This is a genomic window from Sphingomonas sp. Ag1 (assembly GCF_000980895.1).
GTDB classification, from domain to species: domain Bacteria; phylum Pseudomonadota; class Alphaproteobacteria; order Sphingomonadales; family Sphingomonadaceae; genus Sphingomonas; species Sphingomonas panaciterrae.
In genome coordinates this window covers 56,807-169,533 of the sequence record NZ_LAZX01000090.1, presented here as the reverse complement: position 1 = coordinate 169,533, position 112,727 = coordinate 56,807, and the positions used below count along the sequence as shown (strand labels likewise).

The following is a 112,727-nucleotide window of genomic DNA, read 5'->3' as shown; positions in this document are numbered from 1 at the left end:
GCCGCCGCCGAAGCCGCCGCCGCCGAAGCCGCCACCGCCGCCACGGAAGCCACCGCCGCCGCCACCAAAGCCGCCGCGATCACCACCGAAACCACCACGGTCGCCGCCGAAACCGCCGCCGCCAAAACCACCGCCACCGAAGTCGCCGCCGAAATCGCCGCCGCCGAAGTCATCGCGCTTGTCGCGCCCGCGTCCGCCACGATTGCCGCGGCCACCTTTGTCGTAACCCATAAACCCTGTTCGTCTTCCCGCTCCGCCCGCAAAATCGTTCAAGATCCGCGCGATGGACGGCCGGCGCGGAGCTCCGTGACGCGAAAGCTGATGCGCCACGAGACTCGTCATAGCGCATCCGCGCACCTACCGCGAATAGAATCGTCACCAAAAACAAGTATTACGCTGCGATCATTGCGCAACTGTCGCGTTGAAGGCACAGCCCGTCGCTGGATTTTCTGCAGAATGTGAGCGCTACGGTGTGTTGTTGAGCCTTTTGGCGCGCCGCGCTAGGGCATCACGATGGCCGTATATTTCCATGAAGAAGACCTGCCGGGCGATGTGTTCGTTCCGGGTGCCCCGCTTGCCGTCGACACCGAAACCATGGGGCTCATCACGCCGCGTGACCGGTTGTGCCTGGTGCAGATTTCCGACGGCACCGGCGATGAGCATCTGGTGCGGTTCAACCCCGGGTCCGATTATGCCGCCCCCCATCTGCGGGCGGCGCTGGCCGATCCGACGCGGCTCAAGCTCTACCATTTCGGCCGTTTCGATATCGCGGCGATCCGCCACTACATGGGGATTGTCGCGGCCCCGGTCTATTGCACCAAGATCGCCTCGCGCCTGGTGCGCACCTACACCGACCGGCATGGCCTGAAGGAGCTGGTTCGCGAATTGCTGGGGCAGGACATCTCCAAGCAGCAGCAATCGTCCGACTGGGGCGGTCCCGACCTGAACGACGCGCAGCGTGAATATGCCGCGTCGGACGTGCGCTACCTCCATCGCCTGCGCGAGGAACTGGATCGGCGACTCGCCCGCGAGGGTCGCACGGCGCTGGCGCAGGCTTGCTTCGACTTCCTGCCGCACCGTGCCGAGCTTGATCTCGCCGGCTGGCCGGAAACCGACATCTTCGCCCATGCGTGAGCCACACCCCGCTTGTGATGGCGGCGCGGCGCCTGAGCGCGCCGTGTTGGCACGAAGCAAGGCGGGGCTGCGGCTTTTTTGGCGCTCGTCGCGTTTGATGCCCGCCGGGCGACCGGCGACGGGCAAGGGGAATGGCGTCACGCATGTCTGAAATAGCCATCCGGGAACGCTCCAGGCGGCAGCGCTGGGCGGCACCGGGCAGCCGGCACGATCGGTTGATCTCGGTGATGTACTGGCTGCTGCCCGTACTGATCGGCGTTCTGGCGGCCTTTCTGGTGATGGCCCCGCTGACGCGCGCTGGGGACGTGTCGTTCGTTCTGGACAAGAACAAGGTGGAGGTCGCCAAGGAGCGGCTGAAGATCCAGAAGGCGCAATATCGCGGCTCCGACGCCAAGGGCCAGCCCTTCACGCTCGACGCCGGCTCGGCGGTGCAGCGCAGCTCGGCCGAACCGGTGGTACAGCTCAACGAACTGATCGCGCGCATCCGGCTGGAGGATGGCCCGGCGTCGCTGACCGCCCCCAGCGGCCGCTACGACATGGAAAGCGAGCGGGTGAATGTGGACGGGCCGATCGCCTTTCGCGGGCCCAACAACTACACACTCGACACTCAGGATGCCGAGGTTGACCTGAAAACCCGCAAGCTGCGCTCGCGCGACGCGGTGACGGGCACGGTATCGCAGGGAACGTTCAGCGCGGACCGGCTCGATGCCGATCTGGAGGCGCGAACCGTCACGTTGCGCGGCAATGCCCGCTTGCGCGTGAACCCGCGAGGGGCGAGATAGCGCGCATGACACGTCCGGTCCTTCTCGCCCTTTGCCTGGCAACCGCTCCGCTGGCGACCACGGCCGGTGCTCAGACGCGGCACAATACCAATGCGCCGATCGACTTCGCGGCGGACACGATCGAGCTTCAGGATCGCGCCAACCGCGCGGTACTGCTGGGCAATGTGTCGGTTCGCCAGGCCGAAATGTCGCTGAGCGCGGCGCGAATGACGGTGAACTACACCGGCCAGATCGTGGACGGGAACCCGCAGGTATCGCGGCTGGACGCATCGGGCGGGGTCGTCGTGCGTCGCCCTGATCAGACGGCGCGCAGCCAGTTCGCCGTGTATGACCTGAACCGTCGCGTCATCACCATGATCGGCGGCGTCTCGCTGACGCAGGGCGCCAATACCGTGAACGGCGGCCGCCTGACGATCAACCTCGACACCGGCCGCGCGGTGATGGACGGATCGTCGGTGCGCGGTGGCGGCAGCGGCTCGGGCAATGTCACGACGGCGCCGTCGGGCCGCGTCACCGGCACCTTCTCCGTTCCGAAGCGAAACTGACCGGGAGCAACCCGCCGCGATCGGGGGTTTCCCTCTGCGCGTGCATTATGCATCATCACTGATGAATGTTTCTGATGCATGATTCCTGCCAGTTGCCATTCGACTGACGAGGCACTGGAACGATTGGCGAGGCAAGAACAGGCGATGGACGAGGTCACGACACTCGAAGAGGTGGAAGCAGTCCACGAGGCGCCGATTTCCGACGGCCTGCAGGTCGTCTCGATCGCGAAGTCCTATGACAAGCGGACGGTGCTGCGCGACGTCTCGGTGTCGGTCGGGCGCGGCGAAGTGGTCGGCCTGCTCGGCCCCAATGGCGCGGGCAAGACGACGTGCTTCTATTCGGTGATGGGGCTGGTGAAGCCGGATGCGGGCCGCATCATGCTGGATGGTGAGGATATCACCGGTCTGCCGATGTACCGGCGGGCGATCCTGGGCCTCGGTTACCTGCCGCAGGAAACGTCGATCTTTCGCGGCCTGACGATCGAGAAGAACATCCTGACCGTGCTCGAACTGAACGAGCCGGATGCCACCGCGCGCCAGCAGAAGCTCGACCGGCTGCTCGACGAATTCGGCCTCACCCGGCTGCGTGACGCGCCCGCCATGGCGCTGTCCGGCGGTGAGCGGCGCCGGGCGGAAATCGCCCGGGCACTGGCCGCCGATCCCTCGATCATCCTGCTCGATGAACCCTTCGCCGGCATCGACCCGCTGTCGATCGCCGACATCCGCGCGCTGGTGAAACAGCTCAAGAGCCGCGGGATCGGGGTGCTCATCACCGATCACAATGTGCGTGAGACGCTCGAAATCGTCGACCGCGGCTACATCATCTACGATGGCCGGGTGCTGTTCTCTGGCGCCCCTGCGGATCTGGTCGCCGATCCCAATGTTCGCCGCCTCTATCTGGGCGAAGAATTCTCGCTCTGAGCCGATGCTGACCGTCCCTCTCCTCGCAGTCCCGGGTTCTGCCCGGACCGCGCATGGCCAGGGTAGCGTCAGGCGTGCCTGCGGTGGCGCCGCCACGAGATGAGCCTCGCGCCGCGCCTCGACCTGCGTCAGTCGCAATCGCTGGTGATGACGCCGCAGTTGCAGCAGGCAATCAAGCTGCTGACGCTGTCGAACCTCGAGATCGAAGGCGTCATCGCCGAGGAGCTGGAGAAGAACCCGCTGCTGGAGGCACTGCCCGCGGCGGACGATGCGCCGGTGCCGGAGCGTGAGCCCGAAGCGCCCCGCGACGAGCCGGCCCCGGCTGACGAACTCGTCCTCTCCGGCGAAGCGGCTGGCGAGGCACTCGACGTCGACATCGTGGCAGAGCGATTCGACGACAGCCCGCTCGATAGCATGACCGGCGATCGCGCGGCGGGGGACGGCCTCGGCCTCACCGGCGCGACGGGCGGCAGCCTGGAGGACGGGCCCGACCTCGATGCCCTTGCCGCCGGGGATCGATCGCTGGCCGAACACCTGCTGTATCAGGCAGGCGAGGTGCTTGGCGGGGGCGACCTGTTCGTGGCCCAGCATCTGATCGACCTGATCGACGAGGCGGGTTACCTGACGACCGAACTCGCCGACGTGGCCAGCCGCCTGGGCGTGCCGCTGGAGGCTGTTGAGCGCCTGTTGGGGGTCATCCACACCTTCGACCCCACGGGCGTCGGCGCCCGAAACCTCGCCGAATGCATCGCGCTGCAGGCGCGCGAGGCCGACCGCTACGATCCCGCGATGGCGCGCCTGATCGACAACCTCGATCTCGTCGCGCGCGGCGATCTCGCCCGGCTGAAGCGGATCTGCGAGGTCGATGACGAGGACATGGCCGACATGATCCGCGAGCTGCGCGGCTATGATCCGAAGCCCGGGCTCCGCTTCGGCGGGGAGCCGATGCAGGCGGTGACGCCCGACCTCCACGTGCGCCGCACACGGGGCGGCTGGATCGTGGAGCTCGACAGCGCCACCCTGCCGCGCGTGCTGGTCAACCGGCGATACCATGCAGAGCTGTCGTCGGGTCCGCAGGACAAGGCCTCCAAGGCGTGGCTCGGCGACATGCTGGCCAGCGCCAACTGGCTGGTGAAGGCGCTGGACCAGCGGCAGAAGACGATCATCCGCGTCGCGACCGAGATCGTGCGCCAGCAGGAGGCGTTCTTCCTGAAAGGCGTCGCGCATCTTCGCCCGCTGACGCTGCGGCAGGTCGCCGACGCGATCGAGATGCACGAATCGACCGTCAGCCGCGTGACCTCGAACAAATATCTCAGCTGCGCGCGCGGGCTGTTCGAGCTCAAATACTTCTTCACCTCGGCGATCCAGTCCGCCGACGGCGGCGATGCCGTGTCCGCCGAAGCGGTGAAAAGCGCGATCCGCGGCCTCGTCGCCAATGAAGGTGCCAAGATCCTCAGCGACGACACGATCGTCGAGCTGCTCAACGCCAAGGGCTTCGACATCGCCCGCCGCACCGTCGCCAAATATCGCGAGGCGATGGGGATCGGCAGTTCGGTGCAGCGGCGGCGCCAGCGGGCGCTCAGCGGCGGCTGAGCACCCTGGGGCCGCCGCCGCTCGCTCAGCCGACCAGTCGCCGCGGCACCTTCACCTTCATGTCCAGCAATTGCTGCGCCTTGCCCTTGGCCAGCGCATCGAGCCGCAGGCTGGCGAACTGCCCCCCGCCCAGCGACTGGATGCAATGCAGGTTGATCGCATTCATCCCCGGCAGCTCGTACCGGCGAACCTCGGGATGGCTCGCCCCTTCGAACTCATGTGCGAAGAACGCCTGCACCGCGTCCTCGGTCAGCCCGGCGCGGATCCACGGCAGATATTCCGGCCGCCGCGCGATCACGCCGACGTTGAACGCATTGCCCTTGTCGCCCGAGCGGGCCCAGGCAAGGTCGATCAGCTGAACCTCGACCATCTCCTCGTCAGCGCCAATCGCCGGCGCCTCATCATCCACCTCCGGCCGCGCGATCATCGCCGGATCGAACGGCGTCGCCGGCGCCGGGTTGGCAACGGTGATCGTCTCCCCGCCCAGCGACACGCTGCCGTTCACCGATGCCCCATCGACCAGGAACGAAAACACCTGCGCCACCGGCGAGATCGTCGGCCGCGCACCGAACCACCCGGTCGAACCCACGCTCATCGAGGTGGTGGGCGAATCGAACTCGCGCATCATGATGCCCAGCGCCTCGGCATCCTCATGCTCCGCCCCGATCCGCGCGATCACCTCGCGCGTTGCGGACAACGCCGGATTGGCCTGCGCGCCGTAGCTTGCCTCGGTCCCCAGCAATTCGACGCGCGTATCGCGCAGCGGCGGCAGGTTGCGCCCGCGCAGCATCTCGCCAACGCGGGTCAGCACCGCTTGTGCCTGCGCCTGCGCCTTCTTCGCCGCGTCGCGCCCGACCACCGGCATGATGCCGATAAAGCGATGACCGTTCTCAAATGTGACGCAGGTCTTCAGCTTGCCGGTCGGCGGATAACCCCTGGCATTGGACACGCGCACCCGGCCCTCGCCCTCTTCGGTGACGCTCAGCTGCGAGAAATCGCACACCACGTCGGGCAGCGCATAGGCCTGCGGATCGCCCACTTCGTACAGGATCTGCTCCGCCACCGCCGCTGCCGAGACGAGGCCGCCCGTCCCCTCCGGCTTGGTGACGATGAAATCGCCATTCTCATGGCACTCGATCACCGGATAGCCGATGTGCGCCCAGTCGGGCACTTTCTCCCAATCGGTGAACAGTCCGCCGGTCGCCTGCGCGCCGCATTCGATCACATGCCCCGCCAGCGATCCCGCCGACAGCCGATCGTGATCGTCCGGCCCCCAGCCGAATTCATGCATCAGCGGGCCCAGCGTCAGCGCGCTGTCGACCACGCGCCCGGTGATGACCACCTCCGCCCCAGCCGCCAGCGCCGCCGCGATCGGCCCGCCGCCAAGATAGGCGTTGGCGGTCCATACCTTCTTGGGATCAGGGAATGGCGCGTCGTTGAACATCTCGACCACGCCCTGGGCGGCAAAGTCGGGCACGCGCGCGATCAGGTCATCGCCGGTGACGATTGCGATCCGGAAGGAAAGCCCGGCATCCGCGGCAAGCTCCTCCATCCGCGCGCGGCACGCCTGCGGGTTCACGCCACCCGCATTCGTCACGATGCGGACGCCCTGTGCCTTGAACTCGCGCAGATTGTCCTTCCACACCCATTCGGTGAAATCGCGCGCATAGCCCTGGTCCGGGCGCACCTGCTTCAACTGGCCCAGCGGCGCCATCGTGGCTTCCGCCAGATAGTCGAGGATCATGTAATCGAGCTTGCCGCCTGCCAGCAATTGCGGCGCCGCGACCGAACTGTCCCCGAGGAATCCGCCCGCACCGCCGATCCTGACCACCTTGGCCATCTCACTCTCCCGCTTGTTTTGCGGAGAGCCGTAACGGAAAGCGGCACGCAGGCAAACCGCCCCTCCCCGCATTGCGCAGGGAGGGTGGTGTCACTCAGTCCGCGAAGGGATCGCGAACCAGGATCGTGTCCTCGCGCTCCGGGCTGGTCGACACCAATGTTACCGGGCAGTTGATCAGTTCCTCGATGCGGCGGATGTACTTGATCGCCTGCGCCGGCAGGTCGGCCCAGCTGCGCGCGCCGGCGGTCGACTGCGACCAGCCTTCCATCGTCTCGTAGATCGGCTCGACCGCGGCCTGATCGGCCGCGTGCGACGGGAAATAATCCAGCGTCTCGCCGCGCAAGCGATAGCCGGTGCAGATCGAGATCGTCTCGAACCCGTCGAGCACGTCCAGCTTGGTCAGCGCGATGCCGGTGATGCCGCTGACCGCTGCGGACTGGCGCACCAGCACCGCGTCGAACCAGCCGCAACGGCGCTTGCGTCCGGTGACGGTGCCGAACTCATGCCCGCGCGTTCCCAGCCGCTCGCCTGTCTCATTGTCGAGCTCGGTCGGGAACGGGCCGGAGCCGACACGCGTGGTGTACGCCTTGGCGATACCCAGCACGAAGCCGACCGCACCCGGCCCGAGGCCGGAGCCGCCCGCCGCGGTGCCCGCGATCGTGTTGGACGAGGTGACGAACGGATAGGTGCCGTGATCGATGTCGAGCAGCACGCCCTGCGCGCCTTCGAACAGGATGCGCCGGCCGGCGGCGCGTGCCTCGTTCAGGTCACGCCACACCGGCTTGGCGAAGGACAGGACGAAGTCCGCAATCTCGCGCAGGTCGGTCAGCAACCGCTCGCGATCGATCGGCGGCTCGCCGAATCCGGCGCGCAGCGCGTCGTGATGCGCCGTCAGGCGGTCGAGTTGCGGATCGAGATCGTCGAGATGCGCGAGGTCACACACGCGCAGCGCGCGGCGGCCGACCTTGTCCTCATACGCGGGGCCAATGCCGCGGCGGGTGGTACCGATCTTGCCGGCGCCGCTCGCATCCTCGCGCAGCCCGTCGAGATCGCGGTGGAACGGCAGGATCAACGCGCAGGTATCGGCAATGCGCAGCGTGTCGGGCGACACCATCACGCCCTGCCCCGACAGTTTCTCGACCTCGGCCTTCAGCGCCCAGGGATCGAGCACCACGCCATTGCCGATCACCGATGGCGTGCCACGCACGATACCCGACGGCAGCAGTGACAGCTTGTAGACGTTTTCGCCCACGACCAATGTGTGGCCGGCATTGTGGCCGCCCTGGAAGCGGACGACCATGTCGGCACGCTCGGCCAGCCAATCGACGATCTTGCCCTTGCCCTCGTCACCCCATTGGGCGCCGATCACCGCAACATTCGCCATGGATACAATACTCCCCCTGCCGGGATGATCCTGGCCGCCCTTCGACAGGACTCGGCGACCAGAAGGGTCCATAAATGCGCCGCGCCGGTAGCCGTGGCGCGACGCCGCTGTCAACCAGCCAACGGCCGGGCCTCACCATCAACGAACAGGTGGGTGCACAGTTGCGCTTCGGGCGTGTCACCGGCGGCAAGCGCGGCAACCGTCGCCCAGCCGGCAGAACGCATCGCGGCGCCATCCGCTTCCGACGTGCCGAGCGGCAGGAACAATCGCCGGCGCTTGCCCGCGCTATCGCCAGCGATCGATGCGGCGAACAGCGAGAAGCCGGTCGCCGCCTCCTCCGCGCCATCCTCATGCATCAGCGTATAGGTGCCGCCGCGCCCGACCTCGCGCGTCGCCCCTTGCGCGAACAGCGAGAAACCAAGCCAGGTCTGATATTCGAAGCCATGCCGCTCGGTCGGATCCAGCGTCAGCGTGGCGCGGCCGCCAAGCGCCCTCGAAATCGCCTCCAGCCCGTCGAGTCGTGATGACAGGACGCCGGCGCTGTCGAACGCCCGCAACCGCGCAATCGCCGCATCGAACGGCCCCGCCGCCTCGATCAGCGGCAGATATTCCGGCGCCAGCGCCGCGACGGCGCCCGCATCCTTGGCATCCAGCCGGTCGCGCAACTGCTCGACATCGCTGACCGGCAGCGGACCGGACGACAGCGTCTCGACCAGGTCGGGCAAGGTGAAGTCGACCGACACGCCGGTCGCGCCCGCCGCCGCCAGTGCCTCGACTGCCACCGTCACGACCTCGCGCGCGGCGGCGACCGAATCGAGGCCGATCAGCTCGCACCCGATCTGCCGCGCCTCGCGATCGGGCTGCAATGCCCCGCCGCGCAGCTTCAGCACCGACCCGGCATAGCTCAGCCGCACCGGGCGCGGGTGGTGCGCCATGCGCGTCGCCGCGATCCGCGCGACCTGCGCCGTGATGTCGGGGCGGATCGCCATCGTGCGCTGGCTGACCGGATCGACGAAGCGAACCGCATCGGCGAGGCCGCCGTCCTTCAGGCGCGAGGCGAGGCTATCGGCAAATTCCGCCAGCGGCGGGTCGACCCGCTCATAGCCATAGGAATGGGCGACCGCGAGCACTCGCGATTCGACCGCCGCCGACGCATCGGCATGCGGCGGCAGGCGATCGCGAAACCCCTCGGGGAGCAGCGTCGTCATCTTACGCGCTCGCCCCGATCAGATCGGCGCACGGGAAAGGAGCAGTCGACAGCACCACGGCGATCATCTGAAAGGCACCTCGTTCAAATTCATCATCCTGCGCAGCGTACCGCCGCGCGATGACGCGAAAGCATGGCCGCCCGACCAAAGCGATCGGGCGACGTCGCGCGCCTCGTTGCCCGCACGGGTGCCGCCGTCAACCTCGATGATGCGCGCGCCTGTATTGGGCGCCCGCGGGGGGCCGAAAAACCGATCCGGCCGCGACACCAGGTGCCGCGGCCGGATCATCGCCGAAATGATGCCAGGCGCGGCCATTCTTCTCCGGAAGAAGGCCGCGCTGGCTCCGGGCAAAAGGGCTTAGAAGCGAAGCCCCATCGCGGTCTTCACCCCCGGCAGCGCCTTCACGGTCGCCAGCAGTTCCGCCGTCACCGGCTGGTCCACCGACAACAGCAGCACCGCCTCGCCACCCGCCTGACGGCGGCCGAGATGGAAGGTGCCGATGTTCACCCCGGCCTCGCCCAGCGTGGTGCCCAGACGGCCGATGAATCCCGGTGCGTCCTCGTTCACGACGTACAGCATCGCGCCGGTCAGATCGGCCTCGACCTTGATGCCGAACAGCTCGACGAGGCGCGCGGCCTGATCGCCGAACAAAGTGCCCGCGACCGAACGCTCGCCATCCGCGGTGCGGACCGAGACGCGAAGCAGCGTGTGGTAATCGCCCTCACGCTCGGTGCGGATCTCGCGCACTTCCATGCCGCGCTCGCGCGCGAGCAGCGGCGCGTTGACCATGTTCACCGTATCGGTCTGCGTGCCGAGGAAGCCCTTCAGCACCGCACTGGTCAGCGGCTTGGGGTTCAGCTCCGCCGCGGCGCCTTCCATGTGGATCGAGATGCGATCGATCGCGCCATGAGCCAGCTGCCCGACGAGGCTGCCGAGCTTTTCGGCAAGGCTCATGTACGGCTTCAGCTTGGGCGCTTCCTCAGCCGTGAGGCTGGGCATGTTGAGCGCGTTGGTGACGCCGCCCGACACGAGATAGTCCGCCATCTGCTCGGCCACCTGAATGGCGACGTTCACCTGCGCTTCGGTGGTCGACGCGCCGAGGTGCGGCGTGGAGATGAAGTTCGGCGTGCCGAACAGCGGGCTTTCCTTCGCCGGCTCAGTGACAAACACGTCGAGCGCCGCGCCGCCGATATGGCCGCTGTCGAGGCCCTGCTTCAGCGCCGCCTCGTCGATCAGGCCACCGCGCGCGCAGTTGATGATCCGCACGCCCTTCTTGGTCTTGGCGAGATTCTCGGCCGACAGGATGTTGCGGGTCTGCTCGGTCAGCGGCGTGTGCAGCGTGATGAAGTCCGCACGGGCCAGCAGCTCGTCCAGCGTGACCTTCTGCACGCCAAGCTCGATCGCGCGTTCCTCGGTGAGGAACGGATCGTAGGCGACAACCTTCATCTTCAGGCCCAGCGCGCGATCGGCGACGATCGAGCCGATGTTGCCCGCGCCGATCAGGCCCAGCGTCTTGCCGGTGACCTCGACGCCCATGAAGCGGTTCTTTTCCCACTTGCCCGCCTGGGTCGACTTGTCGGCCTCCGGCAGGTCGCGGGCGAGCGCGAACATGAGTGCGATGGCGTGTTCGGCGGTGGTGATCGAGTTGCCGAAGGGGGTGTTCATCACGACCACGCCCTTCGCGCTAGCCGCCGGGATGTCGACATTGTCGACGCCGATGCCGGCACGGCCGACGACCTTGAGGTTGGTCGCCGCCTCGAGGATCTCCTTGGTGACCTTCGTCGAGCTGCGGATCGCCAGGCCATCATATTGGCCGATGATCGCCTTCAGCTCTTCCGGCGTCTTGCCAGTGATTTCGTCCACTTCCACGCCGCGCTCGCGAAAGATCTGCGCGGCCTTGGGATCCATTTTGTCGCTGATGAGAACCTTGGGCATGGGATAGTCCTTTGCCTGCACCGTCGCCCCGGAACTGATCCGGGCCCGCCATCTGCGGCGCAACGGTGAGAAGAAGCGTGACCCCGGATCAAGCCCGGGGTAACGCAAGGGAGTGGGTGGTCTTCAGGCCGCCTTGGCGGTCGCGTAGGCCCAGTCGAGCCACGGGCCCAGCGCGACGATATCCGCGGTGTCGACCGTAGCACCGCACCAGATGCGCAGGCCCGGAGGGGCATCGCGATAGCCGCCGATGTCATAGGCGGCGCCCTCTGCCTCGAGCAGCGAGACCATCTTCTTGATCACCGCTTCGTCGGCATCGACCGTCAGGCAGACGCTGGTGGTCGAGCGCGAGGCGGGATCCGTCGCGAGATGCCCGAGCCAATCGCGGGCGGCGACGATCTCGTCGAGCGCCTTGGCGTTCGCATCAGAGCGCGCGATGAGGCCGTTCTCGCCCAGCGACTTAGCCCATTCGAGGCTGAAGATCGCGTCTTCGACGGCCAGCATCGACGGGGTGTTGATCGTCTCGCCCTTGAACACGCCCTCGGCGAGCTTGCCCTTGGAGACGAGGCGGAACACCTTCGGCAGCGGCCAGGCGGGCGTGTAGGTCTCAAGCCGCTCGACCGCGCGGGGGCCGAGGATCAGCACGCCATGCGCGCCTTCGCCGCCCAGCACCTTCTGCCAGGAGAAGGTGGCGACATCGATCTTGTCCCACGGCAGATCATACGCGAACACGCCGCTGGTCGCGTCAGCGAAGCTCAGCCCCTCGCGATCGTCAGCGATCCAGTCACCGTTCGGCACGCGAACGCCGCTGGTGGTGCCGTTCCAGGTGAACAGCACGTCGTTCGACCAATCGACCTGGCCCAGATCGGGCAGCTGGCCGTAATCGGCGCGGATCACGGTGGGCTCGATCTTCAGCTGCTTGACGGCGTCCGTCACCCAGCCTTCGCCGAAGCTTTCCCAGGCAAGCGCGGTGACCGGGCGGGCGCCCAGCATCGTCCACATCGCCATTTCGAAGGCACCGGTGTCGGAGCCCGGAACGATGCCGATGCGGTGCGTGTCAGGCAGCTTCAGCAGCTCGCGCATCAGATCGATGCAATATTGAAGGCGCTGCTTGCCGATCTTGGAGCGGTGCGAACGACCGAGCGTGGCATCGGCCAGCTTGGCGGCATCCCAGCCCGGCGGCTTTGCGCAGGGGCCCGAGGAAAAATAGGGTCGCGCCGGTTTCGTGGCGGGTTTCGCAGGCGCAATGGTGGCGTCGGCGAGCGTCGTATCAGTCATGTCTGACTCTCCTTACAGAGAGCACGCGCGGCGTTGGGACCGCGTGGCCCGCCGACGGCTCTAGTGAACCGGGGACAACGTGGCAACCGCGATAAAGTGCGATCGACTCGCTTCGTCCTCTGCTACCCACCATTCAACCTGCGCGCCCCAACCACCGCTTTTCCTGAGCGACAAAACCGGCAAGAAAAGAGCGGCGCGTCAAACAGTTCATCGCGATCGGGGGAAGTGTTGCGTACCTTCATCATGCTCGCGCTGGCGGCGAGCCTCGCCGCGTGCGGCCGCTCGGAGCCGCCGGCGCGGTCCGATCGGCGCACCCCCGCGCCGCGAATCGAGGGGCCATCGTCACGCGAAACCGCGCAATGCCACCGCGACCTGCGCGAGATCGGCGTTGCTTATGAACCGCTGCCCGATCGCCAGTTCGGGCCCGGCTGCGGCGTAATCGGCACAGTGAAGCTGCTCGACATCGGCGTGCCGACAACAAACCTTGGCGCCGTGCGATGCGGCGCGGCGCGCACCTATGCGCGGTGGGCGCGCAATGCCGTTGCGCCCGCGGCTTACCAGATACTGGGCAGCGAACTGGCAAAGATCGAAAGCATGGGCACATACAATTGCCGCAACGTTGCCGGCACCGGTCGCCGCTCCGGCCATTCGGTCGCCAATGCGATCGACATCGGCGGTTTCGTTCTGAAGGACGGGCGGCGGATTACCGTGCTCAACGACTGGAACTCGCCCGATCCTGCCATCCGCCAGTTCATGCGCACGATCACTGCGTCCGCCTGCCGCCGGTTCGGCACGGTGCTTGGCCCAAACTATAACAGCGCCCATCGCAACCACTTCCATCTGGAGGACGACAAGGCCAATTTCTGTCGTTAAAGGCCGACGAAATGACAGAAACCCGCGTACCGAGCCGCACCTTTCCCCGTGCGCGCCAGGATGCCGAGTCGGCCAAGACCGGCATCTCCACCCCCCAGACCGAAAACCCGGCTTACCGCCTCGCCTTCCAGGACATGGACTTCCTGCTGCGCGAGGATCTGCGGCCGGTGCGTTTTCAGCTGGAGCTTTTGAAACCCGAACTGCTGCTGGAAGAGGCCCATATCGGGTCCACGTTCGTGGTGTACGGCTCCGCACGCATCCCCGAGCCGGAAAAGGCGCAGGCGATGCTGGAGATGGCCGATCCCGAGCATCGCCACATCGCCGAGCGACTAGTCGCCAAGTCCAAATATTACGACATGGCGCGCGAGCTCGCCCGACTCGCCAGCAACTTCCCGCGCGACGAACAGGGCAAGCGGCACTTCGTCGTGTGCTCGGGCGGCGGTCCGTCGATCATGGAAGCCGCGAACCGCGGCGCGGCGGACGTTCACGCCGAATCAATCGGCCTGAACATCGTCCTGCCGCACGAACAGGCGCCCAATCCGTATGTGACGCCGTCACTGTCGATGCAGTTCCACTATTTCGCGCTGCGCAAGATGCACTTCCTGCTGCGCGCGCGTGCCTTGGCCGCCTTCCCGGGGGGCTTTGGCACCTTCGACGAACTGTTCGAGCTGCTGACCCTGATCCAGACCGGAAAGGTCGCGCCCATCCCCGTGCTGCTGTTCGGCCGCGAATTCTGGGAGCGCGTGGTGAACTTCGACGCACTGGTAGAGGAAGGCGTGATCTCCGAACGTGATCTCGGCATCTTCACCTATGTCGAAAGCGCGGCCGAGGGCTGGGCGGTCGTCCAGCGCTTCTACCAGGAGCGGGCGGACAAGGAAGCAACCGCCGCCTGACAGCGCGGGCTGATCGATCAGCCCGCGCGCTGCAACAACAGGTCGCGCGCGGCATTCAGCGCGCGCGCCTGTTCGGGCGAGCCACCGCGATCGGGATGCGCCTCCGCCATCAGGCGGCGATGCGCCGCGCGGATCGTTGCCTCATCCGCCTGTCGGTCCACCCCCAGCAAGCGTCGCGCCGCCGCCGCATCGCCCGGCTCAGCCATCACCACCCGGCGCTTGACCGACTTCCCGCCCCAACCATTCTTCCACAATCGCCAACCGGCATAAGCGACCAGCAGCGCCAAGATGAGCTTCAGCATCACGCGACGAGCGGCGTGGCGGGTTCAGGCAGCGACAATCCCGACATCATCTCGCGCAACTCCTGCCGCGCCGCGACATGGCCCAGCCCCATTCCGCCAAAATCCTTGGTATCCAGCATCGTCAGCCCCGACGGGAACAGCTCGCGATAGATCACACGCTCGCCAAGGCCAGGGATGATGCGAAAGCCGACCCGCTTCGCCAACTGGTCGAGCGCTTCGGACACGCGCCGCATGTTGCGTGCCTCAATATGCTGCAGGCGGTTGCGCAGCACGACCCAGTCGATCGTTGACCCGTCGGCCTTCGCACGCGCCTTGCGCGCATCCCAGATCAGTTCGGAGTAGAAGCTCGGCCGCGTGACCTTGAACGTCTCGGGATGGACCTGCCCGATCAGATCGAAATCGACGAAGCTGTCGTTCATCGGCGTCACCAGCGTGTCGGCCCGCGTCGCGGCGGCACGTGCATATGGATCGTCACGTCCCGGTGTATCGATCACCAGGAAGTCGCTGTCGCGCAGCATGTCCTGATACGCTTCCTCGAAATCCTCGTGCGCCGTCCGATAGCGCGGGATCATCAGCGCCGATCCGGTGCGACGAACCGTCTCGGCCCGGTTGTCGAGATAGCGTCCCATGGTGCGCTGGCGATGATCGAGATCAAGGCAGGTGACGCGCGCGCCCCGCACGGACAACGCAATTGCTACGTGAACGGCGGTGGTCGACTTGCCCGTCCCGCCCTTCTCGTTGGCGAACACGATCACGTGAGTATTGTCGGAACCGGTCGGCAAATTGTCGCATCCTTTGTTGATCGCGTCCACCGATCCCCATAGATGCCCGCCCGTTCCGTTTCGAGTGGAGTTTCATCGGCGTGCAGACTGTCCGTGACCTGAACGAGCTGCGCGCCGCGATCGCTGCCTTCCGTGCAGAGGGTGCGCGCATCGCGCTTGTGCCTACCATGGGGGCGCTTCACGCCGGGCATATCGCATTGATTGACGCGGCAAAGCGGGCCGGGACTAAGGTTGTTGCCTCGATCTTCGTCAACCCGACGCAATTTGGCCCGAACGAGGATCTGGCGCGCTATCCGCGCCGCGAGGCCGCCGATTCGCGGATGCTGGCGGAGGCGGGCTGCGACCTGCTGTGGCTGCCGACCGTCGAAACCATGTACCCCGACGGCTTCGCCTCGACCGTCAGCGTCGCAGGCGTGAGCGAGACGCTGGACGGCGCGGCACGTCCCGGACATTTCGACGGCGTCGCGACGGTGGTGACGAAGCTGTTCAACCAGGTTTCGCCGGACGCCGCCTTCTTCGGCGAAAAGGACTACCAACAATTGCAGGTGATCCGCCGGATGGTGAACGATCTCGATTTCGCGATCGACATCGTGGGCGTGCCAACGCAGCGCGATGATGACGGCCTGGCCCTCTCGTCGCGCAACATCTACCTCGACGAGGAAGAACGCGCCAAGGCGGTGGCTCTGCCACGTGCGCTTGGCGTCGCCGCCCGCGCGATCGCCCGCGGCATCCCCCCGGAGGAAGCAGCAGCAGAAGCGCAGACGAGCCTCGTCGCAGCCGGGTTCACCGTCGATTATGTCACTTTGGTCGACTCCGAGACGCTGGCCGCCAACCCAGGCGCTGATCGCCCCCGCCGCCTGCTCGCCGCCGCCCGGATGGGGCAGACCAGGCTGATCGACAACATTGCTGTCACGCTCGACTGAGCGCGTTAACCATTTTGATACACGAATCGCGCCAATGTCGCCGCATGGGGACATGAACATGGGGCGAGGGAAATGGGTAACAGTCTCGACAGTGCGCGTTTTCTGATCAACAGCCGGCTCAGCGATGCGCTGCGCGGCGATGATGATGCCTGCTACGATCTTGGCGTTGCCTATTCCACCGGCACCAACGGCGCGGAATACGACCTGATCGAAGCCCACAAATGGTTCAATCTGGCCGCCGTCGCCGGACATGTCGCGGCCCAGGCAGCCCGCGCGGAAATCGCCGATGACATGCCGGCCCGCGACATAGCGGTGGCTCAGCGCGCCGCCCGTGCGATCATCGCCCAGGCGCAGCGCCGCGCCGCCTAGCGCCGCCGCTTCAGGCGCACGCGCAGCACCTGCGGACCTGCCGCTCGCTCAGCGATCGCGGCCGGCGACGAAGCCGTCATAGGGACCGCACGTTTCGGGATTCTTGCGGCAGCGCTTCTGCCATTCGCGCCGCTCCTTGCCTTCGCGCGCCTCGGCCTTGCGCATCTTGCGGCCGTAGTTGCGGTCGGCCTCCTCCTGACTCGTGGTGGACCAGTCGACCACCTTCCCGGCGGCCTTGAACGGCGCCGTCACGACGCTCGCGGCTGTGCGAACGCAGCCGCCAGTGGCGAGCGGGATGATCGCGGCCACCGCGATCAGAACTGTTTTACGCATCACTTCACTCCCCGCACCTGATCGCGCACCTTTACGCCTGTTGCAGGAAAGTCGGTGAAGAATCCGTCGATACCAAGGCGAAGCGCTGCCGAAATCTCGGCGGCCAAGTCACCGTGGCCGCGCGGGTTGATCCCTTGTCGATAGGGGGCGGGAAGGAAGTAATTCTCCGCGCGGTACGTCCAGGGATGGACGCGCAGGCCGGCTGCATGGGCGTCGCTGACCAGCGTGGTCGGCGCTGAGCCATCCCAAAGCATCGCCTTGTTAGGCCCAATGCCCCACGCGTAGCCCGCCACCGCATTCAACCCGGCCGGCGTCATCATCGCGGCATAGCTTGGCGCGGCGCCATCCGCCGGCCCGCCCTTCCCATCGACCAGCTGGATCAGCCGCACACTCGTCATGCCCTTCAGCCGCTTGAGGTTCGCGACCTCGAACGACTGGATGAACACTGGCGCATCGGCGCTGTCCCATCCGGCACGGCGCAGCGCCTCGACCAGCGGCGCATCCGTTCCCATGCCGATCGACGCGAAATAGGTCGGGTGCTTCGTCTCGGGGTAGATCCCCACGCCGTGCTTCTTGGCCAGCACGATCACCTCGTCGAAGGTCGGGATCGTTTCCCTGCCGTCATAGTCCCGGTTGCCCGGGCGCATCAGGGGCAGCCGCTCCTTGGCGCGCAATGTCTTCAGCTCCGCGACCGTGAAGTCCTCGGTGAACCAGCCGGTCAGTTCCTTGCCGTCGATCGTCTTGGTCGTGCGGCGATCGGCGAATTCCGGGTGTTCCACGACGTCGGTCGTCTCGCTGATCTCATTCTCGTGCCGCGCCACCAGCACGCCGTCGCTGGTCGGCACCAGATCGGGCTCGATCACATCCGCACCTTGCGCGACCGCGAGTTGATAGGCGGCAATCGTGTGCTCCGGGCGCTCTCCGGAAGCACCGCGATGAGCAATCACAATCGGTGACGACAAGGAAGGAACGATAGTCATTGGCTCCATTTGCGACGTGGATCCACAAGCTGCCAGCGCCATAACAAGAATTATCGGGATATACTTGGATCGTCTCGGCGAGTGGCGCATAGTATCGCCATGCGCTTCACCATCAACGGCAGCAAGCGCGAGGCCGATCCCGACATCCGCGCCTCGCTCCTCGACGTCCTCCGCGAGGAGTTTGCCCTGACGGGCACCAAGAAGGGCTGCGATCATGGCCAGTGCGGTGCCTGCACAGTGCTGGTCAACGGGCGGCGGATCAATGCGTGTCTCACGTTGGCCGTGATGCACCAGGATGATGACATCCTGACGATCGAGGGGCTCGGCAGCGCCGATGCACTTCATCCGATGCAGGCGGCGTTCGTCCGCCATGACGGCTATCAATGCGGCTATTGCACGCCGGGGCAGATCTGCTCGGCGGTCGGCATGCTGGATGAAGTGGCCAGAGGCTGGCCCAGCCATGTCACCGACGATCTTTCCGCCCCGGCGCTGGATGATGCGGAGATCAGCGAGCGGATGAGCGGCAACATCTGCCGCTGCTCGGCTTACCCCAACATTGTCGATGCAATCCGCGACGTACATGCGCAGGAGCAGGAGGCGTGAAGACCTTCGACTACACCCGCGCCGACACCCCGAAGGGGGCCGTACGCGCCGGCGGCCGCTTCATCGCTGGCGGCACCAATCTGCTCGACCTGATGAAGCTGCAGGTGGAAACGCCGGAAAGGCTGGTCGACATCAGCCGGCTCGATCTGAATACCATCGAGGAACAGGACGGCGGCCTGCTGATCGGCGCATTGGTGCCGAACAGCGATCTTGCCGCCGACCCGCGCGTCATCGCCCTGTATCCGGCGCTCAGCCGCGCGCTGCTTGCCGGCGCCTCGGGCCAGCTCCGCAACAAGGCGACCACTGGCGGCAACCTCCTCCAGCGCACCCGCTGCTATTTCTTCTACGACGCCCACGCCGCGTGCAACAAACGCGACCCCGGCAGCGGCTGCGATGCGATCGACGGGTTCAACCGAATCCACGCGATCCTCGGCACCAGCGACCAGTGTATCGCTACCCACCCTGGCGACATGCCCGTCGCGATGCGGGCGCTCGACGCGACCGTCGTCACGCTGAAGCCCGACGGCGATCGCCGCCGCATCCCGCTCGGCGATTTCTACTGCCTGCCCCGCGACACGCCGCATATCGAGACGGTGCTGGAACCGGGCGAACTCATCACCCACATCGCTCTTCCCGCCCCGCCCCCCGGCGCGCGGCAGCTTTACCGCAAGGTACGTGACCGCGCCTCCTATGCTTTCGCGCTGGTCTCGGTCGCCGGGGTCGTCGCGGTGGAGAACGGCACGATTACCCATGCGGCGCTCGCCTTCGGTGGCCTTGCACACCAGCCATGGCGCGATCCCGCGGTGGAGGCTGCGCTGATGGGAAAGCCGGCCGAACAAGCCACCTTCGATGCCGCCGCCGACGCGCTGCTCACCGGCGCCCGCGGCTTCGGCCACAATGATTTCAAGATCCCGCTCACCCGGCGCGTGCTCGTCACCGCGCTGCGTGACCTTACCGGGGAGCCGGCATGAACGATCTCGCGATGGACGCGCCCTATCGTCCCGCCGCCCTCGACCGCGCGCAGCAGGGCCTGCTCGGCAAGCCGATCGACCGCTACGAAGCACGCGAAAAGGTCAGCGGCGCGGCGCCCTATGCCTTCGAGCAGGCACCGGAAAACACCGCCTACCTCGCCGTCGTGCAGTCCAGCATCGGCCGCGGCCGGGTGACCGGCGTGGATGCGACCGAGGCAGAGGCTGCGCCCGGCGTGATCGCGGTCATCCATGGCGATCCGCGCATGCCGACCGGTGAGGGCAACTCGCGCGCCATGTCCGCGATCGGCAAGGACGAGGTGTTCCACTACGGCCAGGGCGTCGCCATCGTCGTTGCAGAGACGCAGGAGGCGGCCCGCGCCGCCGCCCGCCTCGTGGCCGTCAGCTACGAGGAATCGCCCGGCCGCTTCGACGCCGCCGACGTGGAGGTCCAGCAGGATCACAAGCTCGGCTTCCTTCCGCCGGTGAACCGCGGCGATCTCGACGCGGCGCTCGCCGCTGCCGAGGTGGTGATCGACCGCACCTATACGACCCCGATCCACTTCCCCGCCGCGCTCGAGCCGCATGCTACCACCGCCTGGTGGGAGGGCGACAAACTCATCGTCCGCTCCAGCAATCAGGTGATCGGCGCGGCCAAGTCCACGATCGCCACCGCGCTTGGCATCGACGCTGATCGCGTCCGCGTCGTCGCACCCTATGTCGGTGGCGGGTTCGGCGGGAAGACCGGCGTCGGCCCGGAGGTGATGTTCGCCGCCATCGCCGCGGAGAAAATCGGCCGCCCCGTGAAGGTCGCGCTCAGCCGTCGACAGACCGCCTATATGGTCCATCATCGCTCACCGACGACGCAGCGGCTGCGCATCGGCGCTGATCATGAGGGACGGATCAGCGCGATCGGCCATGAAAGCGTCGCCTATCAGAATGACGACAGCGCCTTTCTGGAGCCGGTGCCGTTCGGCACGTTGCCGCTCTACGCCGGCGAGGCACGCCGTTTCCGCACCGATCTTGCCCGGATCGACTTGCCCGCAACGGGCGCGGTGCGCGCGCCGGGCGAGGCGATCGGCACCTTCGCGGTCGAATGCGCGATGGACGAACTGGCCGAGGCGCTTGGCCTGGACCCGATCGAGCTGCGCCGTCGCAACGAGCCGCCCCGCGATCCCACCACCGGCAAGCGCTTCTCCACCCGCCGCCTGCTCGATTGCTACGAGGAGGGCGCGCGCCGTTTCGGCTGGGATCGGCGCGAGGCGACGCCCGGGAGCCGGCGCGAGGGCGAATGGCTCATCGGCATGGGCATGGCCGCGGCACTGCGCGGCAATTTCACCGTCAATGCCGAGGCCGAGGTGATCCTTGGCGATGACGGCCGGGCCACCGTGCGTACCGACATGACCGATATCGGCACCGGCACCTACACGGTCCTTGCGCAGACGGTCGGCGACATGCTCGGCCTGCCGATCGAGGCGATCGACGTCGTGATCGGCGACAGCGATCTGCCGCCAAGCGCCGGCTCCGGCGGCTCGTTTGGCGCGGGCAGCGCCTGCGCCGCCGCCGCGCTCGCCTGCGAGGACATTCTCGCCGAGCTTGGCCGCCGCATGAATGCCGCCCCGGAGGACATGCGCCTCAAGGACGGCGTCGTCACCGCCGGCACCCGGACCAGTCCGCTTGCCGATCTCGTCCGCGGCTCGCCGATCGCCGCCAAGGGCAAGACCTCGCCCGGCAAGGAATCGCAGGCGACCAGCCAGGCAAGCCACGGCGCGCAATTCGCGGAAGTCGCGGTGAACGCCGTCACCGGCGAGGTGCGCGTGCGCCGCATGCTCGGCGTGTTCGATATCGGCCGCGTACTCAACGAGAAGACCGCGAAGAACCAGATCGTCGGCGGCATGGTCTGGGGCCTTGCCTATGCGCTCAGCGAAGATGGCGTGGTCGACACTCGCAACGGTCGCTTCGTGAATCCCGATTTCGGCGAATATCACGTCGCTGTGAATGCCGACGTGCCGCAGATCGAGGCGTATTTCATCGAGGAGATCGACGATTCCGCCAACCCGGTCGGCGCGAAGGGCGTCGGCGAGCTCGGCATCGCCGGCTCGGGCGCCGCGATCGTCAACGCGATCCACAATGCCACCGGCGTGCGCATCTACGACATGCCCGTGACGCTCGACAAACTTCTCCCTCATCTCCCACCGGTGTGATCCATGGCCGATAACGACAGCGTCCTCTCCGCGGCTCAATCGTGGAAGGGCGCCCGCATGGCGCTCGCCACGGTCGTCTCCACCTGGGGTTCAGCCCCCCGCCCCCGCGGCAGCCACATGCTGGTGCATGAGGACGGCCGCTTCGAAGGTTCAGTCTCCGGCGGCTGCGTCGAAGGCGACATCCTCGACACCGCAGCGCAGGTGATTGCCGGCGCGCCGTTTGCGGTGAAGAAATACGGCGTCGCCGATGCCAGCGCCTGGGAAGTCGGCCTGCCATGCGGCGGCGAGATCAGCGTGATGGTGCAACCGGTCTCGGCAGAGGGGTTCGACCCCGAACTGTTCGACCGCATCATCGAGGCCCGCGCGGACGGGCAGTCGCTCACCGTCACCACCGACCTTTCGACGGGCCACAGCGACCTGCGCCCTGTCGAAACGGGCGAGATCTTCGCCAACCGCTACGATCCGCCCCGCCGGCTGATCGTTGTGGGCGCGGTGCAGATCGCCCAGTCGCTCGTCGGCCTCGCTCGTACGCTCGGGATCGAGACGGTGGTGGTCGACCCGCGCGGCCGCTTCCTCACCGAGGAGCGCTTCCCTGAGACAACGCTCGACGATCGCTGGCCCGACGAGGCGGTCGAGGCATACAAGCCCGGGCCCTCGACAGCAGTGGTAACGCTCAGCCACGATACCAAGATCGACGATCCCGCGCTCGTCGCCGCGCTCGCCGCCAATACCGGCTATGTCGGCGCGCTCGGCAGCCGCAAGAGCCACGCCGCGCGGCTTCAGCGGCTGGCGGAGGCCGGCGTCTCGGCCGATGATCTGGCGCGAATCGACGGTCCCGTCGGGCTCGATATCGGCGCGATCGGGCCGGCCGAAATCGCCCTCTCCATCGCCGGCGCGATGGTGAAGGCCTTCCATGATCGCGGCTGAGGACACCGCGCTCCTCCTGCTCGCAGCGGGCCAGTCGCGGCGCTTCGGTGCTGGTCCGAGCAAGCTAGACGCCGTGCTGGAGGGGCGACCGCTGGGTATCCATGTCGTGGAGACGCTAGCGGCTCTTCCCTTTCACGCCCGGCTCGCCGTCGTCAGGCGGAGCCTCATCGATTATGCCAGCCACGGCTATGCCACGATCGTGAATGACGATCCGGTGGGTGACATGGCGTCATCGCTGCGATTGGGCGTGCGGCGTGCCGCCGAAGTGAAGCCGCAGGCGCTGCTCGTCGTGCTGTCCGATATGCCCCGCGTCACCGCCGGTCACATCCAGCGACTGCTGGCGGCGGCGGATGGACCCTCGGCTATCGTCGCCTCCACGGATGGCGACGCTCCACGCCCACCGGCCGTGTTCGGTTGCGCCCTTCTCCCACTGTTGGAACGCCTCTCCGGCGATAGTGGCGCCCGCGACATCATTCGCCGCGGGAAGCACGTTCATGCACCCGCGGGCGAGCTGGTGGACATCGATACGCTGGAACAATTGCGCTCACTGGCCTGATCGCCGGAGCAGCGCTGGGGCAGGAACGGCCAGCCAGGCGCGCGCCAGGATCGAGCCAGTCGCACGTTCCAGCCGGAAGGGCGCACATTAGTACCGCGCACCCTTCCGGTGGATAATCAATCAGGCAGCCTTGGGCCCGTCCTTGATCAGCTCGGCCAGCTCACCGCTCTCGTACATTTCCATCATGATGTCCGATCCACCGACGAACTCGCCGTTGACGTACAGCTGCGGGATCGTGGGCCAGTCCGAATAGGCCTTGATGCCCTGGCGGATCGCCTGATCCTGCAACACGTCGACGCTCTCGAAATCGGCGTTCAGATGCTGGAGGATAGCCACCGCCCGGCTGGAAAAGCCGCACTGCGGGAACAGCGGCGTGCCCTTCATGAACAGCACCACGGGGTTGTTCTTCACCACCGCGTCGATGCGGGCGTTGGTATCGTCAGTCATTCTTTGTCCTTCGCGTGAAGCGGCTGGCCGTTATTTCGGCACGCCCGTCGTCAACTGCAAGGCGTGTAGTACCCCGCCCATGCGACCACCCAGCGCGGCATAGACCGCCTGGTGCTGCTTCACCCGCGACATGCCGGCGAAGGACGCCGCGGTCACCCGCGCGGCATAATGATCGCCGTCGCCGGCCAGATCGGTGATCTCGACCTCGGCATCGGGGATCCCCTCGCGGATCAACGCCGCAATTTCGTCCGCCGCCATGGGCACGTTATTGTGCTTCCATCAGCTGGCGGCGCGCCTCGACGGTCTGCTTGTCGAGCGCCTCACGCACCTCGGCTTCGCCGATGTCGACGCCAGCCGCGGTCAGGTCACCGACCAGCTTGCGGATCACGTCACCATCGCCCGCTTCCTCCAGATCGGCGTGCACCACCGTCTTGGCATAAGCGTCCGCCTCCTCGGGCGTCAGCTTCATCAGCCCGGCCGCCCACTGGCCAAGCAGGCGGTTGCGCCGGGCGATGATGCGGAAGGCAAGGTCCTCGTCGCGCGCGAACTTGGTCTCGAAGGCGCGCTCGCGATCGTCGAATGTGGTCATGGCTGCTGCGTTGCTCCTATTTCAACCCGGGATAGGCAGCGCAGCGGCCCGACGCAATATTGCTGCTGCCTCAGCCTCAGCCTCAGCCGCCGCCGGCCAGCGCCGCCAGCAACAGCAATGCCACGATGTTGGTGATCTTGATCATCGGATTGACCGCCGGACCGGCGGTATCCTTGTACGGGTCACCCACGGTGTCGCCAGTCACGGCCGCCTTGTGCGCCTCCGATCCCTTGCCGCCGTAATTGCCGTCCTCGATATATTTCTTGGCATTGTCCCACGCGCCGCCGCCGCTGGTCATCGACAGCGCGACGAACAGACCGGAGACGATCACGCCCAGCAGCATCGCGCCAAGCGCGGCGAATCCCGACGCCTGGCCATCCACCGCGGTCACCACGAAATACAGCACGATCGGCGACAATACCGGCAGCAGCGACGGTATGATCATCTCGCGGATCGCCGCGCGGGTGACCAGATCGACGGTGCGGCCGTAATTGGGCCGGCTCGTCCCCTCCATGATCCCGGGATTGTTGCGGAACTGGTCGCGCACTTCCTCGACCACCGCGCCTGCCGCCCGGCCGACCGCGGTCATGCCGAACGCCCCGAACAGATACGGCAGCAGCGCGCCGAGCAACAGTCCGACGATGACGTAGGGGTTGGACAGGCTGAAATCGACCGCGATGTCAGGAAAATAGGTCTGCAGGTCAGTGGTATAGGCACCGAACAGAACCAGCGCTGCCAGGCCGGCGGACCCGATGGCATAACCCTTGGTCACCGCCTTGGTCGTGTTGCCTACCGCATCCAGCGCGTCCGTCTTGTAACGGACCTGGTCCTCCAGGCCGGCCATCTCCGCAATGCCGCCGGCATTGTCCGTCACCGGGCCATAAGCATCCAGCGCGACGACCATTCCGGCCAGCGCCAGCATCGACGTGGCGGCAAAGGCGATGCCGATCACGCCTGCGAGCTTGTACGTCGCGACCACCGCGATCACGATCACCAGCGTAGGTAGCGCGGTCGCCTCCAGGCTGATCGCCAGCCCCTGAATGACGTTGGTGCCATGGCCGGTCTCGCTCGCCTTGGCGATCGACTTGACGGGGCGGTAGTTGGTGCCGGTGTAATATTCCGTGATCCACACGATCAGGCCCGTCACCGCCAGGCCGATCAACATGCACCAGAACAGGTCCATGCCGGTGAAGGCGTCCGCCGCCGGCGCGCCAGTGACCTCTGTCACGGTAAGATCGCCCGCCCCGCTGACGATCGTGTCGCTGGTCGCCTCAAGGAAACCAGCGGCGCCAATCGGCACGTTCAGGTCGCCGAGCGTCATCTGCGTCGCGACATAGATCGCCGGGATGGCAAGCAGCGCGGAGGTCCAGAACCCCTTGTACAGCGCGCCCATGATCGACCCCTTCGATCCCAGCCGCACCATGTAGGTGCCGATGATTGAGGTGATGATGCACACGCCGCCGACGATCAGCGGCAGGCTCATCAGGTTCATCAGCTCGGCAGGCGATGCCTGGATTAGCAGCGCGATCGAAATCATCGTCACGCCCAGCGTCACGACATAGGTTTCGAACAGGTCCGCGGCCATGCCCGCGCAATCGCCGACATTGTCGCCCACATTGTCGGCGATCACCGCCGGGTTGCGGGGGTCGTCCTCGGGGATGCCCGCCTCGACCTTGCCGACCAGATCGGCGCCGACGTCAGCGGCCTTGGTGAAGATGCCGCCGCCGAGCCGCGCAAAGATGGAGATGAGCGATGCGCCGAACGCCAGTGCGGTCAGCGCCTCGATGATCACGCGCGCGTTGGGCGCGTAGCCGCCCGGCCCGGTCAGATACCAGAAGAATCCCGCAATCGCGAGCAATCCCAGCCCCGCCACCAGCATCCCGGTGACCGCGCCGGAGCGGAACGCCATCGTCAATCCGCCCTGCAGCGTGCCCCGCGCAGCCTCTGCCGTACGAACGTTGGCGCGCACCGAGATATTCATGCCGACATAGCCGGCAACGCCCGACAGCACTGCGCCGATCAGGAACCCGACCGTCGAGAGGACGCCCAGGGTCGCAAAGATGATGACGGCGACGACCACGCCGACGATGGCAATCGTGGTATATTGGCGGCCAAGATAGGCCTTCGCCCCTTCCTGAATGGCGGCGGCGATGTCCTGCATCCGTTCATTGCCCGGAGAGGCTCGTAGGACTTGCTGGCTGGTGACGATGCCATAGACCACGGCCAGCAGGCCGCAGAGGATGGCGATATAGACCGTGGTCATCGCGTTCCTTCCCCTAACGTGGCCGATCGGCCCCGCCCCCGGGCGGTAACCGCCGGCCTCCTATGCTTATCGTTCTTGTATGACGGAGCGTAACCGTGCGGCAGGAAAGTGCAAGGCACCAATAATGGTCGGTTTTCGGGCAATCAGAGCGGCGTCCTGGCCGCAATGATGACTGATGATTTCCCGTCTTGACTGACGCTGGACTTTGATCGGTCAGGCGCGATGCTCGAAGCCGAGCCGCGGCGGCAGGGCAACAACCTCTCCGTTCTGGGTCAGGACCAGTCCCTTGCCCGCAGCAAAGCTGCCGATGCACGTCGCGATGCTGGTCGGCGCAACTTCCGGCGGCAGCGCGCACAAAAGCTGATAGTCATCCCCCGCCGTCGCCGCCGCCAGCACATCGTCACCGGCATAGCTGCGATAGGCGGTGGACAGCGGAACGCGATCGAGCGCGATGGTCAGGGCCAGCCCGCTCGCCGCCGCCATGCGCCAGCCGTCGATCAACAGCCCGTCGGACACGTCCATCATCGCATGCGCCAGCGGGGCGAGCGTTCGCCCTTCCGCAAGCCGCGGGCGCGGCCGGCGATAGGCGGCAATCAGCGCATCCGGGCCATCCCCCCGCTGGGCCGCCTTCAACCCCGCGCCCGCATCGCCGATCGTGCCGGTCACCCACAAACGGTCACCCGCCTTTGCGCCCGATCGCGCCGGCACCGCATCGGTCCGACCAAAAGCCGTCACCGTCAGCACGCGCGCCGCACCTTCGGGCAGCCCAACCGTGTCGCCGCCCAGCAACGGGCAACCCAGCGCGGACAGGCAGGCGTTCAGTCCCGCAAGGAACGCCCGGTCCCAGCCGGTATCCGACAGCGGGTAATTCAACAGGATGCCGACCGGCTCCGCCCCCTTCGCGGCCAGGTCCGACAAATTCACCGCCACCAGCTTCCACGCCACATCGCCAGGCGGATCGTCGGGCAGGAAGTGGACCCCCGCGATCATCGTGTCGGTGGTGATAACGAGGTCGCCCAGCCGTGCCACGTCGTCGCTCAGCCCCTGCGCCCCCTCATGCAGTGGCAGGCGGCGCAACGCGGCGATGAATTCGGCTTCCATCATGCCCTGATCTCCAGCGCCAACGGGCGGCCCAGCCGGGTCACGCCTCAAGCGCGCTGTCGCTCACGAACATGTTCCACTGCCGCTCATGCGCGAAGGTGGAAGGCTTGCCATGCCCGGGAATGAACGCCGTCTCGCTGCCGAGCGGCCACAGCTTGGTCACGATCGAGTTGATCAGCGTCTTGTGATTGCCCTGCGGCAGATCGGTACGGCCGACCGAGCCCTGGAACAGCACGTCGCCAACCTGCGCGAACTTGGACGGCGCGTGGTGGAAGATGACGTGCCCCGCAGTGTGCCCCGGCGTGTGATAGACGTCGAGCGTCAGTTCGCCCACCGTCACCGTGTCGCCATCCTCCAGCCAGCGATCGGGCTCGAACGGGACGCCGCGGATGCCCCAGTTGCGGCCATCGTCACCCAGCCGCGCCAGCCAGAAGCGGTCCTCCTCCTGCGGCCCCTCGATCGGCACGCCAAGCTCCTCGGCCAGCGGCTTCGCCTCGCCGGCATGGTCGATGTGGCCATGGGTCAGCAGGATCTTCTCCGCCGTCACGCCAGCCTGCGCCAGCGCTGCCTTGATCTTGGGCAGGTCGCCGCCCGGATCGATCACCGCCGCCTTCTTCGTCTTGGTGCACCAGATGATCGTGCAATTCTGCTCGATTGGCGTCACCGGGACGATCATCGCGCGCAGCGCTGGTTCGGTGGTCGCATCGGTCACGGGCATTTCCTCGAAAACTTGCGCTGGATGAGCGGCGCACATTGCTAGCCCGCAGATCGCCCTCACGGCAAGGCAGCAGCGTTGGCGCGGCGCACCAAGCGGGGTTGCCGCCATGGGCGGGGACGGGCATGGCGCCTTGTATGTCCCTCGCCGCACCCTTCGTGCTGCTCGACGATGCCCGGCCCGGTGGCGCGCCCGCACGCCTGTATCGCGATCCGGTGGCGATCATCGAAGCACATTCGGTGGATCAACTGGCGCCCGCGCTGACCAGCGTTCGCGAAGGCATCGCGGCGGGCCATCACGCGGCGGGCTTCATTGCCTATGAGGGCGGCGCCGCGCTGGAGCCGCATGTCGGGACGCTTCCCGCACCGGCCACCCCGCTCCTGTGGTTCGGCCTGTTCGCGGCGGTGGAGGAGCTATGCGCCCCCCACACGATCCTGCCCGCCCCGGACGGCGCATGGATCGGCGCGCTGGAACCCGCCATCTCGCGCGACGAATATGATGCGGCGCTGCGACAGGTGCTGGACCTGATCACCGCCGGCGACATCTATCAGGCGAACCTCACGTTCCGGGCGCGGGTGCCCTTTGCGGGCGATCCACTGGCGCTCTACGCCGCGGTGCGCACCCGCGCTGCTGCCGGATGGGGCGCGATCGTCGCCACCGGCGATCATCTGCTGCTCTCCTTCTCCCCGGAATTGTTCTTCCGCCTTGAAGGAGACACGCTCACCTGCCGGCCGATGAAGGGCACCGCGCGCCGCGATCCTGACCCTTCCCGCGACGACGACATCGCCGATGCGCTGGCCAGCGACGAGAAGCAGCGCGCGGAAAACCTGATGATCGTCGATCTGATGCGCAACGACCTGTCGCGGGTCGCCGCCGCCGGCAGCGTTAAGGTACCTGCGCTCTTTGCGGTGGAGCGATATCCGACGGTTCATCAGATGACCTCCACCGTCACCGCACGGCTCGCCCCCGGGCGCGACGCGATCGACGTGCTGTCGGCCCTTTTCCCCTGCGGTTCGATCACCGGCGCCCCGAAGGTTCGGGCCATGCAGGTGCTTCGCGAGATCGAACATGCGCCGCGCGGCATCTATACCGGCTCGATCGGGGCGATCGATTCCGGCGGCGACGCGCAGTTCAATGTCGCCATCCGCACGCTGGAGATCGCCGCGGGTGCGGATCACGCGACGCTTGGCCTTGGCGGCGGGATCGTCGCTGACAGCCGCGCTGACAGCGAGTGGGACGAGGCACTGGCCAAGGGCGCGTTCCTGACGCACGGCCAGCGAACCCCCGACCTGATCGAGACGATGCGCTTCGATCCCGATGCGGGCATCCTGCTCGTCGAGCGGCATCTGGCGCGTATGAAGGCCAGCGCCGCCCGCCTCGGCTTCGTCTTCGACCGGCATGACGCCCGCAATGAACTGCAGGCGGCGACCTTCCGGTTGCGGGCACCTGCTCGCATCCGGCTGTTGCTGAGCCACAGCGGCCGGATCACGATCGAGGTCGCGCCTGCTCCGCCCCCGATCCCCCGAACATTGCGCGTGGCGCTGGCACCCTTGCCGGTCGTCCCATCCGACTATCGGCTCCGCCACAAGACCAGCAGTAGACGCTTCTATGACGAGGCACGCCGCCGCGCCGGCGCTGACGAGGTGGTGTTCGTCGATCCGGACGGGTTCCTGACGGAAGGCAGCTTCACCAGCGTCTTCGTGGAACGTGATGGGCTGCTGCTCACGCCGCCGCTGGCGCGTGGCCTTCTTCCCGGGGTGCTGCGCGCCGAGCTGATCGACATCGGCCGCGCGGTCGAACACGAACTGACCGCTGATGATCTCGCGGCCGGCTTTCATGTCGGAAATGCGCTGCGCGGCCTCATGTCCGCGTTCGTGACAGTTGCGGAGCCGGGAGACGCCTCGCTATAGGCCGCGGCGCTTAAAGGAGCCGCCCCTATGAAGACGTCCGCCGCGCTCGATCGCATCAGCCCATCGCCCACGCTGGCGATCACCACCAAGGTGCAGGAGCTGAAGCGTGCCGGTATCGACGTCATCGGTCTGGGTGCCGGCGAGCCGGATTTCGACACGCCCGATTTCGTCAAGGAAGCGGCGATCGAGGCAATCCGCCGTGGCCAGACGAAATACACCAATGTCGATGGCACGCCTGAGCTGAAGGATGCGATCGTCGCCAAGTTCAAGCGCGACAACGGGCTCGACTACACCCCCGCGCAGATCAGCGTGAACGTCGGCGGCAAGCACACCTTGTTCAACGCCATGGTCGCGACCGTCGGCGAGGGCGACGAGGTGATCGTGCCGGCGCCCTATTGGGTCAGCTATCCCGATGTCGTTCAGTTCGCCGGCGGCACGCCGATCGTCGTCGCAGCGGGCCCGGAACATGGCTACAAGCTGACGCCGGCGATGCTGGAGGCCGCGATCACGCCGCGTACCAAGTGGCTGATCCTCAATTCGCCGTCCAACCCGACCGGCGCCGCCTATACCGCCGCCGAGCTGAAGGCGCTGGGCGAGGTGCTGGAACGCCACCCCCACGTCTGGATCTTCGCCGACGATATGTACGAGCATATCGTTTACGACGATTTCCAGTTCGCCACGATCGCTCAGGTCTGCCCGTCGCTCTACGATCGCACGCTGACGGTGAACGGCTGCTCCAAGGCCTATGCCATGACCGGCTGGCGCATCGGCTTCGCTGGCGGCGCGCAATGGCTGATCAAGGCGATGGCGAAGCTCCAGTCGCAGTCGACCAGCAACCCCTGCTCGATTGCCCAGGCCGCAGCCGCCGCGGCGCTGAATGGCGACCAATCCTTCCTTGCGGAGCGCAATGCCGCCTTCAAGGCGCGCCGCGATCTCGTCGTCGGCATGCTGAACGACACGCCGGGCATCACCTGCCCGACGCCCGAAGGCGCCTTCTACGTCTATCCCGAGGTCTCCGGCCTCATCGGCAAGACGACGCCCAAGGGGCAGAAGATCGAAACCGACAGCGATTTCGTCGGCTATCTTCTGGAGGAAGCTCGGGTCGCCGCCGTGCAGGGCGTGGCGTTCGGCCTCTCCCCGGCGATGCGCATCAGCTACGCGACCAGCGAGGAGATCCTTCGCGAGGCGTGCACCCGGATCCAGCAGGCGTGCGCCGCGCTGCGCTAGCAGCAATCTCGCGTCGACCAGCTTCAACAATCCGGCTTGGTCGACGCACGAACGGACGTAAAAAAGGTTCCCGTACGGAAACAGTTCCTTTCCTTGTTGACCATACAAGGGCAAGGGCCGCGTCCCTACATGCAAAACACGTGATGAACGGGGGCACCAGCCCCGGTTCAGGCGGTCGTGGCTACCACTGCGATGAACAGAAACGAGATACAGAGTACGCTTATGACCCGCCTCCTCAAGTCCAGCTTCCTGTGGCAGTTCGCCGGCGGGTTCCTGCTCGGTGCGGTCGGCCTGTTCACGCTCACGCCGACGACCGATCCGGTGACGGGCGCGCCGGTGGTCGAACAGGTTCGCTGATACGCTGACGACGGCCGTTACCCGGCCGTCACACGCCTGATACGAAGCTGCTATCAAAGCGTCATCGATCGGTGATCTGCCCGTAACCTGCCGCGGTTAGAGCTGCATGGCAGGGAGGGCCCGCCATGCCGACGACCGTCACGCTCGCCGACGTCACCGACCTTGCGGATTTCGCCAATTCGCGCCCCCATCTTCCCGAACGCGCCGTCGAACGGACGCGCTATCGCACCATCTGGATCAGCGATGTCCATCTCGGCACCCGCGGGTGCAATGCCGGGATGCTCATCGACTTCCTCGACCATGTCGACAGCGACACCATGTATCTGGTGGGCGATATCGTCGATGGCTGGCGGCTGCGGCGGAAATTCTACTGGCCGGCAGCGCACAGCGATGTCGTATGGCGACTGCTGAAACGCGCTGGGCGGGGGACGCGGATGATCTTCATCCCCGGCAATCATGATGAGGCGTTTCGCCAGTTTTGCGGCCTCGACTTCGGCGGCATCGCGATCCGCCGCAACGCTATTCACGTCACCGCGGACGGCCGTCGCCTGCTGGTGCTCCATGGCGACGAATTCGACGCGATCACTCTTGCGCATCGCTGGCTCGCCCATGTCGGCGACACTGCCTACAGCCTGCTGATGCTGGCCAGTCGCGCGGTGAACGCTTTCCGCCGTCGCTTCGGGCTTCCTTATTGGTCGCTCAGCAAACATGCCAAGGCGCGCGTCAAGAACGCGGTCGCCTTCATTTCCCGCTTCGAGGAGATTGTCGCCGAGGCCGCCGGCGCGCGCGGGGTCGACGGCGTGGTCTGCGGCCATATCCACACCGCCGAGATGCGCACGATCGGCGACATCGCCTATTTCAACGATGGCGACTGGGTGGAAAGCGCCACGGCGCTGGTCGAGCATGTCGACGGGCGGATGGAGATCGTCCACTGGGCCGAGGTAATGGCCCGGCGCGAGGCGGCGGCCGTCCTCGCCATCGCAGCCTGAGCGCGCATCATGAAGATCGCGATCGTCACCGATGCCTGGGCGCCGCAGGTAAATGGCGTTGTGCGCACCCTCCAATCGCTGGTCGGCGAGCTGACCACGATGGGCCACCATCCTTTGGTCATCGCGCCCGATGGCTTTCGCTCATTCCCCTGCCCCACCTATCCGGAGATCCGGCTGGCGGTGGCCAGCTCTCGCGCAGTGGGCCGCCGCATCGCCGCCTTCGGAGCGGAGGCGATCCATATCGCGACCGAAGGGCCACTCGGCTTCGCCGCACGCCGCTGGTGCCTCGACCGCGGCGTTCCGTTCACCACCGCCTATCACACGCAATTTCCGGATTATGTCGCCGCGCGCACCGGGTTGAGCCCGGCATGGGTCTGGCACCTGGTCCGCCGCTTCCACCAGCGCGCCGACGCAGTCCTCGTCTCGACGCCCACCATCCAGCACATGCTGGCCTCACACGGCATCTCGCACACGCTGCCCTGGGGCCGCGGCGTCGCGCGCGAGTTCACGCCGGACGGCGCTACGGACCGACACCTCGCCGCCCTGCCCCGCCCGGTCCTGCTGTACGTCGGCCGTGTCGCGATCGAAAAGAATGTCGCCGCCTTCCTCGCCGCCCCGCATCCGGGCAGCAAGGTGGTGGTCGGCGACGGCCCGGCCCTTCCCGACCTTCGCCACCGTTTCCCCAACGCACATTTCCTCGGGCCCCGATTCGGCGAAGCGCTCGCCGCCTGCTACCGCACCGCCGACGTTCTGGTGTTCCCCAGCCGGACTGACACCTTCGGGTTGGTGATGATCGAGGCGCTGGCATGCGGGACGCCGGTGGCCGCTTATCCGGTGCCCGGCCCGATCGACGTCCTCTGCTCCGCCAGCGGCGTGATGGACGATGACCTCACCCGCGCGATCGCCGGCGCGCTGACGCTCGACCGGGCGCGATGCGCGGCCGAAGGCAGACGCCACAGCTGGCGCGCGAGCGCCGAGCAATTCCTGGCGGCACTCGTCCCGATCGCACTTCCGCGCGCCGCATAATGCGACGGCGCTTGCCCTGACGGCACGGGCACATTAAGTCACCACAGGTTAGGCGGCCGCTCCGGTAAGGGGCGGCCCTATTTGTTTATACCGAAAGGCTTTCCCGCATGGCCCAGCCGCTCATGCCCCACGCGACCGCTTCATGGCTCGTCGACAACACGTCGCTGACGTTCGAGCAGATCGCGGAATTCTGCGGTTTGCACGTGCTCGAAGTGCAGGCGATCGCTGACGATACCGCGGCGACCAAGCTGACCGGGCGCGATCCGGTGCGCGCACACGAACTGACCCAGGACGAGATCGAGAAGGGCCAGGCCAATCCCGACTATCGCCTGAAGATGACCAAGGGGCCGGAGCAGGTCCGCCGGACCAAGGGGCCGCGCTACACCCCTGTGTCGAAGCGTCAGGACAAGCCGGACGGTATCGCCTGGATCATCCGCAACCATCCGGAGATCACCGACGGGGCGATCTCCAACCTGATCGGCACCACGCGCACCACGATTGCCGCGATCCGCGACCGGACACACTGGAACATTGGCAACATCACGCCGAAGGACCCGGTGACGCTCGGCCTGACCACGCAGCGTGAGCTGGACGCCGCCGTGGCCAAGGCCGCCAAGACCGCCGGCGTCGAGGCGCAGCCGACCGACACCCGCCTCGACGGCGACCGTGAGGCGCTGATCGAACAGTTGCGCGCCGAACGCGAGCAGGCATCGCGCGGTGCCGAAATGGCCGGCGACGAGGATGGCGTGTCGAAGTCGTTCTTCGAGGATCCGTTCCGCCGCTGATCCGCCGCCGTCACGGGCGGATGGCTGGTCCGCCACCGGCTGGCATGAACATTACAAGGGGCGCGGTTCCGGATGCCGGGATCGCGCCCTTTGCGCATCCAGGCGCAAATTCTCTCGACGTAACGAATGTTATGCTGATAGCGTCATCGCCATGGCGACGGCAATTCAACGCACGCTGATCGGGGATGAGGGGCTGACGCCCACCAGCTGGGCCGGTCTTACCTTTCCCTTCGGTGATCGTGGGCCGCAGCCCGGCGAACTGCTCACCCTGATGGACGGTATCCGCTGGTGGCGCGTGCCGATGTCGGGGCCGCTGAAACATGTGAACGGCCTGATCCTTGATGACGGCCCCGAACTGCTCGCGATCGACACCGGAACCGCCAGCCCCCGCTCAACCGAGGCATGGCGCACCATCCTGGAGGGGCCGCTCGCGGGCCAGCGAATCGGCAAGATCATGTGCACGCACATGCACCCCGATCACGTTGGCCTCGCCGGCTGGCTGTCGCGCCGGTTCGATGATGCCGACATCGTGATGACCCGCACCGAATGGCTGATGGTGCGTATGCTGGCGGGGGATTCGCGTCCCGAGGTACCCGAGGAGCAGCTCGCCTTCTGGCGCGGCGCTGGCTGGAACGAGGAACAGGTCGCGCATGGCGCCGGCCGTGGCTGGTCCAATTTCGGCAAGGCGATCGCGCGCATGCCGCTCACCTATACCCGCATCCAGGACGGCGAGGTGCTGCAGATCGGTGGCAGCGACTGGCATGTCATCACCGGCAACGGCCACAGCCCCGAACATGCCTGCCTGGTCGATTACGACCGCCGCGTCCTCGTCGCTGGCGATCAGGTGCTGCCGAAGATCAGCTCCAACATCTCGGTCCATGTCAGCCAGAGCAACGACGACCCGCTCGGCGACTGGCTGCGTTCGATCGAGAAGTTCCGGTCATTGCCGGAGGATCTGCTGGTCCTCCCCGGCCATGGCGATCCCTTCTACGGCCTCCACACCCGGCTGGACGCGCTGCGTGACGAACACATCGACCGGCTCGACGCGATCATCGACCTGATGGGCAACGGCCCGGTGCGCGCGGTCGATTGCTTCAAGGTGCTGTTCCGCCGCCCGATCGGCCTCGATGTGATCGGCATGGCGACGGGCGAGTCGCTCGCCCATCTGCACCGTCTCGAAATCGAAGGAAGGGCGGTGCGCGAGGAACGCGGCGGCACCTGGTGGTTCGCCCGCACCTGATTGCCGCGGCTGTTCAGCGTCCCCGCGCGCGCAGCAGCTTGCCCAGCGCCTGATCCAACGCCGACAGGAAGCGTGATCGATCTTCCTTGCCGAACGGTGGCGGGCCGCCGACCCGATCGCCGCCCGCCCGCAGATCGGCCATGATCGCACGCACCGCCACGGCATTGCCGATCGAGCTGCTTGTGAAGGGCTTGCCCGAAGGCGAGATCACCGTCGCGCCCAGTTTCAGACATCGATCGGCCAGCAGGATATCGCCAGTGACCACTATTGTCGCGGCGCCGGCATGTTCGACAATCCAGTCATCGGCCGCATCGAACCCGTCATCGACGACGACCCGGCTGATCAGCGGATGCTGCGGCACGCGCAGATGCGCGTTGCTGACGATCGTCACCGGGACGTTCAGCCGATAGGCGACGCGGTAGATCTCATCCTTCACCGGGCAGGCATCCGCATCGACCAGGATCATGACAGGCGCGGCCATCAGGCGCGCCTGCTCCGGGGTGCCGCCGGGGTCGCGCCGGTCATCAATGGCGGAAATGACGCATGCCGGTGAAGATCATCGCCAGTCCGGCCTCGTCCGCAGCGGCGATCACTTCGGCATCGCGGATCGACCCGCCCGGCTGGATCACTGCGGTCGCACCGGCTTCCACTGCCGCGAGCAGGCCGTCAGCAAAGGGGAAGAATGCATCGGAGGCTACGGCCGAGCCAATCGTCCGCGGCGCTGCCCAGCCGGCCTTGTCGGCGGCGTCCTTTGCCTTCCAGGCGGCGATCCGCGCCGACTCCAGTCGGTTCATTTGCCCCGCGCCGACACCCGCGGTGCTGCCGTCCTTGGCATAAACGATCGCGTTGGACTTCACATGCTTGGCGACCGTCCAGGCAAACCGGCAGTCGGCAAGCTCCTGCGCGGTGGGCTGGCGCTTGGTCACCACCTTCAGCATGTCGTCCGCCAACACGCCATTGTCGCGCGACTGCACCAGCCACCCGCCAGCGATCGTCTTTGCGGTCAGCCCGCCACGCGCCGGATCGGGCAGCGTCCCCGTCAGCAGCAGGCGCAGGTTCTTCTTCGCCGCGAACAGCGCAATCGCTTCCTCGTCGGCGTCGGGCGCCACCACCACTTCGGTGAAGATGCCGGTGATCGCCTTCGCCGTCGCCGCGTCCAGCGTGCGGTTCAGCGCGATGATCCCGCCAAATGCCGACACCGTGTCGCAGGCAAATGCCGCTTCATAGGCATCTGCCAACGTCGTCCCCGTCGCCACGCCGCACGGATTGGCGTGCTTCACGATCACGCAGGTCGGATCGGCGTCGCGGAACTCGCTGACCAGTTCCAGCGCCGCATCGGCATCGTTGAGGTTGTTGTAGCTCAGCTCCTTGCCCTGCACCTGCCGCGCCTGGCCGATGCCCGGCGTGCTCGGGCCGGCGGGACGATAGAAGGCCGCCTGCTGGTGCGGGTTCTCGCCATAGCGAAGCACGGTGGGCGCCTCGAGCGTGAAGGGCAGGGTCGCGGGAAACTGCTCCTTCTGGTCCTCCAGCCCGAACCAGCGGGCGATCATCGAATCATAGGTCGCCGTCGCGGCGAACGCCTTGGCGGCCAGCCGCCTGCGCTCCTCCAGCGTCGTCTCGCCGCGCGCGACGATGGCATAGTCCGCCGGATCGGTCACGATCGCGACATAGGCATGGTTCTTGGCTGCCGAACGCACCATGCTGGGGCCGCCGATGTCGATATTCTCGATCACCTCGGGCCGGTCCGCACCCTTCGCCACCGTCTGCGCGAACGGATACAGGTTCACCACGACCAGATCGATCGCGCCGATCCCATGCTCCTCCATCGCGTCGGCATGTGCGGCATCATCGCGCACCGCCAGCAACCCGCCATGAACCATCGGGTGAAGCGTCTTCACGCGCCCGTCCATCATTTCCGGGAAGCCGGTCAGGTCGGACACGTCGCGCACCGTCAGTCCGGCATCGCGAAGCGCCTTTGCCGTGCCGCCGGTGGACACCAGTTCCACGCCCTTTTCGGCGAGCGTTCGGGCGAGATCGACGATCCCCGTCTTGTCGGACACGGACAGAAGGGCGCGGCGGATGGGGATGGCGGTCATGACACTCTTTCCGCTCCTCCCCGATCGGGAGGAGCAAGGGGTGGGTGGGTGACGGATCGCGCGCGAGTCGCTGATCGTCACGATGCGACGTGCAGCCCCCTAGCGGTGCCGGCGCGCGCCCCCAAGCCCTCGTGCGCCGCCGCGGCGGAAGAAATCGCCTATCGCGCGCGTTTGAGCACCCAGCCGACGGTCGCGCCGCCCGCTTCGGCCATGCCGCTCACGACCAGCTGCTGAGTTGTTACCGGGCGACCATCACCATCGATCCACAGGCTGTCGTCGATCGCCAGCGATCCGCCCCGCGTTCGGAATTGCCACATCGCGCCGCCCGGCACGCGCAGCACCGCCCCCATGCCGTCCGCCGTCGGCGACGCCTCCACCCCGCGGCCCAGGTGAAAGCGGATGGCGAACGGCTTTGGCCCCATCGGGCGCCGCCGCCCCTTGGGCAGCAGGACGTCATCGCCGCGCAGTTCCTTGCCATCCTCGGTCAGCACCAACTGCCGCCGGTGGACGAAGCCGTGGCGACGGACATAGCCGTCGTGGCTCGCCTCGATCCGACTCGCATTTTCCGATTCCTGCCGGCTCAGCTCGACCTCGCCGACCCCCCGACCCAGCGTGCCGTCCGCGTGAATCGCGGTTGAGTTGGTATCGGCCAGCGTCAGCGTCGAATGCGCGGCGGTGGTGCGCAGCGCGGAGACCAACGCCTTGGGCAGCCCGGACATGGCCGCATTCGCGCCGCCGCAGTTGACGATGATCCGCGCCGGCCCATCGGAAAGTTCGAACGCCAGCGTGGAGGCGCAGCCGCCTTCCACGACCCTCGCGACCGGCGGTGGCGCTGCATCGACCAGCACCACGGCCGTGCCGGCGACCAGCCGCTGATATCCCCAGTCGCGTGGCTGCCGCAGCGGCCGGGTGCGTACGCCGCTCGCCGGGATAACCTGCGCCACCCGCTCGGCCGGCACCGGCCCGCCGCTCTGCCAGCTTGCGAGACCCCGGTCGGCGTGACACACGGCCAACAGCGCCGGCACCATGCGCGCAAGCGTACCCTGGATGCCCTCGGGCAATTCGAGCCGGCGGGTGATGTACGTCTCGCGCAGCATCGCCAGGAGGCCGATCATGTCCAGCAGCGCTTCGGGCGAGCGGCTGACCGCACCGCCATCCTCGAACACCGCGCCCGCCAGCGCGCGCATCAGCCCCGCCTCGCCAAAGCTGCGGCGCGGATCCCCGCCCGGGATCAGCAACCCCGCAGCAATCACCCCGCACCACGCCGCCACCCGCGCCGGCCCGATCGGCGCCTTGTCCGCGCTGGTGTCGAGGTGCCGCGCACCGCGCGCCAGCGCGTTCAGCACCTTGGATCGGTAGACCAGATCGGTCGACGACAGGATCAGCGGGGCATGCGCGGTCCAGAACAGGATGCGCCGCCCCCACAGCTCGGGCCGCCACGCCAGCGCCGTCACCCGCTCACCATGTGCGGCAAGCCACCGCGACATCAGATCCTCGGCGATCGGTGCCCCTTGCGCCCGCGTCGCCACGCTGGACAGGTCGCGCAGCCAGCCGAAACTGTGAAGATAATCGGCAAAGGGCGCCGAAGGCTGAAAGGTGCGCAGGTTCAGCCCTGCAATGTCATGCCGTTCACCGCGGAAGGCCAGTTGCCCCGCGAGCAGCGACTCCCCGCGCGCGATGTCGCCGAACAGGGGATCGTCGGGCACCGCGATCAGCTTCAGCGGATAACGGCCCTTCAGCCGCAGCCCGTGAATCGGCGTCCGCCAGGTCAGGCGATGAAAACGGTCGGTTAGCCGTTCGGCGAGCGACAGCCCCTTGTCGCCGCCGACACGGACCAGCCGCTTGCCTTCGTCTATTCCGTCCGGGACGGCTGCAGGATCGCGGGCGCCTTGGCTCATGCGCCTCGCAGGGCTCGGATATTGGCGGCATAGGCCTCAGGCCCGCCACGGAACGTCGCAGTCCCCGCCACCAGCGCGTCGGCGCCAGCGTCGATCGCCAGCGGCGCAGTGCGCTGATCGATACCCCCGTCGACCTGCAAATCGATGTCGCGCCCGCTCGCATCGATCATCTTGCGGATCGCCGCGATCTTGCGCAGCTGGCTGTCGATGAAGCTCTGACCGCCGAAGCCCGGGTTCACGCTCATCACCAGTACCAGGTCGACCATGTCGATCAGGTAATGCAGCATCTTGGCCGGAGTACCGGGGTTGAGCACCACGCCCGCCCGCTTGCCCAGCGACTTGATGTGCTGAAGCGACCGGTGGATGTGCGGTCCAGCCTCAGGATGAACGGTGATCGTGTCCGCCCCGGCCTCGGCAAAGGCATCGAGATAGGCGTCGATCGGCGAGATCATCAGATGCACGTCGAACGGCTTGTCGGTGTGCGGGCGAAGCGCCTTCACCACCGCCGGCCCGATCGTGATGTTGGGCACGAAATGCCCGTCCATCACATCGATGTGGATCCAGTCGGCGCCCGCCGCATCGATCGCGTGAACCTCCTCGCCCAGCTTGGCAAAGTCAGCGGAGAGGATCGAAGGCGCGATACGGACAGGCTTGGTCATGGAACTCACTGTGGATCGGCCCGCGCCCGCCGGCTTCGCTGCACGCGTGCAGGAACCCGGATCAGCGCGAACGAATGGACGTGTCGCTCAGATGCTTAACGTGCGATTTGATCAGGCGGAAGCACGCACGAGCCGGACGATGAAAAACCCGTCGCACCCGCCCGCATCTTCCAGCGTCCCCGGCAGCGTGCGGAGATAGCCGCCGCTCTGCGCCGCGAACCCGTGGGGCAATTCACCCGGCTGTGGCGGCTCGAGGGCATAATCGGGATGCTCAGCCAGAAACCGCTCCAGCTGCGCCTCGCCCTCCTCCGGCTCCAGCGAACAAGTGGCATAGACCAGCCGCCCGCCCGGCCGCACCCATGCGGCGGCGCGATCGAACAATTGCGCCTGCAGCGCGGCCATGTCGGCGATGATGCCAGCATGGGCGCGATACAATACGTCGGGATGCCGCCGAAAAATGCCCGTCGCGCTGCACGGCGCATCGAGCAGCAGGGCATCAACCGGTTCGCTCGGCGCCCAATCCATCGCGTCGGCGATCACGACCGTCGCCGGCTGCTTGGTCCGCGCCAAATTCTCGTGGAGGCGCGCGGCGCGCGACGGCGATATTTCCAGCGCCGTCACGACCCAACCGGCCGTCGCCAGCTGCATCGTCTTTCCCCCCGGCGCGGCGCACAGGTCGAGCGCGCGGCCCGGCCCCCGCCCGATCAACCGCGCGGGAAGCGAGGCGGCCACGTCCTGCACCCACCAGGTGCCTTCTGCGAACCCCGGCAATTGCGCCACCGGCGCCGCATGGCGCAGCCGCCGATGGTCGGTTGCCAGACTGTCCCCCTCGGGCGCCAGCGCATCAGGAGCGGCCAGCGTCAGGTCCAGCGGCGGCGGCACCGCGATGGCGCGGGCGGCGGCTGCCACCACGTCCTCACCCCATGATGCGCGCCAGCGCGCCGCGATCTCCGGCGGCAACGCGGGAACATCCGGCAGGGTCGCACCCCCGCGTGTCAGTGCCCCAAACACACCATGGACCAGCTTGCGCGGCCCGCCATCGACCAGCGGCAGCACCGTGGCGATCGCGGCGTGCGGCGGGGTGCCCAGCGCCAGCGTCTGCACCAGCGCGATGCGCAGTGCGGAACGCGCCTTGGCATCTTCGGGGAGCACCTGGTGGGTCGCCGAATCGATCAGCGAATCAAGGTCGGGCAGGCGGCGCAGCGTCTCGGCCGCAATCGCATGGGCGAAGCCGCGATCCGGCCCTTCCAGCCCGCGCGTCGCCTGCGGCAGGGCCGCCTCCAGCGGTTCGCCCCGACGCAACACCGCATCGAGCAGGCGGAGCGCGGCGCGACGCGGCGCGGTGCCGGGCGGATCCGCCGGGCGACGATGATGGACAGGCGGGCGGGGCTTGGCGGAAGAAGACATCGCGCCCATGTGGCGGGTGAACGCCGTAACCGGAAGAGCCCATGTCCAAACGACCGCCTCATGTGAAGCCGCCGGCCTATCTTTCGCCGAACAAGCCGGTGCCCGAGCCCGCGCCCATGGAGCGCCCGCCCGAGGATCCACTCGGCCGCGATCCGGTGCGCTATGGCGACTGGGAGAAGAAGGGCATCGCCGTCGATTTCTGACCCACCCTGACGGCGCAGACAGGTGACGTAACGTCATTCCTTTCGCGACCGGAACGAAGTTTGGGTCGGCGCGTCTCAGCCTCGATGCCCACCTTTCTTTCCCGGCGCCGTGTCCGCGTCATCCTTGCTACCGCGGGCGCGCTTCTCCTGTGCGCGCTCCTCGCGCTGGCGATCTTCCCCTGGGGCATGCTGAAAGGCGCCGCGGAAAGCCGGCTGACCCAGCGTTTCGGTCGCCCCGTGACCATCGGGACGATGGAGCGGGTCGACCCCGTCGGCTTCGCCACTATTGTCCGCCTTCGCGACGTGCGGATCCCTGGCCCGGCCTGGTCCGCCCCGCGTGACCTCGCAAAGATCGGCCGGATCGACGTTGGCTTCAACGCACTGTCGCTTCTGCTCGGACGATTGTCGCCGCACACGATCGACATCTCGGGCGCACAGATCAATCTCGTTCGAACCCGCGATGGGCGGGAGAATTGGCGGCAGGACAAGAGCGCTGATCGCCAGTCGGGCAACAGCAGCCTCGATCGCCTGACGGTCGCAAATTCCCGGCTCCGCTATGACGATGCGAAGCAGGATCGCCGCTTCGACATGGCCTTTGCCTCCGATGCAGGCGCCGGCTTGCGGCTGCAGGGATCCGGTACCGTGCGCGGCGCGCCCGTGACACTTGCCGCCCGGGCGCCCGCTCTGTCGGACCGGGACGGGGGGCGCTGGCCGTTCGAGGCGCGGATCACCGGCGAGGCGCTGTCGATGCACACCCGCGGCACCATGGCCGCGCCCTTCGACACTGATCGCATGACGCTCGACGTCACGGCGCGCGCAAATGACCTGAAACTCATCGATGCGATCATCGAGGCGGGATTATTCCAGACCCAGTCAGTGACGCTGTCGGCGCATGTGCGCCGCGAACCCACACGATGGTTGATCGACCGGCTCGACGGCCGGGTCGGTCGGTCCGACCTGTCGGGGAAGCTGACGGTCGACAAGGTGGACGGCCGCACGAAGCTGTCGGGCACCTTTGTCTCCCGCCAGCTCGACTTCGACGATTTCGCTTCCGACGAGGGGCTGCGCCGTGCCGCCGCGAAAAAGCGCGCGATTGGCCCGCGCGTCGTCCCCGACACCCGCGTCAACCTTGCAAAGGTCGGCAAGACGGACGGCACCATCTCCTTTCGCGTCGGCAACATCGTCAGCCGGCAGGGTCCATCGTCGCTGAAGACCCTCGCCGGCACGCTGGCGCTCGACAACCGCAAGCTCTCGGTGGCGCCCCTCACGATCGGGCTCAGCCAGGGCAGGATCACGGGCAGCGCGGTCGTCGATCAGTCGGATGGTGCGCCTGAGCCGCTCGTCCGGCTCGATCTTCGCCTCCTCGACAGCAGCATTCCGGCGCTCGGCGGCGGTGGCGGTTCGGTAACGGGCCGGGTCGACGCGCGCGCCGTCCTTGCCGGCCGCGGCAGCACGATCCGCGAAGCGGTCGGCAAATCCTCCGGCCGGATCGGCGTGGTCGCCCGCAACGGCGCCCTGCCCGCGGAGATCGCCGCCGCGCTCGGCTTTGACGCGGGGCGCGCGCTGCTCGCCGGTGAGAAGGATCGCGCTGCCCTGCGCTGCGTAGTGGTCGGCATCGCCTTGCGTGGCGGGCGCGGAACGGTCGGGCCGTTTGTTATCGACACCTCGCAAAGCCGGCTCGATGGCGCAGGCACCGTCACCTTCCCCGGCGAAACGCTCGCGGTTCGGCTGACCGGCGCGCCCAAGCAGGACGCCGTGCTGCGCCTTCCCGGGTCGGCCACACTCTCCGGCACGATCAGCGAACCTGATGTTCAGGTGCCCAAGGAGGTCAAATCGGTCGGCAACGTCTTCAAGGCGATCGGCCGTGCAATCACCGGAAAGCAGGGTCCGACCGCGACCGACGCCGACTGCGCGGCGCTTTCCGCGCGCGTCCTGCGGTGATCGTCGCCGCGCGCGTTACGCCTCGTCGCGACGCGGGCGGGCCAGGAGACTGCTGATCACCTCGCTCGCGGGCGCGCCCTGCAACAGGCGGCACACCGCATCGGTAATCGGCATGTCGACGCCCGCCTGTGCTGCAGCCTCGGCCAGCACCGGCGCGGTGAAGGCACCCTCTGCCACCGTGCGCCGGTCCGCCAGCAGGTCGGTCGCCGACCGTCCCTGCCCCAGCCCCACGCCAAGCGAGAAGTTACGGCTGCTGGTCGACGAACAGGTCAGTACCAGGTCGCCCAGCCCCGACAGGCCCGCCAGCGTCTCCGCTCGCGCGCGGCGCGCCAATCCGAAGCGGGTCATTTCGGCAAAGCCGCGCGCGATCAGCGCCGCGCGTGCATTCTGGCCGAGCCCCGCCCCCTCCACCACGCCGCAGGCGATCGCCAGCACATTCTTCACCGCCCCGCCGATCTCGGCCCCGATCACGTCGCTCGAGGCGTAGGGACGGAAGGTCGGACTGGCGAGCCGCTCGGCCAGACGCCCCTGCAGCGCCGGATCGGCACAGGCCAGCGTCACCGCCGTCGGCAGCCCCGCCGCGACTTCATGGGCAAAGGTGGGGCCGGACAGGACCGCGATCGGCGCGCCGGGATGCGCGGCCTGGGCGACCTCGCCCACCAGACGCCGCGATCCCGCCTCGATCCCCTTGGCGCACAGCACCAGCGGCGTGTCATTGCTGGGCAGCGCATTCAGCACCGCGCCGACATGCTGCGCCGGCGCGACCACCAGCAGCGCGTCACGATCCGCCAGATCGTTCAGCGCCCCCGTCGCGCGGATCGCCGGCGACAGCGGGACGCCGGGCAGGAACATGCTGTTCTCGTGGCGGTTGTTGATCGCGGCGACCACCTCCTCCTCGCGCGCCCACAGCAGCACCTCGCCGCTACGCGCCGCAACCTGCGCCAGCGCGGTGCCCCAGGCGCCGCCGCCGATCACGCCGATCCGCATGTCGCGGCTCATGCCTTCACCCCCGCACCGCGCACCGCCTCGGCGGTTGGATCAAGTGGCCAGCGCGCCCGCGCCGGTGTGTCGAGCGGATCGACCAGCCCGGCGGCGAACCGCTCCGCCCCGGCCCAGGCGATCATCGCGGCATTGTCGGTACACAGCCACAGCGGCGGTGCCACGAAACGCAGGCCATGTGCGTCGGCAAGCGACGACAAAGCACTGCGCACCGCATTGTTGGCCGCCACTCCGCCGGCGACCACCAGCGCCGTTGCGCCCGGCGCACGGTCGATCGCGCGCGCTGTCCGGTCGATCAGGCAATCCACCACCGCCGCCTGGAACGATGCCGCGACATCCTCCGGTCGATAATCGCCCGCGATCCGCGCCACCGCGGCCTTCAGCCCGGCGAACGAAAAATGCGGCTCCGGGGACCGGAACAAGGGCCGGGGCAGTGGCACCGCTGTCGCATCACCCATCTGCGCCGCGCGCTCCACTGCCGGCCCGCCCGGAAAGCCAAGGCCCAGCACCTTCGCCGTCTTGTCGAACGCCTCACCCGCCGCATCGTCGATCGTCGTTGCCAGCCGGCGGTATCGGTTCACCCCCTCTACCAGCAACAACTGGCAATGCCCGCCCGACACCAGCAGCAGCAGGTAGGGGAAGGCGAGGTCGGGATCGGCCAGACGCGGGCTGAGCGCGTGCCCCTCCAGATGGTTCACCGCAATCAGCGGCTTGCCGACCGCATGGGCAATCGCCTTGCCCGTGACCAGCCCCACCATCACGCCGCCGATCAACCCCGGACCGGCGGTGGCCGCGACCGCATCAATATCGGCCAAAGACACGCCGGAATCGGCCAAAGCTGTCTCGATAAGCGGCTCCAGCGCTTCGACATGCGCCCGGGCGGCGATCTCCGGCACGACCCCGCCATAGGGCCGATGCGCCGCTTCCTGCCCCGCCAGTCGATGCGCCAGCACGCGGCGATCACCCGTCACCAGCGCCGCCGCCGTTTCGTCGCACGAGGATTCCAGACCAAGGATCAGCATGCCCGGCTCATATCCGCTCGACCCACGCTTGTCGAAGGGCGCCCACGTCCGATAGAGCGGACCCGATATCTGCAGGATAGAAGAGACCGGTGGCTCAGCGTTTCAGACTCGGCACCCGCGGTTCGCCGCTGGCCCTGACCCAGGCAGGATTGGTGCGCGACGCCTTGATGGCCGCCCACGGTTGGGACGATGTCGACATCGTCGTCGTGAGTACCACCGGTGACCGCGTGCAGGATCGCGCGCTGGCCGAGATCGGCGGCAAGGCCTTGTGGACCAAGGAGCTCGACCGCGCGCTATTGGCTGGTGAGGTGGATGCCTGCGTCCACTCGATGAAGGATGTGGAAACCATCCGACCGGCCGAAATCGCCATCGCCGCGATGTTGCCCCGCGCGGACGTTCGCGACCGCCTGATCGGCGTCGACACGATCGACGCGCTGCCGCACGGCGCGGTGGTGGGGACCAGTTCCCCGCGCCGCCGCGCGCAGCTCCTGCGCCACCGGCCGGATCTCGAAATCGTGCTGTTCCGCGGCAACATCGATACGCGGCTGGGCAAGCTCGCCACCGGAGAGGTTGCCGCCACGCTCCTCGCCGCGGCCGGTCTGGAGCGGCTTGGCCGGCACGACACGGGCGTCGCGATAGAGACGCACGTCATGCTGCCCGCCCCGGCGCAGGGCGCGATCGGGATCGAGACGCTGGCCGACAGCCCGGCCTTGGCGCTGGTTCAGGCTATCGACTGTCCCACCACCAGCATCTGCATCCACACCGAACGTGCGCTGCTGGCGGCGCTGGACGCCTCCTGTCACTCGCCCGTGGGCGCGCTTGCCCGGCGCGAGGGCGACGGCATCACCCTGGCGGCGGAGCTGCTGACGGAGGATGGGTCGGAGCATGTCACCGGCGTCATCGCGGGCGAGGATGGCCCCACGCTTGGCCGCGAACTGGCGGCCGACCTGCTCGCCCGTGCGCCGGCTTCGGTCCGACATCTGTTCGGGGGATGACACGTCCGATCGCCGTCCTGCGGCCGGAACCGGGAAACAGCGCGACCGCTGACCGGATCGCGAAGGCGGGTTTCATTGCGCTTCGGGTCCCGATCTTCACCATCTCGGCTGTTCCCTGGGCGCCGCCGCCCGCGACCGATTTCGACGCGCTGCTCCTGACCAGCGCCAACGCGGTTCGTCAGGCAGGGCCAGCGCTCCACACCTTCTCCTCGCTCCCGCTCGTCACCGTCGGTCGTGGCACCGCCGATGCGGCGGAAGCGGCCGGCCTCACCCCCCAGATCGTGGGCAGTTCGGACGGGAGGGAAGCGCTCGCCCTCGCCAAGGGACGCGGCTGGCACCGGCTGGTGCGTCTCACCGGCCGCGCGCATATCCATCTGCCGGGCGTCACCGAGATCGTCGTCTACACCAGCGACCCTCTTCATCCTGCGGAGGATCAACTACGCGCGCTCGCCGACAGCATCGTCCTCCTTCACTCGCCCCGCGCGGCACGCCATTTCGCGGGCCTCATCGCCGGCGCGCACATCGCCCGGCGCTCCATCCGACTGGCAGCGCTCAGCCAGGCGGTGGCGGACGCAGCCGGCGGGGGATGGCAGCGCGTCAGTGTTGCGCCCCTTCCCAGCGACCCGGCTTTGCTCGAAACCGCCATGACGCTCGCGATTGACCGGTGAGCGTCGGGCGGGGATAAGCCGCGGCATGGACGAAAACGCGCCGCTCGCTCCTGCTCCGCGCCGGTCACGAGTTGGCCTGCTCACGGTGTTTGTGATCCTGGCTCTGGTTGTCGGGCTCGCGCTGATCTTCCTGTCGATGCGGGATGGTACCAGCTGGTGGCAGCGCCAGGCCAAAGCGCCTGCCGCCGTGGACAAGGCCGTCACGACAAAGGACGTCATCGCAGCCACGCCGCCGGCGCCCGCCGCGGTGGATCCGGCCACCCTCGCTGCCCGCGAAAGCGCGCTTGCCGCACAGCTGGCGGCGCTGGAGGCGAGGACGGCAAGCCTCAGCATGGATGTCACCCAGTCGCAGGACCGCGCCGGCCGTGCCGAGGCGATCCTCATCGCCTTCGCTGCCCGCCGCGCGATCGAAAAGGGCGCAGCCCTTGGCTATCTGGAGGATCAGCTGCGACAACGCTTCGGCGAAACCCAGCAAAAGGCGGTGAATACGGTGATTGAGGCTGGTCGCGATCCCGTCACGCGCGAGGGACTGCGCCAGGCATTGGATGCCAACCGTTCGATGCTGCTCAATCCCGGCGCGGACGGCTGGTTCGCCGGCTTCATGGACGAACTGCGGCGCCTCGTCGTCCTGCATGATGCCAACACGCCGTCGCCCCTGCCCGCGGATCGCCTCGCGCGTGCCCAGCGCCTGCTGGATGCCGGCCAGGTGGAGCCCGCGGTTGAGGAAGTGTCCCGACTGCCCGGCGGGACTCAGGCGGCAAACTGGAGCGCGGCGGCACGACGCTACATTGCGGCGCGCCAGGCGCTCGACACGCTGGAAACCGCGGCGATCGTCGGCACGATCCCGAGCAGCGCGCCGACGGCTGCCGCTGCCCTCGTCCCCGCTGTACCACAGGTGACGGGCGATGCGGCCCCGGCCACGGGCGATCTGGGGAACGATCAGGCCGAACCCGCGCCGCGTCCCTGATCACCGCGCCTTATGGCGCCATGCCGTTCGACCATCGATTGGCACATTGCGCACCAGCGGCTTCGCGGTAACCTCCAGGTTCAGATAACGACAAAAGGGAGTGGGATGCGCGGCATTTGGAAAGCCATGACGGTCGCCGCCGCAGGAGTGGCGCTCGCGCCGTTGGCAGCGGCAGCACAGAACCGGGCGGACGAGCGAGCGTTCTTCGATCTCTACAAGCAATTGGTCGAAACCAACACGGTCGTTGGCGAGGGAAGCTGCACCCGCGCCGCGCAGCAGATCGCCACCCGGCTCAAATCAGCCGGCTACACCGATGCACAGGTAACCCTTTTCTCGACGCCGGAGCATCCGGAGGACGGCGGCGTGGTCGCCATCCTTCCCGGCACCGATGCGTCCGCCGATGCCATGCTTCTCCTGGGGCACATCGACGTCGTCGCCGCCAAGCGCGAGGATTGGGCGCGCGACCCGTTCAAGCTGATCGAGGAAGACGGCTTCTATTATGGCCGCGGTACGGTCGACGACAAGGGCATGTCGGCGATCTGGGCAGACAGTATGATCCGCTTCAAGCAGGAGGGCTTCAAACCCAGGCGCACGATCAAGCTCGCGCTCACCTGCGGTGAAGAAACCACCTATGCGTTCAATGGCGCGCAATGGCTCGCCAACAACAAACCGGACCTGGTTCGCGCGGCATTCGTGCTGAACGAGGGCGGCGGCGGCCGGCTGGACGCACAGGGAAAGCGACAGGCGCTCGCGATCCAGGTGGGGGAGAAGGCGGCGCAGAATTTCACCTTCACCAGCACCAACCCCGGCGGACACAGCTCCGCGCCGACGCCCGACAACGCCATCTACGAACTGGCCGACGCCGTGAAGCGGGTGCAGGGCTACGAATTCCCGATCAAGTTCACCGACACGACGCGCGCGTTCTTCACCGCCAGCGCACAGGCGCTACCACCGGAAACAGGCGCCGCGATCAAGCGGCTGCTGGCTAACCCAGCCGACAAGCGGGCGGACGCGGTCGTCAGTCGCGACAAGGTGCTTCACTCGACGCTGCGCACGACCTGCGTCGCCACGCTAGTCAACGCCGGCCATGCGGAAAACGCGCTCCCGCAGCGCGCCACCGCCAACATCAACTGCCGGATCTTCCCGGGCGAGAGCGTCGAGAGCACATTGGCAAAGCTGACCGAGTTGGCAGGGCCGAAGGTGACGGTGACGGCCAATCAGCCGGTGCGCCCGATTGCCGTGCCGCCGCCGCTCGACCCGCGCATCATGGGCGCTGTGCAAACACTCGCCGCCAAGCATTTTCCGGGGACGCCGGTCGTCCCGATGATGTCGACGGGGGCGACCGACGCGGTGTTCTTCGGCGTGCTGAAGATGCCGGTCTATGGCGTTCCCGGCATCTTCCTCGAACCTGACCTCAACGGCACGCACGGATTGAACGAGCGCATCCGGGTGACGGCGCTGTACGAAGGCCGGGACTACCTTCACGATCTGGCTAAGGCCTTGGCGACCCAAGGCTGACCCTTGGCGCCCCGCCAGCCCAACGTCGGGCGGCGGGGCACATTCGGTTTAGCGTCCGACCCAGTCGGCGACCTGCACCGCCACCTGATTGGCCGCCTGATTGAGCGCGACCGCAACCGGTGCCGCTTCAATCGCGGCCACCGGGACGCGCACTTCGAAGCGCTGCTTTTCCAGCGCGCCGCCCTCGTCACGGACGAGTGCCGCGTCGAAGGTCACGACCGCGGCGGAAGCGCCCGCATCGACGCCGAAGGTCCGCAATTCGCCCGACAACCGGGCGCCCGGACTTCCCATCGCCTGCGCCCCCGACAGGACGACGCGGCCGGTCCGCGCAGCAACGGTGTCGGACACCACGCGCGCGAACTGCCGCGCCGGCAACTCGACCCACTGCGCATCCCTGACATAGGCCACGTCGGTCAGGTTCGACTGCACCGGAATGCGGTTGGTCGCCAGTTCCTGCGGCACGACTGGCACCTGGATGGTCACCGTGCGGGCGCCCGCCGACGATTGCTCACGCCCGACGGGGACCTGTTCCGTCGAGGACAGGGTAAGAAGTGCCTTGGGCGGCTTTTCGCCAAAGCTGATGCATCCGGCGAGCGGCAGGGCAGCAAGACCGATCAGAAGCTTCTTCATGTGCGTCCTCACTTGCCCTTGTAGTCCGGCAGCTTTCGCGGGCCAACCAAGGCCGCTGCCCCCTGTTGATCGACCTTTTCCGCGACCGATGCGAGCGCCGCCGACATCTGCCGCAGATCCAGAACCAGCTGGTTGACCTCCGGAATGGTCTGCTTGGAGAAGGTTTGCAGGCCGGGTCGCGCATCCTGGATCGCGGAGTTCAGCGTTTCGGTGCTCTGCCGCGCGGAGCGGATCGTCTCGTTCAGATTGGCCAGCGTCGGCTTCACGTCCTCGGCCAAAATGCCGTTCGTCGTGGCCGCCAGGTTGCCGATCTGCTCCGCTGCCGTGCCGGCCTGGGCCACCGCGATACGCGTCTGCGCCAGCGTTGCGGCGATCTCCGGTCCGCGATCAGCCAAGGCGTCCGTCAAGCGGTTGGTATTCTCAAGGATGCCGGCGATTGACGCCTGATTACGGTCCGTCAGCAGCCCGGACAGCCGCTCGGTTAGGGTCGACAGTCGTTCGAGCAGCTGCGGCGCGGAATTCAGGATCGCGCCAAGACCGCCGGTGCGCGTCGGAATGACCGGCACGCCATAGGGACATACGCTGCCGGGATCGCGCTCCGGACAGACGATCGGCGGGGCACCCTTGCGCGCACCATCCAGGCTGATCGTGCTCGTGCCCGTGAAGCTGCCCTGGATGGTGGCGGCGGTACCCTGCAGAATCGGCGTATCCTGGCTCACCTCGATCCGCACGCGTACGAACTGCGGATCATTGCGCCACAATTGGATCGACTTCACCTGCCCAGACGGCACGCCCGAATAGGTCACCTGCGATCCGCGGGCGAGCCCGTCGACCGATTGCTTGAAGAAGATGTCATACTCCTTCTGCTTGGTGCCGCCCAGACGCGCGATCCACACGGTGAACAGCGCCAGCACGGCAAGCAGGATCAGCACGACGGCGCCGACCAGGACGTGGTTGGAACGGGTTTCCATCAATCAGCCCCTGAATCTGCTGCTGCACCGGCGGTCGATCGTTCCGACCTTTCCCGTTGCGCCTCTTGTGTTGCGACTGCCGCCCGGCCGCGCGGCCCGCGAAAATACTCCTGGATCCACGGATGATCGAGTGCCAGCAGTTCGTCGATCGTGCCGACCGCAATCACACGCTTGTCGGCGAGCACCGCCACCCGGTCACAGATGGCATACAACGTGTCGAGGTCATGCGTGATCAGGAAGACGGTCAGTCCCAGCGTGCGCTGCAAAGATTTGGTCAGTTCGTCGAACGCCGCCGCGCCGATCGGATCGAGCCCCGCCGTCGGCTCGTCGAGGAACAGCAATTCGGGGTCCATCGCCAGCGCACGGGCAAGTCCGGCGCGCTTCCTCATGCCGCCTGACAATTCAGCCGGAAACTTCGGGCCCGCATCATTGGGCAGGCCGGTCATGATCACCTTATAGGATGCGATCTCGTCGAGCAGCGACAGGCTGAGCGACGGATAGAATTCGCGCAACGGCACCTGGACGTTCTCGGCCACGGTCAACGTCGAGAACAGCGCCCCCCCTTGGAACAGCACCCCCCACCGTTTGCGAATCTCAAGCGCATCGGTCTCCGCACGGCCGAGCGTGGGTTCGCCGAACACCGTCACCTCGCCTGCGATCGGCTGCTGCAAGCCGATGATCGATCGCATCAGCACGGATTTGCCTGTGCCCGATCCACCGACGACCCCCAGGATCTCGCCCTGACGCACATCCAGATCGAGATTCTCGTGCACGACCTGGTCGCCGAAGGCATTCTTCAGGCCACGAACTTCGATGATGTTTTCCGGCTCTGCCATCAAATCCAGCCGATCCGCTCGAAGAAGACCGCAAAGAAGGCGTCGAGAACAATGACGAGGAAGATTGCCTGGACGACCGCTGCGGTCGTGCGCATGCCGACCTGCTCCGCATCACCCTTCACCTGCATCCCCTGGAAACAGCCAGCGATGGCGATGATCGCGCCAAAAACGGGTGCCTTGACCAGGCCGACGTAGAGGTCGGTGATCGGCACCACTTCACGCAGTCGTGCGACAAAGGTCACCGGCGGGATATCAAGCTGCCACCAGCAAAGCAGGCCACCGCCAATGATCGCGACGAGCGAGGCGTAGAAGCCAAGGAGTGGCATCATCACCACCGCCGCGATCGTTCGCGGCACCACCAGCGCCTCCATCGGGGACACGCCGATCGTCCGCATCGCGTCGACTTCCTCGGTCAACTTCATCGTACCGATCTGCGCGGCAAAGGCCGACCCCGAGCGCCCGGCAACCATGATCGCGGTCATCAGCACACCCAACTCGCGCAAGGTGATCCGCCCGATCAGGTTGATCGTCAGCACCTCGGCACCGAATTGCCGCAACTGCACCGCGCCCTGCTGCGCAATGACGATGCCGATCAGGAAGCTCATCAGGCCGATGATGCCGAGCGCCGACACCCCGACCACCTCGAAACGCTGCACCGTCGCATTGAAGCGGAAGCGATGCGGATGGCGGATGACCGACGCCAGGGCCGCCAGCGTCGCGCCCATGAAGCCAAGCAAGCCGACCAACGTGCGTCCCGCGGTGACGGTCGCCTCGCCCACTTCGCCGAGAACGCGGTTGAAGGAGCTGACATGCTGCTGCCGCGTCGGAACAGGCTGATCGGCATTGACCACCTGATCGAAGAGGGCACGCTGTTCTTGGCGCAGCCCCTCGATGTTGGCACCGGTACGCTGCGCGAAGCGGTGGATGACCCATGCACCGATCGTATCGATCCTCGACACGTCGGACAGGTCGATCACCGATACCGAGCCGCTGTAATCATCCAGCCGCGTCGGGAGATCACCAAGGCGAGCCAGCACCAGATCGCCAGTGAAGCGCATCGCTCCGCTATCGTCGCTGAAGTCGGCCAGTGCGCGCATTCCCACCCTTTGCGGGAAACCCCGCACCTCGGCAAGATGAACGTACGGAGCGGCGGCTTGTTGCATGGACGCTGGCACAGCGGCATGGCCGCACGGCGATCACGCCATCTCCGGAACTTCTATCGCTCGCCTGCTCCTGCTCAGAGCGCCACGTCGACCGTATGGATCAGCAGGCCGACCATGCCGCCCACCAGCGTGCCGTTGATGCGGATGAACTGAAGGTCCTTGCCTACCGCATGTTCCAGCCGCTGGGTAATCGTCTGCGCGTCCCAGCCGCGAACCGTCTCGGACACGAGGCCGACGATAACGTCGCCATAATCGGCGGCCGTGCCAACCGCGACGCGGCGCACATAGCGGTTCAGCGTACGGCGCAGGCGTACGTCGCGCTCCAACGTCTCGCCCAACTGCCGCAGCATGTCCCCCATCCCCCCGGACAGCAGCCGTTCGGGATCGCGCGCGGCGCGGAGCATCGCCTGGCGTGCCTGTTCCCACAGGCCGTTGATCCAGTTCTGCATGGCCGGATTTTCCAGCAGCGCCAGCTTCAGTGCCTCGACCCGCTCGCGCATCTCGGGCTTGTGCTGAAGATCGCGGGCAAGCGTCGCCAGACCTTCCTCGACCTTTGCGCGAAGGGGATGGTCGGGCTGCTCCGCCATGTCGACCAGCATCTTGTCGAGGCCGTCGATGATCTTGTTGGCGATGGTTTCGTCCAGCCCGGTCCAGCGCAGGATGGAACCGGCCCGCTCGTGCACCATGTTGCGGACGACCTGCTGGTTCGAATCGAGCACCCGGGCCGCCCAGCGCACAATGCCGTCGATGATCGGCTGGTGCCGGTTTTCGGCCATGGCGGCTTCCAGCGCGCGGCCGATGAGGGGCGCCAGATCGATCCGCCGGATCTGCTCCACCATGGCGCCGCGCACCATCCCGCCAAGCCGCTCCTGATCGAGCGCTTGCAGCGCCTCCACCACCAGGCGCGACGCGCCGCGCGTCACGCGCTTGCTGCCGGACGACGGGTTCGCCAGCCAGCGCGCGGCGACGCCTGCCACGTCCATGCGTCGCATGCGGCGGGCGACGACGACGGGAATGAGGAAATAGTCACGAAGGAAGACGGCGAGCTGGTCGCCGATCCGATCCTTGTTGCGCGGGATGATCGCGGTGTGCGGGATCGGCAGGCCAAGCGGATGGCGGAAGAGCGCAGTCACCGCGAACCAGTCGGCAAGCCCGCCGACCATCGCCGCCTCGGCAAAGGCGCGGACAAACCCCCAGGCGGGCGCGCTGTCCTGCAACCGGCCAGCGACGAAGAACGTCGCCGCCATCACGACCAGCATCCCGGTGGCGATCACGCGCATGCGGACCAGCCCCGGGGGTGCAGACATTCGCAAGGGGCGCCTGAGCGCGACCGGCATCATGTCCCGATCAATCCCCCAAGCGGGGGATTGTTCAAGCCTTCTTTCTCGAAGTTGACGCTTATGATGGGGTCATTCGGCCGGAACGTCGCCGTCGCGGAAGCCGATGCGGCCGTGCGGGGCGGGCAGGACGCCGCTGGGGCCCTGGTGGTCGATCACCGTCGAACCATCGTCGCCGGGACGATAGGTCAGCAGCTTGCGACCGAGCCATGGGCCAATGCGGCGTTCGATCCCGATCGACAGGCTGAAGGCAGCCGGCACGATCAGCAGCGTCAGCAACGTCGAGACGATGAGGCCGCCGATCACGACAATGCCCATCGGCGCGCGCCATGCCCCGTCGCCGGTGAGCGCCAGCGCGGTCGGCACCATGCCCGCGACCATCGCCACCGTGGTCATTACGATCGGCTGCGCGCGTTTGTGCCCGGCGTCGACCACCGCGTCATAAATCGGCACGCCGGCGTGCATTTCCTCCAGCGCGAAATCGATCAGGAGGATCGAGTTCTTCGCCACGATGCCGAGCAGCATCAGGAGCCCGATGAACACCGGCATCGACAACGGGTTGCCGGTGATGATCAGCGCGATGACGCCGCCCAGCGGCGCGAGCAGCAGCGAGCCCATATTGACCAGCGGCGGCAGCAGCCGGCGATACAGCAGCACCAGCACCGAGAAGACGAGGAACACCCCCGCGATCACCGCGATCACGAAGTTGATCAGCATCTCCATCTGCCACTTGGCCTGGCCGACGCTCATCTTCTGCACGCCGAGCGGCAGGTTCTTCATGATCGGCAGCGCGTTGACCTGCTGCATCGCGTTGGACAGCACCAGCCCCGGGGCCAGATCGGCGCCAATCGTCAGCTGTCGCTGCTGATTGAGGCGGTTGATCTTGGTCGGGCCGGAGCCAAAGCCGATCTCCGCGACCACCGACAGCGGCACCGATCCGCCGTTCTGCGTCGGCACCGGCAGGTTGCGGATCGTCGCCATGCGCGTGCGCGACGACTGATCCAGCGCCACCCGGATCGGGATCTGCCGGTCGTTGAGCGAGAAGCGCGCGCTGTTCTGGTCGATGTCGCCCAGTGTCGCGATGCGGATCGCGTTGGACAGTGCACTGGTCGTGACGCCAAGGTCCGCCGCGAGGTCGAGCCGCGGCTTGATGACGATTTCCGGCCGGTTGAGATCGCCCGCAATGCGCGGCGCAAGGAAGCCGGGGATCTTCGCCATTTCGCGCACGATCTTGTCGGCGGTTTCGCGCAGCAGCACCGGATCGTCGCTGCCGAGCGTCACCGACACGTCGCGGTTGTTGTCGCCCCAGCCGAACTGCGACTGGAAGTTGACGCGCGCATCCGGGATCTTGGCGAGTTCCGGCGCAAGCTGGCGTTCGAACTCGGTCGAGGTCTTTTCGCGCCGATGGCTGAGGTCGCCGCCGAACAGCGCGCCGATCCGTTCGTTGAGGCTCGGCTTGTCCTTGAACTGCACGGTGACGCGGCCAGTGCCGACGAAGGCGCGGGTGTAGATCGTCTCCGCCTCTGGCTGCTGACGCAGCAGGTCATAGACCTTGTCGACGACCTGCTGCGTCTGCGCCAGCGTGGAGCCGGGCGGCATGGTGATCGTGACAGTCGAGCGTTCCTGGTCGATCGACGGCTGGAACTGCATCGGCAGGCTGGCGAAACCGACAATGGTCAGCAGGAAGGCGAGCACGCCGATGCCGATCGTCCAGACGCGGTGATCGCGGAAATAGCCGGTCACGCGGCTGAACCCGCCGCGCGCGCGGATCGCCATCGACTTGCCGGGATCGAGCGTCCAGCGAAGGACGTTCATATAGATGTCCATCATCCGCCCCTCGCCATGCGCTTCGGGGCCGGCGGACTTCAGGAAATAGGCCGCGATCATCGGCGTGATCATGCGCGCGACCGCAAGGCTCATCAGCACCGCGACGACGACGGTGAGGCCGAAGTTCTTGAAGAACTGCCCCGACACGCCCGGCATCAGGCCGACCGGCAGGAACACCGCGACGATCGACATGGTGGTGGCGAGCACGGCCAGGCCGATCTCGTCCGCCGCGTCGATCGACGCCTGATAGGCGGATTTACCCATGCGCATGTGACGAACGATGTTCTCGATCTCCACGATCGCATCGTCGACCAGCACGCCCGCAACGAGGCTGAGCGCGAGCAGCGTCATCTGGTTCAGCGTGAACCCCATCAGGTCCATGAACCAGAAGGCGGGGATCGCGGAGAGCGGGATGGCGAGCGCCGATATGAACGTCGCGCGCTTGTCACGCAGGAACAGGAACACGATGAACACGGCGAGCACCGCGCCCTCGATCATCGCGTGGATCGCGCTCTCATATTGCTCGATCGCATATTTGGAGCCGTCGATCCGCAGCTGGAATTTCACCTGCGGATTGCGCTTCTCCAGCTCGGCGAGCTTCTTCTGCGCCTCCTTGAAGACGCTGACTTCCGAATAGCCCTTGGCCCGCTTGAAATCGAAGGTGATGACCGGTCGACCGTCGACGCCGGCGGCGGATCGCTGCTCGGCATAAAGGTCGCGCACCGTCGCCACCGCGCTCAGCTTGATCGTGCGGCCGTTGCCGGCGATGATCTGCGTCTGGCCCAGTTCATAGGCGTCGCGCGCATTACCCAGCACGCGCACCGACTGTTCGGCGCCGGCGATCTCCGCACGGCCGCCGGCGGCGTTCAGGTTCACCTGCCGCAGCTGCTGGTTGATCTGGGTGGCGGTGAGGCCGTAGGCGGCAAGCTTCGCCGGATCGAGGATCACGCGGATCTCACGATCGACGCCGCCGTTACGTTCGACCGAGCCCATGCCCTCGACGCCGAGCAGCTCCTTGGTCACCGTATTGTCGATGTACCAGCTCAGCTGCTCGATCGTCATGTCGGTGCCGATCGCCGAATAGCTGCCCAGATCATTGTCGTTGATCTTCACACGGCTGATCTGCGGCTCCAGGATGCCTTCGGGCAGGTTGGAGCGGATCTGCGTAACGGCATCGCGCACTTCGTTCACCGCGCGGTCGACCGGCGTGCCGATGTCCAGCTGGATCATCGTCGTCGAATTGCCTTCGGAGACAAAGGACTGGATTTCGTCCACGCCCTCGATCGTCCGCACCGCGGCCTCGATCCGCTGCGTGACCTGCGTTTCCAGCTCGCTCGGCGCGGCGCCCGGCTGCGTGATTTCCACCGCGACCGCGGGGAAATCGATGTCCGGTTCGCGGTTGATGTCCATCCGGATGAAGCTGACGATGCCGGCGACCGTCAGGATCACGAACAGGACGATGACCGGAACCGGGTTTCGGATCGACCAGGCCGAGATATTGCGGAAACTCATGCCGTCACACTCCGGGCTTGCCGAGCACCGGCGCGATCTTCTGCCCCGGGTTCAGGAACGCACCTGCCGAGACGACCACCTTTTCCGTGCCGTCGAGACCTGATGCAATCGCAACCGAATCGTCGTTCACCGTGCCCAGCCGCACGTCGCGGCGCTGCACCACATTGTTCTTGTCGGCGATATAGACGTAATTGCCCTTCTCGTCGCTAAGAACCGCCGATTGCGGAAGCTCAGGCACGCTGGCGGTGCCGCCGACGATCGTGGCGGAGGCGAAACCGCCGGGGCGAAGCGCGGGATCATAGCGAAGCGCAACGCGGGCGATGCCCTGGCGCGTCTGCGGGTCGATGACCGGCGACACCTGCCACACCTCGCCATCGAACTTCGTCTCGCTGCCCACCGGGGTCACGCTGACGCGTGCGCCCGGGCGCAGCTTGACGAGATCGTCCTCGGCGAGCTGCGCGCGCATTTCCATCTCGCCCCCCTTGGCCATGCGGAACAGCGTGCCCGAGGCGGAGCTGATGATCTGCCCCGGCTCGACTTGGCGCGTCAGCACGAGGCCGGCGGCGGGTGCCCGGATATCGAGGCGATTGTTGCGCGCGCGCTGTTCGGAAGCGGCGGCGTTGGCAACCTTGAGCCGCGCGGCGGCGGCATCGCGGGTGGCGATGCGGCGCTGGACGTCGGCCTGGCTGATGAACCCGCGGCCGACGAGCTGCTCGGCGCGATCAAGCTCCGCCTGGGCGAGCGTCAGATCGGCCTTGGCCACGTTGACCTGCGCGGCGAGGCTGGCGGCGGTTTGCGTCTGCACCGACCGGTCCACCGTGGCGAGCACCTGGCCGGCGCGCACCCACTGGCCCGGTTCGACCAGAACGGCGGTCACCATGCCGCCTTCGCCAGCGACACCGACCGGCATCTCGCGGCGCGCGGCCAGCGTGCCGGTGGCAGTGACCGCGCGATCGACCGATGCACGGCCCGGCACGATGACCGTGACGCGCGGCGCCTGATCGGCGGCGGAGGAGGCCGAAGGCGCAGGATCGCCCGAGCGCGTCAGCAACATCGCCGCGGCCACGATCGCCAGTACCGCCACCACAGCCACGATGATGAGCCGGCGACGCCGGCGACCATCATCCGTCGGACCTTCGATCAACACGGTCTCGCCACTCACACTACCGGTATCGTGATTCATGCACCCTACATCCCGCTCCGGCGACGTCAGACGGCCGTTCGCTACCTTGCCGGCAGTGTATTATATGAATAAGTCACCGGCCTCAAGTACCGGCTTGCCCCGATTGGCGCCATGGCAGATTGGGTGCTCCACCACAAGCCAGCCTCGTTCAGCTTGCGTTGTCGAAGCGTTGTCCAGGAACGACCAACCGATTGTCCGGAGTTAAACATTCATGCGCATTCTTTTCGCTTCGCTGATGCTGGCCACCGCCGCCACCCCCGCCCTGGCCCAGAATGTGGTGGGCGGGCCGGTGCTGCCGGACGGGACGCTGCTCGACGTCGTCGCGACTGGCGACATTACCCGCGTACCGGACGTTGCGACGCTGCGCGCGGGCGTCGTGACGCAGGCGGCGACCGCGAGCGAGGCGTCGGCGCAGAATGCCAGCCAGATGGCGCGCGTCATCGCCGCGCTCCGCGCCGCGGGAATTGCCGAGCGCGACATCGCGACCGCCAGCATCGGCCTGTCGCCGCAATATCGCTATGGCGAGAACCAGCCGCCGGTGATCACCGGCTATCAGGCGACCAACACGGTGTCGGTGAAGTTTCGCGACATCGCCAAGAGCGGGCGGGTTCTCGATGCCCTGGTGAAGGCGGGCGCCAACCAGATCGACGGGCCGCAATTGTCGATCGACAAGCCGGCGGCGGCGCTCGACGAGGCGCGGGTGAATGCGGTGCGACAGGCACAGGCCCGCGCGCAGCTCTATGCGCAGGCTGCCGGGCTTCGCGTCGACCGGATCGTGTCGATCAACGAGCAGGGCGAAAATCGCGGCGATCAACCCCGCCCGCCGGTCCTCTACGCCCGCGCGGCCAAGGCGGATGCGCAGACCGAGATGCTGCCGGGCGAGACCGAAGTCAGCGTCACCATCGCGGTGCGTTTCCTGCTGAAATGAGCAAATGCCGCCCCGCAGCGGCGCGGGGCGGCATCAGGCTTTCCCAAGGGCCGGAAAGTACCGGCCAAGAAAAGGGCCGCCCGAGTGATCGGGCGGCCCTTTTGTCATGGTCCTGGTAGCGCGGGCTTAACGCACGCTGCCACGACGGACGAGGTTGACGATCGCCAGCAGGACAACCGCACCCAGCAGCGACACCAGGAACGACGTCAGCGTCAGCGGCGAATTGTTGATCGAACCACCCGAAATGATCAGACCACCGATGAACGCGCCAACGATGCCGACGACGATATTCAGGAAGATGCCCTGCTGTGCATCGGTCCGCATGATGATGCTGGCGAGCCAGCCGATCACACCGCCGACGATCAACCAGAGAATGATACCCATAACTAACTCCCCTGCGTTAACGGCCCGAACGGCCGGGCTGGGGAAAATACTCTTGACAGCCAAACTTTGTTCCGATCACGTAACTCAGTTCAGAAGTTCTGCTGGCGCTCATAGAGCGATTTGTAGTGCTGGATGCGCGTGACGCGCAGCCCGGGCATGCCCGACCGGTCGATCGCACGCTGCCAGCTGGCGAATTCCTCCACCGTCAGGCCGTAGCGATTGCACACCTCGTCAACCGTCAGCAGACCGCCGTTCACCGCCGCGACGACCTCCGCCTTGCGACGCACGACCCAGCGGGTGGTGGTCGGCGGCGGCAGCGTTTCGAGGGTCAATGGCTCGCCGAGCGGGCCGATGACCCGGGCGGGACGGATCTTCTGGTTCTCAATCATGACTCAACCTCGGTTGTGGGGACCGCGAGGCCCCCTTTCCACCTGACATTGCACAGCGTGACGAACGCGAACCGGTGTACTCTAGCCACCGATCGGTAAACAGGATGTTCAATCGTCCTTCCATTGCATCATTGCTTTGGCCACGGGACCGTTGAACGCACCGTCCACCGGCGCGAAAAGCGGCGAATCGAGCCGCACCCGCGCCGAACGGGCGTAGATGGTCGCGGTGGGCGACGCCGCCTGCCGCGCCGTCATCTCCACCAGCAATACCGCCAGGTCGCTGGGGAGCTCGACCAGCGGTGCGCGGCGGTCGAACAGGGCAAAACTCAGGTCCACGCTACGCCTGGCTCCTCATGCGTCCTACGGGACACCCCTGCTACGCGCCGCAGATGAAGGGTCCGTAAAGGATGCCACCATCCTGGTGCGCGTTCACCATCCAATTCGGATGTGCTATGGCGCGCACGTGACTGATATCGGTGATTTCCAGCTGGACGGCGCCGCCGCCGGCCGCCGCATCGTCGTTGCCATGTCGGGCGGGGTGGACAGCTCCGTCGTCGCCGCGCTGGCCAAGGCGAGCGGGGCGGAGACGATCGGCGTGACGCTGCAATTGTACGACCATGGCGAGGCGACCGCCCGCCCCGGCGCCTGCTGCGCCGGGCGCGACATTCGTGATGCGCGCGCGGTGTGCGACAGCCTAGGCATCGCGCATTATGTGTTCGACCACGAAAGCAGCTTCCGCAGCCGGGTGGTCGACCGCTTTGCCGACGAATATCTCGCCGGCCGCACGCCCATCCCTTGCGTCCAGTGCAACATGGGACCCAAATTCACCGACCTGTTCGCGTTGGCGCGTGATCTGGGCGCGGACTGCCTCGCCACCGGCCATTATGTCCGCCGGGTGATGGGCAGCGAGGGCGCCGAGCTGCACCGCGCGATCGATCCCGCGCGCGACCAGAGCTATTTCCTGTTCGCCACCACGCGCCGGCAGCTCGATTTCCTGCGCTTCCCGCTGGGCGGCATGCCCAAGGACCAGGTGCGCGCGATCGCTGCCGAGATGGGGCTGGGCGTCGCGAGCAAGCCCGACAGCCAGGATATCTGCTTCGTCCCCGACGGTGACTACGCCGGGCTGGTCAAGAAACTGCGCCCCGCAGCAGTGGACGGCGGCGAGATCGTCGACCTCGAAGGACGCGCGCTCGGCCGGCACGAGGGGATCATCCATTACACCGTCGGCCAGCGGCGCGGCCTCGACATCGGCGGCCAGCCCGAGCCGCTGTACGTCATCCGGCTGGAGCCCGAGGCGCGGCGCGTCGTCGTCGGCCCGCGCGCGGCGCTGGCGGTGGCCGCCGCGCGGCTCGCCGATCTCAACATCCTCGGACCTCTGGACGGCCCGCTGACCGCCAAGGTGCGATCGATGGCCAAGCCGGTGCCGGCGCGCCTCGATGGCGACATGCTGCTGTTCGACGCGCCCGAATATGGCGTCGCGCCGGGCCAGGCGGCGGTGCTGTATGATGGCGACCGGGTGCTCGGCGGCGGCTGGATCGCGAGCACCGAGGCCGCCGCGCTGGCGGCCTGACGACAGGCGCTGCCACCGATCAGGGCAGCAGATACGTCCCCTCGATCACGGTGACGCACTCGCCGGTCAGCAGGATGCGGTCCCCAGCAACCCGGCAGCCGATCCGGCCACCACGCGCGCTCGCCTGAAACGCGCTGAAGGTGTCGCGGCCAAGCACATCGGCCCAGTAAGGCGCCATCACCGCATGGGCGGAGCCGGTCACCGGATCCTCGGGAATGTCGTAGAAGTCGGTGAAGACGCGGCTGACGATATCCGCGCTCTCACCGTGCGCGGCGACGATATGGACGATCGGCCCCAAAGCCTTGATCGCGCGACCATCGGGCGCGGCGGCGCGCACCGCTGCCTCATCGGCGACGATCACCAACGCATAGCCCTTGTCATGCCACAGCGTCTCCACCGCCTCGACGCCCAGTGCGGCGACGATCGCGCCCAGCGGCTTTGGCTTGGGCCGCCACGCGGGCAGCGCCATCTCATAACCCGCGCCGCGCCGCGCGACCTCCAGCATCCCGGCCTGCCGGGTGGCGAAGCGCACGCGATCGATCGTGGTGTCGGAGGACAGGACGAAATGCCCGCTGGCCAGCGTCGCATGCCCACATAGCGCCACCTCGGCGGCCGGCGTAAACCAGCGCAGTTCAAAATCCGCCGCATCGTTCGCCGGCGCTGGCACGATGAAGGCCGTTTCGGACAGGTTGTTCTCCGACGCGATCGCCTGAAGCAACGTGTCGTCGGGCCAGGCCGAAAGCGGCAGCACGGCGGCGGGATTGCCGACGAACGGCGCGTCGGCGAAGGCGTCGATCTGCGCGAACGGGATCCTCATAATGTCCTTTCGTGAAGCGGCCGGGATGCCGCCGGTGCGGCTGCGAACGCCGGATCAGCGGCGAGGTTCAGATACGCTTGCCGAACCAATGCGGCGTCACGTCCGCCTCGACCAGTGGATTGTCGGTATCGACATGCCCCTCCGGATCGAGATGGATCAGCACCTCCACGCGCGGAAACACGTCGCGCAGCCGGCGTTCGACATTCTCCACGATGTCGTGCGCGGCGGCGACGGTCAGCGTGCGATCCACCTCCATGTGGAATTGCGCGAAATCATGCGCGCCGGCCCGCCGGGTGCGGAAATCATGGATGCCGCGGATGCCGGGTTGGCGCGCGGCAACCTCGATAAAGGCGGCGCGCTGATCTTCCGGCCATTCCTTGTCCATCAGCATGTCGATCGCCTGGCTCGACGCCTTGAACGCGCCCCATGCGAGCCACATCGCGATGGCGATGCCGAAGATCGGATCGGCGCCGGGCACGCTGGCGAACTGATCGAGCACCAGCGCCGCGATCACCGCCACGTTGAGCAGGACGTCCGACTGGTAATGGACATTGTCGGCGAGGATCGCGACCGATCCGGTGCGCCGGATGACGCTGCGTTGATAGGCGAGCAGCGCAAAGGTCGCGACGATCGCCGCCACCGACACGCCGATGCCCAGCGTCGCGTCCTGATTGACCTGCGGATTGGTCAGCCGCTCGATCGCGCGCCATGCGATGCCGATCGCCGAGGCAGTGATCAGCACCACCTGGAACAATGCCGCCAGTGCCTCCGCCTTGCCATGGCCGAAGCGGTGATCGTGGTCCGCCGGCTCCGCCGCCACCTTGACCCCGTAGAGGGTGACGAGGCTCGCCAGCAGGTCGAGCGCAGTGTCGGCCAGCGAGCCGAGCATCGCGACCGATCCGGTGTGCCACGCGGCAAAACCCTTCAGCGCCAGCAGGAACGCTGCCGTCGCGACGCTCGCCAGGGCGGCGCGCATCGCAAGCGGGATGATCCGGCGGCGTTCGTCGTTGGTCATGGGTAGAGCAAGCCTTCCGTCCACCCCGCTTCTTCACGCGTGAACAATCGACGCTCATGTAGGCGATGCGCGCGATCCTGCCAGAACTCGATACGATCGGGCACCACGCGATACCCGCCCCAATGCGGCGGGCGCGGCACGTCGCTACCCTCGAAACGGAATTGCATTGCCTCGAACCGCCCCTCGAAGATCGAGCGGGCGGCCAGCGGACGGGATTGTTCGGACGCCCAGGCACCCAGCTGCGAGTCGCGCCCGCGCGAGGCGAAATAGGCGTCGCTTTCGGCGTCGCTCACCCGTTCCACCACGCCCTCGATCCGGATCTGGCGGCGCAGCGACTTCCAGTGAAACAGCAGCGCAGCCTGCATATTTTCCTTCAGGTCGTGTGCCTTGCGGCTCTCGCGATTGGTGTAGAACACGAAACCGTCGGGGCCGTGCCCCTTCAGCAGCACCATGCGCGCGGCGGGCCGCCCGCTGGCATCCGCAGTCGCCAGCGCCATCGCGTTGGGATCATTGGGTTCGCTTTCCTGCGCCTCGGCAAACCAGGCGTCGAACAGGCCGAAGGGATCGGTGGACATGCTGGCTGCCATAGCACCGGCGATGCGGCGGAACGACTCCCCGCGCCACGAATTGAATCGGCCTCGCAACGATGAAGGCGGACGATCATGGCGGCACGGGCATATTGGCAAGGGCAGATACGCCTCGCGCTCGTCTCCATCCCGGTGGAAATCTATTCGGCCGTCAAATCGGGCGCGAGCGTCAGCTTTCGCCAGATCCATGAGCCGACCGGCAAGCCGATCAAATATGAAAAGGTGGCCGAGGGTGTCGGGCCGGTCGATGCCGACGACATCATGAAGGGCTATCAGATCGACAAGGGCGAATATGTCCTGCTCGATCAGGACGAGATCGATTCGGTGAAGCTGGAATCGAAGAAGACGCTGGAACTGACGCAATTCGTCGACGCGAGCGACATCGACGTCCTGTATTATGAGAAGCCCTATTTCGTCGTGCCGGCGGACGACCTGGCGGAGGAAGCGTTCATCGTGCTGCGCGAGGCGTTGCGGCGGACCAAGAAGGTCGGGCTGGGGCAGCTGGCGATGCGCGGGCGTGAATATGTCGTCAGCCTGAAGCCGTGCGGCCGCGGCATGGTGCTGGAAACCTTGCGCTATGCCGATGAGGTGAACCGGGCGCAGGGCTATTTCCGCGACATTCCCGATGCCAAGCCGGACGAGGAACTGCTCGAACTGGCCGAGGCGCTGATCGAAAAGAAGAGCGCCGCCTTCGACCCGCAGGAGTTCCACGATCGCTATGTCGATGCGCTGAGGGACCTGATCGAGCGCAAGCGCAAGCAGAAGGGCAATCGCAAGATCATCGAGGAGAAGGATGACGGTGGCGGGCGGTCCGCCTCCAACGTCGTCGACCTGATGGCCGCGCTGAAGAAATCGATGGAAAAATCCGGCGGTGCTGGCGCGGCGACCAAGAGCACGCCCGCCAAGAAGCCCGCTGCGAAGGCCGCGTCGCGCACCACGCCGGCGAAGAAGACGGCCAGCAAGCCGGCGGCGCGCAAACGTGCCTGACCTCATCCTCATGCCGCCGATGGGGGTCACGCCATGAGCAGCGATCCCCTCGCCCTCTACAATGCCAAGCGCGATTTCGCGAAGACGGCCGAGCCCGCCGGCACGTTGGCGCCGGGCAATGGCAACAGCTTCATCGTGCAGAAGCATGATGCGACGCGGCTGCATTGGGATTTCCGGCTCGAGCTCGACGGCGTGCTGAAGAGCTGGGCGGTGACGCGCGGGCCGAGCCTTGATCCCAACGAGAAAAGGCTGGCGGTCAGGACCGAGGATCACCCGCTCAGCTATGCAACCTTTGAGGGCACGATCCCCAAGGGCGAATATGGCGGCGGCACGGTGATGCTGTGGGATCGCGGCACCTGGTCGGTGATCAAGGGCAAGTCGCCCGAGGACCTCGAGAAAGGCCACCTTCATTTCGTGCTCGATGGCGAGCGGATGAAGGGCGAATGGCTGCTGATCCGGCTGAAGCCCAGGGGCAAGGAAAAGCGCGAGAACTGGCTGCTGCGCAAGATCGACGATGGCTATGCCGGCGGCACCGACACGTTGGTTGAAACCGCGCTGACCAGCGTCACCACCGACCGCACGATGCAGGAGATCGCCGAGGGTAAGAAACCGAAGAAGGTCGAAAAGGCCCGAGCGAAGAAGAAGGCGCCTGCGTCACGCGGGCGCAGCACGAGCAAAGGCAAGGCGAAAGGCGCACCGCCGGCATTCTCCCCGCCGCAATTGTGCACGCTGGTGGACAGCGTGCCCGACGGGTCTGCGTGGATGCATGAGGTGAAATACGACGGCTATCGCGCGGTGATCGCGGTCGGCGGCGGCACCGCAAAGGTCTATACCCGCAACGGGCTGGACTGGACCGACAAGTTCCAGGCGATTGCTGACGCCGCGGCGGCGCTGCCGGTCGACAGCGCGCTGCTGGACGGCGAGATCGTCGCCTTCAAGGACGGGCGGCCCGACTTCTCCACGCTGAAGAACGCGATCTCCTCCGGCGGCGACATGACCTTCTTCGCCTTCGACCTCATCGAACTGGATGGCGAGGATCTGCGCCCGCTCACCAATCTCCAGCGCAAGGAACGGCTGCGGCCGATCATCACCGCCTCCGACCGGCTGCAGTTCAGCGAACATGTCATGGGATCGGGTGAAAAACTGTTCGAGACGATGTGCGCCGAGGGGCTGGAGGGGATCGTCTCCAAACAGGCCGACGCGCCCTATCGCGGGCAGCGCACCAAGGCGTGGGTGAAGGTCAAGTGCACGCGGCGGCAGGAATTCGTGATCGTCGGCTGGACCACGTCCGACAAGGCGCGCGGCTTCCGCTCGCTGCTGCTCGGCGTACATGAGGACGGCAAGCTGCGCTATGCGGGCAAGGTCGGCACGGGGTTCTCCAACGACCTGATGATCGAGCTGAGCGAGAAGCTCGCAAAGCTGGAGCGCAAGACGCCGACCGTCGAGGTGCCCAAGAATCTTGGCCGCGCCGCGGTGAAGAGCGCGCATTGGGTGACGCCCAAGCTGGTCGCCGAAATCGCCTTCACCGAAACCACGCCGGACAAGCTGCTGCGCCACCCGAGCTTCCTCGGGCTGCGCGGTGACAAGGATGCCAAGGACGTGGTGATCGAACAGCCGCAGGCCCCGCCCGCCGCCGCCCCCACCGACGTTCCGGCGACCAGCATCAAGGTCAGCAGCCGGGACCGGCTGATCTTTCCCGAATCGAAAGTCACCAAGGGCGATCTGGCCGATTATTATGCTGAGGTGGCCGGAATCATGCTGCCCTGGGCCGGTCGGCGGCCGATCAGCCTCGTTCGATGCCCGCAGGGACGCGCCCGAAAATGCTTCTTCCAGAAGCATGACGCGGGATCGTTCGGCGATCACGTCCATCAGGTGCCGATCACGGAGAAGGACGGATCGACCGAAAATTACCTCTGGGTCGACGATGCCGACGGGCTGGTCGCCTGCGTGCAGATGGGCACGATCGAATTCCACGGCTGGGGATCGACGGTCGACCATCTGGAGCAGCCCGACCGGCTGGTGTTCGACCTCGACCCCGACGAGGGCCTCGATTTTGGCGACACCAAGAAGGCGGCCGAGCATCTGAAAAACCAGCTCGCCGAGCTTGGCCTCACCAGCTTCCCGATGCTGTCCGGGGGCAAGGGGGTGCATGTCGTCGTGCCGCTCACCCCCGATGCCGAATGGCCGGCGGTGAAGAGCTTTGCCGATCGCTTCGCCCGTGCGCTGGCGCAGGCCGAGCCGGACCGCTTTGTCGCGACGATGAGCAAGGCTAAACGCAAGGGCCGGATCTTCATCGACTGGCTGAGGAACCAGCGGGGCGCCACGGCGATCATGCCCTATGCGGCGCGTGCACGTGCCGGCGCCCCCGTTGCAGCGCCGGTTTCCTGGACCGAATTGCGCGACATTGACAGCGCCGCGCGCTGGCATGTCACGGACGCGGCTGAACTGATCGAACGCGCGGGCAGCCGTGCGCTCGCCGGATGGGGGGTGGCCGAGCAGACATTGCCGGACCTGTGACGCCATGGGCCTTTGCGCCCGCGCGCTTTCATCCGATCCCGCAGCACCGATTTCATATTGCGCCGCGACAATGCCCCGCTAGGGTCCGCGCCGCGCAGGAGCCCCATCGTCTTGGCGACACAGCCCGCCCTTTTTGATCCCTATACCAACGCGCGTCGCTGGATCGACGATTACCGCGCGCATGTCGCCAGCGGCGGCGACGTGCTGTGCGGCGGCGACGAGACTCCGTGGCTGGCGATGTTCGAGGAACTAGCGACGCTGGTCGGCGATGACCTGGCGTACGCCCGCGAACGCGTGCAGCGCCATGCCGCGGACATCGGCACGGGATTTCGCGTGACCGGCGAGAATGAGGAGCGACCCTGGCCCCTGTCCCCGGTCCCGCTGCTGATCGAGGGCGACGAATGGGCCGCGATCGAACGCGGGATCGTGCAGCGTGCCGACCTGTTCGAGACCATCCTTGCCGATCTGTACGGCGAGGCAAAGCTGGTCGCCCGCGGGCTGGTCCCCGCCGCGCTCGTGGCGGGCAGCCCGTTCTTCCTGCGCCCGCTCGTCGGCCTGCCGCCACCGGGCGGCCACCAGCTTCACTTCATGGCCGTGGACCTGGGCCGCGGGCCGACCGGCGAATGGCGGGTGCTGGCCGATCATCTTCGCACGCCATCGGGTGCGGGCTATGCGCTGGAAAACCGCCTGGCGGTCAGCCGCACGCTCGGCGGCCTTCAGGCGCGGCTCAATGTTGCGCGCCATGCGCCCTTCTTTGCCGCATTTCGCGACGGCCTCGCCGCATCGTGCAACCGCACCGATCCCCGCATCGGCCTGCTGACCCCGGGAAATTACACCGTCAGCTATCCCGAGCAGGCACATCTTGCCCGCTACCTCGGCCTGCTGCTGGTGGAGGGCGCTGACCTCGCCGCGCTGGAGGACAAGGTCTATGTTCGCACCATCGGCGGGCTGAAGAGGATCGACGCTCTGTGGCGCCGGCTCGACGCGCGCTTCCTCGACCCGCTCGCCTTCGACACTCACTCGCAGATCGGCGTGCCCGGCCTGATCGACGCCTATGCCGCCGGCAATGTCGTGCTGGCGAACGCACCCGGTGTCGGGGTGCTGGAGGCGCCCGCCTGGCACGCCTTCCTGCCGCAATTGTGCCTTCGCCTGACCGGGGCCAGCCTCAGCCTGCCCAATATCGCGACCTGGTGGTGCGGCCAGCCCTCCGAATGCGCGCGGGTGGAGGAGGATCTCGACAATCTGCTCATCGCGCCGGCCTTTGGCGGCGGGACGCTGGGCTTACCCACCGACAGCGCCGTCGCGGGAAACGATCTCGATGCCGCACAACGCACGGCGCTGCGCGCCGATCTGGCGCGTCGGCCGCAGGATTATGTCGGGCAGGAGATCGTCCGGCTTTCCACCATGCCGGTCGTCGCCGGCGACACCCTGGTATCGCGCCCCTTCACGCTGCGTGTCTTTGCCGCGCGCGGCGCGGACGGCCGCTGGGTCGTGCTGCCGGGCGGCTTCGCCCGCATCGCCGAGCATCCCGATCCGCGCGCGGCGGTGATGGGCGAGGGCATCTGGTCGGCCGATGTCGTGGTACACGGGAACACGCCGGTCGATCCCGTGTCGCTGCTGCCGCCAACCGACACCCAGCATATTCGCCGCAATCCCGGCACCCTGCCGAGCCGCGTGGCGGACAATTTCTTCTGGCTGGGCCGGTATCTGGAACGCGGCGAGGCGCTGCTGGCGGTGATCCGCGTGATGCTGGGCAATTCGATCGACGCCGATGGCGGCGCGGCGCTGAGCAGCGACACGATCGGGCGGCTGGCAGGATTGATCGGCAGCACCGGCGCCGCGCCGCGCCCGTCCAGCCACAAGCGGGCGGACCTGACCCAGATGGCGCGGCATGCGATGGAATCGGTCGGCCAGGGCTGGCAATCGGTCGCGGAGATCAACCTGCACGCACGGCGGATCGGCAACAATTCGCGTGACCGGTTGTCGGCGGATATGGTGCGGCTGCTCGACGCGCCCTTCCCCACCCATCGCGGGACGCTGGATCGCGCGGGCTCGCTTCAGCGGCGCTACGCGGCGATCGCCGGCCTGTCGGCGGAACATATGAGCCGCACCGCGGCCTGGCGGTTCCACGATCTCGGTCGGCGGATCGAGCGCGCACTGGCCATGGTCCGCGCTCTCCTGACCTTTGGCCTTGCGGGATCATCGCTTGATGATCTGTCGACCCTGCTCGACCTTGCCGACAGCCAGATCAGCTATCGCCAGCGTTATCTGACCGGCCTCGCGCGCGTGCCGGTGGTCGATCTGGTCGCGCTCGATACCGGCAATCCGCGCTCGCTCGCCTTTCAGGTGGAGCGCATCTGGGAGCATCTTTGTGCGTTGCCGGTGCTGAACGACGACGGCATGGCGGAGGAGCAGCAGCAACAGGCAACCGAGCTGAAGGCGATCGTATCGAGCGCCCGCGCCGGAACGCTCGACGGCAAGATGCTGAGCGAGCTGGAGGCGCGGCTGATCGGCCTCTCCAACGAGATTGCCCGGCGCTATTTCCTGCAAGGGGCGGAGCCGCTGCGCGCCGGCGGGCTGACGCTGGCATGATCTACGACATCACCCACGTCACCCGGTTCGACTATGGTGCGCCGGTGCGCTTCGCGCGCTGCAACCTGCGGCTGGAGCCGATCGACTGGCCGGGACAAAGGCTGGAATCGTACATGCTGCGCGTGACGCCATCGGGCCGGACCACCCCGGCGCGGGCAGAGGCGGGGCTCGCCAACGTGACGCGCCTCACGATCGACGTGCCGGTCCAGCGGCTGACGATCGAGAGCTGCGCACGCATGACGGTAGACCGTCCGGTGCCGATGCTGGCGCCGGGCGATCCGACGCTGGGCGAGATAGCCGCCATGGCGCGCGACAGCCGCGACCTGTCACCCGCGGGGCCGCCGAGCTATCTCTTCCCCTCGCCGCTGATCCCGCTCGATCGCCAGATCGCCGATTATTGCGCGCCCGATCTTGCCCCCTCGCGCAACGCGCTGGAAGCGGGCATTGCGTTGGCGCAGCGGATCCAGCGCGAGTTCGAATTTGATCCCGCCGCGACGCTGGTCGACACGCCGCCACACGAGGCGTTCCTGAAGCGGCGCGGCGTATGCCAGGATTTCGCGCAGATCATGATCACCGGCCTGCGCGCGGCGGGCCTGCCGGCAGCCTATGCCTCGGGCTATATCCGCACGCTGCCACCGCCCGGGCAAGAGCGGCTGGTGGGCGCGGATGCGACGCACGCCTGGGTGCTGTTATGGTGCGGCCCGGTGCGTGGCTGGATCGGCGTCGACCCGACCAATGGCATCTGGATGGCCAGCGACCATATCATCACCGCGGTCGGCCGCGATTATGCCGAAATCGCCCCCGTCGACGGTGTCGTGCTGGGATCGGGGGCGCAGAAGATGGAGGTTTCTGTCGACGTTGCCCCATTGGCCGAAGGCGAGGAATAGCGCCTCGCCCGCCATCCACCGCTTGTCCTCCTGCCGTACCTTCCCGATAGGCCCTGCATGAACACCCACCCTGCTCCCGCCGGCATGCACCCGCGCGAATTCGTGGCCTTTGTCGCCGCGGTGATGGCAGTCAACGCATTCGGCGTCGACCTGATGCTGCCGGCGCTCGCCGATATCGGCCGTGACCTGTCGATCATGGAAGCGAACCATCGGCAGTGGATCATCACCGTCTATATGGTGGGGTTCGGGGCGGGGCAGCTGGTCTATGGCCCGCTCGCGGACCGGTATGGCCGGCGGCCGATCCTGCTGGTGACGCTGGCGGGATTCACCGCCGCGAGCATCTTCGCCGCCAGTTCGACGACCTTTGCCGCCCTGCTCTTCGCGCGGCTGCTGCAGGGGTTGATGTCCGCCTCCACCCGCGTGCTGGCGGTCGCCATCGTGCGCGACGGATCGTCCGGGCGGCAGATGGCGCGCACCATGTCGGTTGCGCAGATGATCTTCTTCCTGGTGCCGATCCTGGCGCCGACGCTGGGACAGTTGCTGCTCGCCTTCGGGCCATGGCGCTTCATCTTCTACGTGCTGGGCGGCTTTGCCGCGTTCGTCCTGGCGTGGAGCGCGGTGCGCCTGCCCGAGACGCTGCCCATCGCACGGCGGCGGGCGATCTCGCTGGAGGCGCTGCGCGGCAGCTATCATCTGACGCTCACCAACCGCTATTCGCTGGGCTATGCGATCGCCGCCTCGCTCACTTTTGGCGGCATCATCGCTTTCGTGTCGCTGTCGCAGCAGATCTTTGTCGATGAGTTCGATGCGGGCGATCGCTTCACCATGTTGTTCGCGCTGTGCGCCTGCGCGATGGGTGCGGCCTCGTTCCTCAACAGCCGGCTGGTGGAGCGGCTGGGCACGCGGCTCATCTCGCAAAGCGCGGTGCTGGCGCTGATCGCGCTTTCGATCGTCCATGTCGCCGTCGTGCTCGCGGGGTGGGAGACGCTGGCCAGCTATGTCTTCTTCCAGGCGCTCAGCATGACCTGCATCGGCCTGTGCGGCGCCAATTTCGGCGCCATGGCTATGGAGCCGGTAGGACATATCGCCGGCACCGCGTCGTCGCTGCAGGGCTTCATCACCAGCATTGGCGCGGTGATCGTGGGGACGCTGATCGGCCAGTCCTATGCGGGCACCACCACGCCGCTGGCGATCGGCTATTTGTGCATCGGCCTGATCGTGCTGGGCATCATCTGGGTCGTGGAGGAAGGGCAGCTGTTCCGCGCCCGCATGTCATAGCGGGTGAGGCGCGATCAGGCGTCCTCGCGGCGGCGCGCGTAGAGGGGCGCGGCAAGCGCATGGATCAGCTGGTCCTCGGCAGGATTGCGGTTCGCGCTGGTGATGAAGAACAGCTGCTGCTCGCGTGCCGGGCCGCTGTCCCCGTCATGCGCGTCCTGCATGAGGGGATCGGCCTCCTCATAGCGCGGACGAGGCGGAGGAACGAAGGCGGTAACGGGGTCCGCTTCCTCGTAGCCAAGCCCCGAGGGGCGCTGCGAACCGGCCGTGCCGTAGCGGAAGGACGTGACCGATCCGGCCATATGATCGCCGTACTGCATGACGATTGCTAGGTCAGCGTCACTGCCATAGCAACGTCAAAGTACCGTTATATCGTCCAGCTTGCGACGAGCGGAGTGGCGCGCTGTCCTGACCCTACTTCTGCCCCTGCCGCGTGGGGCCTAGCCGTCCTTGCGCCCTTCCAGCACCCAGGGCCGGGGGCGTCCCGTCGGCTTCGCTTTGCCGTCGAGCCGCACCGCGCGCTTCACGTAGATCGGCTTCATCAACAGCGTGCCGTTCATGCCGCCGCCCGTAGGCTGCGCCAGGATCTTCTTCACCACCGCCTGTCCGGCGACGACGCGGCCGAAGGCGGCATAGCCGGGATTGTCGGGCTTCCAGTCCATCCAGGGCATGGCTCCGACCGAGATGAACCAATTGCCGTTGGCCGAACCCGGCGGGCCGCGCCGCGCCATCGAGATGGTCATGTCGAGATGCTTGATTCCGGTCTTCTTGGTCGATTCATGCGGAATCATGTCGAGGAAGCGGCGGGCATCGGTGCGGATGCCCGACTGGATGAAGCCGAACTGCGGCGCCTTCTTGTTGCGTGCGACACGGTAGAAGCTGACGCCATCGAAACGGCCGTCATCGACATATTTCATGAAATTCGCGGTGGTCTCCGGCGCCCGCTTTGCGTTCAGCGCCAGCGTGATCGGCCCGAGCGCCGTTTCCAGCCGCACCCGCACATAGCCGGGGGTCGCCCGATCTGCGCGCTGTGCCGCCGCGGGGAAGGCTAGGCCGAGGCCGAGAAGCAGGAGAAGGAGAGCACGCATCGATGCGCCGTGTAGCGGCCAAGCGTGGGAAGCTCCACCGTTGGTGCGTCTCCGCGCGGCATGGCGGTCGCGCGATGCGGCGTCCTGCACGTTTACAGGCACCTTTGCGAAAGCGTCAGATATGAGAAGAGGTTGCCGGGCACCCTTTCGGACAACCCGACAACCCCTAAACATGGTCAGCGGCCGGAGAGCTCCAGCCCGGGAGACCATGCGGGCCTCTGAATGCTACGGCGTCCGACGTTGGTTGGAGGGGAATACCTCCCGTCGAAGCGTCACAGGATCAGAAGCGCGTCCCCCGAACGAACTGAACCGACCCCATTGCTGAACCATGAGACATCGGATCACCTCCTTTCGCTGGTTGATAACGAGCGTGACCTTGTCAGCCACATCCGCAATCTGAATCCTTTATCAACCAGAAACAAGACTTGTTTTAAGTGCCGCTTCGCACGATCCTTCGCGCCCCGCCGCGGGTCGGATCACCCCCGGCAATCCTCGATCACGCGGCCGACTTCGGCATAGGGCGGAACCACCAGCGTCCGCGCGCCCGGCTGCTCGATCGCGATCCGCCCGCGGCTGAACGCCATGGCATCCAGCAACGGCTCGCGCGCGGTGAACACCGCCTGCACAGAGGGGGCGGAGCCGGTCGACACCTGCACCGGAACGGCGCGGGTCGTGCTGCTGGTGCGGATCGTCATCGCGCCCGGCAGCGCGCCGGGCCGCGACAGGACGAGGCGGCGCCCCGCCAGGTCACAGCGCAGCGACAACAAGGGCGCGCCGTTGCCCGGCCCGAACACCGCGCGCGTGCCGCCGCTTTCGCGGGCATAGCGCCAGGTTCCGGGCGTCAACGGCCAATCCTGCCAGTCGGCCGCCAGCGGCGCCGGCTTGTGCGGCTGCGGCGGCGGCGGGGTGGTGACCGGCGGCCGCGGCGGCGGGGGAGCATCGGCCGGCGGGGCGACGCAGGCCGCCATGCTGATCGGGAGAAGAAGGGCGGCGGCAGGCAGAAGGCGCATGGCCTACCCTAGCGCGCACCGGCGCCCCGGCTCAACCGGAACCGCCGCGCGGGACCATCGGTTCAGCGAAACACCATTCGCCCGACCGGGAGACAATGATGAGCACCGCCGACACGCCGACCACTCTTGCCCTGATCGAAGCGACGCTCGTCTCCACCGTAAAGGTCGAAAGTCGCGACGGCGACAAGATCGGGACGGTGCAGTCGTTCCTGACCCATAAGGTCAGCGGGCGCGTGACCCATGCGGTGCTGAGCCTCGGCGGGTTCCTGGGCATGGGGAAAAGCTATTATGCCCTGCCCTTCTCGCTGTTGAGCTTTGATCCCGTCCGCGACCTGTATGTGGTGACGATCGACCGCCGCATGCTCGAAGGCGGGCCGAGTTGGGCCAGCAATGCACCGCATTTCGACCAGGCCTATGCCGATCGCGTCGCCGGCTATTACGGGGTAAGCGGCGAAGACCTGACGCTTCGATAGGGTTTCGCCGGCGGCGGCGGGCGCGTGCCCTACCGCCGCTTCGCCATCCTGATCGCCTGCTGCTTGCCGAAGCGCGTCTTGCGCGTGCCCGGCTTGCCCTCATTGCTGCGGCCCATCAGCGGCGCCTTGTGCTCCTGCACCGGCAGGCCAAGCTCCTCCTGCTCCAACGCACGGATCTCGTCGCGCAGGCGGCCGGCTTCCTCGAACTCGAGGTCTGACGCGGCCTTGCGCATCTTCTTCTCGAGTTCCTCGATATAGGCGCGCAGATTGTGGCCCACCATGTGCGGCCGTTCCTCGTCGCCCGTATCGATCAGCACGCTGTCCTGGTTCGATACGTGCGCGATGATGTCGCCGATGTTGCGCTTGATCGTGGTCGGCGTGATGCCGTGCTCTCGGTTGTACGCCTCCTGCTTCTCGCGGCGGCGCGCGGTTTCGTTCATCGCCCGCTCCATCGAGCCGGTGATACGATCGGCGTAGAGGATCACGCGCCCGTCGACGTTGCGCGCCGCGCGGCCGATCGTCTGGATCAGCGAGGTCTCGGAGCGCAGGAAGCCTTCCTTGTCGGCATCCATGATGCACACGAGGCCGCATTCGGGGATGTCGAGGCCCTCGCGCAGCAGGTTGATGCCGATCAGCACGTCGTACACGCCGAGCCGCAGGTCCCGGATCAGCTCGATACGCTCCAGCGTCTCGACGTCGGAGTGCATGTAGCGGACCTTCACGCCCGCCTCGTGCATATATTCGGTCAGGTCCTCCGCCATCCGCTTGGTCAGCGTGGTGACGAGCGTGCGATAGCCGAGCTCCGCGGTCTTGCGGCACTCGACGATGCAATCCTGCACCTGTTCCTCGACCGGGCGAATCTCGACCGGCGGATCGATGAGGCCGGTCGGGCGGATGACCTGTTCGGCAAAGACGCCGCCGGTCTGCTCCATCTCCCAGCCGCCCGGCGTCGCCGAGACACTGACGGTCTGCGGGCGCATGGCGTCCCATTCGTTGAAGCGCAGCGGGCGGTTGTCGATACAGCTCGGCAGGCGGAAGCCGTATTCGGCCAGCGTGATCTTCCGACGATGGTCGCCGCGCGCCATTGCGCCGATCTGCGGGATCGTCTGGTGGCTCTCGTCGACGAACAAGAGCGCGTTCTCGGGCAGATATTCGAACAGCGTGGGCGGTGGCTCGCCCGGCAGGCGGCCGGTGAGGAAGCGGCTGTAATTCTCGATGCCGTTGCAGCTGCCGGTGGCGGCGATCATCTCCAGATCGAAATTGGTGCGCTGCTCCAGCCGCTGATGCTCGAGCAGCTTGCCCTCCGCCTCCAGCTCCTTCAGCCGCTCCGCCAACTCGTGGCGGATCGCCTCGGTCGCCTGCTTCATCGTCGGCCCGGGGGTGACATAGTGCGAGTTCGCATAGACCCGCACCGAGTTCATGCTCGCCGCCTTCTTGCCCGTCAGCGGGTCGAACTCGACGATCTCCTCGATCTCGTCACCGAAGAAGCTGATCCGCCACGCTGCATCCTCGAGGTGCGACGGGAAGATCTCCAGATTGTCGCCCTTCACGCGGAAATTGCCGCGCTGGAAGGCCGCATCGTTGCGTTTGTACTGGAGCGCGACGAGCTTCCTCACGATCTCGCGCTGGTCGACCGTCTGGCCCTTCTTCAGGTCAAAGATCATCGCCGAATAGGTTTCGACCGAACCGATACCGTAGAGGCACGAGACGGAGGCGACGATCAGCACGTCGTCCCGCTCCAGCAGCGATCGGGTGGCCGAATGGCGCATCCGGTCGATCGCCTCGTTCACCGAGCTTTCCTTCTCGATGTACGTGTCGGACCGGGGGACATACGCCTCGGGCTGATAATAATCGTAGTAGCTGACGAAATATTCGACCGCATTCTCGGGGAAGAAGCTCTTGAACTCCCCGTACAGCTGCGCCGCCAGGATCTTGTTCGGCGCGAGGATCAGCGCGGGACGCTGCAATTCCTCGATCACCTTCGCCATGGTGAAGGTCTTGCCCGAGCCGGTGACGCCCAACAGCACCTGATCCTTCTCGCCCGCCAGCGCGGCACCGACGAGCTCGCGGATCGCGGTCGGCTGGTCACCTGCGGGCTCGTAGTCGGACACCAGCTTGAACGGCTTGCCGCCCTCCACCTTGTCCGGGCGCTGGGGCCGATGGGGAACGAAATTCTCGCCGGTTTCGGGTTCAGCAAGCGAGGTACGGATCTGGATCGCCATCGCGGCAATATGGGGGCGAGGGGTGCGGCGCGGAAGAGCAATGCTGCTGCTGTCGTGCTGGTCGGCGCGTTGCACTCCGACCGTGCTTCACCTACTTGAGCGGTCGTTGGCGCGCCCCGGGCAGAAGTGTCTGAGGCTGCGCCGGATCGTCAGGCGCTGACCATGGCTCGCCCCCTGCATGATGCAGGGGCCGTGCGCGTGGCCGGCTTTTCGTGACGTGAGCTTTTCTTGCTTGCGGCCAGGGCGCAGGACGACGACGTTGTTGGTAACCCGAGTGGCGGTCAGGTGTTGAAGACTGCCGATGTTTGGATGGCGCCGCCAGTCGCACCAGGCGCCATCAAGGAGCGAGATCGTTGACCGTACTTGCAGAACCGAAGTTGATTCCCGACCACAAGGCCTTCCTGACGGTCAACGTGAAATGGGTGCGCCACTGGAACGAGCATCTGTTCAGCTTCGCGGTGGATCGCCCGTCGTCGCTGCGCTTCCGCTCGGGCGAATTCATCATGATCGGCCTGCCCGGTGAGGATGATTCGGCCAAGCCGATCATGCGCGCTTATTCCATCGCCAGCCCGTCCTATGCCGATGAACTCGAATTCCTGTCGATCAAGGTGCAGGACGGCCCGCTGACCGGCCGGCTGCAGATGATCCAGCCGGGTGACCAGCTGTATATGGGCAAGAAGCCGACCGGCACGCTGGTCTGCGACGCGCTGCTGGGTGGCGAGCGGCTGTGGCTGCTGTCGACTGGCACCGGTCTTGCCCCGTTCCTGAGCCTCGCGCGCGACCCGGAAGTGTACGAGCGCTTCAACCAGGTGATCGTCGTCCACGGCGTGCGCCGGGTGAACGACCTGGCGTTCCGCGAAGAGCTGGGCGCGCGGCTGGCGGACGATCCGTTGGTCGGCGACCAGGCAGCGGAGCAGTTCCACTATATCCCCACCGTGACGCGTGAGGAGTTCGAGACCAAGGGCCGGATCACCGATCTGATCGCTGACGGTCGCCTGTTTGCGCCGCCGGTGACCGGCCCGGCGAAGTTCGATCCGGAAACCGACCGCGTCATGCTGTGCGGATCGACCGCGATGATCCGCGAGACCGCGCAGATGCTGGAACAGCTCGGCATGACCGAGGGGTCGAATGCCAATCCCGGCCAGTTCGTGATCGAACGCGCCTTCGTCGACTAAACGCGCTTCACCCCCGCGGCGCGGCGGCTATGCTGCACGCGACAAGAGGGGAATAGAATGCGCCGTTTGATTGTTGCCGCACTGCTTTGCGCCGTCGCCACGCCCGTGGCGGCGGCGCCCGATTATCAGGCCCAGATCAAGGCCGATTACGACCGCGACCTCGGCAAATTGTGGGACCAGTTCCATCGCAATCCCGAACTGTCGTTCCGCGAGACCAAGACGGCGGCCGCGATCGCGGCGGAGCTGCGCAAGATCGCGGGCATGCAGGTGACCGAGAAGGTCGGCCAGACCGGCGTGGTCGGCGTGCTGAAGAACGGGCCCGGCCCGGTGGTGCTTCTCCGCGCGGACATGGATGGCCTGCCGGTGCAGGAAAAGTCTGGGCTGCCCAATGCCTCCACCGTGCGCCAGATCGGCGTCGACGGCGTCGAGGTGCCGGTGATGCACGCCTGCGGACATGACACCCATATCGTCGGCCTGATCGCCACCGCGCGCCGCCTCGCCGCGATGACCGATCGGTGGAAGGGCACGGTGGTGTTCGTCGCGCAGCCGGCCGAGGAGCGGATCGCTGGCGCCAAGGCGATGGTGGCCGACGGCCTCTACACCCGCTTCCCCAAGCCCGATTACGCGCTGGCCTATCACGTCGATGCCAGCATGGAGACGGGCAAGATCGCGGCCAGCGAGACGATCCAATATTCCTCATCCGATTCGATCGACATCGTCGTGCCCGGGATCGGCGCGCATGGCGCCAGCCCCAATACCGGCAAGGACCCGGTCTATATGGCGTCGCAGATCGTCATCGCGCTTCAGGGGCTGGTCAGCCGCGAACGGGCGCCGCTGCTCCCCGGCGTCATCACCGTCGGCTCGTTCCACGCCGGGCTGAAGCACAATATCATCAGCGACGAGGCGAAGCTGCAGGTCACCGTCCGTGCGAATGACGAAGCGACCCGGGCGCAACTGGTCAACGGGATCAAGCGGATCGCGCGCGGCGTCGGCATCATGAACGGCATGCCGGAGGACAAGATGCCGGTGGTGACCCAGATCGAGGGAACGCCCACGACGATCAACGACACCCCGCTCGCGCAGCGGTTGAACGCGGTGATGGTCGACACGCTCGGCGCCGCCAATGTGGTGCCGTTCCAGCAGATGGGCATGGGGGCGGAGGATTTCGCCTATTTCGTTCAGCCCGATACCGGCGTGAAAGGCTATTATATCGCGGTCGGTGGCACGCCGCGCGCGGCGCTTGAGGCCGCACGCAACGGCGGCCCGGCCGTCGCGTCACACCATTCGCCGCTGTTCAAGATCACGCCCGAACCGGTGGTGGTGACCGGCGCGACCGCGATGACGGCGGCGGTGCTCGATCTGCTGAAGCCGGGTGCAACGGCAGCGGGAGCGGCGCAGTGAAGCGCGCCGCGCTGCTTCTGCTGGCGCTGGGCGGGTGCGAGGTGGCGCCCGATCGCGGAGAGGTAGAGCGCGTGCGCGCCGGTACCGAGGCAGTGCGCCAGCAATTGCGCGAGCCTGAAAGCGCGCAGTTCAAGGGCGTCATCGCGCGTGGCGACGCGGTCTGCGGCGAAGTGAACGCCAGCGTCGGCATGGGCCGCACCGGCTATGAACGCTTCATCGTCAAGGCAGGCAAGGTGACGCTCGCCTCGCAGCTGCGCACCGATGCCGACATGGACGCCCGTTGGAAGGCGGATTGCGGCGGGTAAGGGGATGACGGGGATCAGGCCCGATACGCTGGCCTGATCCCCCGCCGTTGAACTCTGCCGATCAGGCGTCTGCGGCCAGCGCCTTCAGGTCGGCGAGCGGACGTGCGCCGAAATGGCTGATCACTTCCGCAGCGCAGATCGCACCGAGGCGAAGCGAACGCTCCAGATCCCAGCCCTGCGCCTGACCATGCAGGAAGCCGGCGGCGAACAGATCGCCCGCGCCGGTCGTGTCGACCACCTTGTCGACCGGTGCTGCCGGTACGTGGACATGCTGGTCGCCGGTAATGGCGCAGGCGCCCTCCTCGCTCATCGTCACGACCAGCAGCGGCACCTTGTCCTTGACCGCGGCAATCGCGCCTTCGGTGTCGGCCGCCTGGGTCAACGCGACGATTTCCGCCTCATTGGCGAAGAGTACGTCGATCAACCCGGCGTTGATCAGCTCGTGGAAGGCATCGCGGTGACGATCGATGACGAATTCGGCCGACAGCGTGAAGGCTACCTTGCGCCCCGCCGCGCGCGCGATGTCGATCGCCTCGCGCATCGCGGCACGCGGCTCTTCCGGATCCCAGAGGTAGCCTTCGAGATAGAGATATTGCGCGTTGGCGATCAAATCGCGGTCCAGCGCCTCGGCCGGCAGGTAGTGCGATGCGCCCAGAAAGGTGTTCATCGTGCGCTGCCCATCGGGCGTCACGAAGATCATGCAGCGACCGGTCGTCGGGCTGCCGGGGCGCGCATTGGTGTCAAAGCGAATGCCAGCGGCGCGAATGTCGTGCGCGAAGACCGCGCCGAGTTGATCGTCCGCGACCTGGCCGATGAAGGCGCACTTGCCGCCCAGCGCGGCCATGCCGGCGATGGTATTCGCCGCGGACCCGCCTGAAACCTCCTGCCCCGGCCCCATCTTGGCATAAAGCGCGTCGGCCTCCTCGGGCGAGAAGACGAGCGCCATCGCCCCCTTCGTCATGCCGTTCTCGGCGACAAAGGCGTCGGTGGAAGGAGACAGGATGTCGACGATCGCATTACCGATCGCGACGACGTCATAGGCAGGCTGGGTCAAATGCAGGGACTCCGATCCCGATAAGATGAGGGTTGCGCGCGGCCGTAGATGGCAGGTCCGCCTTGCGCAACCGCACGGGTGCGCGCATTCGGCAGGGATGTTCACGGCGCTTGCCCTCAGCCTGGCCCAGCTCGGTGACCGGGCGATCCTGTCCGTCCTGCGCAAGAGCCTGCTGCTGACGCTTGCCGTCTTCATCCTGCTGGGGGGCGCCATCTGGTGGGGGGTGAACCGCCTGCTGGACGGCTGGACCTACAACGGGTCGCTGGCCGCCGCCGCGGCGCTGATCGTCAGCGTGCTCGCGCTGTGGCTCACCTTCCGGGCGGTCGCGATCGCGATCGTCGGACTGTATGCCGATACGATCGTCGCGGCAGTGGAAAGCCGCCATTACCCGCGTGCGCTGGCGACGGCGCGTGACGTGCCGATGGCCCAGTCGGTGCGCATGGGCCTTGGCTCCGCGGCGCGCTTCGTCGGCGTGAACCTTCTGCTGCTGCCCGCTTATCTGGCGCTGATGGTCACGGGCATCGGCACGGCGGCGTTGTTCCTTGCCGTGAATGCCTGGCTGTTGGGCCGCGACCTCGGCGACATGGTCGCCGTCCGGCACCTGTCGCCGGCGGAACTGCCGGAATGGCGCCGCCGCACGATGGCGCGCCGCTTTCTCCTCGGGCTTGCAGTGACTGGGCTGTTCCTCGTCCCCGTGCTCAACATCCTGGCGCCCGTGCTGGGCGCCGCCATGGCCACTCATTACTATCACCGGAGCCGTCGATGATCCGCCTTGCCGCTTCTCCCATCCTGCTGCTGCTCGTCGCGGGCTGCGCCACGACGGGGAGCGGGGCGCCGGAACGCGCGGCACCGGTGCCGATCCCCTATAGCGGTGTTGGCCTGGAACGGGTGATCGGCCAAAACGCCAACGGGCTCGTGCGGCTGTTCGGCCAGCCGGACGCCGATGTTCGCGAAGGCAATGCGCGCAAGCTGCAATTCCACAGCGGTATCTGCGTGCTCGATACGTATCTCTATCCCAAGGGGTCGGGCGAACCGCGCGTCACCTATGTCGATGCACGCCAGCCCGATGGCCGCACGATCGACCGGGCAAGCTGCGTCTCGGCGCTGACCCGGCGGGTGGGCGGCAAGTAAGCGCCTGCCTGGCTGGTGCCCTGTCCATCCGCCAGCAGGCGACCAGCCCGCTATGACCTGTTGTTTTGTGAAGTAGAGGCATAGGACATAGCCTCCGCCGTGCCAGTTCCCGGCTTCAGACTGAACCATTCCTGATGCTCGATGGCGACGAGAAAAAGAAGAATCGCCACGCCGAAACACATAAAGAACAACGACGACCACACCGGCTCACCGATTGAACTTACAAGTCGCTTACGCTGTCGGCTCATGTATCCAGGCTCCTCTGTTTCGGAGCAGCATATAGGGACGCGTTTGTTTCGCCGCGTCTGCAGAATGTAATCTATGTTTTCTGCACTGCGGCAAGGTGAAGCTGGTCAACGCCGGGCCGTGCGAATGGCTCCCGCCCTGCCCGGATCAAATCGCCTGTATTTTCCACGGGCCAATTGCTAGCGATACCGGCAGCGGGTCGGCCGGTTCTCGGCCGCTCCTCCCCTGATCATGACGGACGATCGTTCGTTCTTACGGGCAGAACCGGTGGACGTGACCAGCAACCAGGATTTCGTCATCGTCGCCGAGAGGCTGGTCAAACGCTTCGGCCACCGGCGGGTCGTCGACGGCGTGTCGCTCATCGTGCCACGCGGCATGATCTATGGCGTGCTGGGGCCCAACGGCGCCGGCAAGACGACCACCTTGCGGATGCTGCTGGGCATCATCGAGCCGGAGGAGGGCAGCCGAACGCTGCTCGGGTATTCCCATCCGCGCGATGCCAGCGACCGCGTCGGCTATCTTCCCGAGGAGCGCGGCCTGTACCCGGCGATGAAGGCGCGCGAGGCGATCGCCTTCATGGGGGCCTTGCGCGGCCTTCCCTGGCATGAGGGTCGCGCCCGCGCCGGCGCGCTGCTCGAACAGGTCGGGCTCGGCCAGGCGGCCAATGAGAAGATCCGCAAATTGTCGAAGGGCATGGCGCAGCTCGTCCAGCTGCTGGGATCGATCGTCCACCAGCCTGACCTCCTTGTGCTGGACGAGCCCTTTTCCGGTCTTGATCCCGTCAACCAGGAACGGCTGGAAACGCTGATCCTGGCGGAGCGCGACCGCGGTGCCACGATCCTGTTCTCGACCCATGTCATGGCGCATGCGCAGCGCTTGTGCGACCGGCTGGCGATCATCGCCGGTGGCCAGCGCCGGTTCGAGGGGACGGTCGGTGAGGCGCGCGCGATGCTGCCGCAGCAGGTGCTGTACGAACCCCATTTCCCCGACGACGGCATCGCGGCACAATTGCCACCCGGCGCCCAGCGGGAAGGCAATGCGTGGCGGTTCGAACTGCCACCCGAAGGGATCGAGACGCTGCTGAAGCGGCTGATCGACGCTGGCTACGGCATTTCCGGGCTGTCGATCGAGCGGCCCGGACTGCACGAGGCATTCGTTCGCATTGTCGGCGAGGCGGCCGCCGATCCGGAGCGCGTGGCATGACCGACCGATCATCCTCCTTCCGCCGGCGGCTGCGCCAGACGCTGACGATCGCGCGGCGCGATTTCACCGCCACCGTCTTCACGCCGATCTTCCTGTTGTTCCTGCTCGCCCCCGTGATCATGGGATCGTTCGGCGCCATTGGCGGGCTCGGCGCAGCATCGGTGTCGGCCGGCGCTGCGGAGAAGGAACGGCTGGTGATCCTCGCCGACCCGCGTGACACTGCCGCGCTGCTCGCCGCCGACCGGGAACTGCGACGCCTGTCACCGCCCGAGGTCGCACCGCCGCCGCTCGACCTGCGAGCGCCGAGCAGCGATGCCCGGGCTCAGGCGCGCGCGGTGCTCGAAACACGCGATGTCGACGTACTGGCGGTGATGTACGGCCCGCTCGCGACGCCGGAGATCATCTATGGCCAGAGCCGCCGGTCTGCCCGCTATCTCGCGCTCTTGGCAGATCAGGCGCTGCGTCTTGATCGCACCGGGATCGATCCGCTCAGCCGCGCCACCTTCACCAGCGTGACGCGCGCCGCACCCACCGTGGGATCGCGCAGCACATCGGCGTTCTTCGCCGTGTTCGGCATCTTCTTCCTGACGCTCTTCCTGTCCGGCCAGGTCGTCGGCACCATGGCGGAAGAGCGCAACAACAAGGTGATCGAGGTGCTGGCCGCAGCGGTGCCGCTTGAAAGCGTGTTCCTGGGCAAGCTGCTCGGCATGTTCGGGGTCGCGGTGCTGTTCGTCGGTTTCTGGGGGCTGGTGGTCAGCCAGATCGGCGCCGTGCTGCCGCCTGAACTGAACGTCGCCGATCTGACGCCGGCGGTGGGCTTCCGCACTTTTGCCCTGTTGTTCGCGGCCTATTTCACCACCGCCTATCTGCTGCTCGGCTCGGTTTTCCTCGGGATCGGCGCACAGGCATCGACGATGCGCGAAATCCAGATGCTGTCCCTGCCGATCACCGTGCTTCAGGTCGGGATGTTCGCTCTTGCCTCGGCCGCGGCGTCCAATCCGGGCAGCTGGGTGGCGCAGCTCGCCGAGATCCTGCCGCTCTCCTCCCCCTTCGCGATGGCGGGGCGAGCTGCGAACTCGCCCGATCTGTGGCCGCATGTCGCGGCGCTCGCGTGGCAATTGCTGTGGGTGGCGATCTTCATCATCGTCGGCGCGCGACTGTTCCGGCGCGGCGTGCTGCAGTCCGGTAGCCCGGCCGGCGCGTGGAAGAAGCTGTTTCGCCGCACCCCGGCCGCCGCCCCTATTGACAGTTCTGTCAGTTAGGTCTTCTCTCTACCGATAAATGCGGGAGAGAGATGATGGCGACGCTTGCGAGAAGCGCGGCGGAGACGGTCGATCCGTTCGATGTGAGCCGGCCTGAGCTGTACCGGGACGATACGTGGCGGGCGCCCTTCGCCAAGCTGCGCGCCGAGGCGCCGGTTCATTATGTGCCGGATTCGGAGTTCGGCGCCTACTGGTCGGTGTCGACCTACAAGCCGATCATCGAGGTCGAGTCGCTGCCCGACCTTTATTCGTCGGAAGCCGGCGGCATCACCATCGCCAATTTCGACGCCGATGATCCCAATGCCGTCCGCATGCCGATGTTCATCGCGCGCGATCGGCCGGTGCATACCGCGCAGCGGCGCACCGTAGCGCCCGCCTTCACCCCGTCCGAAATGACGCGCATGGCCGCCGACATCCGCCACCGCACCGAAGAGGTGCTCGATCGGCTGCCGTGGGGTGAGGGATTCGACTGGGTCGACACGGTGTCGATCGAACTGACCACCGGAATGCTCGCCATCCTGTTCGATTTCCCCTGGGAGGATCGACGCAAGCTCACCTTCTGGTCCGACTGGGCGGGCGATATCGAGATCATCAAGAATGACGAGCTGCGCCAGCAGCGGCTGATGCACATGTATGAATGCGGCAGCTATTTCCGCCGCCTGTGGAACGAGCGGGTCGACAAGCCGCTGCAGCCCGACCTCATCAGTATGATGATCCATTCCGATGCGATGCGAGAGATGGACGACAATGAGTTTATCGGGAACCTGATCCTGCTGATCGTCGGCGGGAACGACACGACCCGCAACACCATGTCGGGGCTTGCCTATGGCCTCGACAAATATCCCGACCAGCGCGCCAAGCTGGAAGCTGATCCGTCGCTAATTCCCAATGCGGTCAGTGAGCTGATCCGTTGGCAGACGCCGCTGGCGCACATGCGGCGCACCGCGACGCGCGACACCGAACTGATGGGCCAGCAGATCAAGGCCGGCGACAAGCTCGCGCTCTGGTACATCTCGGGCAACCGCGACGAGAGCGTGTTCGGCGAGGATGCCGATGCGCTGGTGGTGGATCGCCCCAATGCGCGGCGCCACCTCGCCTTTGGTCACGGCATCCACCGCTGCGTGGGCGCGCGGCTCGCCGAACTGCAGATCGGCATCCTGCTGGAGGAAATGGCCAAGCGGCGGATGCGCGTGAACGTGACCGGCGCGCCGGAGCGTGTCTCGGCTTGCTTCGTCCACGGCTATCGCCGCCTGCCGGTCGAGTTGAGCAAATACTGACGTGAGGGGCGCGGCGGGGCAGGAGGCCCGCGCCGCGCTGCTGCGGAAAGAGGCGCGAACACGCTGCCGCAGCGCGCGCACGTCGGTTGGATCGCCGCCAAGATGCGCCACGCGCGAGAACCCGACGTTGCTGCTCCAGAAGATGAAGACGTCAGCCTAAGAGTTCAGTTCGGCGCTGATCGCGCTCCGGGTTCAGCTTCGCGATTCCCCATACGACAAAGGCCGGGCGATCGCCCGGCCTTTGATCTTTTGGCATGTTCGTTCGGACAGCCGCTCTACGGCTGCCGCCACGGCGGTCAGGCGCCCGCGGGCGACGGATTGCCGAACGGACCCTGCGGACGACGCGTTTTGGGGATCGACGTGCCCACTGCCGGCAACGATGACGTCTTGGGCTGCTCCGTGCGACCGATGCCCTCGCCCGAGATCAGCTTCTTGATCTCGTCACCCGACAGCGTCTCATATTCGAGCAGCGCACCCGCCAGCAGGTGAAGCTGGTCGATATGCTCGGTCAGCACGGTCTTGGCCCGCGTCAGGCCGCCTTCGACGATCGTCTTGATTTCGTGATCGATCAGTTGCGCCGTCTCGTTCGACATGTGCGTCGGCTGCGAGGAGGAATAGCCAAGGAAGCTCTCACCCTCGGGCTGCGCATAATCGACCGGGCCGACCTTGTCCGACATGCCCCATTTCGTGACCATGTCGCGCGCCAGGCCTGTCGCATATTGGATGTCGCCAGACGCCCCCGACGAGACCTTGTCATAGCCGAAGATGATCTCCTCGGCGACGCGGCCTCCCATTGCCACCGCCAGGTTCGCGTACATCTTGTCGCGGTGGTAGCTGTAGCTGTCACGTTCCGGCAGGCGCATCACCATGCCCAGCGCGCGGCCGCGCGGGATGATCGTCGCCTTGTGGATCGGATCGGACGCCGGCTCATGCAGCGCAACGATCGCGTGACCGGCCTCATGATAGGCGGTCATCCGCTTCTCATCCTCGGTCATCACCATGGACCGCCGCTCGGCGCCCATCATGACCTTGTCCTTGGCCTCCTCGAACTCGGCCATCGCGACAAGGCGCTTCGACTTGCGCGCCGCCATCAGCGCCGCTTCGTTGACGAGGTTGGCGAGATCCGCGCCCGAGAAGCCCGGCGTGCCGCGGGCGATGGTGCGTGCGTCGACGTCGGGCGCCAGCGGCACCTTCTTCATATGCACTTCGAGGATCTTCACGCGGCCCTCGATGTCTGGGCGCGGCACCACGACCTGGCGGTCGAAGCGGCCCGGACGCAGCAGCGCAGGGTCGAGCACGTCGGGGCGGTTGGTCGCCGCGATGATGATGATGCCCTCGTTCGCCTCGAAGCCATCCATCTCGACCAGCAGCTGGTTCAGCGTCTGCTCGCGCTCGTCGTTGCCGTTGCCAAGGCCCGCGCCACGATGACGGCCGACCGCGTCGATCTCGTCGATGAAGACGATGCACGGCGCGCTCTTCTTGGCCTGTTCGAACATGTCGCGCACGCGGCTCGCGCCGACGCCGACGAACATCTCGACGAAGTCCGAGCCGGAAATGGTGAAGAACGGAACGCCAGCCTCACCCGCGATCGCGCGGGCGAGCAGCGTCTTGCCGGTGCCGGGCGAGCCGACCAGCAGCGCGCCCTTCGGAATCTTGCCGCCAAGGCGGGCGAACTTCGACGGATCCTTCAGGAACTCGACGATTTCCTCCAGCTCCTCGCGCGCCTCGTCGATGCCCGCGACGTCGGCAAAGGTGACCTTGCCCTCCTTCTGCGTCAGCATCTTCGCGCGGCTCTTGCCGAAGCCCATCGCGCCACCCGCGCCGCCACCCTTCTGCATCTGGCGCACCACGAAGAAGGCGATGCCCAGGAACAGCAGGAACGGCAGCGCCTGAACCAGCATATACTGCCAGATCGAGGGGCCTTCGTCGCGTTTGCCCGAAATCTCGACGCCCGCCTTGCGCAGGCGATCGGTCAGCTGCGGATCGGAAACCGGGTCGGTACGGAATTTCTCGCCGCTCGACAGCGTCCCCGATATCTGGTCGCGCGAGATGGTCACGTCCTTGACCGTCCCTTCGTCAACCTTGTCGAGGAATGCCGAATAGGCGATCGCATTGCCCGTCGCGGTACTCGTCCGACCATCGAACATGGTCACGACGATTGCCAGCGACAGCAGGATGCCGACCCAGATCAGCAGACTCTTCATCCAGGGATTGGGGCCATTGCCGCCATTGTCACCTGACTGCTTGTCGTTGTCGTTCATGCCGTACCTTTCACGGCCTGCAATGTAGGCTGCGCGAGGTTAATGGCAATGGAACGGACCGCAGAATTCAATCACTCAGACTGATCGACGCGGGGGTGCCGGGCGGAAGTGCCAGCTGCCCCGCCGGATGCCCACGACCACGCCGCCGTGCGTGGCGCGCCGGCCGCTCTGCAGCGCGTCGAGCAGCGGCTCCACATTAGCCGCCTCGTCAAACGCCGGCGTGGTAATTCCCGCCGCAGCCCGCACCACGATGATCGCCCGCCGCGCCAGCCGGCGCAGCGTGTCGCGCGGCAATCCCTGAGGATTCAGCGTGACGCCCTCGTCGCGGATCTCGGCCCGGTCGCGCCAGAACAGCGCGGCGATTTCCGCCAGCTCACGCTCCGCCTCCCCCACTGCCGCCGCGGTGCGCGCGAGCGCTGGCGGATCGAGCCATTCGTTGCGGTCGAGCAGCTGGCGAAAGCGGGTGCGATCGTGCCTGAGGTCGTGATTGGCGGGATCGTCGATGAACGGCAGCCCCGCCCGCCGGACGGTGGCACGCAACGCGGCACGCCGCCACGACAGCAGCGGCCGCACCACCGCTGCTCCGCTGATCGTCGTCGCCGGTCGGATGGCGGCAAGCCCCGTCACGCCCGACCCGCGCGAGGCGCGCATCAGGAACGTTTCGGCCTGGTCATCGGCATGATGGGCGGTGGCGATCGCCATCGCGTTGCGACGCTCCGCCCAGGCCGCAAGCGCCTCATAGCGGCCCTCACGCGCGCGGGCCTGTACGCTCGCCCCCTCGATCGGCGCGCTCACCGCCAGGATGTCGTGCGGCACGCGCAATGTGGCCGCCTCCCGCCCGACCATCCGCGCTTCCTCCGCTGCCTCCGGCCGCAAGCCATGGTCGACAGTTGCCGCGACGACCGCGTCGGGGAAGGCAAGCGCCGCCAGTACCAAGAGCGCCATGCTATCCGGCCCGCCGGACACCGCCACGCCGATCGGACGATCGCGGCTCGGCACCTCGCGGGTGAGCGCGATCAGATCCTGGCGAAGCCGGACGACTTCGGGATGGTCGGCCACAAGACTACTTGCACTTGGCGGAAGTGCGCGCGCGCGCGACGTTGTCCTTCATCCCCTGTCCGATCTTGTCGCCATAGACGTCGGTCAGCTCGTTATACACCTTGCACGCGTCTGCCGGCTTGTTGAGCTTCAGCAGCGCCTGCCCCAGATAATAGAGGCTCTCGGGCGCGCGCTCCCCATCGGGATATTTCTTGTAATTGTCGTAGAAGGCGATCGACGCAAGGCTCGGCTTGCCATCGTCGAGATAGGATCGGCCCAGCAGGTTCTGGGCATAGCTGGCGCGGCGGGACTTGGGATAAGTCGCGACCACCTTCTTCAGCTGATCAGCCGCCTCGGGATAGCGCTTCGCCGCCCACAGGCGGTAGCCATAGATGTATTCGTCCTCGTCCGCCTTGCCCGTCGACGGCTTCTCGATCCCGCCCGCCGCGGCGGCCGCCGGCTTGCTGGCCCCGGCGGTGCCGGCGACCTGCCCCTCCAGGCTGCCACCGCCACGCGCCTGGTTGCTCGCTCCGCCTGCCGGAGCGGCTGCCCGCGGCGGCGGCGGAACCACCGGCCCGCCCGTGCCGGTGCTATCGAGCCCCGCGTCACCCGCGCCGCTGTCCAGCCGCGCATCAGTCGTCCGCTTATAGGCGGCGAACTGGTCTTCGAGCTGGCGCATGCGATATTGCGTCTGCTCGATCTGCCCGGTCATCGTCGCGAGCTGCTGTTCCAGCGAGGACACGCGCTGGGTCAGATCCAGCACTGCGCTGGAGGCGGGTGCGCCGATCTCCTCGGGTGCCGACTGCGGCGCGCGCACCTGCGGCTCGAGATACGCGCCTGCCCCGCCCGGGAACACCTTGCGCTGCACCGCGCGCATTTCGCTCTCGAGCTTGCCGACCCGGCCCTCGAGGCCGGACTGCGCCGCGACCGGCGTCGCCGCGGCCGACATCAACGCGACAATGAGGAACCTACGCATCAGTCCATGCCCCCGGAAACAGGTTAATATCGCGCTATAACTATACACGCCTGCCTGTCGCCAGCCTTAAGGCCGATCAGTTTGCGGGAGTGCTGGTCCCTGCGCCAGTCTCCGCACCAGCCGCCCCAGCCGCTGACGTGGCGAACGCGGGCGGAACGGCGGTGCTGGTGCGCGCGCCGACGACTGCCGGAGGTGAAGCGGGCGATGCCACCGGTGCCGGCGCACCTTCCCCGCCCATCCGGGCGGTTAGGGCCGCCGCGCCGACCGGCACGTCCTTGATCGGCCGCGCGCCGCTGCCCAGCGGGGGCAATGCGGAGCCGTTCAGCGTCACCTGCAATTTGTCGGGGCGACCGACGTTGATCTTCGGATCATTGGCGTCCGCAGGCACGTCATAGCGCTCGCCCGGCTTCATCGTGCCAAGGTACAGCGTCTTGTCGGCCGCATCATAGACGCGCAGCCACACCTCGTCGGTCGCCACCAGCGAGACCTGGTCGGCACGGCGCGCCGCCTGCGTGGGCTGCGCGGCCGGAACGGCGACCGCGACCGAGGGCGCCGCTTCCGGCGCGTCGTCGCCACCGCGGAACAGCCCGCTCGCAAACCACAGCACTGCAAGCACCGCGACGGCCAGCGCCAATCCGGCCGCCACCACCACCAGCCCGCGGCTGGGCACGCGCGCCGGATCGGCGATCTCATAGGGCTGATATTGCGGCGTTGTGCGCGGTGCTTTCAGCGCCTCGACGCGCACGTCGCGGGCCAGCGCCACCTCATCCTCGCCCACCGCGCGGGCGTAGGCGCGCACGAAGCCGACCGCATAGGTCGGCGACGGCAGCGCGCCGTAGTTCGAGGCCTCGATCGCCTCCAGGTGGCGCAGCGGCACACGGGTGCGCGCGCCAATCTCCGCCAGTGACATGCCTTGCTGCTCGCGGGCCGCGCGCAGCCTATCACCAACAGGTTGCGGGAAGAGCGTCGCGTTATCGCCGCGCTCGGCCTCAGTCATTCGCTTCTCCGCTTCGGGCGGACTGCCCCGTCCGTCCCCGCCCGCACGTCTCACAGAGCGCGATACCTGTGTCAATCGAGCCACACGTCTTTTGATCGGCGCTGGCGCTCCGTTCAGCGCCCTTCGCTCACCCCAGCTCGACGCCGTTGGCCTCGGCCCATTGCGTCAGCGCGGCGCGAAGATCGTGCGGCGGCGCCGCCAGCAGCCGCGTCATCTCGGCCGTTACGGCCGCGCGATCGAGCGTACGGACCATTGCCTTGATCGGGCCGACCGCTGCCGGGGTGATCGAGAAACGATCGATCCCGATCCCGATCAGCGCCATCGCCTCCAGCGGTCGCCCGCCCATCTCGCCGCACACCGCCACCGGAACCCCGGCAATGCGCGACGGCTCAAGGACCGAGCCGATGAAGCGGAGGATGGAGGCGGAAAGCCAGTCATATCGCTCCGCCAGCTTGGGATTGGCGCGGTCGGCAGCGAACAGGAACTGCGTCAGATCGTTGGTGCCGATCGACAGGAAATCGACCTGCGGCAACAACAGGTCGAGTTGATAAGCGAGGCTCGGCACCTCAAGCATCGCGCCGTAGCGCACCTCATTGGGCAGCCGGCGATGGCGCGAGGCAACCCAGGCGCGCTGCTGCTCGAACAGCGCGCGCGCCTCGGCGAACTCCCACGCCTCGCTGACCATCGGGAACATGACGTTGAGCGTGCGCCCCGCCGCCGCTTCCAGCAGCGCACGCGCCTGCGCCTTCATCAGCCCGTTGCGCTCAAGCGCCAGGCGAAGCGCGCGCCAGCCCATGGCGGGATTTTCCTCCTCGCCGTCATGCTGGATCAGATAAGGCAGCGCCTTGTCGCCGCCGATGTCGACCGTGCGGAAGACCACCGGGCGCTCGTCCGCCACGTCCAGCACCTCGCGGTACAATCGCTGCTGGCGTTCGCGCTGCGGCAGGGTGGCGGAGACGAGGAACTGGAATTCGGTGCGGAACAGCCCGATCCCGTCCGCGCCTGTCACATCCAGCGCGCCCACGTCGTCGCGCAGCCCGGCGTTGACCATGACGGTCACGCGATGGCCATCCCTGGTGGTGGGCGCCACGTCGCGCAGCGCGGCATAGGCCGCGCGCCGCTTCTGCCGCAGCGCCAGCTTGGCGTCGAACGCTTCCTCCATCGCGCTCGACGGGCGCACCACGACCGACCCCTCGTTGACGTCGAGCAGCAGCAGGTCGCCCTCGGAAATCTGCCGCCGCACCTCGCGCACCCGGCCCAGCACGGGGACTCCCATCGCGCGCGCGACGATCGTGACGTGCGCCGTCAGCGATCCTTCTTCCAGAATCACGCCCTTCAATCGGCGGCGGTCATATTCCAGCAGCTCGGCCGGGCCCAGGTTGCGGGCGATCAGGATCGCATCCTGCCGCAGCCCCAACTGCGCCGCCGTGCCCATCTGGCCCGACACGATGCGCAGCAGCCGGTTGGAGAGATCCTCCAGGTCGTGCATCCGGTCCGCCAACAGCGGATCGTCAATCTGTCGCATGCGCTGGCGGGTGCGCTGCTGCACGCGCTCGATCGCCGCCTCAGCGGTCAGGCCGCTGTCGATCGCCTCGTTGATGCGCCGCGACCAGCCCTCGTCATAGGCGAACATCTTGTAGGTCTCGAGCACCTCCTCATGTTCGCCCCCGCCGCCAAATTCGGCCTCGCGGGTCATCTTGTCGATCTGCTCGCGCATCTTGTCGAACGCGGCATAGACCCGGTGCCGCTCCGCCTCGACGTCCTCGGCGACCGTGTGCTCGATGTGGATGCGCGGCTGGTGGAACACGGCGTAGCCAGCGCCCATTCCCTCGACCAGCTTCTGTCCGGTCAGCCGGATGCTCGCGGTGGAGGATTGCGGCCGGTCGCGCACACCGGCGGGGTCGATCAGCCCTGCGTTCGCGATCAACTCGCTCAGCACCATCGCCACTGTCTGCAGCGCCTCGATCTCAACATCGGCATAGCGGCGCGGCTCCGCATGCTGCACCGCCAGAACGCCGACCGAGCGCTCGCGCCGGATGATCGGCACGCCGGCGAAACTGTGGAAGCGATCCTCCCCGGTCTCCGGCTTGTAGGCGAAATCCGGGTGGCTTGCCGCCTCGTCGAGGTTCAGCACCTCGCTGTTCTGCGCGATGGTGCCGACCAGGCCCTCGCCCAACGCCAGCTTGGTCACATGAACCGCATCAGGCGACAGGCCGCGCGTCGCGAACAGCTCCAGCACGCCTTCGCGCAGGAGGTAGATCGAACAGACTTCGCTGTTCAGCGCCTCGCCAATAATGTCGACGACCTGGTTCAGCTTGGCTTGCGCGTTGGACCGCGCCGCCATCACGTCGTGGAGATTGACGAGGATCTCGCGGGCGGAAGCGGCGGCAGAAAGCATGATAAAGGGGCTAGCAGGCGACAGGGCCGGGTGCCACGCAACATTTGTTGCATGGCACCGCAGCAAACATCAGTTCTTCCGCTTCTTTTTCTTGGGCTCCGGCGCACTGTCACGCGGGAACAGCACCGCCGCGACGCCGATCGCGATCGCACCGATGCCGGCGGTCGCGCCGGCGATCTTGCCCAGCGACCAGCGACGCTTCGCCGGCGCGGCCCATTCGTCGCCGCCGGCTGCTTTCGGGGCGGCGGGCTTCACGGCGTCAGGCTTGCCCGACTCCTGCTTGCCGCTCGGCGCTTCGAGCGTCGTCGGCGTGTGCGGCGGCTCCTGGATCGGGAACGGGGACTGGTTGCCTGGCGGTACCGGCGGCGTGTGGGTCATCGTGGTCCTCTTGCTGTTGAACGAACAAACGCTGCGGTCGACCGACGGCTCCCGTTCAGTCGAACAAACCGTCCTGGCTACCCGCAGGCGGGTTGAGCCCCAGGTGTTTCCAGCCGCCCGCGTTCAGCACCCGGCCTCGCGCCGTCCGGGCGACGAGGCCAAGCTGAATCAGATACGGCTCGATCACTTCCTCAATCGTGTCGCGCGGCTCGGACAGGCCCGCCGCCAGCGTCTCCACGCCGACCGGGCCGCCACGATAGATGTCCGCGATCATCGTCAGGTAGCGGCGGTCCATCGCGTCGAGACCCAAGATGTCGACCTCCAGCCGGTTCAGCGCGCGATCGGCGGCGACTGCATCAACCTCCACCACGCCCGCGACATTGGCGAAATCGCGCACCCGGCGCAGCAAGCGCCCGGAGATACGCGGTGTCCCGCGCGATCGGCGCGCAATTTCGGCTGCGCCATCTGGTGCGATATGCAGATCCAGCAGCGCCGCCGCCCGCGTCACCACCTTGGTCAATTCCTCCACCGTGTAGAATTGCAGTCGGATCGGGATGCCGAACCGGTCGCGCAGCGGCGTCGTCAGCAATCCCTGTCGCGTCGTCGCGCCCACCAGCGTGAAGCGCGGCAGGTCGATCCGGACGCTGCGCGCCGACGGCCCCTCGCCGATCATCAGGTCGAGTGCGCGGTCCTCCATCGCCGGGTACAGCACTTCCTCGACTGCGGGTTGCAGCCGGTGGATCTCGTCGATGAACAGTACGTCGCCATCCTCGAGATTGGTGAGCAACGCGGCGAGATCGCCCGACTTGGCGATCACCGGGCCCGACGTGGCGCGGAAACCCACCCCCATCTCGCGCGCGACGATCTGCGCCAGCGTCGTCTTGCCCAGCCCGGGCGGACCGAAGAACAGCACATGGTCCAGCGCGTCGCCGCGCGATTTCGCCGCTTCGATGAACACGCGCAGATTGTCACGCGCCGCCGCCTGGCCGACAAATTCGTCCAGCCGCTTGGGGCGCAGCGCGGCATCGGCATCCTCGACGCGGCGCGTGGGCGTGATCAGGCGATCGCTATCGGTCATCGGATCTCCGATAGCGTAGTTTCGATCCGGCGCCACAGGTCCGATATTGCTTCCACGCCAGCGGAGCCGCGCGGGGCGTAGGCACCCAGCGGCGCGCGGCGCACGCTCATCGCCTCGAACGCGCTGGTCATCGGGATGACCGGCCAGTCGGGATGCTGCTGCAAGGCCTCACGGTGAAGCGCGCGCCGCCGGTCGACCATCGAGAATACCGGCGCCAGCGTCACCTTCGGGCCCTTCTTGCGCGTGACGTGCGCCGCGATGGTGTCGAGCGCGCGCTGCGACAGCACGGAGGGGATGACCGGCACCACCACCAGATCGGCCGCGCGCATCACCTGATCCGACGTGTCGGTCAGGCCCGGGGGGCAATCGATGATGATCCGGTCGTAATCACCCGCCAGATCCTCGACGAGGCGGGTCAGCCGGCGCTTCTTGTCGATGGCGTGAAAGGCAAGGTCGAGCGTGCGCAGCGAGGCATCGGCCGGCAGCAGGTCGAGCCGGTCAAGGGCGGTCGGCCGGATCAGCCGGCGCGGATCGATCTCGCGGCGGATCGCAGCACCGGCCTCGCGCCCTCCCCCGTCATGCCCGAGGATCCAGGTCGCCGCGGCCTGGCCATCGAGATCCCAGAGCAAGGTGCGCCGCGCGGACAGCGTCGCCGCCGCCCAGGCCAGGTTCACCGCCAGCGTCGTTTTGCCAACGCCGCCCTTCAGGCTGTAGACCGCGACCGCGCGGCCGCTCACTTCGCCGCCTTGCGCAGCGCCAGCCGGACGAGCGCGTCCAGCGTGGCGCCCGCACCCAGCTCCTCTTCTGCTGCGGTCACCGCCGCGCTTGCCTCAACCGGGCGAAAGCCGAGGTTGAGCAGCGCCGACACCGCATCCGCCGCCGCACCGACCGGCATCGCCTGCGCGGCCGCCGCCGGGCCCAGAACGATCCCGCCCGCCTTGTCCTTCAGCTCGCGCACGATCCGCTCGGCCAGCTTAGGCCCGACGCCATTGGCGCGTGCCACCATCGCCTTGTCCTGCGCCGCGATTGCCCGGTTGAGCTCGGCCGGCTCGAGCGCCGACAGGATCGCCAGCGCGACGCGTGCGCCCACGCCCTGCACACCCGTGAGCAGGCGAAACCAGTCGCGCTCCTCGGCGCTGGCAAAGCCGACCAGCCGCTGGAAATCCTCGCCCACCAGCATTTCGGTATGGATGAGAACCGCTTCGCCGACCGGCCCTAGCGCCGCGAGCGTGCGCGACGACGCACCGACCAGATAGCCGACGCCATTGACCTCGATCACGGCCGCGTCCGCACTCGTGCTGGCGAGAATACCCTTGAGGTAGGCGATCACCGATGCTGGTCCGTCATGTTGCCCGAACCGTAGCGCCTCGACGACGACGGGCCAACTCCCGGCGCTCGCAATGCGAAGGTGTCAGCCGCCGGTTTGCAGTCGCCGCATCATCCCCGCCGCGCTCGCGCGGTGGTGCGCATGGCAGATCGCCACCGCCAGCGCGTCGGCGGCATCCGGCCCGGCCACTTTCGCACCGGGCAGCAACACCCCTATCATCGCCTGGATCTGGCGCTTTTCCGCGCCGCCGGTGCCGACCACCGCCTTTTTGACCGTAGACGGGTGATATTCACCGATGTCGAGCCCCGCGCCGGCGGCGGCAAGCAGCACCACGCCGCGCGCCTGCCCCAGCTTCAGCGTCGATTGCGCATTGGTGTTGCCCAGCACCTCTTCCGCCGCCGCGCTGTCGGGCCGCTCGGCGCGGATGACGTCGATCAGCGCGGCATAGAGGTTCGCCAGCCGGCGCGGCAGCGGCATGGAGGGGTCGGTGCGGATCTGCCCGTTGGCAACGTGCCGCAGCCGGTTCCCTTCCGCCGCGATCACCCCCCAGCCGGTGGTGCCGAGGCCGGGGTCGAGGCCGAGGATGATCATCGCCGGGCCATCAGCCCAGCTTCGCCATCACCTCGTCGGACACTTCGTAATTGCCCCACACCTGCTGGACGTCGTCATCATCGTCGAGCGCGTCGATCAGCTTGAACAGCGTCGCCGCGTCATTCTCGTCCACCGACACCATCGTTTGCGGCCGCCACGCGAGCTTCGCGCTCTCCGCTTCACCCAGCACCGGCTCGAGCGCCTTGACGACTTCGTGAAGGTCGCCCTGCGCGGTCCAGATCTCGTGGCCGTCCTCGCTCGACGTCACGTCCTCCGCGCCCGCTTCCAGCGCGGCCTCGAACACCTTGTCCGCGTCGCCCGCGCTTGCCGGATAGTTGATCAGGCCCATGCGGTCGAAACCATGGCTGACGGAGCCCGACGCGCCAAGGTTGCCGCCGTTCTTGCTCACCGCGGTGCGTACGTTGGTGGCGGTGCGGTTGCGGTTGTCGCTCAGTGCCTCGATGATCAGGCTGACGCCGCCGGGACCGAAGCCCTCGTAGCGGATTTCCTCGTAATTCTCGGCGTCGCTGCGGCTCGCCTTGTCGATCGCGCGCTGGATATTGTCCTTCGGCATCGACTGCGCCTTGGCGGCATTCACTGCTGCGCGCAGGCGTGGATTCATGTCCGGATCAGGCAATCCCATCTTTGCCGCGACGGTGATTTCGCGGGAAAGCTTCGAGAACATGCCCGAACGCTTCTTATCCTGTGCACCCTTGCGGTGCATGATGTTCTTGAACTTGGAATGACCTGCCATGTGCGCGCCTCTAGCGAAGGTTGGGCGCCCTGCTCAAGTCGCTGCGCTCATCAGGAGGCGCGTTTTTCCAGGAACAGCGCCTCGATCCGTTCCAGCCGCACGATCACATCCTGATCCATCTTGCGGTGGAGCCGCAGAATTTCGAGCTCCGCGCGCAGGTTCGTCTCATAATCCAGCGCCGCGGTCAGCCGGTCCTTCGCCGCCTGCCGGTTCTGGCTCATCATGATGATCGGCGCCTGCACCGCCGCGAGCGTCGACAGCATCAGATTGAGGAAGATGTAGGGATAGGGATCGAACACCAGCCCCATCCGCCCCAGCACATTGCTGTTGAGCACCGTCCAGCCAAGCAGGACGGCGGTGAAGGCGCCGATAAACGCCCAGGATCCGCCGATCTCGGCGACCCGGTCGGCCAGCCGCTCGCCAAATGTCGCCTGCTCCTCGGCCACGTCGGATGCATCGCGTACGCCGATGGTGCCAGACGCGATCGCTGCCAGGACTCGCTGCTCTTCCTCGTCCAGCGCCTCCACCGGCTTGCCCAGCAGATGGTGGGCCAGTTCCTCGATATCCGCTCGATGCCCGTGCATGATCTGCTCCCGGCTAGCTGCCCGGCGAACCTCCACGATATCCGCAATGCACGCAAACCCTTGCCCCCCGGGGCCGGTTTCGGCCAAACGCATCGCATGACGATAGCGGTGGACATGGGCGCCGATGCCTCGGGCGCGCCGGTCCTGATCGACCTAGAGGAATTGCTGGCCACCCGATTGCTTGTTCAGGGCAATTCCGGGTCCGGAAAGTCGCACCTGCTGCGCCGCCTGCTGGAGCGGTCGGCCGGGCAGGTGCAGCAGGTGGTGATCGACCCGGAGGGCGATTTCGTGACGCTTGGCCCCGCTTATGGCCATGTCGTGATCGAGGCGGCGGACTATGCCGAGCGGGAGATTGCGCGAATCGCCGGGCGCCTGCGCGAACATCGCGCCTCAGTGGTGCTCAGCCTTGAGGGGCTGGAGGCGGAGGGGCAGATGCGCTGCGCCGCCACGTTCCTGTCGGCGATGTTCGATGCCCCGCGCGAACATTGGTACCCCGCGCTGGTCGTGGTGGACGAGGCGCAGCTGTTCGCACCTACCACCGGCGGCGAAGTGGCGGAGGAGGTGCGCCGCGCGTCACTCTCGGCGATGACCAACCTCATGTGCCGCGGCCGAAAGCGCGGCCTTGCCGGGGTTATCGCGACCCAGCGACTCGCAAAGCTGGCCAAGAACGTCGCGGCCGAAGCGTCGAACTTCCTGATGGGCCGCACCTTCCTCGATATCGACATGGCGCGCGCAGCCGACCTGCTGGGCATGGAGCGCCGCCAGGCCGAATCGATCCGCGATCTTCCGCGCGGCACGTTCCTCGCGCTCGGCCCCGCGGTCTGCCGCCGTCCCAAGACGGTGAAGATCGGCGCGGTGGAAACCAGCGCGCGCAGCGGCAGTCCGAAGCTGACACCGCTCCCCTCCGCCCCGCCGGCGGACCTTCAGGAGCTGATCTTCGCCGAACCCGAGCCGGAGGCGGCGCCCCAGCTGCCGATGGCGTTCGAGGCCCGCCCGCGCCGCGTGCCGGCGGAGGAGATCATCGCCGACATGGCGCGCCCCGCCCCGCTGCCGCCCGAGCCGGAGCGCAGCGAGGAGGAAGTCGCGGCGATCATCGCCGATGTGCTGCGCGCGATCGTCGAGGATGCCGATGCCGCGGGCCGCCCGGCGTCGGTCTTGTTCCAGGATTTCCAGGTCCGCTGCCGGATGCAGGGCCTGTCGCGATCGGGCATCGACCTGGGCGATTTCTCCCGTCGCCTGTCGTGCGCGCGCGCCGGCATCTTCGACATCGCCGATCCCGAATGGGCGGAGGTGATCGCGCTCGCCGGCACGCTGCAGGACGAGATGGTCGGACCATTCCTGCTTGTCGCCAAGGCGGCGCGTGAGGGCGCGCCCTGCCCCAGCGATGCCGCCTTGGCGGAGACGTACGGCACATCATCGCTCGGCCGCGTGCGGCGGCTGATGGGCTATATCGAAAGCCGCGACCTCATCGTCACCCGCACCGATCTGTCGGGCAAGCGATCGATCACGATCGCGCGGCTCGGCTGGACGACGGCGCCGGCGGAGGCTGCCTAGCCTTCGTTCGGGGGGCGGTCAGCGTTCCTCGCAGCGGATGCGGTTCTTGGCCATGCTGACTTCGGCCTGCTCGCCAGGCGCCGCGTCGGTGGTGGCGGCATGCTCGCCCACCGTCATCTCGAATCTCGACGGGCCGCTGATCCTGCAGGCCACTCGCCCCGCGCTCAGCTTGCACGCATCGGCGAAGCGCGCAGGGTCGCCGATTGCAGCGGGGTCGTCGGGCGGGCTCAGCTGCATGCCGACCATCGTCGACCCGCCGAACAGCGCCACGCCCAAGCCCTTCAGCGCACGCGCCTCATAGGCGGGCTTGCCGTTCGGCTGGCTGGCCAGCTTCATCCCATGCTGCGCCGCCATGCGGGCGCAAAAGCCCGCCGCAGGGTCAACGGCCGGTGCCGCTGCGGCAGGCAGCAGAAGCGACAGGACAAGAATGATGGTCTTCATGCCGGCCGCCTCAGCCCAATCTTTGTGACGTTCACGAGCCGGGCGGCTCAGAGCATGCCGAGCGCCTGCATGTACGTCTCGAGGATCATTTCCTCTTCCTGATATTCCTCGCGCTTCTTCTTGCGGATCGACATGATCTTCTTGATCGCCTTGGGGTTGTATCCGCGGCTCTTCGCCTCGGCGAACACGTCCTTGATGTCGTCGGCGATGCCCTTTTTCTCTTCTTCGAGCCGCTCGGCGCGCTCGATCAGCAGGCGCAGCTCGTCCGCCGCCACCTGACCGCCGCCCATGCCCTCGCCGCGTTCTTCAGCCATCTTGAAAACCCCATAAGTGAAGCACCGCCGCTTCACGCGCGAATCGCGGGTGGGGCGGCGGCGCAATTGCCGGACTATCGGTTGCGGCGGCGGCTCCTATGGGATGCCGCCGCCCCAATCAAATCGAAATCGGCGAACTTCAGTCGGCGAGCGGCTTGGCGACTGCCCCCTTGCGCATGACGAAGCGGACACGCTCCAGCTGGCGCACGTCGGACAGCGGCGATGCGTCGACGGCGATGATATCGGCCTGCTTGCCCGGCTCGATCGTGCCGATCACATTGCCCTGACCCAGCACTTCGGCGGCCGTGACGGTCGCGCTGCGGATCGCGTCGGCGGGGGTCATGCCGACCTTTTCCACCAGCAGCGCGAATTCCTGCGCATTGTCGCCATGTTTGGAGACGCCGCTGTCGGTGCCGAAGGCGAACTTCACGCCTGCCTTGTACGCCCGGCGGTGGCTTTCCTGCATCGCAGCGGCAGCGGCCTCGGCCTTGGGGATGGTCGCGGGCGGCAGTGCACCGGCACGCGCCTGCGCCACGGCAGCAACCGGGGCGATCTCGGTCGGAACCAGATAAGCGCCCGCCTTCTTGAACGCGGCGATCGCCTCGTCGTCGATGAAGCTGCCGTGCTCGATCGAATCGACGCCCGCCGCCAGCGCCGCCTTGGTACCCTCGGCGGCATGGCTGTGCGCCGCCACCTTGCGGCCCAGATTGTGCGCGGTGTCGACGATCGCCTTCATTTCCTCCGGCGTGAAGGCGCGGCCAAGCCCGCCCGACACGTTGGAGAGGACGCCGCCGGTCGCGGTGATCTTGATCACCTGCGCGCCGAGCCCGATCTGCCGCCGCGTCGCGCGTACGCAATCCGACGGCCCGTCACAGGTATTCTCAACCGTCTCTTTCACCGCATGGGCGAACGGTTCGGCCAGCCCATTGAGCGGATCGCCATGCCCGCCGGTGACCGAGATCGCGGTACCCGCATTGACGATCGTCGGGCCGACCACGTCGCCGCGATCCACCGCATCGCGCAGCGCACGGATGCTGCGCGGCTCGCCGCCCAGGTCGCGTACAGTGGTGAAGCCGGCGTTCAGCGTCGCCTTGGCGTTACCCGCGCCATACAGCACGTCGTCGGCGCCTTCGGTGTTGAGCGCGGTCAGGCGTGCGCGCATCGGATCGCCGCCGATGCCGATCAGGTGGACGTGAAGGTCGATCAGGCCCGGCAGCACGAACTTGTCATTGAGCGCGACCAGCTTCGCGCCGCCCTCCGGCGGGACGAAGCCGTCACGCACCTCGACGATCTTGCCGTCGCGCACGATGATCGTGCTGTTGCCGCGCGGCGCCTGGCCCGGCCGGTCGAGCAATGCGCCGGCGTGGATATAGGTCACCGCCGGGGCGGCCGCGGGTGCTGGCGCGGTCTGCGCCATGGCCGGCATGCTGACGGCCGTCAGCAACACGGCCGCGATCATCTTCTTCATCGTTCCCCTACCCCCTTCTGGCCGCGGTTCTGTCCGCGGCAATGTCTGACGGAGGCGGCGGTAGAAGAAACAACCCGTGCCCGGCAAGCGCGCACGGGAAGGAAAGTTGCGCGAAACCGCCGTCAGGCGTTCTTTGCGACGCTTTCTTCCATCCGGCGCAATTGCTCCGGTGAGGCTTCCTGCTGATGCTCGGACTTCCACTGCGCATAGGGCATGCCGTAGATTGCGGTGCGCGCTTCCTCCTTCGGCAGCCCGCCCGCCTCGCCCACCCAGTCGGACAGGCAGTTGCGGCAGAAACCGGCCAGCCCCATCAGGTCGACATTCTGCGCATCGCTCCGGTGCCGCAGATGGCGTACCAGCCGGCGGAATGCGGCAGCGGCGGCGGCATCGTCGATCGCGTCGATCGGGTCCATTGTCTTCTCCACAGTTGATCGCGACGAGATAAGGGCTAGGGCATCGCGCGGCAAAGCGGAGTAACCGTTTACATGACACGATCGATCATTCGTCGCAGCCGGCAGGTCCGCGTGCTCGCGACGCTCGGCCCGGCGAGCAACACGCCCGACATGATTGCGAAGCTGTTCCTCGCGGGTGCCGACGCCTTTCGCGTCAACATGAGCCACGGGGACCAGGCGTCCAAGGTGGAGGTGATCCAGGCGATCCGCGCGCTGGAGAAACGCTATGGCCGCCCCACGACGATCCTTGCCGACCTGCAGGGCCCCAAGCTGCGCGTCGGCCGCTTCGCCGCCGGCCGTGTCGAACTGGCGCATGGCGCCACCTTCGTGCTCGACCGCGATCCCACGCCGGGCGACGCGTCCCGCGTCGAACTGCCGCACCGGGAAATCTTTGCCGCCGTCGAACCGGGCGCGCGCCTGCTCCTCGATGACGGAAAGCTTGTCCTGCGTGTCATCGATCACGAGCCGGACCGGATCATCACCAATGTCGAGGTCGGCGGCACGCTCAGCAACAACAAGGGGCTGAATGTACCCGACGTGGTGCTGCCGATGGCGGCGCTGACCGACAAGGACCGATCCGACCTCGCCTTCGCGATCGACCAGCACGTCGACTGGATCGCGCTGTCGTTCGTGCAGCGACCGGAGGATCTGGCCGAGGCGCGCAAGCTGATCGGCGGCAAGGCCGCGCTGATGGCCAAGATCGAAAAGCCCGCCGCGATCGAGCGGCTGGAGGAGATTGTCGAGCTGTGCGACGGCGTGATGGTCGCGCGCGGTGACCTCGGCGTCGAACTGCCGCCCCAGGCCGTTCCGCCGCTTCAGAAGCGAATCGTCGAGACCGCCCGCCGGCTCGGTCGCCCGGTGGTGGTCGCGACGCAGATGCTGGAATCGATGATCAAGTCGCCCTCCCCGACCCGCGCCGAGGTCTCGGACGTCGCAACCGCGGTGTACGACGGCGCGGATGCGATCATGCTGTCGGCGGAAAGCGCCGCGGGTGACTGGCCGGTCGAATCGGTGGCGATGATGGATGCCATCGGCACGTCCGTCGAACGCGATCCCATGCATGGCGATCGGGTGCGCTTCACCGAAACCCGCCCCGATCCGACCACTGCGGACGCCCTGGCGGAAGCGGCCAAGAACATCGCCACCACGGTGTCGGCAAAGGCGATCATCTGCTTCACCACCTCCGGCTCCACCGCCCGCCGCGTGGCGCGAGAGCGGCCGTCGATCCCGCTGCTGGTGCTGACTCCGCAGATGGAAACCGCGCGTCGCCTGGGCATGTTGTGGGGCGCCCATGCCGTCCACACGCGCGACGTCGATTCGTTCGAGGAGATGGTGGCCAAGTCGAAGCGGATGGCATTGCGCCACGGCCTTGCTGCCGCGGGCGACCGGGTCATCATCATGGCCGGCGTTCCGTTCCGCACACCGGGCGCCACCAACGTGCTTCACGTCGTCAGCATCATCGGCGACGAACTGCACAGCCACAAATGACCGGAGCCGGCGCGCAGGCGGCGCGCCGGTTACCAGCACTTGGCGATCGCGGCGTGACTAGGGAAGCAGCCCCTGGCGCGTCAGTTCGGGCAGCAGCGTCGCGGCATCGGTAAACAGCACGGCGTGCATCCCGATGCCCGCCGCGGCATCGACATTGTCCTGTCGGTCGTCAACGAACAGCGCCTCGTCCGGCTTCAGCCCGAACCGATCCAGCGCCAGATGGTAGATCGCCGGGTCCGGCTTCACCAGCTTCTCCGTGCCGGACACGACGATGTCGCGGAACCGGTCGAACATCGCCGCCTCCCGTTCACGGAAGGGCGCGAAGAATTCGTCGCTGAAGTTGGTGATCGCGAACAGCGGCACGCCCGCTTCGTCCAGCGCGGCGACCAGTTCCGGCATGCCGTCGATCGGCCCGGGGATCTGCTCCGAAAAGCGCGGTCCCCATTGCGCGATCAGATCGGCATGATCCGGGAATTGCGCGCACAGCTCCGCAGACGTCTCGGCAAACGGGCGGCCGGCGTCATGCTGGAAATGCCACTCCTTGGAGCAGACATCACGCAGAAATACGTCCAGCGCCTCATCATCGGTGATGAGGCGCCGGTAGAGGACCTTGGGGTCCCAATCGTACAGGACGTTGCCGATGTCGAAGACAACGGCAATCGGCCGCATTCGAATCAGCCCTGGCGGGCCTTGAAGCGGCGATTCGTCTTGTTGATGACATAGGTCCGGCCGCGACGACGGATGACGCGGTTGTCGCGGTGGCGGTCCTTGAGCGACTTCAGGCTGTTGCGGATCTTCATGGCGGATTCGCTTCTATAAATGGGCGTGTCTGGAAAGCGTGGCCGCCTAGTGCCTGGCCCCTTGCAAGTCAAGCCGGAGCCGGGGATCACGCGATGCGTTGTAGCAGCGTAACGACAGTGGGGAGAACGCAAATGCGCAAGATCATGATCGCCGCGGGGCTCGCCGCGGCCCTCTCCGGCTGTGCCACCGGGCCGACTCGCTTTCCGGTCCAGGCCACGCGCTATCATTTCGACGCCATGACCGATCGCGGCACGATCGCGGTCGAGCCGCTGACCGGCAGCGGCACCGCCAGCATCGAGTACAAGACCTATGCCGCCGCGGTGCAGACCGAATTGCTGCGCCTCGGCTTCACCGCCCCGCCCCCCGGCCAGACGCCGCAATTCCTTGCCACGGTGTCGTTCAGCCGCGCTCCGGGCATGCTGCCCCCGCGCCGCTCGCCGGTCTCGATCGGGCTGGGGGGCGGCGGCATCAGCGGCGGGCGCGGCGGCGGCGTCGGCCTTGGCGGCGGGGTCAGCTTCCCGGTCGGCGGCAGCGGCGCGCGCGAAGGCGTGGTGACCGAATTGTCGGTACGTATCCGCCGCGGCCCCGATGCCGTGTGGGAGGGGCAGGCCCAGTCGCTGACCGACCTCGCCTCCCCTGATGCCGACACCCCGGCGATTGCCGCCCGGCTGGCCCGCGCGCTCTTCTCCGGCTTTCCCGGCGACAGCGGGCGCACTATCGAGGTGCCATGACCCTCAGCATCAACGCCGCCTTCGACAGCGGCAACATTCGTCTCGTCGGGATTCAAGGCGATCGTGTCGATCTGGAGATCGTCCGCGACGCCGAGTCCGATTTCTACCAGTGGTTCTATTTCCGCGTCGCCGGAGCGGCCGGGCGCCGCCTGACGTTCCGCATCCTGAACGCGGGCGGCTCCGCCTATCCGTTCGGCTGGCCCGGTTACCGCGCGCGCGCCTCGACCGATCGGCAGGCGTGGCGCACGGTCGACACGCGCTATGCCGATGGCGTGCTTGAATTCGACTGGACCGGCGACGCGCAGGTCGTCTGGTTCGCGTATTTCGCGCCCTACACGATGGAACGGCACGCCGATCTGGTCGCGCGCATCGCCGCGCGGCCCGGCGTCACCCATCGCGAGCTGGGCGTCACGCTGGACGGCCAGGCAATCGACTATTTCCGCCTCGGCACCGGCAAGACGCAGGTCTGGCTCTATGCCCGCCAGCATCCCGGCGAAACGATGGCCGAATATTGGATGGACGGCGCGCTCGACTGGCTGACCAGCCCGGCGGCGGCGCGGCTGCTGTCGGCTGCGACGGTGCATGTCGTGCCCAACATGAACCCGGACGGCACGCGCCGCGGCCATCTGCGCACCAATGCAGCCGGGGTGAACCTCAACCGCGAATGGCACACCCCGACGCTGGAGCGCAGCCCGGAGGTCTATCACGTCCTCGCCGCGATGGACGAAACGGGCGTCGATTTCGCGATGGACGTGCACGGCGACGAAGCGATCGCCGCCAATTTCATCGCCGGGTTCGAAGGCATCCCGTCGCTCAAGCCCGAACAGGGTGATGCCTTCGTCGAATTCGGCCGGCGCCTGGCGGCGCACACGCCCGATTTCCAGACCGAGCTTGGCTATGAGCGCGCCCAGCCCGGCCGCGCCAATCTCTCGATGTCCACCAACCAGCTCGCCGAGCGGTTCGGCGCGGTCAGCATCACGCTGGAAATGCCCTTCAAGGATCACGACGCCAACCCCGATCCCGAGTTCGCCTGGTCGCCCGAGCGGTCGGCACGCCTCGGCGTGGCGTGCCTCGAGGTGCTGGACGAAATGATCGCCGGGCGATGATGGAGTTGCGCGAGGGCGGGCTGGACGATCCGCGCGTCCTCGCGCTGGTGGCGCATCATCAGGCGGAGGCGCACGCCTCGACGCCGTCGGAAAACGCCCATGCGATGAATGTCGACGGCCTGCGTCATCCCGACATCAGCTTCTGGGGATTGTGGGAGGGCGAGGATCTGCTCGGCATTGCCGCCCTGCGCGCGCTGGCCAGCGATCATGGCGAGATCAAGTCGATGCGGACCGCGCCGGTCCACCTGCGTCGCGGCGTTGCGCGCACGCTGCTGACGCACCTGATCACGCTCGCCCGCACCCGTGGGTACACACGCGTCAGCCTGGAAACCGGCACCGCGCCGATGTTCGACGCCGCCAACCGCCTGTACGAGGCCGCCGGCTTTACCGATGGCCCGCCCTTCGGCGGCTATCCCGAAAGCCCGCACAACCGCTTCATGACCCTGTCGCTATAGCCATGCTGCCGCCTGACCCGGCCCGGCGGTGGATAAGCCATTGTCTTTGCATCGCGATCATTTAGTTTGCGCACAACTTACCGAGGCCGTTCGTACCGCCTGCTTACCGGCGCGGGCGCTCGGCCAGCGAGAGGATTGCTGATGCGCTCATTCCCCGCCGCCGCGGCGCTTGCCCTTGGCGCCACCGCCTTTGCTCTTCCCGCGGTCGTTCAGGCCCAGGCGCCGGTGCAGACACCACCCATCGTCGAGGCGCCGCCGCTGAACACGCCGCCGGGCGGCCCACCCCCCGGCCGGCCGCCTGCCCTGCCCGGCGCCGACGGCTGGAGCATAACGATCGGCGTCGCCCCGGTGCTCAGCCCCGTCTGGCAGGGCTCGCGCGACACGGCGCTGTCGCTCTTCCCGGACCTCCGCTTCAACTACAAGGACGTGATCTTCGCCTCGATCCCCGAGGGACTGGGCTGGAATGCGATCAACACCGACGGCTGGCGCGCTGGCCCGCTGGCCAAGATCCGCTTCGGTCGCGACGAGGAACGCGGCGGATCGCCCTTCCTCATCACCGGCGGCAGCGACGCCCTGCTGGGCCTTGGCGACGTGAGCGCGGCGGCCGAAGTCGGCGCCTTTGCCGAAAAGCGCTTCGGTCCGTGGCGCGGCCGGCTGGAGGCACGACGCGGCTTTGGCGGGCACGAAGGCGTGCTCGTCGACGGCTCGATCGCCTATCAGGCACGCCTCGGCCGCACGAGCATCAGCTTCGGCCCGCGCGCGACGGTCGCCAGCGCGGATTACATGCGCACCTATTTCGGGATCGATCCGGCGCAGTCGCAGCGTTCCGGCCTGGCGCCCTATCGGCCGGGTGGCGGGCTCTTGTCGTTCGGCGTCGGCAGCTCGGTCGTCCACCCGCTCGATCGGCGCAGCGTGCTGACGCTGTTCAGCGGCCTTGATCGGCTCGGCGGCGAACCCGGCGATTCCCCCTTGGTGCGCGAGCGCGGGCGGCGGATGCAGTTCACGCTGGGGCTTGGTTACGGCTTCCGCTTCGGCCTGTGATGAGTGGCCTGTGATGAGCCTCCTGTGACGAGGGCCGCGATCAGCGGGCGCGCCGTGCGCCCGCGATCGCCCCGCCGATGATCAGGACGGCGGCCACCACGACACCGCCTGCGACCAGCGAGGATTGCTGCCCGCCAGCGGCAAAGATCGCCGACAGCGCCCACAGGAACACCGCGGCATAGGGCAGGTTGCCGCGCCCGCGCACCAGCGCCGTCGCGCCGATTGCGCCCGCCACCACCACGATGATCGCGCCGATCACCGGCGCCGACTCGCCTGCTTCGACCCCATGGTAGCGCAGCGCGGCGGCGATGTTCACCGTCGTCGCCACCGTCAGCCACGCGGCCAGCGCGCACAGCGGCAGATACGCCAGCCAGCGCTCACCCGTGGTCAGCTGCCGGGCAGAGGACAATGTGCGATAGCAGACCAGGAGACACAAAAGCGTCGCGGCGATGATCACCACCGAAATCGCGCTCAGGCCGAACACCTGCGTATAGGCCGCCCAGAGCGCATTGCCGAGGAACGCGCCCGCCGCCGGCCAGCGCAGCCGCTCGATCAGCGGATTGTTTCGCTGCGCCGGCAGCGCCTGGTAAATAGCGAACAGCGTGGACCCGGTATAGAGCGCGCCCCAGATCGAGAATGCCCAACCCGACGGCGTGATGATCGTTCGGACTGAATCCGATTGCGATCCGATCGGCTGGCCTATGCCGAGCGCCGGCATCACCGGAGTCAGGATCTGCAGCGCGGCGGCGATCAGGACGGCGATCACGGCCGTGTTGACGGTGCTTCCGGCACCGGGATGAGAACGGGTAGCCATGTCGCCGTAACGATCCCGGCCCAAACTCGTTGCACGTCCGATTCGATGACGCCGGCGCGCGCTCGCCTCGACTGCCGCTTCCCGCTAGCCTGCGGCGTCGCGCCTACCGGCGCCGATTCGGGGGAAAGCCATGACCGATCCGTCCCTTCGCGACCGCGCCGTCCAGCTCTACGACGCCTTCACCCATGAGCATCGCGATCGGCGCACCTTGCTGCGCCAGATGACCGCGCTGGCCGGCTCTGCCGTCGCGGCCGAGGCGCTGATTGCCGGCATCGCCGCCTCGCCCGCGGCCGCAACGATCATCGACCCGGCCGATCCGCGGCTGCTGACCGAGATGCGCACGGGGACGCAGGCTGACAAGCCGGCCCGAGCCTATGTCGCCATGCTGAAGGACCCAGCCACCGGAAGGCCTGCCGCGGCGAAGCGCGGCGTGGTTCTGGTGATTCATGAAAATCGCGGGCTCACGCCGCACATCCAGGATGTCACCCGCCGGCTCGCGCTTGACGGCTTCCTCGCCGTCGCGCCCGATCTGCTCGCGCCGCAGGGCGGAACGCCCGCTGATGAGGACAAGGCGCGCGAGATGATCGGCACGGTCGATTATGATCTGGCGCTGGCGCAGGCGCGCGGCTTTGCCGATGAGCTGCGCACCCTGCCGCAATCGACGGGCAAGGTCGGCATGATCGGCTTTTGCTGGGGCGGCGCGTTCGTCAACCGCATGGCGCTGGCCGGGAGGATCGACGCCGGCGTCTCTTACTACGGCCCCGCCCCAGCCCCGGCCGAGGCGGCGCGCGTCACCATCCCGCTGATGTTCCATTATGCGGAAAAGGACACCCGTGTCGCGCAGACCGGCGATCCCTGGGTTGCGGCGCTGAAGGCAGCGGGCAAGCCGGTACAGGCCTTCACCTATCCCGGCGTCGATCACGCCTTCAATAACGACACCTCCGCCGCGCGCTACGACAAGGCGGCGGCCGATCTCGCCTGGCAGCGCAGCACCGCCTTTCTCCACCGCTATCTGGATCGCTGACGCCCGCCAATCTCACGGGGAGCAGACACGATGACCGATGATCTGATCTTCTACACCAATCCCATGTCGCGCGGGCGCATCGCCCGCTGGATGCTGGAGGAGGTCGGCACACCCTATGCGGTGCGGCTGGTCGACTGGGGGGACAAGCCCGCCGATTTCCTCGCCGCCAATCCGATGGGAAAGGTGCCGACGCTCGTTCACCACGGCCGCGTGGTCAGCGAGGCGGCGGCGATCATCGCCTATCTCGCCGACAGCTTCCCCGCCGCCGGCCTTGCCCCCACGGCGGAGGAACGGGCGGATATTACCGCTGGCTATTCTTCGCCGCTGGCCCGCTGGAGGCAGCCAGCACCAATCTCGCCATGGGCGTGGTCCCCACACCGCAGCAGCAGGTCATGCTCGGCTATGGCAGCATCGACCGGGTGGTGAGCGCGCTGCGCACCGCCGTCGGCGCGCATGATTATATCGCCGGCGATCGCTTCACCGCCGCCGATGTCTATGTCGGCAGCCATATCGACTGGGGGCGGCAGACCGGGGCGCTGCCTGATGACCCCGCGTTCACCCGCTACCTCGATCGGGTAATGGCGCGTCCCGCCGCAATCCGCGCGCGGACGCTCGACGATGCGCTCGCGGCACAGATCGCGCCGCACTCCGGCGACTGAGCCAGCAGCCGTTCAGCGATCCCGTGCGTTGTGCCGCGCATGGCCTATGGCACGATCGATCGGCAGCGGCTGACGCGGGAGCGCGTGATTGGCGCGGGCGCCGCGATCATCGTGCAACTCGCGCTCGGCTATGCGCTGATCACTGGCCTTGCCGTGTCATTCCCGACAGCCGTCGAGAACGGGCTGAAGCTGTTCACCGCCGAACCAACGCCGCCGCCACCACCGCCGCCACCTGTGCCACCGCCGCCGCGCCCGACGGTCGCCCCTCCGGAGGGCCGCGCCTCCGCGCCCAACCTGCGCAGCCGCGCCGCGCCCGTCGTCGCCCCGACGCCGATCGTCGTGACACCCCCGCCGCCGCCGCCCGTGGTCGCCGCCCCGCGGCCCTATGTGG

111 protein-coding genes and 2 pseudogenes (1 of these 113 cut by a window edge) are annotated in these 112,727 nt (G+C 67.1%); 53 read left to right on the top strand and 60 right to left on the bottom strand.

All coding sequences use genetic code 11. From position 1 onward, the window contains the following. From XM50_RS20505 to rpoN, 6 genes and pseudogenes are all read left to right on the top strand, one after another. Nucleotides 1–462, top strand: a pseudogene (locus XM50_RS20505) (hypothetical protein); the annotation flags it as partial. Nucleotides 463–513: 51 nt separating this feature from the next. Then, nucleotides 514–1,134 carry a ribonuclease D gene (locus XM50_RS09730; RefSeq protein ID WP_046409128.1) on the top strand — a complete coding sequence of 207 codons (621 nt, stop codon included), beginning with the start codon at nt 514–516 and terminating at the stop codon, nt 1,132–1,134. Nucleotides 1,135–1,277: 143 nt separating this feature from the next. After that, nucleotides 1,278–1,916: an LPS export ABC transporter periplasmic protein LptC gene (gene lptC, locus XM50_RS09725; protein ID WP_046409156.1), complete on the top strand. Its 639-nt coding sequence runs from the start codon at nt 1,278–1,280 to the stop codon at nt 1,914–1,916. 5 nt (nt 1,917–1,921) lie between these two features. Then, complete coding sequence (locus XM50_RS09720) at nt 1,922–2,461, top strand: LptA/OstA family protein (RefSeq protein ID WP_046409127.1); 540 nt, start codon at nt 1,922–1,924, stop codon at nt 2,459–2,461. A 144-nt stretch (nt 2,462–2,605) separates the two neighbouring features. Continuing rightward, nucleotides 2,606–3,382, top strand: coding sequence for an LPS export ABC transporter ATP-binding protein (gene lptB, locus XM50_RS09715; protein WP_046409126.1), 777 nt, complete (start codon nt 2,606–2,608; stop codon nt 3,380–3,382). A gap of 99 nt (nt 3,383–3,481) precedes the next feature. Continuing rightward, entirely contained in the window at nt 3,482–4,975 is a 1,494-nt protein-coding gene (gene rpoN / locus XM50_RS09710) for an RNA polymerase factor sigma-54 (protein ID WP_046409125.1), read from the top strand. A gap of 25 nt (nt 4,976–5,000) precedes the next feature. On the opposite strand, the gene XM50_RS09705 is transcribed toward rpoN, so the two are convergent. From XM50_RS09705 to XM50_RS09680, 6 genes are all read right to left on the bottom strand, one after another. Next, the gene (locus tag XM50_RS09705) at nt 5,001–6,815 is read right to left on the bottom strand and encodes an acyclic terpene utilization AtuA family protein (protein WP_046409124.1); all 1,815 of its coding nucleotides are present in this window, start codon (nt 6,813–6,815) and stop codon (nt 5,001–5,003) included. Nucleotides 6,816–6,909: 94 nt separating this feature from the next. Continuing rightward, complete coding sequence (locus XM50_RS09700) at nt 6,910–8,199, bottom strand: adenylosuccinate synthase (RefSeq protein WP_046409123.1); 1,290 nt, start codon at nt 8,197–8,199, stop codon at nt 6,910–6,912. Between the two features lie 110 nt (nt 8,200–8,309). Continuing rightward, nucleotides 8,310–9,407: an ATP phosphoribosyltransferase regulatory subunit gene (locus XM50_RS09695; protein ID WP_046409122.1), complete on the bottom strand. Its 1,098-nt coding sequence runs from the start codon at nt 9,405–9,407 to the stop codon at nt 8,310–8,312. A gap of 63 nt (nt 9,408–9,470) precedes the next feature. After that, complete coding sequence (locus tag XM50_RS09690; protein ID WP_046409121.1) at nt 9,471–9,722, bottom strand: hypothetical protein; 252 nt, start codon at nt 9,720–9,722, stop codon at nt 9,471–9,473. Nucleotides 9,723–9,764: 42 nt separating this feature from the next. Beyond that, nucleotides 9,765–11,342, bottom strand: coding sequence for a phosphoglycerate dehydrogenase (serA, locus tag XM50_RS09685; RefSeq protein WP_046409120.1), 1,578 nt, complete (start codon nt 11,340–11,342; stop codon nt 9,765–9,767). 123 nt (nt 11,343–11,465) lie between these two features. Beyond that, nucleotides 11,466–12,617, bottom strand: coding sequence for a phosphoserine transaminase (locus XM50_RS09680; RefSeq protein WP_046409119.1), 1,152 nt, complete (start codon nt 12,615–12,617; stop codon nt 11,466–11,468). Between the two features lie 225 nt (nt 12,618–12,842). Here XM50_RS09680 and XM50_RS09675 point away from each other — a divergent pair, with 225 nt between their 5' ends. Further along, a complete protein-coding gene (locus tag XM50_RS09675; protein ID WP_231621922.1) occupies nt 12,843–13,490 on the top strand; it encodes an extensin family protein in 648 nt (215 codons plus the stop codon). An 11-nt stretch (nt 13,491–13,501) separates the two neighbouring features. Then, nucleotides 13,502–14,383, top strand: a complete 882-nt coding sequence (locus tag XM50_RS09670) for an LOG family protein (protein WP_046409118.1) — start codon at nt 13,502–13,504, stop codon at nt 14,381–14,383. 17 nt (nt 14,384–14,400) lie between these two features. On the opposite strand, the gene XM50_RS09665 is transcribed toward XM50_RS09670, so the two are convergent. Both XM50_RS09665 and XM50_RS09660 read right to left on the bottom strand, forming a co-directional pair. Continuing rightward, on the bottom strand, nt 14,401–14,685 hold the full coding sequence (locus tag XM50_RS09665; RefSeq protein ID WP_156167223.1) for a DnaJ domain-containing protein: 285 nt from the start codon (nt 14,683–14,685) through the stop codon (nt 14,401–14,403). Next, nucleotides 14,685–15,467: a division plane positioning ATPase MipZ gene (locus XM50_RS09660; protein ID WP_046409153.1), complete on the bottom strand. Its 783-nt coding sequence runs from the start codon at nt 15,465–15,467 to the stop codon at nt 14,685–14,687. Before XM50_RS09660 ends, XM50_RS09665 begins: the two co-directional genes overlap by 1 nt. Before the next feature lie 80 nt (nt 15,468–15,547). Between XM50_RS09660 and panC the strand changes: the two genes are divergently transcribed. Both panC and XM50_RS09650 read left to right on the top strand, forming a co-directional pair. Next, nucleotides 15,548–16,390 (top strand): pantoate--beta-alanine ligase, encoded by an 843-nt coding sequence (gene panC / locus XM50_RS09655; RefSeq protein WP_046409117.1) that lies wholly within the window; start codon nt 15,548–15,550, stop codon nt 16,388–16,390. A 72-nt stretch (nt 16,391–16,462) separates the two neighbouring features. Continuing rightward, nucleotides 16,463–16,759 carry a sel1 repeat family protein gene (locus tag XM50_RS09650; RefSeq protein ID WP_046409116.1) on the top strand — a complete coding sequence of 99 codons (297 nt, stop codon included), beginning with the start codon at nt 16,463–16,465 and terminating at the stop codon, nt 16,757–16,759. 48 nt (nt 16,760–16,807) lie between these two features. Here the strand turns inward: XM50_RS09650 and XM50_RS09645 are convergent, their stop codons facing one another. Both XM50_RS09645 and XM50_RS09640 read right to left on the bottom strand, forming a co-directional pair. Next, nucleotides 16,808–17,092 (bottom strand): hypothetical protein, encoded by a 285-nt coding sequence (locus tag XM50_RS09645; RefSeq protein ID WP_046409115.1) that lies wholly within the window; start codon nt 17,090–17,092, stop codon nt 16,808–16,810. After that, nucleotides 17,092–18,081: a glycerophosphodiester phosphodiesterase gene (locus tag XM50_RS09640; RefSeq protein ID WP_231621921.1), complete on the bottom strand. Its 990-nt coding sequence runs from the start codon at nt 18,079–18,081 to the stop codon at nt 17,092–17,094. Before XM50_RS09640 ends, XM50_RS09645 begins: the two co-directional genes overlap by 1 nt. Nucleotides 18,082–18,171: 90 nt before the next feature. On the opposite strand from XM50_RS09640, the gene XM50_RS09635 reads away from it, so the two are divergent. Genes XM50_RS09635 through XM50_RS09615 form a run of 5 tightly spaced genes read left to right on the top strand, consistent with a single transcriptional unit; the run spans nt 18,172 to nt 23,330 of the window. Further along, on the top strand, nt 18,172–18,675 hold the full coding sequence (locus tag XM50_RS09635) for a 2Fe-2S iron-sulfur cluster-binding protein (RefSeq protein WP_082102937.1): 504 nt from the start codon (nt 18,172–18,174) through the stop codon (nt 18,673–18,675). Then, complete coding sequence (locus XM50_RS09630; RefSeq protein ID WP_046409114.1) at nt 18,672–19,646, top strand: FAD binding domain-containing protein; 975 nt, start codon at nt 18,672–18,674, stop codon at nt 19,644–19,646. Before XM50_RS09635 ends, XM50_RS09630 begins: the two co-directional genes overlap by 4 nt. Beyond that, nucleotides 19,643–21,847, top strand: a complete 2,205-nt coding sequence (locus tag XM50_RS09625; protein WP_046409113.1) for a xanthine dehydrogenase family protein molybdopterin-binding subunit — start codon at nt 19,643–19,645, stop codon at nt 21,845–21,847. The genes XM50_RS09630 and XM50_RS09625 overlap by 4 nt, the downstream gene beginning before the upstream one ends. A gap of 3 nt (nt 21,848–21,850) precedes the next feature. Next, nucleotides 21,851–22,774: an XdhC family protein gene (locus XM50_RS09620; protein ID WP_046409112.1), complete on the top strand. Its 924-nt coding sequence runs from the start codon at nt 21,851–21,853 to the stop codon at nt 22,772–22,774. Continuing rightward, nucleotides 22,761–23,330 carry a nucleotidyltransferase family protein gene (locus tag XM50_RS09615; protein WP_046409111.1) on the top strand — a complete coding sequence of 190 codons (570 nt, stop codon included), beginning with the start codon at nt 22,761–22,763 and terminating at the stop codon, nt 23,328–23,330. The genes XM50_RS09620 and XM50_RS09615 overlap by 14 nt, the downstream gene beginning before the upstream one ends. A gap of 120 nt (nt 23,331–23,450) precedes the next feature. Here XM50_RS09615 and grxD read toward each other — a convergent pair whose 3' ends face one another. The 6 genes from grxD to XM50_RS09585 all read right to left on the bottom strand — a co-directional run bounded on the left by grxD (nt 23,451) and on the right by XM50_RS09585 (nt 28,406). Beyond that, entirely contained in the window at nt 23,451–23,777 is a 327-nt protein-coding gene (gene grxD, locus XM50_RS09610) for a Grx4 family monothiol glutaredoxin (RefSeq protein WP_046409110.1), read from the bottom strand. A gap of 30 nt (nt 23,778–23,807) precedes the next feature. Beyond that, nucleotides 23,808–24,041: a BolA family protein gene (locus XM50_RS09605; RefSeq protein ID WP_046409109.1), complete on the bottom strand. Its 234-nt coding sequence runs from the start codon at nt 24,039–24,041 to the stop codon at nt 23,808–23,810. 1 nt (nt 24,042) lies between these two features. Next, nucleotides 24,043–24,366 (bottom strand): DUF1476 domain-containing protein, encoded by a 324-nt coding sequence (locus XM50_RS09600; protein ID WP_046409108.1) that lies wholly within the window; start codon nt 24,364–24,366, stop codon nt 24,043–24,045. Nucleotides 24,367–24,448: 82 nt separating this feature from the next. Further along, the gene (locus tag XM50_RS09595; RefSeq protein WP_046409107.1) at nt 24,449–26,629 is read right to left on the bottom strand and encodes a sodium-translocating pyrophosphatase; all 2,181 of its coding nucleotides are present in this window, start codon (nt 26,627–26,629) and stop codon (nt 24,449–24,451) included. A 213-nt stretch (nt 26,630–26,842) separates the two neighbouring features. Beyond that, nucleotides 26,843–27,733 (bottom strand): thiamine-phosphate kinase, encoded by an 891-nt coding sequence (gene thiL, locus XM50_RS09590; protein ID WP_082102935.1) that lies wholly within the window; start codon nt 27,731–27,733, stop codon nt 26,843–26,845. Between the two features lie 37 nt (nt 27,734–27,770). Further along, nucleotides 27,771–28,406 (bottom strand): MBL fold metallo-hydrolase, encoded by a 636-nt coding sequence (locus tag XM50_RS09585; RefSeq protein WP_301091880.1) that lies wholly within the window; start codon nt 28,404–28,406, stop codon nt 27,771–27,773. A 176-nt stretch (nt 28,407–28,582) separates the two neighbouring features. Between XM50_RS09585 and pabB the strand changes: the two genes are divergently transcribed. The 7 genes from pabB to XM50_RS09555 all read left to right on the top strand — a co-directional run bounded on the left by pabB (nt 28,583) and on the right by XM50_RS09555 (nt 35,979). Beyond that, the gene (gene pabB / locus XM50_RS09580) at nt 28,583–30,355 is read left to right on the top strand and encodes an aminodeoxychorismate synthase component I (RefSeq protein WP_046409106.1); all 1,773 of its coding nucleotides are present in this window, start codon (nt 28,583–28,585) and stop codon (nt 30,353–30,355) included. A 27-nt stretch (nt 30,356–30,382) separates the two neighbouring features. Next, nucleotides 30,383–31,582 (top strand): pyridoxal phosphate-dependent aminotransferase, encoded by a 1,200-nt coding sequence (locus XM50_RS09575; RefSeq protein WP_046409105.1) that lies wholly within the window; start codon nt 30,383–30,385, stop codon nt 31,580–31,582. A gap of 222 nt (nt 31,583–31,804) precedes the next feature. Next, nucleotides 31,805–31,939 carry a hypothetical protein gene (locus tag XM50_RS20985; RefSeq protein ID WP_269430566.1) on the top strand — a complete coding sequence of 45 codons (135 nt, stop codon included), beginning with the start codon at nt 31,805–31,807 and terminating at the stop codon, nt 31,937–31,939. A gap of 125 nt (nt 31,940–32,064) precedes the next feature. Then, nucleotides 32,065–32,928, top strand: coding sequence for a UDP-2,3-diacylglucosamine diphosphatase (locus XM50_RS09570; protein WP_046409104.1), 864 nt, complete (start codon nt 32,065–32,067; stop codon nt 32,926–32,928). A 9-nt stretch (nt 32,929–32,937) separates the two neighbouring features. After that, nucleotides 32,938–33,954, top strand: a complete 1,017-nt coding sequence (locus XM50_RS09565; protein WP_046409103.1) for a glycosyltransferase family 4 protein — start codon at nt 32,938–32,940, stop codon at nt 33,952–33,954. A gap of 107 nt (nt 33,955–34,061) precedes the next feature. Continuing rightward, a complete protein-coding gene (locus XM50_RS09560) occupies nt 34,062–34,739 on the top strand; it encodes a DUF1013 domain-containing protein (protein ID WP_046409102.1) in 678 nt (225 codons plus the stop codon). Nucleotides 34,740–34,890: 151 nt separating this feature from the next. Continuing rightward, nucleotides 34,891–35,979, top strand: a complete 1,089-nt coding sequence (locus XM50_RS09555; RefSeq protein ID WP_046409101.1) for an MBL fold metallo-hydrolase — start codon at nt 34,891–34,893, stop codon at nt 35,977–35,979. 13 nt (nt 35,980–35,992) lie between these two features. On the opposite strand, the gene XM50_RS09550 is transcribed toward XM50_RS09555, so the two are convergent. The 5 genes from XM50_RS09550 to XM50_RS09530 form a co-directional block, all read right to left on the bottom strand. Beyond that, a complete protein-coding gene (locus XM50_RS09550; protein ID WP_046409100.1) occupies nt 35,993–36,460 on the bottom strand; it encodes a YaiI/YqxD family protein in 468 nt (155 codons plus the stop codon). 43 nt (nt 36,461–36,503) lie between these two features. Then, complete coding sequence (gene purH / locus XM50_RS09545) at nt 36,504–38,075, bottom strand: bifunctional phosphoribosylaminoimidazolecarboxamide formyltransferase/IMP cyclohydrolase (protein ID WP_046409099.1); 1,572 nt, start codon at nt 38,073–38,075, stop codon at nt 36,504–36,506. Between the two features lie 158 nt (nt 38,076–38,233). Next, complete coding sequence (locus XM50_RS09540) at nt 38,234–39,973, bottom strand: heparinase II/III family protein (protein WP_046409098.1); 1,740 nt, start codon at nt 39,971–39,973, stop codon at nt 38,234–38,236. Further along, nucleotides 39,970–40,632, bottom strand: coding sequence for a ribulose-phosphate 3-epimerase (rpe, locus tag XM50_RS09535; RefSeq protein ID WP_046409097.1), 663 nt, complete (start codon nt 40,630–40,632; stop codon nt 39,970–39,972). The genes XM50_RS09540 and rpe overlap by 4 nt, the downstream gene beginning before the upstream one ends. Nucleotides 40,633–40,743: 111 nt before the next feature. Further along, nucleotides 40,744–42,039, bottom strand: a complete 1,296-nt coding sequence (locus XM50_RS09530; protein WP_046409148.1) for an RsmB/NOP family class I SAM-dependent RNA methyltransferase — start codon at nt 42,037–42,039, stop codon at nt 40,744–40,746. 41 nt (nt 42,040–42,080) lie between these two features. Here XM50_RS09530 and XM50_RS19675 point away from each other — a divergent pair, with 41 nt between their 5' ends. Together XM50_RS19675 and XM50_RS09525 are read left to right on the top strand one after the other, a co-directional pair. Continuing rightward, a complete protein-coding gene (locus XM50_RS19675) occupies nt 42,081–42,242 on the top strand; it encodes a DUF1674 domain-containing protein (RefSeq protein WP_082102934.1) in 162 nt (53 codons plus the stop codon). 84 nt (nt 42,243–42,326) lie between these two features. Then, nucleotides 42,327–44,183, top strand: coding sequence for an AsmA family protein (locus XM50_RS09525; protein WP_046409096.1), 1,857 nt, complete (start codon nt 42,327–42,329; stop codon nt 44,181–44,183). Nucleotides 44,184–44,198: 15 nt separating this feature from the next. On the opposite strand, the gene XM50_RS09520 is transcribed toward XM50_RS09525, so the two are convergent. Both XM50_RS09520 and tsaD read right to left on the bottom strand, forming a co-directional pair. Beyond that, a complete protein-coding gene (locus tag XM50_RS09520) occupies nt 44,199–45,170 on the bottom strand; it encodes an NAD(P)H-dependent glycerol-3-phosphate dehydrogenase (protein WP_046409147.1) in 972 nt (323 codons plus the stop codon). 8 nt (nt 45,171–45,178) lie between these two features. After that, entirely contained in the window at nt 45,179–46,204 is a 1,026-nt protein-coding gene (gene tsaD / locus XM50_RS09515; protein ID WP_046409095.1) for a tRNA (adenosine(37)-N6)-threonylcarbamoyltransferase complex transferase subunit TsaD, read from the bottom strand. Nucleotides 46,205–46,293: 89 nt separating this feature from the next. Between tsaD and hemC the strand changes: the two genes are divergently transcribed. The 4 genes from hemC (at nt 46,294) to XM50_RS09495 (ending at nt 50,352) form a co-directional block, all read left to right on the top strand. Next, nucleotides 46,294–47,199 (top strand): hydroxymethylbilane synthase, encoded by a 906-nt coding sequence (gene hemC / locus XM50_RS09510; RefSeq protein ID WP_046409094.1) that lies wholly within the window; start codon nt 46,294–46,296, stop codon nt 47,197–47,199. Further along, nucleotides 47,196–47,867 carry a uroporphyrinogen-III synthase gene (locus XM50_RS09505; protein WP_046409093.1) on the top strand — a complete coding sequence of 224 codons (672 nt, stop codon included), beginning with the start codon at nt 47,196–47,198 and terminating at the stop codon, nt 47,865–47,867. Before hemC ends, XM50_RS09505 begins: the two co-directional genes overlap by 4 nt. A gap of 25 nt (nt 47,868–47,892) precedes the next feature. Then, nucleotides 47,893–48,834, top strand: a complete 942-nt coding sequence (locus tag XM50_RS09500) for a hypothetical protein (protein ID WP_052742521.1) — start codon at nt 47,893–47,895, stop codon at nt 48,832–48,834. Nucleotides 48,835–48,939: 105 nt separating this feature from the next. Further along, complete coding sequence (locus XM50_RS09495) at nt 48,940–50,352, top strand: M20/M25/M40 family metallo-hydrolase (RefSeq protein WP_046409092.1); 1,413 nt, start codon at nt 48,940–48,942, stop codon at nt 50,350–50,352. A 48-nt stretch (nt 50,353–50,400) separates the two neighbouring features. Here XM50_RS09495 and XM50_RS09490 read toward each other — a convergent pair whose 3' ends face one another. From XM50_RS09490 to XM50_RS09460, 7 genes are all read right to left on the bottom strand, one after another. Then, nucleotides 50,401–50,982: an ABC-type transport auxiliary lipoprotein family protein gene (locus tag XM50_RS09490; RefSeq protein ID WP_046409091.1), complete on the bottom strand. Its 582-nt coding sequence runs from the start codon at nt 50,980–50,982 to the stop codon at nt 50,401–50,403. Between the two features lie 8 nt (nt 50,983–50,990). Then, nucleotides 50,991–51,953, bottom strand: a complete 963-nt coding sequence (locus XM50_RS09485) for an MlaD family protein (protein ID WP_046409090.1) — start codon at nt 51,951–51,953, stop codon at nt 50,991–50,993. Continuing rightward, nucleotides 51,953–52,789: an ABC transporter ATP-binding protein gene (locus XM50_RS09480; RefSeq protein WP_046409089.1), complete on the bottom strand. Its 837-nt coding sequence runs from the start codon at nt 52,787–52,789 to the stop codon at nt 51,953–51,955. Before XM50_RS09480 ends, XM50_RS09485 begins: the two co-directional genes overlap by 1 nt. After that, entirely contained in the window at nt 52,789–53,886 is a 1,098-nt protein-coding gene (locus tag XM50_RS09475) for an ABC transporter permease (protein ID WP_046409088.1), read from the bottom strand. The genes XM50_RS09480 and XM50_RS09475 overlap by 1 nt, the downstream gene beginning before the upstream one ends. 140 nt (nt 53,887–54,026) lie before the next feature. Then, nucleotides 54,027–55,259 carry a DUF445 domain-containing protein gene (locus XM50_RS09470; RefSeq protein WP_231621920.1) on the bottom strand — a complete coding sequence of 411 codons (1,233 nt, stop codon included), beginning with the start codon at nt 55,257–55,259 and terminating at the stop codon, nt 54,027–54,029. A 102-nt stretch (nt 55,260–55,361) separates the two neighbouring features. Then, nucleotides 55,362–58,628, bottom strand: a complete 3,267-nt coding sequence (locus XM50_RS09465) for an efflux RND transporter permease subunit (RefSeq protein WP_046409087.1) — start codon at nt 58,626–58,628, stop codon at nt 55,362–55,364. Nucleotides 58,629–58,632: 4 nt separating this feature from the next. Continuing rightward, nucleotides 58,633–59,811 (bottom strand): efflux RND transporter periplasmic adaptor subunit, encoded by a 1,179-nt coding sequence (locus XM50_RS09460; RefSeq protein WP_046409086.1) that lies wholly within the window; start codon nt 59,809–59,811, stop codon nt 58,633–58,635. 211 nt (nt 59,812–60,022) lie between these two features. Here XM50_RS09460 and XM50_RS09455 point away from each other — a divergent pair, with 211 nt between their 5' ends. After that, on the top strand, nt 60,023–60,739 hold the full coding sequence (locus XM50_RS09455; RefSeq protein WP_046409085.1) for an SIMPL domain-containing protein: 717 nt from the start codon (nt 60,023–60,025) through the stop codon (nt 60,737–60,739). A gap of 126 nt (nt 60,740–60,865) precedes the next feature. Here the strand turns inward: XM50_RS09455 and XM50_RS09450 are convergent, their stop codons facing one another. From XM50_RS09450 to XM50_RS09440, 3 genes are all read right to left on the bottom strand, one after another. Then, complete coding sequence (locus XM50_RS09450; protein WP_046409084.1) at nt 60,866–61,123, bottom strand: GlsB/YeaQ/YmgE family stress response membrane protein; 258 nt, start codon at nt 61,121–61,123, stop codon at nt 60,866–60,868. Nucleotides 61,124–61,212: 89 nt separating this feature from the next. Then, a complete protein-coding gene (gene sciP / locus XM50_RS09445) occupies nt 61,213–61,512 on the bottom strand; it encodes a CtrA inhibitor SciP (protein ID WP_046409083.1) in 300 nt (99 codons plus the stop codon). A gap of 108 nt (nt 61,513–61,620) precedes the next feature. Then, on the bottom strand, nt 61,621–61,848 hold the full coding sequence (locus XM50_RS09440) for a hypothetical protein (RefSeq protein ID WP_046409082.1): 228 nt from the start codon (nt 61,846–61,848) through the stop codon (nt 61,621–61,623). Between the two features lie 109 nt (nt 61,849–61,957). Between XM50_RS09440 and mnmA the strand changes: the two genes are divergently transcribed. Further along, nucleotides 61,958–63,082, top strand: coding sequence for a tRNA 2-thiouridine(34) synthase MnmA (gene mnmA, locus XM50_RS09435; protein WP_046409081.1), 1,125 nt, complete (start codon nt 61,958–61,960; stop codon nt 63,080–63,082). A 19-nt stretch (nt 63,083–63,101) separates the two neighbouring features. Here the strand turns inward: mnmA and XM50_RS09430 are convergent, their stop codons facing one another. From XM50_RS09430 to pdxH, 3 genes are all read right to left on the bottom strand, one after another. Continuing rightward, on the bottom strand, nt 63,102–63,899 hold the full coding sequence (locus XM50_RS09430) for a PhzF family phenazine biosynthesis protein (protein ID WP_046409080.1): 798 nt from the start codon (nt 63,897–63,899) through the stop codon (nt 63,102–63,104). 67 nt (nt 63,900–63,966) lie between these two features. Then, a complete protein-coding gene (locus XM50_RS09425; protein ID WP_046409079.1) occupies nt 63,967–64,914 on the bottom strand; it encodes a cation diffusion facilitator family transporter in 948 nt (315 codons plus the stop codon). Continuing rightward, nucleotides 64,911–65,489, bottom strand: coding sequence for a pyridoxamine 5'-phosphate oxidase (gene pdxH, locus XM50_RS09420; protein WP_046409144.1), 579 nt, complete (start codon nt 65,487–65,489; stop codon nt 64,911–64,913). Before pdxH ends, XM50_RS09425 begins: the two co-directional genes overlap by 4 nt. Before the next feature lie 87 nt (nt 65,490–65,576). Here pdxH and ku point away from each other — a divergent pair, with 87 nt between their 5' ends. The 5 genes from ku (at nt 65,577) to XM50_RS09395 (ending at nt 73,762) form a co-directional block, all read left to right on the top strand. Beyond that, nucleotides 65,577–66,488, top strand: a complete 912-nt coding sequence (gene ku / locus XM50_RS09415) for a non-homologous end joining protein Ku (protein ID WP_046409078.1) — start codon at nt 65,577–65,579, stop codon at nt 66,486–66,488. A gap of 33 nt (nt 66,489–66,521) precedes the next feature. Further along, nucleotides 66,522–69,005 (top strand): DNA ligase D, encoded by a 2,484-nt coding sequence (gene ligD, locus XM50_RS09410; RefSeq protein WP_046409077.1) that lies wholly within the window; start codon nt 66,522–66,524, stop codon nt 69,003–69,005. Nucleotides 69,006–69,110: 105 nt separating this feature from the next. Continuing rightward, a complete protein-coding gene (locus XM50_RS09405) occupies nt 69,111–71,597 on the top strand; it encodes a circularly permuted type 2 ATP-grasp protein (RefSeq protein WP_156167226.1) in 2,487 nt (828 codons plus the stop codon). Further along, nucleotides 71,594–72,484: a transglutaminase family protein gene (locus XM50_RS09400; RefSeq protein ID WP_046409075.1), complete on the top strand. Its 891-nt coding sequence runs from the start codon at nt 71,594–71,596 to the stop codon at nt 72,482–72,484. Before XM50_RS09405 ends, XM50_RS09400 begins: the two co-directional genes overlap by 4 nt. An 84-nt stretch (nt 72,485–72,568) precedes the next feature. Further along, nucleotides 72,569–73,762 (top strand): multidrug effflux MFS transporter, encoded by a 1,194-nt coding sequence (locus tag XM50_RS09395; protein ID WP_046409074.1) that lies wholly within the window; start codon nt 72,569–72,571, stop codon nt 73,760–73,762. A 14-nt stretch (nt 73,763–73,776) separates the two neighbouring features. On the opposite strand, the gene XM50_RS09390 is transcribed toward XM50_RS09395, so the two are convergent. The 3 genes from XM50_RS09390 to XM50_RS09380 all read right to left on the bottom strand — a co-directional run bounded on the left by XM50_RS09390 (nt 73,777) and on the right by XM50_RS09380 (nt 75,857). After that, the gene (locus XM50_RS09390) at nt 73,777–74,079 is read right to left on the bottom strand and encodes a hypothetical protein (protein WP_046409073.1); all 303 of its coding nucleotides are present in this window, start codon (nt 74,077–74,079) and stop codon (nt 73,777–73,779) included. A gap of 120 nt (nt 74,080–74,199) precedes the next feature. After that, nucleotides 74,200–74,847 (bottom strand): peptidylprolyl isomerase, encoded by a 648-nt coding sequence (locus tag XM50_RS09385; RefSeq protein ID WP_046409072.1) that lies wholly within the window; start codon nt 74,845–74,847, stop codon nt 74,200–74,202. A gap of 476 nt (nt 74,848–75,323) precedes the next feature. Beyond that, on the bottom strand, nt 75,324–75,857 hold the full coding sequence (locus tag XM50_RS09380; protein ID WP_046409071.1) for a hypothetical protein: 534 nt from the start codon (nt 75,855–75,857) through the stop codon (nt 75,324–75,326). Nucleotides 75,858–75,955: 98 nt separating this feature from the next. Here XM50_RS09380 and XM50_RS09375 point away from each other — a divergent pair, with 98 nt between their 5' ends. Beyond that, a complete protein-coding gene (locus tag XM50_RS09375; RefSeq protein WP_125945133.1) occupies nt 75,956–76,330 on the top strand; it encodes a PRC-barrel domain-containing protein in 375 nt (124 codons plus the stop codon). A gap of 29 nt (nt 76,331–76,359) precedes the next feature. On the opposite strand, the gene uvrB is transcribed toward XM50_RS09375, so the two are convergent. Next, the gene (gene uvrB, locus XM50_RS09370; protein ID WP_046409069.1) at nt 76,360–78,552 is read right to left on the bottom strand and encodes an excinuclease ABC subunit UvrB; all 2,193 of its coding nucleotides are present in this window, start codon (nt 78,550–78,552) and stop codon (nt 76,360–76,362) included. Nucleotides 78,553–78,905: 353 nt separating this feature from the next. Here uvrB and XM50_RS09365 point away from each other — a divergent pair, with 353 nt between their 5' ends. The 3 genes from XM50_RS09365 to XM50_RS09355 are packed head-to-tail and all read left to right on the top strand — an operon-like array spanning nt 78,906 to nt 81,433. Next, nucleotides 78,906–79,727, top strand: a complete 822-nt coding sequence (locus tag XM50_RS09365) for a ferredoxin--NADP reductase (protein ID WP_052742520.1) — start codon at nt 78,906–78,908, stop codon at nt 79,725–79,727. Nucleotides 79,728–79,784: 57 nt separating this feature from the next. Continuing rightward, complete coding sequence (locus XM50_RS09360) at nt 79,785–81,128, top strand: amidohydrolase (RefSeq protein ID WP_046409067.1); 1,344 nt, start codon at nt 79,785–79,787, stop codon at nt 81,126–81,128. Next, entirely contained in the window at nt 81,125–81,433 is a 309-nt protein-coding gene (locus XM50_RS09355) for a hypothetical protein (protein WP_052742519.1), read from the top strand. Before XM50_RS09360 ends, XM50_RS09355 begins: the two co-directional genes overlap by 4 nt. Nucleotides 81,434–81,494: 61 nt before the next feature. On the opposite strand, the gene XM50_RS09350 is transcribed toward XM50_RS09355, so the two are convergent. Continuing rightward, the gene (locus tag XM50_RS09350; protein WP_046409066.1) at nt 81,495–82,487 is read right to left on the bottom strand and encodes an adenosine kinase; all 993 of its coding nucleotides are present in this window, start codon (nt 82,485–82,487) and stop codon (nt 81,495–81,497) included. A gap of 97 nt (nt 82,488–82,584) precedes the next feature. On the opposite strand from XM50_RS09350, the gene XM50_RS09345 reads away from it, so the two are divergent. From XM50_RS09345 to XM50_RS09325, 5 genes are all read left to right on the top strand, one after another. Continuing rightward, nucleotides 82,585–83,253, top strand: coding sequence for an EI24 domain-containing protein (locus XM50_RS09345; protein WP_046409065.1), 669 nt, complete (start codon nt 82,585–82,587; stop codon nt 83,251–83,253). Further along, nucleotides 83,250–83,618 carry a hypothetical protein gene (locus XM50_RS09340; protein ID WP_046409064.1) on the top strand — a complete coding sequence of 123 codons (369 nt, stop codon included), beginning with the start codon at nt 83,250–83,252 and terminating at the stop codon, nt 83,616–83,618. Before XM50_RS09345 ends, XM50_RS09340 begins: the two co-directional genes overlap by 4 nt. Before the next feature lie 519 nt (nt 83,619–84,137). Then, entirely contained in the window at nt 84,138–85,067 is a 930-nt protein-coding gene (locus XM50_RS09335; protein ID WP_231621918.1) for an ABC transporter ATP-binding protein, read from the top strand. Then, nucleotides 85,064–86,329 (top strand): ABC transporter permease, encoded by a 1,266-nt coding sequence (locus XM50_RS09330; RefSeq protein ID WP_046409062.1) that lies wholly within the window; start codon nt 85,064–85,066, stop codon nt 86,327–86,329. The genes XM50_RS09335 and XM50_RS09330 overlap by 4 nt, the downstream gene beginning before the upstream one ends. Before the next feature lie 35 nt (nt 86,330–86,364). After that, nucleotides 86,365–87,606 (top strand): cytochrome P450, encoded by a 1,242-nt coding sequence (locus tag XM50_RS09325; RefSeq protein ID WP_046409142.1) that lies wholly within the window; start codon nt 86,365–86,367, stop codon nt 87,604–87,606. 296 nt (nt 87,607–87,902) lie between these two features. Here the strand turns inward: XM50_RS09325 and ftsH are convergent, their stop codons facing one another. From ftsH to XM50_RS09265, 12 genes are all read right to left on the bottom strand, one after another. Next, nucleotides 87,903–89,867 (bottom strand): ATP-dependent zinc metalloprotease FtsH, encoded by a 1,965-nt coding sequence (ftsH, locus tag XM50_RS09320; protein WP_046409061.1) that lies wholly within the window; start codon nt 89,865–89,867, stop codon nt 87,903–87,905. A 75-nt stretch (nt 89,868–89,942) separates the two neighbouring features. Then, the gene (gene tilS, locus XM50_RS09315; RefSeq protein ID WP_046409060.1) at nt 89,943–90,926 is read right to left on the bottom strand and encodes a tRNA lysidine(34) synthetase TilS; all 984 of its coding nucleotides are present in this window, start codon (nt 90,924–90,926) and stop codon (nt 89,943–89,945) included. A 4-nt stretch (nt 90,927–90,930) separates the two neighbouring features. Beyond that, the gene (locus XM50_RS09310) at nt 90,931–91,881 is read right to left on the bottom strand and encodes a tetratricopeptide repeat protein (RefSeq protein WP_046409059.1); all 951 of its coding nucleotides are present in this window, start codon (nt 91,879–91,881) and stop codon (nt 90,931–90,933) included. 76 nt (nt 91,882–91,957) lie between these two features. Further along, nucleotides 91,958–92,878 carry a helix-turn-helix domain-containing protein gene (locus tag XM50_RS09305; protein WP_046409058.1) on the bottom strand — a complete coding sequence of 307 codons (921 nt, stop codon included), beginning with the start codon at nt 92,876–92,878 and terminating at the stop codon, nt 91,958–91,960. Between the two features lie 127 nt (nt 92,879–93,005). Next, nucleotides 93,006–95,276 (bottom strand): phosphoenolpyruvate--protein phosphotransferase, encoded by a 2,271-nt coding sequence (gene ptsP, locus XM50_RS09300; RefSeq protein WP_082102930.1) that lies wholly within the window; start codon nt 95,274–95,276, stop codon nt 93,006–93,008. Between the two features lie 69 nt (nt 95,277–95,345). Further along, on the bottom strand, nt 95,346–95,654 hold the full coding sequence (locus XM50_RS09295; RefSeq protein WP_046409057.1) for a hypothetical protein: 309 nt from the start codon (nt 95,652–95,654) through the stop codon (nt 95,346–95,348). A gap of 55 nt (nt 95,655–95,709) precedes the next feature. Further along, nucleotides 95,710–96,732: a Holliday junction branch migration DNA helicase RuvB gene (gene ruvB, locus XM50_RS09290; protein ID WP_046409056.1), complete on the bottom strand. Its 1,023-nt coding sequence runs from the start codon at nt 96,730–96,732 to the stop codon at nt 95,710–95,712. Next, nucleotides 96,729–97,469: a ParA family protein gene (locus XM50_RS09285; RefSeq protein ID WP_046409055.1), complete on the bottom strand. Its 741-nt coding sequence runs from the start codon at nt 97,467–97,469 to the stop codon at nt 96,729–96,731. The genes ruvB and XM50_RS09285 overlap by 4 nt, the downstream gene beginning before the upstream one ends. Further along, nucleotides 97,466–98,062, bottom strand: coding sequence for a Holliday junction branch migration protein RuvA (ruvA, locus tag XM50_RS09280; protein WP_046409054.1), 597 nt, complete (start codon nt 98,060–98,062; stop codon nt 97,466–97,468). The genes XM50_RS09285 and ruvA overlap by 4 nt, the downstream gene beginning before the upstream one ends. Before the next feature lie 81 nt (nt 98,063–98,143). Further along, entirely contained in the window at nt 98,144–98,650 is a 507-nt protein-coding gene (gene ruvC, locus XM50_RS09275) for a crossover junction endodeoxyribonuclease RuvC (protein ID WP_046409053.1), read from the bottom strand. Between the two features lie 10 nt (nt 98,651–98,660). Further along, entirely contained in the window at nt 98,661–99,404 is a 744-nt protein-coding gene (locus XM50_RS09270; RefSeq protein ID WP_046409052.1) for a YebC/PmpR family DNA-binding transcriptional regulator, read from the bottom strand. A gap of 50 nt (nt 99,405–99,454) precedes the next feature. Further along, nucleotides 99,455–99,988, bottom strand: a complete 534-nt coding sequence (locus XM50_RS09265) for a DUF1003 domain-containing protein (RefSeq protein ID WP_046409051.1) — start codon at nt 99,986–99,988, stop codon at nt 99,455–99,457. A gap of 96 nt (nt 99,989–100,084) precedes the next feature. Here XM50_RS09265 and XM50_RS09260 point away from each other — a divergent pair, with 96 nt between their 5' ends. Further along, nucleotides 100,085–101,542, top strand: coding sequence for an ATP-binding protein (locus tag XM50_RS09260; protein WP_046409140.1), 1,458 nt, complete (start codon nt 100,085–100,087; stop codon nt 101,540–101,542). Between the two features lie 18 nt (nt 101,543–101,560). Here XM50_RS09260 and XM50_RS09255 read toward each other — a convergent pair whose 3' ends face one another. The 4 genes from XM50_RS09255 to XM50_RS09240 form a co-directional block, all read right to left on the bottom strand. Then, nucleotides 101,561–101,983, bottom strand: coding sequence for a hypothetical protein (locus XM50_RS09255; RefSeq protein ID WP_046409050.1), 423 nt, complete (start codon nt 101,981–101,983; stop codon nt 101,561–101,563). Nucleotides 101,984–102,030: 47 nt separating this feature from the next. After that, nucleotides 102,031–102,297, bottom strand: coding sequence for a DUF2312 domain-containing protein (locus XM50_RS09250; RefSeq protein ID WP_046409139.1), 267 nt, complete (start codon nt 102,295–102,297; stop codon nt 102,031–102,033). 139 nt (nt 102,298–102,436) lie between these two features. Next, the gene (locus tag XM50_RS09245) at nt 102,437–103,765 is read right to left on the bottom strand and encodes a metal-dependent hydrolase family protein (protein WP_046409049.1); all 1,329 of its coding nucleotides are present in this window, start codon (nt 103,763–103,765) and stop codon (nt 102,437–102,439) included. A gap of 122 nt (nt 103,766–103,887) precedes the next feature. After that, nucleotides 103,888–104,178 carry a DUF1244 domain-containing protein gene (locus tag XM50_RS09240; protein WP_046409048.1) on the bottom strand — a complete coding sequence of 97 codons (291 nt, stop codon included), beginning with the start codon at nt 104,176–104,178 and terminating at the stop codon, nt 103,888–103,890. Nucleotides 104,179–104,250: 72 nt separating this feature from the next. Between XM50_RS09240 and pyk the strand changes: the two genes are divergently transcribed. Then, entirely contained in the window at nt 104,251–105,705 is a 1,455-nt protein-coding gene (pyk, locus tag XM50_RS09235) for a pyruvate kinase (RefSeq protein WP_046409047.1), read from the top strand. 57 nt (nt 105,706–105,762) lie between these two features. Here pyk and XM50_RS09230 read toward each other — a convergent pair whose 3' ends face one another. Together XM50_RS09230 and ykgO are read right to left on the bottom strand one after the other, a co-directional pair. Further along, nucleotides 105,763–106,374: an HAD family hydrolase gene (locus tag XM50_RS09230; protein WP_046409046.1), complete on the bottom strand. Its 612-nt coding sequence runs from the start codon at nt 106,372–106,374 to the stop codon at nt 105,763–105,765. A 5-nt stretch (nt 106,375–106,379) separates the two neighbouring features. Continuing rightward, on the bottom strand, nt 106,380–106,505 hold the full coding sequence (gene ykgO / locus XM50_RS09225) for a type B 50S ribosomal protein L36 (RefSeq protein ID WP_003046794.1): 126 nt from the start codon (nt 106,503–106,505) through the stop codon (nt 106,380–106,382). A 132-nt stretch (nt 106,506–106,637) separates the two neighbouring features. Between ykgO and XM50_RS09220 the strand changes: the two genes are divergently transcribed. From XM50_RS09220 to XM50_RS09205, 4 genes are all read left to right on the top strand, one after another. After that, nucleotides 106,638–107,237, top strand: coding sequence for a DUF4136 domain-containing protein (locus XM50_RS09220; protein WP_046409045.1), 600 nt, complete (start codon nt 106,638–106,640; stop codon nt 107,235–107,237). Beyond that, complete coding sequence (locus XM50_RS09215; protein ID WP_046409044.1) at nt 107,234–108,343, top strand: M14 family metallopeptidase; 1,110 nt, start codon at nt 107,234–107,236, stop codon at nt 108,341–108,343. Before XM50_RS09220 ends, XM50_RS09215 begins: the two co-directional genes overlap by 4 nt. Then, nucleotides 108,340–108,798: a GNAT family N-acetyltransferase gene (locus XM50_RS09210; RefSeq protein ID WP_052742518.1), complete on the top strand. Its 459-nt coding sequence runs from the start codon at nt 108,340–108,342 to the stop codon at nt 108,796–108,798. The genes XM50_RS09215 and XM50_RS09210 overlap by 4 nt, the downstream gene beginning before the upstream one ends. A 141-nt stretch (nt 108,799–108,939) precedes the next feature. Then, a complete protein-coding gene (locus XM50_RS09205) occupies nt 108,940–109,839 on the top strand; it encodes a MipA/OmpV family protein (protein WP_046409042.1) in 900 nt (299 codons plus the stop codon). A 40-nt stretch (nt 109,840–109,879) separates the two neighbouring features. Here the strand turns inward: XM50_RS09205 and XM50_RS09200 are convergent, their stop codons facing one another. Next, a complete protein-coding gene (locus XM50_RS09200; RefSeq protein ID WP_046409041.1) occupies nt 109,880–110,653 on the bottom strand; it encodes a hypothetical protein in 774 nt (257 codons plus the stop codon). Between the two features lie 130 nt (nt 110,654–110,783). Here XM50_RS09200 and XM50_RS09195 point away from each other — a divergent pair, with 130 nt between their 5' ends. The 3 genes and pseudogenes from XM50_RS09195 to XM50_RS20980 form a co-directional block, all read left to right on the top strand. Beyond that, nucleotides 110,784–111,677, top strand: a complete 894-nt coding sequence (locus XM50_RS09195; protein ID WP_046409040.1) for a dienelactone hydrolase family protein — start codon at nt 110,784–110,786, stop codon at nt 111,675–111,677. 30 nt (nt 111,678–111,707) lie between these two features. Continuing rightward, nucleotides 111,708–112,336 (top strand): annotated as a pseudogene (locus tag XM50_RS09190) (glutathione S-transferase family protein). A 39-nt stretch (nt 112,337–112,375) separates the two neighbouring features. Then, nucleotides 112,376–112,727 carry the 5' portion of an energy transducer TonB gene (locus XM50_RS20980; RefSeq protein WP_046409039.1) on the top strand. Its footprint extends 455 nt past the window's final position, so only the first 352 of its 807 coding nucleotides appear in the window; its start codon is at nt 112,376–112,378; the stop codon falls past the right edge of the window.

Coding starts and splice junctions, on each gene's coding strand:
- XM50_RS09730 (WP_046409128.1), top strand. CDS start 514: ATGGCCGTATATTTCCATGAAGAAGACCTGCCGGGCGATGTGTTCGTT.
- lptC (WP_046409156.1), top strand. CDS start 1,278: ATGTCTGAAATAGCCATCCGGGAACGCTCCAGGCGGCAGCGCTGGGCG.
- XM50_RS09720 (WP_046409127.1), top strand. CDS start 1,922: ATGACACGTCCGGTCCTTCTCGCCCTTTGCCTGGCAACCGCTCCGCTG.
- lptB (WP_046409126.1), top strand. CDS start 2,606: ATGGACGAGGTCACGACACTCGAAGAGGTGGAAGCAGTCCACGAGGCG.
- rpoN (WP_046409125.1), top strand. CDS start 3,482: ATGAGCCTCGCGCCGCGCCTCGACCTGCGTCAGTCGCAATCGCTGGTG.
- XM50_RS09705 (WP_046409124.1), bottom strand. CDS start 6,815: ATGGCCAAGGTGGTCAGGATCGGCGGTGCGGGCGGATTCCTCGGGGAC.
- XM50_RS09700 (WP_046409123.1), bottom strand. CDS start 8,199: ATGGCGAATGTTGCGGTGATCGGCGCCCAATGGGGTGACGAGGGCAAG.
- XM50_RS09695 (WP_046409122.1), bottom strand. CDS start 9,407: ATGACGACGCTGCTCCCCGAGGGGTTTCGCGATCGCCTGCCGCCGCAT.
- XM50_RS09690 (WP_046409121.1), bottom strand. CDS start 9,722: ATGGCCGCGCCTGGCATCATTTCGGCGATGATCCGGCCGCGGCACCTG.
- serA (WP_046409120.1), bottom strand. CDS start 11,342: ATGCCCAAGGTTCTCATCAGCGACAAAATGGATCCCAAGGCCGCGCAG.
- XM50_RS09680 (WP_046409119.1), bottom strand. CDS start 12,617: ATGACTGATACGACGCTCGCCGACGCCACCATTGCGCCTGCGAAACCC.
- XM50_RS09670 (WP_046409118.1), top strand. CDS start 13,502: ATGACAGAAACCCGCGTACCGAGCCGCACCTTTCCCCGTGCGCGCCAG.
- XM50_RS09665 (WP_156167223.1), bottom strand. CDS start 14,685: ATGCTGAAGCTCATCTTGGCGCTGCTGGTCGCTTATGCCGGTTGGCGA.
- XM50_RS09650 (WP_046409116.1), top strand. CDS start 16,463: ATGGGTAACAGTCTCGACAGTGCGCGTTTTCTGATCAACAGCCGGCTC.
- XM50_RS09645 (WP_046409115.1), bottom strand. CDS start 17,092: ATGCGTAAAACAGTTCTGATCGCGGTGGCCGCGATCATCCCGCTCGCC.
- XM50_RS09640 (WP_231621921.1), bottom strand. CDS start 18,081: ATGGAGCCAATGACTATCGTTCCTTCCTTGTCGTCACCGATTGTGATT.
- XM50_RS09635 (WP_082102937.1), top strand. CDS start 18,172: ATGCGCTTCACCATCAACGGCAGCAAGCGCGAGGCCGATCCCGACATC.
- XM50_RS09625 (WP_046409113.1), top strand. CDS start 19,643: ATGAACGATCTCGCGATGGACGCGCCCTATCGTCCCGCCGCCCTCGAC.
- XM50_RS09620 (WP_046409112.1), top strand. CDS start 21,851: ATGGCCGATAACGACAGCGTCCTCTCCGCGGCTCAATCGTGGAAGGGC.
- XM50_RS09615 (WP_046409111.1), top strand. CDS start 22,761: ATGATCGCGGCTGAGGACACCGCGCTCCTCCTGCTCGCAGCGGGCCAG.
- grxD (WP_046409110.1), bottom strand. CDS start 23,777: ATGACTGACGATACCAACGCCCGCATCGACGCGGTGGTGAAGAACAAC.
- XM50_RS09600 (WP_046409108.1), bottom strand. CDS start 24,366: ATGACCACATTCGACGATCGCGAGCGCGCCTTCGAGACCAAGTTCGCG.
- XM50_RS09595 (WP_046409107.1), bottom strand. CDS start 26,629: ATGACCACGGTCTATATCGCCATCCTCTGCGGCCTGCTGGCCGTGGTC.
- thiL (WP_082102935.1), bottom strand. CDS start 27,733: ATGATGGAAGCCGAATTCATCGCCGCGTTGCGCCGCCTGCCACTGCAT.
- XM50_RS09585 (WP_301091880.1), bottom strand. CDS start 28,406: ATGATCGTCCCGGTGACGCCAATCGAGCAGAATTGCACGATCATCTGG.
- pabB (WP_046409106.1), top strand. CDS start 28,583: ATGTCCCTCGCCGCACCCTTCGTGCTGCTCGACGATGCCCGGCCCGGT.
- XM50_RS09575 (WP_046409105.1), top strand. CDS start 30,383: ATGAAGACGTCCGCCGCGCTCGATCGCATCAGCCCATCGCCCACGCTG.
- XM50_RS20985 (WP_269430566.1), top strand. CDS start 31,805: ATGACCCGCCTCCTCAAGTCCAGCTTCCTGTGGCAGTTCGCCGGCGGG.
- XM50_RS09570 (WP_046409104.1), top strand. CDS start 32,065: ATGCCGACGACCGTCACGCTCGCCGACGTCACCGACCTTGCGGATTTC.
- XM50_RS09565 (WP_046409103.1), top strand. CDS start 32,938: ATGAAGATCGCGATCGTCACCGATGCCTGGGCGCCGCAGGTAAATGGC.
- XM50_RS09560 (WP_046409102.1), top strand. CDS start 34,062: ATGGCCCAGCCGCTCATGCCCCACGCGACCGCTTCATGGCTCGTCGAC.
- XM50_RS09555 (WP_046409101.1), top strand. CDS start 34,891: ATGGCGACGGCAATTCAACGCACGCTGATCGGGGATGAGGGGCTGACG.
- XM50_RS09550 (WP_046409100.1), bottom strand. CDS start 36,460: ATGGCCGCGCCTGTCATGATCCTGGTCGATGCGGATGCCTGCCCGGTG.
- purH (WP_046409099.1), bottom strand. CDS start 38,075: ATGACCGCCATCCCCATCCGCCGCGCCCTTCTGTCCGTGTCCGACAAG.
- XM50_RS09540 (WP_046409098.1), bottom strand. CDS start 39,973: ATGAGCCAAGGCGCCCGCGATCCTGCAGCCGTCCCGGACGGAATAGAC.
- rpe (WP_046409097.1), bottom strand. CDS start 40,632: ATGACCAAGCCTGTCCGTATCGCGCCTTCGATCCTCTCCGCTGACTTT.
- XM50_RS09530 (WP_046409148.1), bottom strand. CDS start 42,039: ATGTCTTCTTCCGCCAAGCCCCGCCCGCCTGTCCATCATCGTCGCCCG.
- XM50_RS19675 (WP_082102934.1), top strand. CDS start 42,081: ATGTCCAAACGACCGCCTCATGTGAAGCCGCCGGCCTATCTTTCGCCG.
- XM50_RS09525 (WP_046409096.1), top strand. CDS start 42,327: ATGCCCACCTTTCTTTCCCGGCGCCGTGTCCGCGTCATCCTTGCTACC.
- XM50_RS09520 (WP_046409147.1), bottom strand. CDS start 45,170: ATGCGGATCGGCGTGATCGGCGGCGGCGCCTGGGGCACCGCGCTGGCG.
- tsaD (WP_046409095.1), bottom strand. CDS start 46,204: ATGCTGATCCTTGGTCTGGAATCCTCGTGCGACGAAACGGCGGCGGCG.
- XM50_RS09505 (WP_046409093.1), top strand. CDS start 47,196: ATGACACGTCCGATCGCCGTCCTGCGGCCGGAACCGGGAAACAGCGCG.
- XM50_RS09500 (WP_052742521.1), top strand. CDS start 47,893: ATGGACGAAAACGCGCCGCTCGCTCCTGCTCCGCGCCGGTCACGAGTT.
- XM50_RS09495 (WP_046409092.1), top strand. CDS start 48,940: ATGCGCGGCATTTGGAAAGCCATGACGGTCGCCGCCGCAGGAGTGGCG.
- XM50_RS09490 (WP_046409091.1), bottom strand. CDS start 50,982: ATGAAGAAGCTTCTGATCGGTCTTGCTGCCCTGCCGCTCGCCGGATGC.
- XM50_RS09485 (WP_046409090.1), bottom strand. CDS start 51,953: ATGGAAACCCGTTCCAACCACGTCCTGGTCGGCGCCGTCGTGCTGATC.
- XM50_RS09480 (WP_046409089.1), bottom strand. CDS start 52,789: ATGGCAGAGCCGGAAAACATCATCGAAGTTCGTGGCCTGAAGAATGCC.
- XM50_RS09475 (WP_046409088.1), bottom strand. CDS start 53,886: ATGCGCGCACTGGCCGACTTCAGCGACGATAGCGGAGCGATGCGCTTC.
- XM50_RS09470 (WP_231621920.1), bottom strand. CDS start 55,259: ATGTCTGCACCCCCGGGGCTGGTCCGCATGCGCGTGATCGCCACCGGG.
- XM50_RS09465 (WP_046409087.1), bottom strand. CDS start 58,628: ATGAGTTTCCGCAATATCTCGGCCTGGTCGATCCGAAACCCGGTTCCG.
- XM50_RS09460 (WP_046409086.1), bottom strand. CDS start 59,811: ATGAATCACGATACCGGTAGTGTGAGTGGCGAGACCGTGTTGATCGAA.
- XM50_RS09455 (WP_046409085.1), top strand. CDS start 60,023: ATGCGCATTCTTTTCGCTTCGCTGATGCTGGCCACCGCCGCCACCCCC.
- XM50_RS09450 (WP_046409084.1), bottom strand. CDS start 61,123: ATGGGTATCATTCTCTGGTTGATCGTCGGCGGTGTGATCGGCTGGCTC.
- sciP (WP_046409083.1), bottom strand. CDS start 61,512: ATGATTGAGAACCAGAAGATCCGTCCCGCCCGGGTCATCGGCCCGCTC.
- mnmA (WP_046409081.1), top strand. CDS start 61,958: ATGTGCTATGGCGCGCACGTGACTGATATCGGTGATTTCCAGCTGGAC.
- XM50_RS09430 (WP_046409080.1), bottom strand. CDS start 63,899: ATGAGGATCCCGTTCGCGCAGATCGACGCCTTCGCCGACGCGCCGTTC.
- XM50_RS09425 (WP_046409079.1), bottom strand. CDS start 64,914: ATGACCAACGACGAACGCCGCCGGATCATCCCGCTTGCGATGCGCGCC.
- pdxH (WP_046409144.1), bottom strand. CDS start 65,489: ATGTCCACCGATCCCTTCGGCCTGTTCGACGCCTGGTTTGCCGAGGCG.
- ku (WP_046409078.1), top strand. CDS start 65,577: ATGGCGGCACGGGCATATTGGCAAGGGCAGATACGCCTCGCGCTCGTC.
- ligD (WP_046409077.1), top strand. CDS start 66,522: ATGAGCAGCGATCCCCTCGCCCTCTACAATGCCAAGCGCGATTTCGCG.
- XM50_RS09400 (WP_046409075.1), top strand. CDS start 71,594: ATGATCTACGACATCACCCACGTCACCCGGTTCGACTATGGTGCGCCG.
- XM50_RS09395 (WP_046409074.1), top strand. CDS start 72,569: ATGCACCCGCGCGAATTCGTGGCCTTTGTCGCCGCGGTGATGGCAGTC.
- XM50_RS09390 (WP_046409073.1), bottom strand. CDS start 74,079: ATGCAGTACGGCGATCATATGGCCGGATCGGTCACGTCCTTCCGCTAC.
- XM50_RS09385 (WP_046409072.1), bottom strand. CDS start 74,847: ATGCGTGCTCTCCTTCTCCTGCTTCTCGGCCTCGGCCTAGCCTTCCCC.
- XM50_RS09380 (WP_046409071.1), bottom strand. CDS start 75,857: ATGCGCCTTCTGCCTGCCGCCGCCCTTCTTCTCCCGATCAGCATGGCG.
- XM50_RS09375 (WP_125945133.1), top strand. CDS start 75,956: ATGAGCACCGCCGACACGCCGACCACTCTTGCCCTGATCGAAGCGACG.
- uvrB (WP_046409069.1), bottom strand. CDS start 78,552: ATGGCGATCCAGATCCGTACCTCGCTTGCTGAACCCGAAACCGGCGAG.
- XM50_RS09360 (WP_046409067.1), top strand. CDS start 79,785: ATGCGCCGTTTGATTGTTGCCGCACTGCTTTGCGCCGTCGCCACGCCC.
- XM50_RS09345 (WP_046409065.1), top strand. CDS start 82,585: ATGTTCACGGCGCTTGCCCTCAGCCTGGCCCAGCTCGGTGACCGGGCG.
- XM50_RS09340 (WP_046409064.1), top strand. CDS start 83,250: ATGATCCGCCTTGCCGCTTCTCCCATCCTGCTGCTGCTCGTCGCGGGC.
- XM50_RS09330 (WP_046409062.1), top strand. CDS start 85,064: ATGACCGACCGATCATCCTCCTTCCGCCGGCGGCTGCGCCAGACGCTG.
- XM50_RS09325 (WP_046409142.1), top strand. CDS start 86,365: ATGGCGACGCTTGCGAGAAGCGCGGCGGAGACGGTCGATCCGTTCGAT.
- ftsH (WP_046409061.1), bottom strand. CDS start 89,867: ATGAACGACAACGACAAGCAGTCAGGTGACAATGGCGGCAATGGCCCC.
- XM50_RS09310 (WP_046409059.1), bottom strand. CDS start 91,881: ATGCGTAGGTTCCTCATTGTCGCGTTGATGTCGGCCGCGGCGACGCCG.
- XM50_RS09305 (WP_046409058.1), bottom strand. CDS start 92,878: ATGACTGAGGCCGAGCGCGGCGATAACGCGACGCTCTTCCCGCAACCT.
- ptsP (WP_082102930.1), bottom strand. CDS start 95,276: ATGCTTTCTGCCGCCGCTTCCGCCCGCGAGATCCTCGTCAATCTCCAC.
- XM50_RS09295 (WP_046409057.1), bottom strand. CDS start 95,654: ATGACCCACACGCCGCCGGTACCGCCAGGCAACCAGTCCCCGTTCCCG.
- ruvB (WP_046409056.1), bottom strand. CDS start 96,732: ATGACCGATAGCGATCGCCTGATCACGCCCACGCGCCGCGTCGAGGAT.
- ruvC (WP_046409053.1), bottom strand. CDS start 98,650: ATGATCATCCTCGGCCTCGACCCCGGCCTCGGCACCACCGGCTGGGGG.
- XM50_RS09270 (WP_046409052.1), bottom strand. CDS start 99,404: ATGGCAGGTCATTCCAAGTTCAAGAACATCATGCACCGCAAGGGTGCA.
- XM50_RS09265 (WP_046409051.1), bottom strand. CDS start 99,988: ATGCACGGGCATCGAGCGGATATCGAGGAACTGGCCCACCATCTGCTG.
- XM50_RS09260 (WP_046409140.1), top strand. CDS start 100,085: ATGACGATAGCGGTGGACATGGGCGCCGATGCCTCGGGCGCGCCGGTC.
- XM50_RS09255 (WP_046409050.1), bottom strand. CDS start 101,983: ATGAAGACCATCATTCTTGTCCTGTCGCTTCTGCTGCCTGCCGCAGCG.
- XM50_RS09250 (WP_046409139.1), bottom strand. CDS start 102,297: ATGGCTGAAGAACGCGGCGAGGGCATGGGCGGCGGTCAGGTGGCGGCG.
- XM50_RS09245 (WP_046409049.1), bottom strand. CDS start 103,765: ATGAAGAAGATGATCGCGGCCGTGTTGCTGACGGCCGTCAGCATGCCG.
- XM50_RS09240 (WP_046409048.1), bottom strand. CDS start 104,178: ATGGACCCGATCGACGCGATCGACGATGCCGCCGCCGCTGCCGCATTC.
- pyk (WP_046409047.1), top strand. CDS start 104,251: ATGACACGATCGATCATTCGTCGCAGCCGGCAGGTCCGCGTGCTCGCG.
- XM50_RS09230 (WP_046409046.1), bottom strand. CDS start 106,374: ATGCGGCCGATTGCCGTTGTCTTCGACATCGGCAACGTCCTGTACGAT.
- ykgO (WP_003046794.1), bottom strand. CDS start 106,505: ATGAAGATCCGCAACAGCCTGAAGTCGCTCAAGGACCGCCACCGCGAC.
- XM50_RS09220 (WP_046409045.1), top strand. CDS start 106,638: ATGCGCAAGATCATGATCGCCGCGGGGCTCGCCGCGGCCCTCTCCGGC.
- XM50_RS09215 (WP_046409044.1), top strand. CDS start 107,234: ATGACCCTCAGCATCAACGCCGCCTTCGACAGCGGCAACATTCGTCTC.
- XM50_RS09210 (WP_052742518.1), top strand. CDS start 108,340: ATGATGGAGTTGCGCGAGGGCGGGCTGGACGATCCGCGCGTCCTCGCG.
- XM50_RS09205 (WP_046409042.1), top strand. CDS start 108,940: ATGCGCTCATTCCCCGCCGCCGCGGCGCTTGCCCTTGGCGCCACCGCC.
- XM50_RS09200 (WP_046409041.1), bottom strand. CDS start 110,653: ATGGCTACCCGTTCTCATCCCGGTGCCGGAAGCACCGTCAACACGGCC.
- XM50_RS09195 (WP_046409040.1), top strand. CDS start 110,784: ATGACCGATCCGTCCCTTCGCGACCGCGCCGTCCAGCTCTACGACGCC.